The sequence below is a fragment of the Pedobacter sp. UYP1 genome, assembly GCF_040547305.1.
Taxonomy (GTDB): Bacteria; Bacteroidota; Bacteroidia; order Sphingobacteriales; family Sphingobacteriaceae; genus Pedobacter.
Genome location: NZ_JBEPPL010000011.1, coordinates 115343 through 217645 on the forward strand (window position 1 = coordinate 115343; position 102303 = coordinate 217645).

The 102303-nt window shown below is 38.5% G+C and carries 80 protein-coding genes (1 of these 80 running past the window's edge); 16 read left to right on the forward strand and 64 right to left on the reverse strand.

Annotated elements, in window-relative coordinates:
* From ABIB30_RS19420 to ABIB30_RS19480, 13 genes are all read right to left on the reverse strand, one after another.
* Positions 1-1580, reverse strand: partial view of an NADP-dependent malic enzyme gene (locus tag ABIB30_RS19420; RefSeq protein ID WP_354304699.1) — the 5' portion only. 736 nt of this gene lie to the left of the window's left edge; the window shows 1580 of its 2316 coding nt (coding positions 1-1580); the start codon lies at positions 1578-1580; its stop codon lies beyond the left edge, outside the window.
* Between the two features lie 246 nt (positions 1581-1826).
* Entirely contained in the window at positions 1827-3155 is a 1329-nt protein-coding gene (locus tag ABIB30_RS19425; protein WP_354304700.1) for a lytic transglycosylase domain-containing protein, read from the reverse strand.
* A 44-nt stretch (positions 3156-3199) separates the two neighbouring features.
* Entirely contained in the window at positions 3200-4630 is a 1431-nt protein-coding gene (gatA, locus tag ABIB30_RS19430) for an Asp-tRNA(Asn)/Glu-tRNA(Gln) amidotransferase subunit GatA (RefSeq protein ID WP_354304701.1), read from the reverse strand.
* A 39-nt stretch (positions 4631-4669) separates the two neighbouring features.
* Entirely contained in the window at positions 4670-4870 is a 201-nt protein-coding gene (tatA, locus tag ABIB30_RS19435) for a twin-arginine translocase TatA/TatE family subunit (RefSeq protein WP_354304702.1), read from the reverse strand.
* Positions 4871-4880: 10 nt separating this feature from the next.
* The gene (locus ABIB30_RS19440; RefSeq protein WP_354304703.1) at positions 4881-5348 is read right to left on the reverse strand and encodes a Sec-independent protein translocase subunit TatA/TatB; all 468 of its coding nucleotides are present in this window, start codon (positions 5346-5348) and stop codon (positions 4881-4883) included.
* A gap of 134 nt (positions 5349-5482) precedes the next feature.
* Complete coding sequence (locus ABIB30_RS19445) at positions 5483-6739, reverse strand: murein hydrolase activator EnvC family protein (protein WP_354304704.1); 1257 nt, start codon at positions 6737-6739, stop codon at positions 5483-5485.
* Between the two features lie 22 nt (positions 6740-6761).
* Positions 6762-7553: a lipoprotein insertase outer membrane protein LolB1 gene (gene lolB1, locus ABIB30_RS19450; RefSeq protein ID WP_354304705.1), complete on the reverse strand. Its 792-nt coding sequence runs from the start codon at positions 7551-7553 to the stop codon at positions 6762-6764.
* Positions 7528-8976, reverse strand: a complete 1449-nt coding sequence (locus ABIB30_RS19455; protein ID WP_354304706.1) for a tetratricopeptide repeat protein — start codon at positions 8974-8976, stop codon at positions 7528-7530. Before ABIB30_RS19455 ends, lolB1 begins: the two co-directional genes overlap by 26 nt.
* 11 nt (positions 8977-8987) lie before the next feature.
* Positions 8988-9419, reverse strand: coding sequence for a dUTP diphosphatase (gene dut / locus ABIB30_RS19460; protein ID WP_184627281.1), 432 nt, complete (start codon positions 9417-9419; stop codon positions 8988-8990).
* A gap of 94 nt (positions 9420-9513) precedes the next feature.
* Positions 9514-11022: a lipopolysaccharide biosynthesis protein gene (locus ABIB30_RS19465; protein WP_354304707.1), complete on the reverse strand. Its 1509-nt coding sequence runs from the start codon at positions 11020-11022 to the stop codon at positions 9514-9516.
* 30 nt (positions 11023-11052) lie between these two features.
* Complete coding sequence (locus tag ABIB30_RS19470; RefSeq protein ID WP_041878102.1) at positions 11053-11325, reverse strand: acylphosphatase; 273 nt, start codon at positions 11323-11325, stop codon at positions 11053-11055.
* Between the two features lie 47 nt (positions 11326-11372).
* Complete coding sequence (locus tag ABIB30_RS19475) at positions 11373-12356, reverse strand: NAD(P)H-dependent flavin oxidoreductase (RefSeq protein ID WP_354304708.1); 984 nt, start codon at positions 12354-12356, stop codon at positions 11373-11375.
* Between the two features lie 8 nt (positions 12357-12364).
* Positions 12365-13540 (reverse strand): amidohydrolase family protein, encoded by a 1176-nt coding sequence (locus ABIB30_RS19480; protein ID WP_354304709.1) that lies wholly within the window; start codon positions 13538-13540, stop codon positions 12365-12367.
* 605 nt (positions 13541-14145) lie between these two features.
* On the opposite strand from ABIB30_RS19480, the gene rluF reads away from it, so the two are divergent.
* The 3 genes from rluF to ABIB30_RS19495 all read left to right on the forward strand — a co-directional run bounded on the left by rluF (position 14146) and on the right by ABIB30_RS19495 (position 17152).
* Entirely contained in the window at positions 14146-15213 is a 1068-nt protein-coding gene (gene rluF / locus ABIB30_RS19485; protein WP_354304710.1) for a 23S rRNA pseudouridine(2604) synthase RluF, read from the forward strand.
* Positions 15214-15360: 147 nt separating this feature from the next.
* The gene (rlmN, locus tag ABIB30_RS19490) at positions 15361-16431 is read left to right on the forward strand and encodes a dual-specificity RNA methyltransferase RlmN (RefSeq protein ID WP_354304711.1); all 1071 of its coding nucleotides are present in this window, start codon (positions 15361-15363) and stop codon (positions 16429-16431) included.
* Between the two features lie 28 nt (positions 16432-16459).
* Complete coding sequence (locus ABIB30_RS19495; protein ID WP_354304712.1) at positions 16460-17152, forward strand: ComF family protein; 693 nt, start codon at positions 16460-16462, stop codon at positions 17150-17152.
* A gap of 277 nt (positions 17153-17429) precedes the next feature.
* On the opposite strand, the gene ABIB30_RS19500 is transcribed toward ABIB30_RS19495, so the two are convergent.
* On the reverse strand, positions 17430-20204 hold the full coding sequence (locus tag ABIB30_RS19500; RefSeq protein WP_354304713.1) for a PAS domain S-box protein: 2775 nt from the start codon (positions 20202-20204) through the stop codon (positions 17430-17432).
* A 20-nt stretch (positions 20205-20224) separates the two neighbouring features.
* On the reverse strand, positions 20225-21496 hold the full coding sequence (glyA, locus tag ABIB30_RS19505) for a serine hydroxymethyltransferase (protein WP_354304714.1): 1272 nt from the start codon (positions 21494-21496) through the stop codon (positions 20225-20227).
* A 495-nt stretch (positions 21497-21991) separates the two neighbouring features.
* Here glyA and dxs point away from each other — a divergent pair, with 495 nt between their 5' ends.
* Positions 21992-23920 (forward strand): 1-deoxy-D-xylulose-5-phosphate synthase, encoded by a 1929-nt coding sequence (gene dxs, locus ABIB30_RS19510; protein ID WP_354304715.1) that lies wholly within the window; start codon positions 21992-21994, stop codon positions 23918-23920.
* A 74-nt stretch (positions 23921-23994) separates the two neighbouring features.
* Here the strand turns inward: dxs and glmS are convergent, their stop codons facing one another.
* The gene (glmS, locus tag ABIB30_RS19515) at positions 23995-25833 is read right to left on the reverse strand and encodes a glutamine--fructose-6-phosphate transaminase (isomerizing) (RefSeq protein WP_354304716.1); all 1839 of its coding nucleotides are present in this window, start codon (positions 25831-25833) and stop codon (positions 23995-23997) included.
* 353 nt (positions 25834-26186) lie between these two features.
* Between glmS and ABIB30_RS19520 the strand changes: the two genes are divergently transcribed.
* The 7 genes from ABIB30_RS19520 to ABIB30_RS19550 all read left to right on the forward strand — a co-directional run bounded on the left by ABIB30_RS19520 (position 26187) and on the right by ABIB30_RS19550 (position 31934).
* On the forward strand, positions 26187-26498 hold the full coding sequence (locus tag ABIB30_RS19520; RefSeq protein ID WP_354304717.1) for a hypothetical protein: 312 nt from the start codon (positions 26187-26189) through the stop codon (positions 26496-26498).
* Between the two features lie 358 nt (positions 26499-26856).
* Positions 26857-27552: a PRC-barrel domain-containing protein gene (locus ABIB30_RS19525; RefSeq protein ID WP_354304718.1), complete on the forward strand. Its 696-nt coding sequence runs from the start codon at positions 26857-26859 to the stop codon at positions 27550-27552.
* A 234-nt stretch (positions 27553-27786) separates the two neighbouring features.
* A complete protein-coding gene (locus tag ABIB30_RS19530) occupies positions 27787-28584 on the forward strand; it encodes a sensor histidine kinase (protein ID WP_354304719.1) in 798 nt (265 codons plus the stop codon).
* A 91-nt stretch (positions 28585-28675) separates the two neighbouring features.
* On the forward strand, positions 28676-29206 hold the full coding sequence (locus ABIB30_RS19535) for a hypothetical protein (RefSeq protein WP_354304720.1): 531 nt from the start codon (positions 28676-28678) through the stop codon (positions 29204-29206).
* Positions 29207-29216: 10 nt separating this feature from the next.
* Complete coding sequence (locus tag ABIB30_RS19540; RefSeq protein ID WP_354304721.1) at positions 29217-29747, forward strand: hypothetical protein; 531 nt, start codon at positions 29217-29219, stop codon at positions 29745-29747.
* Positions 29748-29755: 8 nt separating this feature from the next.
* The gene (locus ABIB30_RS19545; RefSeq protein ID WP_354304722.1) at positions 29756-30568 is read left to right on the forward strand and encodes a fimbrial biogenesis chaperone; all 813 of its coding nucleotides are present in this window, start codon (positions 29756-29758) and stop codon (positions 30566-30568) included.
* Positions 30537-31934, forward strand: a complete 1398-nt coding sequence (locus ABIB30_RS19550; RefSeq protein WP_354304723.1) for a hypothetical protein — start codon at positions 30537-30539, stop codon at positions 31932-31934. Before ABIB30_RS19545 ends, ABIB30_RS19550 begins: the two co-directional genes overlap by 32 nt.
* Here the strand turns inward: ABIB30_RS19550 and ABIB30_RS19555 are convergent, their stop codons facing one another.
* From ABIB30_RS19555 to ABIB30_RS19580, 6 genes are all read right to left on the reverse strand, one after another.
* Positions 31935-34778 carry an SdrD B-like domain-containing protein gene (locus ABIB30_RS19555; protein WP_354304724.1) on the reverse strand — a complete coding sequence of 948 codons (2844 nt, stop codon included), beginning with the start codon at positions 34776-34778 and terminating at the stop codon, positions 31935-31937. It abuts the gene before it with no gap.
* A 55-nt stretch (positions 34779-34833) separates the two neighbouring features.
* Positions 34834-35439, reverse strand: a complete 606-nt coding sequence (locus tag ABIB30_RS19560) for a LuxR C-terminal-related transcriptional regulator (RefSeq protein ID WP_354304725.1) — start codon at positions 35437-35439, stop codon at positions 34834-34836.
* 128 nt (positions 35440-35567) lie between these two features.
* On the reverse strand, positions 35568-36671 hold the full coding sequence (locus ABIB30_RS19565) for an FAD-dependent monooxygenase (protein ID WP_354304726.1): 1104 nt from the start codon (positions 36669-36671) through the stop codon (positions 35568-35570).
* Positions 36668-37837, reverse strand: coding sequence for a pyridoxal phosphate-dependent aminotransferase (locus ABIB30_RS19570; protein ID WP_354304727.1), 1170 nt, complete (start codon positions 37835-37837; stop codon positions 36668-36670). Before ABIB30_RS19570 ends, ABIB30_RS19565 begins: the two co-directional genes overlap by 4 nt.
* Before the next feature lie 9 nt (positions 37838-37846).
* Positions 37847-38236: a response regulator gene (locus ABIB30_RS19575; RefSeq protein ID WP_111633059.1), complete on the reverse strand. Its 390-nt coding sequence runs from the start codon at positions 38234-38236 to the stop codon at positions 37847-37849.
* Complete coding sequence (locus tag ABIB30_RS19580) at positions 38236-39744, reverse strand: sensor histidine kinase (RefSeq protein ID WP_354304728.1); 1509 nt, start codon at positions 39742-39744, stop codon at positions 38236-38238. The genes ABIB30_RS19575 and ABIB30_RS19580 overlap by 1 nt, the downstream gene beginning before the upstream one ends.
* 260 nt (positions 39745-40004) lie before the next feature.
* On the opposite strand from ABIB30_RS19580, the gene ABIB30_RS19585 reads away from it, so the two are divergent.
* The gene (locus ABIB30_RS19585) at positions 40005-41177 is read left to right on the forward strand and encodes a sensor histidine kinase (RefSeq protein WP_354304729.1); all 1173 of its coding nucleotides are present in this window, start codon (positions 40005-40007) and stop codon (positions 41175-41177) included.
* Here ABIB30_RS19585 and ABIB30_RS19590 read toward each other — a convergent pair.
* Complete coding sequence (locus tag ABIB30_RS19590; protein ID WP_354304730.1) at positions 41137-42363, reverse strand: PAS domain S-box protein; 1227 nt, start codon at positions 42361-42363, stop codon at positions 41137-41139. The genes ABIB30_RS19585 and ABIB30_RS19590 overlap by 41 nt on opposite strands.
* 5 nt (positions 42364-42368) lie before the next feature.
* Positions 42369-43277, reverse strand: a complete 909-nt coding sequence (locus ABIB30_RS19595) for a nucleotidyltransferase family protein (protein WP_354304731.1) — start codon at positions 43275-43277, stop codon at positions 42369-42371.
* Between the two features lie 76 nt (positions 43278-43353).
* On the opposite strand from ABIB30_RS19595, the gene ABIB30_RS19600 reads away from it, so the two are divergent.
* Entirely contained in the window at positions 43354-43968 is a 615-nt protein-coding gene (locus ABIB30_RS19600) for a class I SAM-dependent methyltransferase (RefSeq protein ID WP_354304773.1), read from the forward strand.
* 24 nt (positions 43969-43992) lie between these two features.
* Here ABIB30_RS19600 and ABIB30_RS19605 read toward each other — a convergent pair whose 3' ends face one another.
* The 29 genes from ABIB30_RS19605 to ABIB30_RS19745 all read right to left on the reverse strand — a co-directional run bounded on the left by ABIB30_RS19605 (position 43993) and on the right by ABIB30_RS19745 (position 76572).
* Positions 43993-45927: a polysaccharide biosynthesis protein gene (locus tag ABIB30_RS19605; RefSeq protein ID WP_354304732.1), complete on the reverse strand. Its 1935-nt coding sequence runs from the start codon at positions 45925-45927 to the stop codon at positions 43993-43995.
* A gap of 356 nt (positions 45928-46283) precedes the next feature.
* Positions 46284-47291 (reverse strand): 3-oxoacyl-ACP synthase III family protein, encoded by a 1008-nt coding sequence (locus tag ABIB30_RS19610; protein WP_354304733.1) that lies wholly within the window; start codon positions 47289-47291, stop codon positions 46284-46286.
* Positions 47292-47296: 5 nt separating this feature from the next.
* Positions 47297-48034, reverse strand: a complete 738-nt coding sequence (locus ABIB30_RS19615) for an SDR family NAD(P)-dependent oxidoreductase (protein WP_354304734.1) — start codon at positions 48032-48034, stop codon at positions 47297-47299.
* 3 nt (positions 48035-48037) lie between these two features.
* Entirely contained in the window at positions 48038-48268 is a 231-nt protein-coding gene (locus ABIB30_RS19620) for an acyl carrier protein (protein ID WP_068405461.1), read from the reverse strand.
* 45 nt (positions 48269-48313) lie between these two features.
* Complete coding sequence (locus ABIB30_RS19625) at positions 48314-49006, reverse strand: acetyltransferase (RefSeq protein ID WP_354304735.1); 693 nt, start codon at positions 49004-49006, stop codon at positions 48314-48316.
* A gap of 130 nt (positions 49007-49136) precedes the next feature.
* Positions 49137-50729 (reverse strand): hypothetical protein, encoded by a 1593-nt coding sequence (locus tag ABIB30_RS19630; protein ID WP_354304736.1) that lies wholly within the window; start codon positions 50727-50729, stop codon positions 49137-49139.
* A gap of 55 nt (positions 50730-50784) precedes the next feature.
* Positions 50785-51750, reverse strand: a complete 966-nt coding sequence (locus ABIB30_RS19635) for an MraY family glycosyltransferase (protein ID WP_354304737.1) — start codon at positions 51748-51750, stop codon at positions 50785-50787.
* 114 nt (positions 51751-51864) lie between these two features.
* Positions 51865-52896 carry a WaaS/CpsH family glycosyltransferase gene (locus ABIB30_RS19640; RefSeq protein WP_354304738.1) on the reverse strand — a complete coding sequence of 344 codons (1032 nt, stop codon included), beginning with the start codon at positions 52894-52896 and terminating at the stop codon, positions 51865-51867.
* Complete coding sequence (locus tag ABIB30_RS19645; RefSeq protein ID WP_354304739.1) at positions 52893-54029, reverse strand: NAD-dependent epimerase/dehydratase family protein; 1137 nt, start codon at positions 54027-54029, stop codon at positions 52893-52895. Before ABIB30_RS19645 ends, ABIB30_RS19640 begins: the two co-directional genes overlap by 4 nt.
* A 17-nt stretch (positions 54030-54046) precedes the next feature.
* Positions 54047-54661, reverse strand: a complete 615-nt coding sequence (locus ABIB30_RS19650; RefSeq protein WP_354304740.1) for a DapH/DapD/GlmU-related protein — start codon at positions 54659-54661, stop codon at positions 54047-54049.
* The gene (locus ABIB30_RS19655; RefSeq protein WP_354304741.1) at positions 54658-55440 is read right to left on the reverse strand and encodes a glycosyltransferase family 2 protein; all 783 of its coding nucleotides are present in this window, start codon (positions 55438-55440) and stop codon (positions 54658-54660) included. Before ABIB30_RS19655 ends, ABIB30_RS19650 begins: the two co-directional genes overlap by 4 nt.
* Complete coding sequence (wecB, locus tag ABIB30_RS19660) at positions 55440-56585, reverse strand: non-hydrolyzing UDP-N-acetylglucosamine 2-epimerase (RefSeq protein ID WP_354304742.1); 1146 nt, start codon at positions 56583-56585, stop codon at positions 55440-55442. Before wecB ends, ABIB30_RS19655 begins: the two co-directional genes overlap by 1 nt.
* Before the next feature lie 32 nt (positions 56586-56617).
* Positions 56618-57739, reverse strand: coding sequence for a polysaccharide biosynthesis C-terminal domain-containing protein (locus ABIB30_RS19665; RefSeq protein ID WP_354304743.1), 1122 nt, complete (start codon positions 57737-57739; stop codon positions 56618-56620).
* A 23-nt stretch (positions 57740-57762) separates the two neighbouring features.
* Positions 57763-58191, reverse strand: a complete 429-nt coding sequence (locus ABIB30_RS19670; RefSeq protein ID WP_354304744.1) for a WxcM-like domain-containing protein — start codon at positions 58189-58191, stop codon at positions 57763-57765.
* On the reverse strand, positions 58192-59232 hold the full coding sequence (locus tag ABIB30_RS19675; protein WP_354304745.1) for a polysaccharide biosynthesis protein: 1041 nt from the start codon (positions 59230-59232) through the stop codon (positions 58192-58194). It abuts the gene before it with no gap.
* Between the two features lie 145 nt (positions 59233-59377).
* Positions 59378-60694, reverse strand: a complete 1317-nt coding sequence (locus tag ABIB30_RS19680) for a glycosyltransferase family protein (protein WP_354304746.1) — start codon at positions 60692-60694, stop codon at positions 59378-59380.
* 14 nt (positions 60695-60708) lie between these two features.
* Entirely contained in the window at positions 60709-61980 is a 1272-nt protein-coding gene (locus ABIB30_RS19685) for a hypothetical protein (RefSeq protein ID WP_354304747.1), read from the reverse strand.
* A gap of 5 nt (positions 61981-61985) precedes the next feature.
* Positions 61986-62882, reverse strand: coding sequence for a glycosyltransferase family 2 protein (locus ABIB30_RS19690; RefSeq protein ID WP_354304748.1), 897 nt, complete (start codon positions 62880-62882; stop codon positions 61986-61988).
* 58 nt (positions 62883-62940) lie between these two features.
* The gene (locus ABIB30_RS19695) at positions 62941-64050 is read right to left on the reverse strand and encodes a DegT/DnrJ/EryC1/StrS family aminotransferase (protein ID WP_354304749.1); all 1110 of its coding nucleotides are present in this window, start codon (positions 64048-64050) and stop codon (positions 62941-62943) included.
* Positions 64047-65492: a lipopolysaccharide biosynthesis protein gene (locus tag ABIB30_RS19700; RefSeq protein WP_354304750.1), complete on the reverse strand. Its 1446-nt coding sequence runs from the start codon at positions 65490-65492 to the stop codon at positions 64047-64049. The genes ABIB30_RS19695 and ABIB30_RS19700 overlap by 4 nt, the downstream gene beginning before the upstream one ends.
* A 21-nt stretch (positions 65493-65513) precedes the next feature.
* The gene (locus ABIB30_RS19705) at positions 65514-66587 is read right to left on the reverse strand and encodes a Wzz/FepE/Etk N-terminal domain-containing protein (protein WP_354304751.1); all 1074 of its coding nucleotides are present in this window, start codon (positions 66585-66587) and stop codon (positions 65514-65516) included.
* A 66-nt stretch (positions 66588-66653) separates the two neighbouring features.
* Positions 66654-69206 carry an SLBB domain-containing protein gene (locus tag ABIB30_RS19710; protein ID WP_354304752.1) on the reverse strand — a complete coding sequence of 851 codons (2553 nt, stop codon included), beginning with the start codon at positions 69204-69206 and terminating at the stop codon, positions 66654-66656.
* A 28-nt stretch (positions 69207-69234) separates the two neighbouring features.
* Entirely contained in the window at positions 69235-70371 is a 1137-nt protein-coding gene (gene gmd / locus ABIB30_RS19715) for a GDP-mannose 4,6-dehydratase (protein WP_354304753.1), read from the reverse strand.
* An 81-nt stretch (positions 70372-70452) separates the two neighbouring features.
* On the reverse strand, positions 70453-71310 hold the full coding sequence (gene rfbD / locus ABIB30_RS19720; protein ID WP_354304754.1) for a dTDP-4-dehydrorhamnose reductase: 858 nt from the start codon (positions 71308-71310) through the stop codon (positions 70453-70455).
* Entirely contained in the window at positions 71310-72005 is a 696-nt protein-coding gene (locus tag ABIB30_RS19725; protein ID WP_354304755.1) for a hypothetical protein, read from the reverse strand. The genes rfbD and ABIB30_RS19725 overlap by 1 nt, the downstream gene beginning before the upstream one ends.
* A gap of 338 nt (positions 72006-72343) precedes the next feature.
* The gene (locus ABIB30_RS19730; RefSeq protein WP_354304756.1) at positions 72344-73507 is read right to left on the reverse strand and encodes an acyltransferase family protein; all 1164 of its coding nucleotides are present in this window, start codon (positions 73505-73507) and stop codon (positions 72344-72346) included.
* Positions 73508-73615: 108 nt separating this feature from the next.
* Positions 73616-74527: a hypothetical protein gene (locus ABIB30_RS19735; protein WP_354304757.1), complete on the reverse strand. Its 912-nt coding sequence runs from the start codon at positions 74525-74527 to the stop codon at positions 73616-73618.
* Between the two features lie 3 nt (positions 74528-74530).
* Positions 74531-75562: an MBOAT family O-acyltransferase gene (locus ABIB30_RS19740; RefSeq protein WP_354304758.1), complete on the reverse strand. Its 1032-nt coding sequence runs from the start codon at positions 75560-75562 to the stop codon at positions 74531-74533.
* Between the two features lie 611 nt (positions 75563-76173).
* Positions 76174-76572, reverse strand: coding sequence for a GreA/GreB family elongation factor (locus tag ABIB30_RS19745; protein WP_354304759.1), 399 nt, complete (start codon positions 76570-76572; stop codon positions 76174-76176).
* 783 nt (positions 76573-77355) lie between these two features.
* Between ABIB30_RS19745 and ABIB30_RS19750 the strand changes: the two genes are divergently transcribed.
* Entirely contained in the window at positions 77356-77694 is a 339-nt protein-coding gene (locus ABIB30_RS19750) for a helix-turn-helix domain-containing protein (protein WP_111633099.1), read from the forward strand.
* Positions 77695-78290: 596 nt separating this feature from the next.
* Here ABIB30_RS19750 and ABIB30_RS19755 read toward each other — a convergent pair.
* From ABIB30_RS19755 to ABIB30_RS19780, 6 genes are all read right to left on the reverse strand, one after another.
* Complete coding sequence (locus ABIB30_RS19755) at positions 78291-79181, reverse strand: glycerophosphodiester phosphodiesterase family protein (protein WP_354304760.1); 891 nt, start codon at positions 79179-79181, stop codon at positions 78291-78293.
* Between the two features lie 10 nt (positions 79182-79191).
* Positions 79192-82407: a TonB-dependent receptor gene (locus tag ABIB30_RS19760; protein WP_354304761.1), complete on the reverse strand. Its 3216-nt coding sequence runs from the start codon at positions 82405-82407 to the stop codon at positions 79192-79194.
* A gap of 192 nt (positions 82408-82599) precedes the next feature.
* Positions 82600-83520 (reverse strand): transporter, encoded by a 921-nt coding sequence (locus ABIB30_RS19765; protein ID WP_354304762.1) that lies wholly within the window; start codon positions 83518-83520, stop codon positions 82600-82602.
* 8 nt (positions 83521-83528) lie between these two features.
* Positions 83529-84578, reverse strand: a complete 1050-nt coding sequence (locus ABIB30_RS19770; RefSeq protein WP_354304763.1) for a cytochrome-c peroxidase — start codon at positions 84576-84578, stop codon at positions 83529-83531.
* A gap of 4 nt (positions 84579-84582) precedes the next feature.
* The gene (locus tag ABIB30_RS19775) at positions 84583-85398 is read right to left on the reverse strand and encodes an MbnP family protein (RefSeq protein ID WP_354304764.1); all 816 of its coding nucleotides are present in this window, start codon (positions 85396-85398) and stop codon (positions 84583-84585) included.
* Positions 85399-85653: 255 nt separating this feature from the next.
* Positions 85654-86025, reverse strand: coding sequence for a hypothetical protein (locus tag ABIB30_RS19780; protein WP_354304765.1), 372 nt, complete (start codon positions 86023-86025; stop codon positions 85654-85656).
* A gap of 86 nt (positions 86026-86111) precedes the next feature.
* On the opposite strand from ABIB30_RS19780, the gene ABIB30_RS19785 reads away from it, so the two are divergent.
* On the forward strand, positions 86112-87896 hold the full coding sequence (locus ABIB30_RS19785; RefSeq protein WP_354304766.1) for an ATP-binding protein: 1785 nt from the start codon (positions 86112-86114) through the stop codon (positions 87894-87896).
* Positions 87897-87934: 38 nt separating this feature from the next.
* On the forward strand, positions 87935-89368 hold the full coding sequence (locus ABIB30_RS19790; protein ID WP_354304767.1) for a sensor histidine kinase: 1434 nt from the start codon (positions 87935-87937) through the stop codon (positions 89366-89368).
* Here ABIB30_RS19790 and ABIB30_RS19795 read toward each other — a convergent pair whose 3' ends face one another.
* The 5 genes from ABIB30_RS19795 to ABIB30_RS19815 all read right to left on the reverse strand — a co-directional run.
* Positions 89369-90280, reverse strand: a complete 912-nt coding sequence (locus ABIB30_RS19795) for a PorP/SprF family type IX secretion system membrane protein (protein ID WP_354304768.1) — start codon at positions 90278-90280, stop codon at positions 89369-89371.
* Positions 90281-90297: 17 nt separating this feature from the next.
* Positions 90298-91056 (reverse strand): T9SS type B sorting domain-containing protein, encoded by a 759-nt coding sequence (locus ABIB30_RS19800; protein WP_354304769.1) that lies wholly within the window; start codon positions 91054-91056, stop codon positions 90298-90300.
* Between the two features lie 156 nt (positions 91057-91212).
* A complete protein-coding gene (locus tag ABIB30_RS19805; protein ID WP_354304770.1) occupies positions 91213-92652 on the reverse strand; it encodes a TlpA family protein disulfide reductase in 1440 nt (479 codons plus the stop codon).
* A gap of 29 nt (positions 92653-92681) precedes the next feature.
* Positions 92682-101192 (reverse strand): hypothetical protein, encoded by an 8511-nt coding sequence (locus ABIB30_RS19810; protein WP_354304771.1) that lies wholly within the window; start codon positions 101190-101192, stop codon positions 92682-92684.
* An 11-nt stretch (positions 101193-101203) separates the two neighbouring features.
* A partial coding sequence (locus ABIB30_RS19815; RefSeq protein ID WP_354304772.1) for a fibrobacter succinogenes major paralogous domain-containing protein occupies positions 101204-102303 on the reverse strand: 1100 nt, incomplete at its 5' end.

The window sequence follows — 102303 nt, forward strand, 5'->3', positions numbered from 1 at the left end:
TTAGTGGCTTCAAAAAGCGTAACTCCCTTACGCTGCCTTTTCTGATAAAGTGATTCTGAATATTTGGCCATGCGCTCAGGGTCCTCAAGAGGATCGATAATCAATACACCTTCCAAATCCAATGCTGTTTCTGCGATAATCTGCTGAATCACCTCTTTATTTCCCAGTAAAATAGGAATAGCGATGTTTTCATCTTTTACAATTTGCGCAGCCTTTAAGATTTTATAATTATCAGCTTCTGCAAAAACAACACGTTTAGGATCAGATTTAGCCTTATTGGTGATGGCACGCATAATTGCATCATCCCCGCCAATTCTTTGTTTTAATTCCTCTGCATAAGCATCCCAGTCCGTAATGATTTTACGGGCAATACCAGAATCAATCGCTGCTTTTGCAACTGCCATTGAAACATTGGTAATTAAACGGGAGTCCATTGGTTTTGGAATGATATAATCTTTACCGAATTTGATATTTCTTTCATTGTAAGCCATATTAACGGCTTCAGGAACAGATTTTTTAGCCAATTCAGCAATTGCGTGTACTGCTGCAATTTTCATTGGCTCGTTGATTCCTGTAGCCCTGACGTCTAGTGCACCTCTGAATATATAAGGGAAACCTAATACATTGTTCACCTGGTTAGGGTAATCAGAACGACCAGTAGCCATAATTAAGTCCTTGCGGGAGCCAATGGCCAGTTCGTAAGCGATTTCAGGATTAGGGTTAGCCATGGCGAAAACAATCGGATTGCGGGCCATTGACTTTAACATTTCTATAGTTACACAGTCAGCAGACGATAAACCGATAAATACATCTGCATCTTTCAGCGCTTCTGCCAATGTAGACAGGTTTCTTGCAGTTGCGAACTCAGCTTTTGTTGGGTCAAGGTTTTCGCGCGTATTGCGGATTACGCCCGACCGGTCACACATCACCAGGTTTTCTTTTTTAGCCCCTAATGAAATATACAGCCGGCTGCAGGATATAGCAGCTGCACCCGCACCGTTAACAACAATCTTAATCTTCTCTATTTTTTTCTTCTGCAGTTCGCAGGCGTTCAATAATGCAGCAGCAGAAATAATTGCTGTTCCATGCTGATCATCGTGCATCACAGGAATATTCATGACCTCTTTGAGGCGGCGTTCAATTTCAAAACATTCTGGTGCCTTAATATCTTCCAGGTTAACACCTCCGAAAGTAGGCTCCAGCGCTTTCACGATCTTCACAAAATCGTCCACATTAGTGGTGTCGAGTTCCAGATCAAAAACATCAATATCTGCAAATATTTTAAACAGCAAGCCTTTACCTTCCATCACTGGTTTAGAGGCTTCCGGACCGATATTACCCAATCCCAGAACAGCTGTTCCATTACTAATTACTGCGACCAGGTTACCCTTAGCAGTGTATTTATAGACATCTTCGGTATTTTCAGCAATTCTTAAACAAGGTTCGGCTACCCCAGGGGAATAAGCCAATGCTAAGTCTCTTTGTGAATTGGTCGGTTTGGTTGGAATGACTTCTATTTTGCCCGGCCGGCCTTGGGAATGGTAATCTAATGCATCTTGTTTCCTGTTAATTTTGCTCATACGTTTGATTTGGATAAAAGATTCAAAGTTACAATTCTTTTAATACGCACTAAAATAAAAACACATCGGTCTACATAAATTTAACGCAGGTTTAAAACCAGCTTATAAGCCATTTTAAACCAATAAAAAGCAAAATTAAATAGGGTTAACAGTGACTTTAAAAAAAAATGCACAAAACGAATATGGAGAAATCTTTTAGTAAAAAGATATTTCAAACAGGAATGAACAAAAAGAACAAGGCCGTTTTTACAGCCTGTCTGTTATTCTTGATCCGGATTTCCCCTTCGCTTTATAAGAGATGTATTTCTTGCCTGATTTGGCTTCAGTTTCACGGGCGTGACCTGATTTTTGAGAGACGATTAAACGTTGTCCGGGAACGATTGTACTTCCCTTCAAATTATTCCATACGCGTAAATCCTGAACTTCTACATTATACTGGTTAGCAATTGCAATTAAATTCTGGCCTGCACCTACCTTATGGTATCTAGGCCGGGCACTGCTCTGACTAGCTTCTTTATGTTTTTTATGAAGCCTCCGGTCATCATTTGAGGCCAGAATAACACGCGTACTGGTTTCTACCGTATGGTTGTTAAGCACTTCATAAATTTCAGCAAAGTTTGCCAGGCTTACTTTAGGTATAATAATTCTTTTAGGCTGATCTTCTGACCCGTTAACGATTTTCTTCTTATACGAAGGATTTAAAGTACACAGATCACCTTCTTCCATCGCCAATGCTTCTGCCAGCTCTGTCAGAGAAACAAAACGGCTCACCTGAATGGTATCAGTTTTAATCGCAAACAATGATTTCTGCGCTTTAATCTGATGTTTATCCGGACAGTTCATCACGTAAATCGCTGCAATAAAAGCGGGTACATAATTACGCGTTTCTTGTGGTAAAAAAGGTCTGATCGCCCAGAAATCTCTTGAATGTGCTTTTGCAATCGCTCTGTTTACATTGCCTGTTCCACAGTTATAAGCAGCAATAGCCAGCAACCAGTCTCCTAAGTTCTTGTAGGCGTCCTTAAAGTAAGCTGCCGCAGCGTAACTCGCCTGAATGGGATCCTTACGTTCATCGACGAAATTATCCATCCCCAGTCCATAGTCTTTAGCTGTAGAGAACATAAACTGCCATAAACCAGTTGCGCCAACTCTGGAAATCGCATGAGAATTCATCGAAGATTCTATAATTGGCAAAAACTTAAGTTCCATGGGAACATCATAAGCTTTTAGTGCATTTTCAAAAATCGGAAAGTAATATTCAGACAGGCCCAGCATCTTGCCCATCATATCTTTTCTGGAGCTGTAAATGTCGATATAACGTTGTACGGATTCATTATATGGCAGTGGAATCTGCTTTTGAATAGAATCCAGACGTTTTTTATACGTGAAATTATAATTGTAAAATAGCGGGTTTTCTAAGACTTCTGGTACTGCGGTAGTATCACCGGTATAAGTAGTAGAAAGAAAGCTGATTGGAGAAATTGAATCCAGCTTGTTGATTTTTTGTTGTGCGCTGCTGTTGAAAGCTGCAAGGATAAATACACAAAATGAGAGGATAAGTACATTTCTTTTCATAGGCGGTCCTTGCAATTATGCAATTATAATCTTTGGTTTATGATTTAGGTGGAGCTTAAGTAAGTAAAACTTTTGGACAGGGAAAGTAACGCCCCTTCTTCAAAGTGTTTACCCATTAACTGTAGACTTAACGGTAAACCCAGCTTATTATTGCCCAGAGGGATAGCTATTGCCGGAACCCCTGTCAACGAAGCCAGTACTGTAAAAATATCCGCCATATACATCACTAGCGGATCTTGTATATTTTCGCCTATTTTAAAGGCCGGTGTAGGTGCAACGGGCGTCAGTATCACATCAAAATCAACTAGCAAGGCTTCAATTTTTTCTCTGATCAAACGTCTTACCTGCTGTGCTTTCTGGTAGTAAGCATCGTAATATCCTGCGCTCAATACAAAGGTACCCAGCAAAATCCTGCGCTTTACTTCTTCTCCAAAACCTTCAGCTCTGGACTTCTTGTATAAACTGTTTAGATTTTCTGCCTGCAGATTGCGGTGTCCATAATGTACTCCATCATATCTGGAAAGGTTAGAAGAAGCTTCTGCAGCTGTCAAGACATAATAGGCAGGAACAAGGTAATCCAGTAAGTCAAAAGATACGTACTCAATGGTATGGCCTTCTGCTTTAAACTGGTCAATAGCTCGCAGGATGGCAGCTTTAATATCCGGATCAAGCGCTTCACTTTCCAGCGTTTCTTTCAGCACAGCAATCTTCTTTGGAGAAGCAGTATCAAGTGCAGCCAGATAATCGGGAACTGGTAAGCGGGATACAGTGCTGTCATTTTCATCAGCGCCGGCCAGTACTTCTAAAAGTAAGGCAGCATCGCTGACAGAGGAAGTAATCGGGCCTACCTGGTCAAAAGAAGAGGCATAAGCAATTACCCCATATCTGGAAATACGTCCATAAGTTGGTTTTAATCCATAGCAACCGCAAAATGCGGCAGGCTGACGAACTGAACCACCAGTATCAGTACCCAGAGCAGACAGGCACATATCGGCTTGTACAGCAACAGCAGAACCTCCTGAAGAGCCACCGGCCACTCTTTCTGTATCTGCGGCATTCCGTACTGTGCCGTAATAAGATGTTTCATTAGAACCTCCCATTGCAAATTCATCACAGTTGGTTCTGCCAATGATAATTGCATCTTCCTGAATCAATCGTGTAACGACTGTAGAAGAATAAGGAGAAATAAATCCTTCGAGCATTTTTGAAGAGGCAGTCGTGATATGGTCTTTGTACAGGATATTATCCTTGATACCAATCACCATACCCGCCAGCTTGCCGGCAGTACCATTTTCTATTTTTTGCTGAACGCTGACCGCTTGCTTTTTCGCAGAATCGACAAACACCTCATTGAAAACATTGAGGTGTTGCTGTGTTTCTATCTGCGTAAAATAGTAGCCGAGTAAATCAGGGAGATCAAGCTTTTTTTGCGCAATAAGGGCTTGAATCTCTGATAGAGAGTTATACTTCTTCAATTATACTAAGGTCTATAAGGATTAAAAATTCAACTAAACCTATTGTGGTTTGTGGGTGCTGTTAGTATCAACGTGATCATTATCTGCTCCGTCTTTACCGTCTTTGAATTCTTTAACGCCTTTACCAAGTCCACGCATCAGTTCTGGAATTTTCTTACCGCCAAAAAGCAGCAAAACAACTACCAAAATAATAATGATCTCTGGTGTACCCAGTGCTGCTAATATTGTTGTGTTTAACATGGTTATTGAGTTAAATTTTGTTTTTTTCTATTTCTGATGGTGCTGATGCAGCAGGTGTTGCTGTTGCATGTACTTCTGCTGCCGCATGTGTTTCTGCAGCTGGCGTTACATGTGCTTCTGCCGTTGGCGTTACGTGTGTTTCTGCCGCTGCCACTACGGGTGTTTCTGCAATTGTTTCTGTCGGTGCTGATGGGTCTACATGAACTGCGTTATTTGCATCATAAGCTGCTGTACCTGTCACCGGATAAGCAGCATCAGTTGCTTTGATTTCATCATCGATATCCATCGCATTGATATTGCGGTGAATTTCGCGTTTCACTCCTTCTGAGGCATCCTTAAAATCCCTTATTCCTTTTCCTAATCCTCTTGCCAGTTCTGGTAATTTTTTACCCCCGAACAACAACAGTACCACGGCCAGGATCAGCATGATTTCGCTGCCACCCATATTTAAAAATTCTAATACTACTCCAGTATACATATCAATTTAATTATTAGACTAACAAATATAAACATTTTTCAGGCGCACCTTTTGTATTTTCTTACAGTTCTAATGGCTTTCTAATGTCATTAAACTGATACACTAGGTATCCGCTATGCAAATGCCGCGTTAACTTATTTCGCAATCCATGCTTCAGGATTCAGTTTTGACTGTCCCCTCATAATTTCAAAATGCAGTACTGCTCCATCAGAAGTTGTGGCCACCGTACCGATACTCTGGCGGGTTTCTACTTTTTCTCCTTTAGATACACTTGGTGATTTCAGATTTTGATAAATCGTGAAATACTCCCCATGGCGTATCGCAACTACATAAATCCCCTGGATCACTGTTACAAATAACACTTCTCCACCAAATACAGCACGTACCGTTGCGCCTTCACTGGTCATGATATTTACCCCATCATTGGTATAACCAGCCTGACCTTCTGTATGTCTTCCAAAACCTTCAGTAATCGATCCCGAAGCCACTGGCCAAGGTAAACGGCCTCTGTTGGTTTCAAATCCTGCTGATAACCTGGCTGCCTCTGGCGTTGCCGTCAGATAATTACCACTTTTTGGTTTTGGTTTCTCTGCCGGAGCAGGTTTACTTTCAGCTTTTGCTTTCGCTGCAGCAATCCTTGCCTCTTCTTCCGCTCTTTTCCTGGCTAAAGCAATCTCTCTGTTAATCGCATTTCTGATCTCACGGTCAATTGCTGCCTGTTGTTTCTTTCTTTTGGCGATATCCCGGCCAAATTGTTTTTCCTGCTTGCTGAACTGGTTCAATACGGTAGCCTGTTCATTTTTATTTTTAGCGAGTTTACCCTGCTCAGTTTCCTGCTCTTTTAATAAACTGCTTTTTGCTTTTAAGCTTTTATCCAGCACTACAATTTTATAGTTCAGGTTCTTCTCAGTTCCCTGGATGTAGTCCGCTTGTTTTTTACGGTACTGCCCAAATTGCTGCAAATATTTTATTCTTTTATAAGCCTGGTTAAAGTCACGTGCAGCAAAAATAAACATCATCTTATCGTATGAATTTTTATTGCGCTGTGCAAACCTGATCATTCCGGCATATTCTTTTTTAAGCTGTGCCAGCTGACCCTGCAATGAATGTACGGTGTTTTTATTCTCATGGATCTCATTGTCCAGATTTTTTATTTCTGAATTGATAACCGTGATTTTACTCTGCATCAAGCTAATTTTCGTACTTAACGCACGTATCTCACTTAAAGTAAGCTTCTTACCCTGAGCTGCCTTATTCAGGTTTTTCTGTAAAAGTTCAATCTCACGCTGGATGGCTTCCTTCTTCCGCTTTAACTGAGAGCTGCTTTGGGCAAAAGCCGCCGGCGCAAACGCGATAAACAGAAGAAATAAAAGTAATTTATGTAGCTTCATTGCATCAAAAGTATAAAAAAAATTAGTTTATTATCTCAAACCTTTTAGGAAGAGTGAACGGATAATCCAGTTGAACATTGCGTTCTATTTTTGAAAAGTCAAATGCCAGATTGGTTTTCTTAGTCCCTGACACAGAATTAATTTTAATTACTGAAGGAAACAAAGCGTCTGTTATCTGCTGATAATCCGAATAAACAACCTTCAGTGCTTTCGCTGCTCTTACCTCATTCATATTCAGCTCACCCGTTTTCAAGAGCGTATTAAACAAAACCCTGAAGGCAAGTTCTCCTTGCGCTCCACTGGCTGTAAATACCCCGGCATTCGAATTCAGTTCAGCCTGATCATTTGTAAATTCAGCAATCGTATTTCCAGTAAGAATAGACTGCAGCATTTTGAAAGTAACCTGCTTATTGGTAAAGCTATTCAAATAGCTGAAAGGCTTTTTAACGGCCAGCGATTGTAAATTGTTACGTAAAAGAACGCTATCCGGTGTGATCAAAGCTCTTGCAACTTCAATCCCCGCGATGGCTGTTATACTGGCCCAGATTTTCTGATCTTTCTGAATTCTGATGGTGATGTTCACATTGTTTACATTTCCATTCATATCCAAACTGACTTTTCCTTTCATGGAAAGCGTATTGAAAGGAATATCTTTTCCTTTCAGCAGCACCAGATTCTCTGCTTTCTTGCGGTTAGCCTCAGGCACCACAGCAACATCCGGAGTTTTAACAATAGTTTTTTTGGTCTTGCAGGCCAGTACAGTGCTTAACAGCAAAAGAACCAGCAGACTATTTCGTAAGGTACTTCTTCTCATTTATTTTTCGTTTTAACAGCGGCGAGTCATTGCCTGCATCCCATGATTTTTTCCATTGCACCAATGCCTCTTCCGGCGATCCGGTGTGGAATAAAACATCACCATAGTGCTCCAGATAAACACTATTTTCAGCTTCGTTGTTCTGCAAAGCTTTCTCTATCCAGGATTTCGCCAGCGCATACTTTCCCTTTTTCAGTAAAATCAATGCGTAAGTATCAGCCACCGAAGCGTCCTTTGGAAGGGCTTTAGCGGCAACTGTAATTAACGTCTCTGCCTTATCCAGGTTTTCATTCCTTAACGCCAGGTAATACGCATAATTGTTCATAATCAGGAAATTCTGCGGATCCAGGCCAACTGCTTTCTCAAAAGCCTGGTCTGCTGCAGCCACTTTACCCTGATCAATCAGTATCTCTGCCTGTAAAGCGGAAATCAATGCCTGAAGTTCTTTATTTTCCCCATCCAGCATCATTGCAGATTTAATATGCCCTAACGCCTCTTTATTCTGATCTTCACGATGCAAAGCGAAAGCCATGTAATAATATAAAATAGCCTGATTTGGATAAACTGCTAAAGCAGCATCTCCAATTACAATCATCTGTTTATACTGCCCCATCAGGATAGAGATATTGAGTACTTTTTCCCAAACTCCATACAGCTGATCAGTTAGTTTCAATGCCTTTTTGTAGTGTTCCAGTGCAGCTGGCAAATTTCCTGTTTCATATAAAACGTCCCCATAAAGTGCAAGGAACAGTGGATCATCCTGGTGTGTACTGGCAATATTCTCCAAGACTTTAGAGGCTGCCATAAATTTCTTTTGGGAAAGGAACAACGTAGCTGCTGCCATTGCCTCTGTTGCATTTGCAGGCGCGACAACATCCTGTGGTCCTCCTGTAATTCGCTGACGCGCTCTGGTAAGCGCCTCGGAGGGACCAAATTTCTTTTCTACCAGGGTATAGGCGGCCAGAGCTTCTTCCTTTCTACCGGAGATTGCAATTGCATTGGCGCGGTCAAACTGGTAGCTTTGCTGATCTGGGGCCAGGCGGATCAACTGATCAAAAACTGGGATCAGGCGATCCATACTCCCTGTACTCTTGTAAAGTTCGGCCAGTAATTTCCAGTACCACGGATTATTCTTATCAATATTAACTGCTTTTGTGATGGCTATTTCAGCTTCAGGCATTTTATTCTGTCTGAAGTTTAACAAGGCTATTTCATACCAGGCCGCGGCATTGCCTGCATCAATAGCTGTTATTTTCGTAAAGTTCTCACTGCTCTTTACGTAATTCTCTTTGAGCTTATCACTCAACCCTGCAAAGAAAAGTTGTTTAATGCGTATACTATCCGTGGCCGAAACGGGCAGCCGCTGGGCGGCTGACTGTAAAGCCAGGAATAGTATACCGCATAAAACAACGATCTTGTTCATTTATTTAAGGTTTATTTACCTGTATGTCCGTAACCACCCTCGCCACGTGCAGTATCACTTAGTTCTTCTGCATTTTCCCAGGTAATAGTTTCATGTTTTGAAATCACCATTTGTGCAATCCTATCTCCATTGTTAACTACAAAATCAGTATCAGAAAGATTGATCAGCAATACTTTGATCTCTCCGCGGTAATCTGCATCAATAGTTCCCGGAGAGTTTACGATGCTGATTCCATGCTTATATGCCAAACCACTGCGTGGACGTATTTGCGCTTCGTAGCCTACCGGCAATTCAATATGCAAACCTGTAGGTACCAGTATGCGTTGCATAGGTTTGATTACGATCTCTTCTGTTACAAAAGCTCTCATGTCCATTCCTGCTGCATGAGCTGTTTCATATTGAGGCAATGCCAATCCTGATTTGTTGATAATATTAATCTTCATCTTATTGTGTTTATTTAGTAGTAAAGCCTTATTAAGCAGGCTTATGTTATTTTTAACAGGGGTATTCACCAAAGTTATATGAGTTCCCTTTTTCTTATTGTTTGCCTTTTGCTAAAAGAACTTTTAATTCGTCCTTTTCTACATAAAGGATCCCCGCGAAGAACAGCACTAACAATCCATTCCCAATATAAATATTCCTGTTAAATACCCAGAAAGACAAAATTACAATGACGATCGAGGTAATCAGGTAGGCCAAAATCCGTTTCAACTTATAAGGGATCGGATAATATTTCTGTCCCAGTATGTAAGACATAACCATCATCACAAAATAAGCCAGCATTGAAACCCAGGCAGAGCCCATGTAACTATACCTTGGGATCAGTATAAAGTTAAATACAATCGTAATAATAGCCCCTGCTACAGAAAGGTACAAACCAAAGCGTGTCTGATCAGACAATCTGTACCAGATAGAAAGATTCATATAAATACCCAGGCAGACATAACCAAACAGCAAATAAGGCACGGCTGGTAATCCAGACCAATATTGTGCGGTATGTGCAGCATCCCCTTTGATAAAGTATTTCAAAATCTCAATATTTGCGACTAAGGCGACGAACAACAAAGAAAGTGCAATCACAAAATAATGCAGAATCGTTGCATAAGTTTTCCTTGCATTTTCATGTTTCGCATGGCTAAAAAAGAACGGTTCGGCTCCCAGCCTGAAAGCTGTAATAAAAATACTTAAGAAAATTGCAATTTTACAAACCGCGCCATAAATCCCGACATCAATGTCAGCCACAGCTTTCGGCAATAATTTACTCAGTACAATCTTATCCAGATTTTCATTGATGATAAAGGACAAGTTGGCTACTAAAATAGGCCAGCTATAAGAGATCATTTTCAGGAACATCTCTTTATCAAATTTAAATCTGATCTGCAGAAACTCAGGCAACAGCAATAAAAAAGTAAGGATACTGGCGGCCAGGTTGGAGATAAAAACATAACCTACCCATTGATAATGATACCAGCTCTCAAACCAGGATGCCAATGGCCACTGATGCTTGATAATTAAAGGAATCACAAAAATAAAGAACAGGTTCAATCCAACAAAACTGCCGATATTCAGGAACTTAATTACACTGTATCTGAATGCTTTATTGTCAGCGCGGATTTTAGCAAAAGGGATCACACAGATCGCATCTACAAATAAGATCCCGACAAAATACTTAACATACCTTTGATAGTCAAGAACTTGAGACTGCTCTCCGTTATTAATCCAGGAAGCAATTGAATCAGCAAAAACAGAACCTGTGATCAGAAATATCCCGGCAATAAAGGCTATACAAATAAATGAATTGTTGTATACCGCATCCTTTTTATCCTCATGCTTATTGAGATACCTGAAATAAGTACTTTCCATTCCGAAAGCAAGCACCGCATTGATCAGCGATGCATAGCTGAAAAGTTTGGTCAAAATACCAAATGTGCCGGGCAGATAAGCCTTGACATAAATTGGGGTTAATATAAAATTGAGTAGTCTGGATAGTATGGTACTTACCCCATACACTGCAGTCTGACCTAAAAACTTTTTTAAAACTGACACCTGATGTGATTAACGGATAATAAAGCGGACTTATTTCTTAATGATCTCAAAATTACGATAGTTTTTCAGTTCGCCCGGTGTGATCTCCACCTTTTCTATCTTGGCCCGGTCTGGTCCTTCATTGCACCACTCCTCAAAAATATCCAGCAAAGTATCGTCCCCTTCGGCCTCGATATACAAACTTCCGTCCTTCTCATTCTTGATAATTCCGCGAACCCCCATTTGGTCTGCAACTACTTTTGTGGTGTATCTAAACCCCACCCCCTGCACTTTTCCTGTTATCCTGATTATGATTTGCTTCATCTATTTATTTATGCTATTGTCTTCTTTTCTATTTTTGTATTCTTATTCTATTGTCTTCTATCTCTGTTTTCACCGTATTCAACACCGGTATAAAACTGGCTCACCCTGTCCTTCCCCTCCAAAAAACCTTGCCATATCTCCTTTAAAATAACCGCAGCAGGCTTGATATCTTTCAGTAATGCCGAAACCTGGCCAATCTCCAATTCACCCTCTTCTAAATTACCTTCAAACATACCTAATTTTGCTCTTGCGCGCCCTAACAAGCCCTTTAATGTTTCCGCATCCGCGCCCTCAGCTTCTGCCGTTGCGACTGCCGACTCAAAAGAATTCTTCAGTAACCTGACCGGAACCAACTTCTGTAACCTCAATTTGGTATCCCCTTCTGCAGCTCCAATAATCCGCTCCTTAAAAGAAAGATGTGCCGAAGATTCCTCAGCAACTGCAAAAGCAGAGCCGATCTGCACTCCGTCAGCACCCAATGCCATAGCTGCCAGCATACTGCGCCCCGAGGAAATCCCTCCAGCTGCAATAACCGGTATCCTCACAGCATCAGCAATCATAGGAATCAAACACATCGTTGTTGTTTCTTCCCTTCCATTGTGTCCGCCCGCTTCAAACCCTTCCGCTACAATCGCATCCACCCCACTAGCCTCAGCCTTTAAAGCAAATTTCGTATTGGCAACCACATGCACCACCGTCATTTGTGCTTCCTTCAAAAAACCTGTCCACACCGCCGGATTACCCGCCGAAGTAAATACAATTTTCACTCCCTCCTCCACTAAAATCTGCATAATTTCTTTCACATTCGGATAAATCATCGGCACATTCACAGCAAAAGGAAAAACAGTTGCCTGCTTAATTTTCCGGATATGTTCCCTTAAGACTTCAGGATACATAGAACCAGCTCCAATAATACCCAAACCACCAGCATTTGAAACCGCTGCCGCAAGCTTCCAGCCACTACACCAGATCATGCCCGCCTGAATAATTGGATACTGAATCTTAAATAAAGACGTAATGCGATTAGACATAATTTATATTATATAATTCTTTCAATAGAGGTTTCGGCCGTAATCAGCCCCTCTTTCAAACCCTTCACCAAATTTACCCCCGGTCTTTTTCCCTTTTCCAAACTCCCAAACTGTGCCTCAATCCCCAGGAAAGCCGCCCCATTTAACGTTGCCCAAGACAACAATTCCTCAAAAGGAACCTGTTTAAGCTGCTGCAAAACCTTCATCTCCGCTAAAATACTCAAAGAATGATTGCTCGCTAAACTATCTGTTCCCAAAGTAATCGTCACTCCAGCATCCCTTAATAAGTCTACATCCGGTAATCTATTTTCAATATATAAATTCGCACCCGGGCACAAACACCAATAAAGCCGCTGATGCTGTCCTTGTGCAAACACCACATCCGCCCCACTCGTAAAAGTATTATGAACCAGCAATGTTTTCACATCCCCGGATAGAAATGGCAAATAACTCTGCAAAGAAGTCTTTCCCTTCGCCTCAAAAAAACCAATATCCAACCCAAGAAACTCGTATAACTTCAGAAAATGCCCTTGCTTCGATTCAAAAAATAAATTCTCATCCAAAGTTTCCTGATTATGAATAGAGACTGACTCATGGACAGCTCCCGAAACCTTCTTAATCTCTTCAAACAACTCTGCTGAAACTGAATAAGGCGCATGCGGGACGATCGTGGCCCTCAAAGGCAAAAACTCATCCCTCACCTCTACCGCTTTCTGAATAATTTCACCAGCCCGTCCGGGATTAAAACCCATCGCCTCCACAAAAGTATGATAGTAAAGCTTACTCTTAAGTTTTACTCCTTTAGAATAAATCTGGTTGGAAATATCGCCCGTAGCGACAATACCATTCACATACATCTGATGATCAGCAAGCTCCATCGCCTCCTCAATCTCCATCTCCGAAGCCTGTCTCTGCTGCATGACCTGCTGCACAAACCCCGGTAATCCCGTATGCTCAGGTATTTTGCCGGCAAGATGTGACAACTCCAAATGACAATGCGTATTCACCAATCCCGGTACCAGCACCCCATCATAATACTTTATTCCTTTAATATTTAATGCTTTACCCTGCTGCGCAGTCCATACATCCGTAATAGTTCCATCATTACTAACAGCAACTATTCCATTCTGCAAAGGCGCAGCGTTAACCGGATAAACCCATGATGCCGACAAATAAGAACTCATAATTACAAATTACGGTTATTCTGCCCAAACGCTAAAAAAAACCAGAGAATTTATCCCCCGGCAAAACCAAAACTCATTAACCAAATGGAAGACACCGACCAGTAATTCTGTCTTATACTGAAATTACTTGACAGGTCCTATAGAAACTAATTGTAATTAGGTTATACATACTAAATTGCTAATTGTAAATGGTCTATACAGTAGCTGCCTCACATATTTTTCGTTCTCTTTTTCCCAAAGTTTCTCCATCGAACAAATCTGCACCCAACAACTATCTTCCCTTCCATTATCTTCTTCCAGCATTTCTGCATCAAACAACAATATTTTATCCAATTATTTTTTCACCTGCGTCTCCCCCTTTTTCCCAAACCGACTGTAACTAGTCTGTTCTAATTTTCAAAGCAACCAATTTACCCTACCTGGCTATCCAAATAAAAGGTCTGGAGAAACCTGTGAAATTTCAAAAAAACCAGTTGTTAATTTCGCAGCCTGTTTCATTCGCAGAATGAAATCCAGCAAGAAATAACAACTGTTTTTTTGAAATCCCATTATTTTCATAGCATATATGGGTATAAATTGATTACTTTGTAAAAAGAAATACTATTATGTCCGATTCTACCACCCGATTAAATAAATACATTAGTGAAAGCGGCATGTGTTCGCGCAGAGCAGCAGACAGATACATAGAACAGGGAAATGTCTTTATTAATGGCAGAAAAGCCAAAGTTGGTGACCAGGTATACTTCGGTGACCTGATTACGGTAAACGGACAAACCATTGAACCTAAAGAAGTAGACAACTCTATTCTCCTTGCATTTAACAAACCCGTTGGCGTAACCAGTACAACAGAAGCTGGCGTAAAAAGCAATATCGTTGATTACGTAAACCACAGCGAAAGAGTGTTCCCTATAGGAAGACTGGACAAAGACTCACAAGGATTGATCTTCATGACCAATAACGGAGACTTAGTTAATAAAATCCTTCGTGCCGGTAACAACCATGAAAAAGAATACCTGGTAACCGTTAATAAACCATTAACCGACCAGTTTATTACCAACATGGCTAAAGGCGTACCCGTACTGGGGGTCATGACCAAAAAATGCAAAGTAACTAAAGAAAGTCCTTTCATCTTCAAAATTACACTGATCCAGGGTTTGAACAGACAAATCAGACGTATGTGTGAACACTTCGGATTTGAAGTTACCAAACTGGAACGTATTCGTATTATGAATATCAACCTGAAAGGTCTTCCAGTTGGAGAATGGAGAGAATTCACTCCGGAAGAACTGACAGAAATTCATAACATGATTGCAAAATCAAGCTCTGTTGAACACGCTGCTGCAAAAAGAGTCGTTAAAAAAGCAAAAGCAACTACAGCACCAGAAGAAGCCAATATAACTCCCGCAAAAGCATTCAGAGCAAGACCAGCAGGCCCATCTAAAGGAAAACCAAGACCCACTACTCCAAGAGGAGAGCGCGGAGAGAGAAGTGAAAGAGAAGAAAAGCCACCAAGAGGATCAAGAGCAAAACCAGCATCTGGATCATCGTCATTCAAAGCACCAGCTGCGACCAATGACTGGAATAAAAGCAATGGCCCAAGCAGAAGATCAGTGAGACCAACAAAAGGAAGATCAGGATCAGCTCCGGCAAAAACAAAAAGCCCAAAACGCTAAACATCAACAATTTAGCCTATTCATAAATCATTACAATTTTCATGACCTTTATCAATTAAAGTCATGAAAATTTCATAACTTACTAAAAACAAGTAAGTTCCAACGAAAAATTGGGTGGCTTATTATTTTTAGGTAACTTTGCATCAAATGCTAGTAACAACTAAAACTGATATCCGTTCTCTGAGTCTTATCCAGCTTCAGCAGCACTTTACTGAGATGAAAGAACCCGCATACCGGGCCAAACAGGTTTACCAATGGCTCTGGGAAAAATCTGCGCGTTCTTTTGAAGAAATGAGTAACCTGTCTAAAGACCTGAGAAAGAAACTGGACGAGAACTATACTATCAATGCAGTTGAGGTCAACAATACCCAGTTCAGTAACGACCAAACCATTAAAAACACTTTCCGTTTATTTGATGGAAACATCGTTGAAGGCGTATTGATTCCAATGGAAGAACGCATGACTGCCTGTGTAAGCTCCCAGGTTGGTTGTAGCTTATCCTGTAAATTCTGTGCAACAGGGTATATGGATAGAAAACGTAACCTGAATGCCGATGAAATTTATGATCAGGTTGTACTTATTGATCAGCAGGCCAAAAAGAATTACAATGCCCCGCTTACCAATATCGTTTATATGGGGATGGGAGAGCCGTTATTAAACTACGCAAATGTAATGAAATCAATAGAGCGTATTACTGCTCCTGATGGATTAAATATGTCTTATAAGAGAATTACAGTCTCTACAGCAGGTATCGCTAAAATGATCAGGAAACTGGCAGATGACGGTGCTAAATTTAACCTTGCACTATCACTGCATGCTGCTGACGACAAAAAGAGAAATGAAATTATGCCTATCAATGAGCAGAATACTTTAAAAGTACTCGCAGAGGCATTAAAATACTATTTCGCTAAAACAAAAAATCCCGTTACCTACGAATATATCGTCTTCAATAACTTTAATGACGAACTTCAGGATGCTATAGATCTGGCCAAATTCTGTAAACATGTACCCTGCAAAGTAAACCTGATTGAATACAACCCAATTCAGTTTGCAGATTTCATCAATGCAGAAGGAGATAAAATTGATGCTTTCTCTAATTATTTGAAAAGCCAGGGTGTAAATACGAATATCAGACGTAGCCGCGGTAAAGATATTGATGCTGCCTGTGGACAGCTTGCTGTGAAAAACCAGCCAGAGCCAGAAATATCAGTTAACTAATCCCGATAAATCAGGGGTACATTGTAAAATGTCCCTGATTAAACAAATCTTTACTGACCTTCTTCAGCTCCTCTTTTCCAGGAATTGCAATGCTTGTGGTACAGCATTATTTTATGGAGAGAAAACGATCTGCATCAAATGCCTGCATGATCTCCCCTTCACAGATTTCCATTTATATACAGCTCATCCCGCTGCCAAATTATTCTGGGGCAGAATACCTGTTCATCAGGTCACAGCCTTATTGTATTTTAAAAAAGGTAACAAGGTCCAACAGCTGATCCATCAGCTAAAATATAAAGGACAAACAGATATTGGCTTCCTCTTGGGTAAGCTGATTGGTGAAAATATAATGCTATCAGAGCAAAAACCAGATTTAATTATCCCTATTCCACTTCATCCGAAAAAAGAACACAGCAGAGGCTATAACCAAAGTCAATGTATTGCTGAAGGAATAGCCTGTATTTTACAAATACCCATCCACACCAAACTGCTTAAAAGAAAAATCAATACAACCACACAAACGAAAAAAAACCGGTTTAATCGTTTTGAAAACATAAAAGATGCATTTGAGCTGCATAAACCCCAGGATTTACAGCAAAAGCATATCCTGCTCGTTGATGATATACTCACTACCGGAGCTACATTTGAAGCCTGTGGCAAGCTCCTGCTGGATAACGGGTTAAATAAACTATCTATTGCAACGCTGGCTTATGCAGAATAAAAAAAAATAGGGTCTTCAGGATAACATTTATATTTTATGCTCGTTTATATATTCGAGAGCGTTAATTTAGATGGTAAGGGTCGATATTTTCTTCATAGAAATATCGGCCCTTTATCTTTTCGGAGCAGAATCAATTTATTTTTATAAAAAAAACAATTTAATAAAAACAATAGCCGAACTTAATCGTTTATATATACGAGAGCGTTAATTTAGGAGTCGGAATTTCAGAAATGGAGTTCCGGCTCTTTTTTTTGAGTCCGGTTAAGAAAAAAACTTTCTATTCCTTTTCGCGGGAAAGGAAACCGAAAAGCAGTTTTTTAATCTCTTCCGGATTAAACGGTTTTAGTACATGACCATTCATACCGCATTCATTAAATTTGTAATGGTCATTTTTAAGCGTAGAGGCAGTCAATGCAATGATAGGCACTTGCTTATAATAAGCGCCGCTGATATCCCTGATAATCCCTGTGGTTTCGAAACCATCTATCCCCGGCATTTTAATATCCATAAAGATCAGATCAAAACTTTCGGTCATAATCTTTTCTATCGCTTCATATCCATTGACCGCAGCCTCAATCTCTAATCCCCATTTACTAAGAATACGCTTTGCAATCAGAATATTAATTTCATTGTCATCTACCACCAATATCCTTTTACCAATAAAGACACTCATCTCGGTACTATTACCGGGTGAAGCAGATATTTCTGCCGTTTTACTGAAGGCAATTTCAAAAGAAAAGGTAGTTCCTTCCCCTTCAGTACTATCTACAATAATATCAGAATTGAACATTTGCAATAGCTTCTTTGTAATTGCCAGCCCCAATCCTGTACCTCCATATTTTCTGGAAATATCTGTTTTGGCCTGGGTAAAGGTTTCGAAAATATAACTTTGCTTGTCCTTAGGTATTCCTATACCATTATCTGTAATCTCAAACCTGATAACTGACTCTTTTTCATTCTGCCCGGCAAGGGTCAGAATAAGCTGCACCTGCCCGTTCTCTGTAAATTTAATTGCATTGCCCAGAAAATTCATCAGGATCTGGTAAAGCCTGTTTTTATCCCCCGAAATCAACGATGGAATTGAAGGGTCAAACACAAGATTTAACTGATTTCCTTTCTTCCTTACATTAACTTGCAGCGAATTGATGATATCATTTGCCAGTGTTTTAAGGTTGAATGGAAAAACTTCCAGTTCCATCTTACCAGTTTCCATTTTCGTAAAGTCCAGGATATCATTAATGATATGCAATAAGTTTTCACCGGAGAACTTCAGAATATTTAAATCATCAATCTGTGAGATTTTAGGGTCATTGTCTAATAATAAGTGGGTCATGCCAATCACGGCATTCAAAGGTGTGCGGATTTCATGACTCATCACAGAAAGAAACATTTCCTTTGCTTCACTAAGCTTTAAGGCCTGTTCTTTGGCCTCGATCATCTCTTTCTCAATCTGCTTGCGTTGGGTAATATCAGAGATCAGATCGATTTGTCTTTCTACTTTTCCTTTGCTGTTAATAATAGGCGTGTTAGAGACAGACAGCCAGACTGTAGATCCGTTTTTCTTCTCTGCCAGTACCTCTATCGTATAGGATTGATTGTTTTTGCTTTTATCTCTCGAGGTCGCTATTAATTCCTGATCATAAAAATTAGGAGAAAGGATATTCCCCAAATGATGGCCATAGAGTTCTTCTTTTTTGTAACCGGTTAATTTTTCAAGAGATTGATTGACCCAGGTTGTAATACCTTCATTATCCTGTATATTCACTCCTGTATTCGTTTTACTGGCTACCATAGAAAGTACCTGCAACTCTTCTTCTGCTCTTTTTTTATCAGTAATATCAATAATGATCTCCACCTCAATTTCTACATTTCCTCTGTCATCCAATACCACCGTATTGTAAACGGAAAGCCAGATTTCTTTCTTATCTTTTCGATAAGCCAGCATATCAATGGTAAAAGATTGCCTTTGTTTGGTCAGTCTTCTGACTTCATCGATAAGTTCCAGATCCGTATTCGGACCAATGATCAGATCTCCGAGCCGTTTTCCCTTAACATCTTCCAGGCTAAATCCAGTAATCTTCTCAAAAGCTGCATTTACCCACGTCACATGATTATCTGCATCATTAATGACCACGGCATTATTTACTTTGCTGGCCACGAATGATAACTTCATCAGATCACTTTCAACCTTTTTATTGTCTGTGATGTCTCTTCCATAGGTATACCAACGTCTGTTTTTCGAAACCAGCGACCAGCTTATCCACCGGATAATATGATCCCGGCCTACTACTCTAAAGTCAATATGAAGTTCTTTATAATTATTCCCCAGTCCATCTGCTATGCTTTTCATCACCCTGGGAATATCTTCCGGGTAGCAGACGTCCAAAAGGCCGAGTTCCATGGCTTCTGGTACCGTGTAGCCTAATAATCGGGTCACTGCTTCGTTAACGAACAAGACTTTGCCTCTATAGTCAAGAATACAGTGAATTTCGGGAGAAACCCCCGTTATATCCAAAAGTTCCTGGCAGCGGGTAATGCTGGAACGAATCTGTTCATCTTTTTTCTTCAGGATGAGATGTACGACTACTTCCTGCGCAATCCCTTTCAGGATTTCTTTTTGGCTGTCAGTAAATTGACGGGGAACCAGGTCAAATACGCAGAGCGTGCCCAATACAAAACCGTGATCATCAATCAAGGGAGCACCGGCATAATACCTGATATAGGGTTCGGAAACCACCACAGGGTAATCGGTAAAACGACTATCTTTTAGTGTATCACAGATTTCGAATACTGTATTTCCCTGGATAGTATATTCGCAAAAAGACTGCTTGCGGGGAAATTCCTTTAGCACTACGCCAACGGAAGATTTAACCCATTGCCTTTCTTTGTCTAACAGAGAAATCAAGGCAATGGGTATATTAAATATTTGCGTCGCAAGCTTCGCAAGGTTATCAAAGCTTTTCTCAACAGGGGTATCAAGGATATGATATGCATATAACGCACATAATCTCTCTTTTTCACTAGGTGACCATACTCCTGTATTTATTGGCATAATTGATTAACCCGTATTTTTTACTTGTATAATGGAAAACCAGCAACTAATGCAGTCACTTGTTTTCTCACTTCACTCAAATGGGCATCATCCTCTGGATTAGTCAAAACCTGATCTATTAAATCAACAATTTTTTCCATGTCTTGCTCTTTAAATCCTCTGGTTGTAATTGCAGCAGTTCCTACGCGGATCCCTGAAGTCACAAAAGGAGATTTATCGTCAAACGGCACCATATTCTTGTTCACGGTAATATCTGCTTTTTCAAGCGCATTTTCTGCAACTTTTCCAGTTATATTTTTGTTGCGTAAGTCAATCAGCATTAAGTGATTGTCTGTACCGCCTGAAATGATACCGTAACCTCTGCTCATAAAAGCTTTTGCCATTGCTTGCGCATTTGCTTGTACTTGTTTAATATAAACCAGGTATTCATCGCTTAATGCTTCGCCAAATGCAATTGCTTTTGCTGCAATAATGTGTTCTAACGGACCGCCTTGAGTACCCGGAAAAACTGCCATATCTAATACAGATGACATCATTCTGGTTTCGCCTTTAGGTGTTTTGATACCAAATGGGTTTTCAAAGTCTTTACCCATCATGATCAGTCCGCCACGTGGTCCACGCAATGTTTTGTGTGTAGTTGTAGTTACGATATGGCAATGAGGAAGCGGATTTGCTAATAGTCCTCTTGCAATCAGTCCTGCAGGGTGTGAAATATCGGCAAGTACCAACGCACCGATTTTATCAGCTACGCTACGGATAAAAGCGTAATCCCATTCTCTTGAATAAGCAGATGCGCCACAGATAATTAATTTTGGACGTTCAGCTAAAGCTACTTCTTCCAGTTTTGCATAATCAATCAGCCCGTCTTCTTTTTTAACACCGTAGAAGAAGGGTTTGTATAATTTACCTGAAAAATTTACCGGAGAACCATGAGTTAAGTGTCCTCCATGAGACAGATCAAATCCAAGGATTTTGTCTCCTGGCTGTATTACAGCCAGCATCACAGCTGCATTAGCCTGTGCGCCAGAATGTGGCTGAACATTTACCCATTCCGCACCGAATAGTTTTTTAGCACGTTCAATGGCAATATTCTCTACCTCATCAACTATCTGACATCCGCCATAATAACGTTTGCCCGGTAAGCCTTCAGCATATTTGTTAGTTAATACTGAACCCGCAGCTTCCATTACCTGTTTGCTTACAAAATTCTCTGAAGCAATCAGCTCAAGGCCGTTTTCCTGACGGTCTAATTCCCTGTCAATCAAATCAAAAATTAAAGTATCTCGTTCCATTTATCAAAGTATATTTCTGTAAAAATAATCATTTTCACCAGATTATAATTGTTTTTTAACGGTGATGAAGCTATCATGATCTGGTGTCCGCTTCGTTACTAAGCTTGTAAGATCATGATGGTTTCACCAGAAGCTGTTGAAATTTAGATACTCAAATTGTTTATAGTTTATTTTTAGGTGAAACAAGTCAGATTTATGTCTGGTAGCCTTCCTGGCTGACATGAATCTGGCGCAGTTGCAGCCAAAGAGATACATAAAACAAATGAGCAGATGGAATTTTAACTGCTTCAGAGATTACAATTGTTTTTTAATCTTGCTAAAGCATACGGATACAGGTTCATGCAAACGATTTTAAACACCTTCTCAGAACATATTTGTTTTGTTTACTGTTGTAAGCTTGAACACGTATTTGTTTTGTTTTTGAAATGACTATTATTTTGCGGTTATCTTAACTAAAATCCCGTACTTTGTATATTGTTGTCTATTAAACCCTGCATGGAAAACTTCAACACTCCATTATTACCTAACATAAACTATCCTGCTGATTTAAAGCAGTATACAGAAGATGACCTGGAACAAATCAGCCAGGAATTACGTCAGTATATTATTGATACTGTAAGTGTAAATGGCGGTCATTTTTCTTCTAGTCTTGGTGTTGTAGAGCTCACTGTAGCTTTACATTACGTCATGAATACCCCTTATGATAAATTAGTCTGGGATGTGGGCCACCAGGCCTATGGTCATAAAATTCTGACCGGAAGAAAATCTGTTTTTCATACAAACCGACTGCTGAATGGTATCAGTGGCTTCCCGAATATCAGCGAAAGTGAATATGATACGATGGGTGTAGGTCACTCTTCTACCTCAATTTCTGCGGCATTGGGTATGGCTGTAGCTTCACAGTTAAAAGGCGAGAAAGATCGTCAGCATGTTGCCGTAATTGGTGATGGCGCAATGACTGCCGGACTTGCTTTTGAGGGACTTAACCATGCTGGAATTGAAAATTCAAATCTGCTGGTTATCCTGAATGATAACTGTATGTCTATTGATCCGAATGTTGGTGCACTTAAAGAATATCTGACAAATATTACCACATCTAAATCTTATAACAGATTCAGAGATGATATTTCAAGTGTATTGATTAAGCTGTCTGAGCTTGGTCCTAATGCACATAAATTCGTCAAAAAGATAGAAAAAAGTATCAAAGGCACTTTATTAAATCAAAGCAACCTTTTTGAATCTTTAAATTTCAGATACTTTGGTCCGGTGGACGGTCATGACGTAAAAAAATTAGCTGCTGTACTCAGAGACCTTAAAGATATTCCTGGCCCTAAGCTATTACATTGTGTAACTGTTAAAGGAAAAGGCTTTGCATTAGCGGAGAAGGATCAAACCAAATGGCATGCTCCTGGTCTTTTTGATAAGATTACAGGCGAAATTAAAAAATCAGTAAATGATAAACCACAGCCACCAAAATATCAGGATGTTTTCGGACATACACTGGTTGAGCTCGCTGAGGCCAATAAAAATATTGTAGGGATTACCCCTGCCATGCCTTCAGGTTCATCGATGAACATCATGATGAAAGCAATGCCTGACCGTGCTTTTGATGTGGGTATTGCTGAACAGCATGCAGTCACTTTCTCTGCCGGACTGGCAACACAAGGTATGCTGCCTTTCTGTAATATTTATTCCAGTTTTATGCAGCGTGCTTATGATCAGGTGATCCATGATGTGGCTATACAGAACTTGAATGTTGTTTTTTGTCTGGATCGTGCAGGTTTTGCCGGTAGTGACGGCGCAACACACCACGGTGCTTATGACCTGGCTTATATGCGTTGTATCCCTAATATGACGGTTGCCGCTCCAATGAACGAGGAAGAGCTCAGGAACCTGATGTATACAGCTCAACTGGAAAATATGGGCCCTTTTTCTATTCGTTATCCGAGAGGAAATGGAGTCATGACAGACTGGAAACGTCCTTTTAAAGCTATTGAGGTTGGAAAAGGCAGAAAAATTTGTGACGGTGAAGAAGTAGCTATCCTGACTATTGGAAACGTTGGTAACTTTGCCGTTGAAGCTTGTAAAGAATTAAATACGGAAGGCATCCATCCTGCGCATTATGATATGCGCTTTGTTAAACCTCTGGATGAGGCTTTACTGCATGATGTCTTTACACGTTATAAAAAGATCGTTACTGTAGAAGATGGCTGTCTGCAAGGCGGAATGGGCTCTGCAGTGCTTGAATTTATGGCTGATCATCATTACCAGGCCAATGTAATCCGTTTAGGTATTCCTGACGAAGTTGTTGACCATGGAGAACAAAGCGAATTATGGTCGATTTGCGGTTATGATAAAGCTGGTATTATAGAAACTGTTAAAAAGATTGCAGTTAGCAGAACTACTGCAACTATAGCCTCTTAACTCAGTCAGATAATGATATAAAAAAAGCTACTCCGTTATATAACGAGTAGCTTTTTTTATGCTGATAATGTGATTTACTCGACAGTCACAGATTTAGCCAGATTTCTTGGCTGATCCACGTTGCAACCTCTTAATAAAGCAATATGATAAGAAAGTAATTGCAATGGTATAGTAGCCAGTAATGGAAGGAATGCTTCACTTGCATCAGGGATTTCTATACAGTAATCAGCCATTTTACGAACTTCTGTATCACCTTCGGTAACGATAGCCAGTACAATTCCTTTTCTTGCTTTTACTTCCTGAATATTACTGATTACCTTCTCATAAGAAGAGTTTTTAGTAGCGATAACTACTACTGGCATTTCTTCATCGATCAGTGCAATAGGACCATGCTTCATTTCTGCTGCCGGATAACCTTCTGCATGGATATAAGAGATTTCTTTCAATTTCAATGCACCTTCTAAAGCTACAGGGAAACCACTTCCTCTACCCAGAAACAGGCAGTTTCTGGAATCTTTAAATTTATGCGCAATCTCTTTAATCAGATCATTGGACTCTAAAGCCCTGGTGATCTTTTCAGGGATACAATCCAGTTCAGTTAACAATTCTACCAATTTGGCTTGTGTCAGGGTACCTTTTTGCTGTGCCATATAAAAGGCCATCAATGTCAATACCGTTACTTGTGCTGTAAATGCTTTGGTTGAAGCTACACCAATTTCAGGCCCTGCATGGGTATAAACTCCTGCATGCGTTAAACGTGGAATAGATGAGCCTACCACATTACAAACTCCGAAAATAGTTGCCCCTTTTTCTTTGGCCATCTCAATAGCGGCCATCGTATCTGCCGTTTCTCCGGATTGAGAGATCGCAATTACGACATCTTTTTCTGTGATAATTGGATTTCTATAACGGAATTCAGAGGCATATTCTACCTCTACAGGTATACGTGCATATTCTTCAATTAAATATTCACCAACCAGTCCGGCATGCCATGAAGTTCCACAAGCGACAATAATAATACGGTCAATGTTCTTTAGTTTGTCCGCATACTCTTTAATTCCGCCTAATTGTACTCTTCCTTCATTCGGATAAATACGGCCTCTCATACAATCTCTGATCGATCTTGCTTGTTCAAAGATTTCTTTAAGCATGAAATGCTCATAACCACCTTTTTCAAGCATTTCCAATTTAAGCTCCAGCTCCTGGATATATGGAGTTTGTACAACGTTGTCTAATCTTTTAATTAATAACTCATCGCGTTTTAAAAATGCAATCTCATTATCATTCAGATAAATTACGTTTTTAGTGTATTCAATAATTGGAGTCGCATCAGAAGCAATAAAGTATTCTCCTGCACCTACACCAATTACCATTGGACTACCTTTTCTGGCTGCAATTAACTGATCTGGGTGATCATTATCCATAATTACGATGGCATAAGCACCGCTAACCTGGTGTAAAGCCAAACGTACTGCTTCCAATAGGTCTGTGTTCTCTTTTTTGTAGATCTCCTCTACTAAATGGATCAGCACCTCTGTATCTGTATCACTGTTGAAAACGTGACCTCTTGATAACAACTCTTCTTTCAGGGTAGCATAATTTTCTATAATTCCATTGTGGATAATAGTTAATTTACCATCATTAGAAGTATGCGGATGTGAATTCCTGTCTGAAGGTTCACCGTGGGTTGCCCAACGCGTGTGCCCCATTCCAATCGTTCCCGATTTATCTTTTGCTTCAGTGAAATTTTCAAGTTCCTGAACCTTTCCTGCTTTTTTGTATATTTTTAATCCGCCTCGATTGATCAATGCGATACCCGCACTGTCATACCCACGGTATTCTAACCTTTTCAAGCCTTTCAGCACAATTGGCCAAGCTTCTCTATAACCTATATATCCTACTATTCCACACATATTATTCTAGTATAAAGGTGTAAATCTAGTCATTTAATGATTTATTTACAGTAAAATAAAATATGCTTCCTTTCTTTTGGGACAAAAGTACCCTTTGCAGGATGAATAAAGCTTATGGGTTCACCAGCGTATAATACAGCATTAAAATTATATTAATTCGTTTTAGCAATAAAGATAGACACCACTTGATTATCCTGGCATCAAAGTGTGGAATTTCTCTACACTAGACAAGTTGACGAAAAAACATAAACAACTCACTAACAGGTAATTAAACAACAAAAGCACAATTGGCATCATTATGTAACCTACCTGGATACAAATCATTGTATAAAAAAATATTTAAAATATAACATATGAAAAATTTAATCTTAGGTGCAGCCATCTTAGCATTTGCAAGTGTCTCAACCGTTAAAGCAAACGATATCAAAACACCGGTTACTATTGTAGCGCAACAAGACAGTACTACTAAAACTCCGGTTAAAATTGAAGAATTACCTGATGCTGTGAAAGCAACTTTGGCATCAGATAAATATAAAGACTGGGCTCCAATTGCAGCATTCAAAATCACTGATGCAAGTAAAGCTGAATACTACCAGGTTGATGCTAAAAAGGGTGAAGAAACCGCTTCCTTAAAAATTGGCAAAGACGGAGTTGTGGTTCAATAATTAACACACATTATGAAGAACAGAACCTGCCCTTGGAAAAGGGTGGTTTTTTTTACGCCCGAGTTATCCACATTCGGATGTTAACAACTCAGATAGACGTGGATATCTACCCAAAAACCTGATGCTTTTTCTTGGTATAAGCCAAAGATTAATCAACCAACATAATACTGTATTACAGATATATATGTAATACAGAAGGATTAAAAAGTATATCTTAACGCCAAACTAAGTTATTGACAGTTATAAACACAATTCTTCAATTTAAAGCCTTATTTTTTCAGCGTTTTATAATGGCTGTATTTTAGGAGAACAACAACAATTTAAGATTGTTATGTCAGTAATTTTAAATTACCTGGTTATGGAACGAGAAGAAAACGAGCATCAGCTTAAAAATTTAACAGAATTAAATCACAGTGCTTATTCAATCAGAGCGGGACAGCCCAACCTGACCACCCGGTCTGTCGTAAATTCTGCCAGACAATTCGTTGGAACAATCAGAGATCTCCTGATTGATGAGCAGCATCAGGCGCGTTATCTGATTTTGAACCTCGCCGGAAATGTATGGAACATTCAGGAACGTGAAGTTCTGATTCCTATTGGTGCTGCAGAGCTGCATAGTCATACAGAAGAGATTGTGCTCCCTAATATTACAGCACAGCAGATTTCAGTTTTACCCGATTATATCCAGGGACATGCAGTCATCTCAACCGATTCTGAATTATATGGCCATAAAGATTTTGATGAAGCCAGCAAAGCGGCAAAGGAAGCACATGGCAGTTATACCGAACATATTCCATTTCAAGTGATCACCAGAGTGTATCAGGAAGAGCGTGAGGCAGAAAATGCTTTTAGATTATTGGTTAAAAGGGGCTTTGCAGAAAGTGATATTAAAATCACTCCTTATAACCCACTGAATAGCGTTACAGATTTTCAGGGCAATACCAATACACAGTATTTGGGTGATGGTTCAAGGGATGAATTTATCTTAAGTCTGGCAGCTAATTCGGCGCTGGATGCAGTACTCGCACAGCAGCTTTTAAATAATACAATTTAGCATGGAATAGCACGCTGATTTTCAATCTAACCCCATTAAAAAACACATTACACACATATACATAATATTAATTATCAGCACGATACACAATAAAATGCTAAAAATCATCTTATCTCAAACAATCAGAATTAATTATTCCCGAAAAGAATAATAATGGGTATCCAAATAAGTTTTTTTCTCACAATATGGCAAGGTGTTTGCCTGATGTCAGTAATCTCCAATGAATTTATACTCATGTCAAATCAACTTAAAGATAATATGATTAAAAACTCTGACATTAGTGCGTTGGCGACTAATTTTCGCGAATTTATCACCCGAAATACGATCGAAGAGGAAAGAGATCAGCTCATAGAGGATTTAACTTCACGTAATCAGGATCTGAATCAATTCGCTTATATCACTTCTCATAATCTCCGCGCACCTTTATCGAATTTAATCGGTTTAATTGACATCCTGGATTATGACATACTGGATGAATACAATAAGACAATTGTAGATATGTTCAGAGACTCAGCTTTTAAACTGAATGAGACTATTTATGATCTGACGCAGATGCTGAGTATTAAAAGTGATAAAAAACTGAATATCGAGAATGTAAGTGTCAGCAGTATTTTCAAAAAAGTATGTAATTATTTTAATAAACAAATCCACAAACTGGGAATTTATATACACACTGATTTCCAATGTGAAATGGTTCCTTTCCCCAAAAGTTACCTGGAAAGTATATTGATGAATTTAATGTCAAATTCAATGAAGTACTATTCTGCCAGCAGACCACTCAGAATTGACATTACAACCCAACTCAATGAGGATGGAAATGTGATCATGATTTTCTCTGACAATGGTATAGGAATCGATCTTAACAAACACAAAGACAAGATTTTCGGTTTAAACCAACGCTTTCACAGCCACGTTAACGGAAGCGGTGTTGGTCTGTTTATTACCAAAACCCAGATTACTTCTATGGGAGGCAAAATAACCGTTGAAAGTGAGCTGGATAAAGGCTGTACATTCACTGTTACGTTCAAATAATGTGCAGTTATGTGACATCAATATGTGTCATTATTTTAGCGATTTAGTACGACTTTACTTCTAGTTTTGTAGTTAACGTATCCCACAGAACATGAAAAAGACCTTACTTATTGCCGCTATAGTACTAGCCGTCAGCAGCATTTTCAACTCAAAAGCCAATGCGCAGGCTGTAAGTGGTAACGTACCACTAAGCATTGTACTCTCAGATGCCTTCTCTATTACGCTTGGCCCAACTCCTAATGTTGTTTTCACTTATGCAACAGCTACAGATTATGCAGGTAGTAAAACAGTCTTGAAAACAAATCATTTTACTGTGGTAAGTAACAAGCCTTACAGTGTTGCAGTAAAAGCAGCAACAGAATTTAATGTCATCGCGGGTAATGCAACGCCGGTATCATTAAGTGTAGTACAAGTGAGCATAGATCCAAGTACGCCAACTACCGGAGCTACTTATGCTACACCAGCTTTAACAACGACCAACCAGGCACTGGTTACCGCAGCCTCTGCAACACTTGCAACTGCTTATAACGTAAATTATTCGATTCCTACTGCTGCTGGCTTACTTGGTAAGGTCGCAGGAACTTATGCAACTAATGTTGTTTACACGGTTACACAACCTTAAAACGTATACCATGAAAAAGATCTTACTCATTATCGCCGTATTGTTAGCACTTGGTACCATTTTCAACCTGAAGGCCAACGCTCAGGCTGTAAGTGGTAACGTACCGCTAAGCATCGTACTCTCGGATGCATTCTCTATTACGCTTGGCCCAACTCCCGATGTAGTTTTCACTTATGCAACAGCTACAGATTATGCAGGCAGTAAAACAGTCGCGAAAACAAACCACTTCACTGTAATTAGTAATAAGCCTTACAGCGTTGCTGTAAAAGCTGCTACAGAATTCAATATAATTGCAGGTAACGCAACTCCTGTATCCTTAAGCGTGGTACAAGTGAGTATAGATCCAAGTACACCAACTACCGGAGCTACTTATGCTACACCAGCTTTAACAACGACTAACCAGCCTTTGGTTACCACTGCTTCACCAACACTTGCGGCGGCTTATAATGTAAATTATACGATTCCTACTGCTGCTGGCCTTATTGGTAAGGTTGCAGGAACTTATGCTACTAATGTTGTTTACACGGTTACACAACCTTAATTGTTTTGATGAGGATACTTACTGGTTTATTCATCATATGCCTTGCCATGACGCTGCCAGACCCAGCGAAAGGGCAGGGCTTTTCAATTTCACCTGCCAGAATCTTCTTGACAGGAAATCCGGGAGAGACAGTTAGCCAGACAGTTACTTTTGGAAATACTTCGGCCGGCGTGTTATCTTTTGTCACCAGAATACAGGACTGGAACAGAGATTCACTGGGTACTAAAATCTATTACGACAGCAATACGTTGCCTTTATCTAATGCTAACTGGCTTACACTTTCCTCAAATAACGTTGCTGTACAGCCTGGAGAAAATAAACAGGTTAATGTATCTATGACTATTCCAGCAGATGCGAAAAAGTTAACAACGAGCATGCTTTTTTTTACGCAGGTGAAAGAACAGGAAGCACAGCAAAAAAATGTAGCCAAGGTTGGGATTAATGTTTTAATGGAGGTTGGAATACAAGTTTATTATGTACCACGGGGACTAAATCCAGGAGAACTTGAATTTCTCTCTTTTGATGACCGCGGGGTCTATGAAAATGGAAAAGCAAAAAGCAGGAGACTGGCTTTAAAAATACACAACAAGGGCAACCTGAATAAAGATGCATTTATCCGTTTCGAATTAACGAATAAAGAGACGGGTGAAGAAATAAAAATTAAACCCGAAGTGCTGGCCATGCTACCTGATGCCACACAATGGGTAATGGTGGATTTGCCAACAGATTTAAAAGGAAAATTCCTTGCTGTTGCTTTACTGGATGCCGGTTCTTCTTATGATTTGAAAGTTGCTGAAAAAGAGATTATATACCGCCCTTAGTGTTATTTTTTGCTGTTTTACAGTCGGGAATGTCAATGCGCAATTGATTATCAATCTGCCTGAAGCCAATATTTCTGGACAAACGAGCTATGTAGTCAACTTGAATAGTGGTGCATCTCCTTTTTTAAGTCTTTTGTCAGCAATAAATGTAAACGCAGCCGGTGCAACTTTATCACCAACACCTGCAACTTTACCTGCGCTTGCGCTCGCTCCGAGCCTGATCGGTATGAAAGTAACCTCTATCGGGGGAGTAAATCTTCTTTCTGGAGCAAATCCGATTATACTTTCCAGTACATCACAAAATATCTATTTTGTAGCAGTTGGTTTATTGAGTGGTACTATGCTTGTTGACTATACCATTTCGCCAATAGGTGTGGCCTGGGCCGCTGGAAGTTATGCGACGACATTAACCTTTACCGGAAGTATTATTCCACCAACACCAACACTCACCCTTAATGTTCCTGCATATATTACCTTAAATACACTTGTTCCTGCTACGACAGTATTGAACGTTAATTCGTTTGCTATTTTCAGAAGTGTGGCAGGAGTCAGCGCTGTATCTGGCAATGACTATTTTACGACTGTACCGACCCTGTTAAGCCTCAGAGCCAGCAGCAGCACCTTCACTTTTTCTACCACCCAGCCTTATAATCAGTTGCCGGCAGCAAACAGTGTAAACTTAATGGGAGCAGTTCTTTCAGGCACTTATGCAGGTTCTGCGATTAACCTTTCTGCAAGCGATCAGCTGTTGACTGCTGCCACCGGAATCCCCGTCATTATTACGAATAAAAGTATATTGTCTTCTACTTTAAGTATTAGCGGAGCCAATCTTAAAAGTAATTTTGTACAAGCAGGGACTTATACGGTGCCAGTAGTTTATACGGTCTCAAAAACAGCGTCTTCCTTCCCTGCAACTTTGCCTTCACAAACGATGAATAGTTCTGTACAGGTTAATGTAAGCAACCTCATGGAGTTGATTGTTCAGGATCCAAGTGTAACTTTAACTGTCAATACAACTGCGAACTATCAGCAAGGGGTAACCACAACAAAGCCAAATCATGTTAAAGTGAGCAGTACGGTTCCTTATAATGTAACTGTGAAGGCAAGCAGTAGTGTTTTAAGCTCTTCTGGCGGCGTACAGATACCTGTGGGGGTAATTACTATCGAGGGGATGACTGGACAGACTGGGGTTACGCCAGTTGTGCTTTCTGCGAGCCCACAGACTATAATCACTTCTGCTAATCCGATAGTAGACAGGCTGCTGAACCTGCAGTATCGCATCCCTTCAGCACAGACTTCTAATCTGTTGAATAAAACTGCAGGAAGTTATAATACCACGATTACGTATACGATTGTCGCACCTTAGTTAGAATCTGCTTACGGTAACTTTCCGGCGCTGGTCGTGGTAGAGGAAAGTCAGCATGCCAACAGGAGCTCCCTGAAGAGAAACTTCTTCTTTTTCATTCTCAATAGAAAATGGCATCCCGGCGGTCTCAATATAAACGGTATACTTATTTCTGGGCAGATAGAAACAGAAATTCCCCTGATCATCTGTTAAGGTCTGGTGTATACGGCCATTTGGATCTACAGCATTAATTCTTATGCCTGCGAGTACTGGAACCCCATCTCCATATTTTTCAGCTTTCAATTTCAGGCATCCATTCAGCGCTTGTGTTTTAACTAATGGAATTTCCAGTTTCTTACTTTTATCCAAAAAAATAACTGTCGGATCTTGCAGGCTCCAACCTCTGGTATTCGTCACAGAAACAGTATAGGCTTCTTTTTTCATATCCTTGAACTCTACGACTCCTTTACTGTTGGTTAGTGCGGCTTCTCCATTGATTTTAACTAATACACCGGCAACTGGTGCCTCTCCAGGATCGCGTTGCCCGTTACTGTTGTGGTCTTCATAATAGGTAAGCAGCAGTTTTTTCGTGCCTGGCCTGCCTTGTGCACCAAATTGCTTTTCTATACCAAATCTCAGTTGTCTGTTTTCGAAATATAGATTGTCCAGGCTATTCACTGTGTTTGGGATGGGGTTATAAAGTGATATTGGTTGCTTTTGCCTGGTGATAGTATACTGCAGGTCACTCGTGAGTGCCCAGTTTCCTTTCAGCAGATATCTGATGTTACTGTTCACGGAGTAGTTATTACTGTGCGTGAAACCATAATAGTTATACATCCCGCCCAGACGGAAAGTAAGGTTATTTTGCAACACTTCAAAGTGAACGTTAGGACCAAAAGAATATAATCTGTATTTGTTAGTGCCGGTCGAAGACAGAATATCTGAAATATAGAAAGGGTTTAATTGAATGTAGCTGCTGAATCCAAAAATCGGCAGATTATAACTGGTATTGATTTTAATGGAATGAAAGGGAGCGAGTGGTCTTTCTGAGGTATTCACATAGGTATACCCGTAATCGGCGGTCATGGAGAAGCTATGTATACGTCCGCTATAAGCTACATTGGCGCTAAAACGCATCGCTGAGGATCTCCAATCCGCGTTAGCACCAAATTCATCTGTAACGGTGGAAGTAATCAAATGCTGATTCATGAAATAAGGCCCGAAACCAATAAAAACATTGCCAGCCCTGGTGTTGAATCCCAATTCATAAATGTATATCGCATTTTTATTGATGCCGGTATTAAAGATATTATTAAACTCATATTGATATTTCGGGTTATTGACCTGCATATTAAAGTGAGCTGCCAGGCTATTGGAGTTTTCAAAGTTACGGGTCAGGCGAAGATCTGTCAGTAGCAGACCACGTCTCAATCCTGTAAAATATGGACTGCTGTAGTATCCGCTTCCAGCAAATTGATAAGCATTGGTGTTCAAGGCGTAATTCATCCCAGCTGAGACACCTTGCTGTTGTGAAGAATTTGTTTTCTGCTGTGCTTCTAACGAATAGCCCGCTTCAAAATCTAAAAGCTGTCCTTTGCCCACGTTCAATCCTGTCTTTATGCTCAATTGATTTGCATCAATTCCAGTAAAAGGGTCGCGGCTGTGCACATAGGTAAGCCTCCGGTCACCTTTAGTATCCGGAGTAGCCAGGTTATAATCAACCGCCAGAATTTTCGCCCCCGGGATTGTGGTATTGATCTGATCGTACAACAGAAAATTATTCTGAATGCCATAAACGGACAATACGCCATTGTCTTTCAATTTCAAGCTTGCTTTTATTCCCCTGCCACCTAAAGAAAAATCTACATTCTCATATATATTACCCACTTTAACTCCCCAGCCTTTTGCCTGATAATCTACATAGGTGTTATAAATATTAATCCCGTTCACATTTTGCTGATGGTACTGGTCAGCATTTAACCGGTATTCGAGCGATGCGTTATCTCCTGTTTTAACTTTTCCATTTGCTTGTAACTGATAAAAAGATGAATTGCTACTCAAGCTGGCATAGCGCAGGGCGATTGTATTAGACAGCGTACCTGTGTATTGATCTCCGCCCATGCTTAGTCTTCTAGCGTTGGTCACGTTAATGATCCTGATCATTTTAACAGCTAATGGATGATTGCCGGCATCTACCGCCTGAATAGTCACGGTGAAATCTGCTGGAACACGGTTGTTTATTTTATTCCTGGCTAAAAAAGGCAGTAATTGCTGGGTACCGGGCTGCAGGGTAAGATTCATAGTCTGTCCTGTAAATTCCAGCCCGTCGGGAATACCCGAAAGTAACAGTCTGAAGGTAATAGGAACAAAGCCATTATTTGCACAACGCACCACTACCTGCGCCTGATTACTCAGCTGGCCCAGGTAGACTTCATTTTCTTCTGTACCAATGGTCAGCCCGCCGACATCGGTTAACTGGGTCATGAATGCTGCAGATTTTTGCACCTCAACACTTCCCCTTAAAGCGGTCAGGTGAACGCTAAAGAGCTGGCTGTTATTGTTAATCGTTTGCCGGTCTGCGATATACTTTAATGGAAAAAGTTTGCTCTCCCCTGCTTTCAGCACCAGGCTATCTGGCAGGGAGATTAATCCCTTAGTCAGGAGTTTTTCTTTTTTGTCCTGTAGCAGGGTCACTGTCTCTTTTTCAAGATTTGTCACTTTCAGCAGATTAGAGAAGGTTTCACCGCCTTTAATTTCAAGCGTATCCCGAGTAAAAGCATATTTTACCTGAGCTGATGCATTAAACCCGGCCAGACAGCAAATAATCAAATAAAATACTTTCAAATAGCCGATTTTATGCATCATAGTTCATGATAAAAAGCATAGCTGCCCTGCAGGACAAGGAATAGCCAATTGATCTTTATTTGAATTGAGCAAGCAGCTCACCCTTACTATTAATATTCAGTTTCTTATAAGTTCTTTTGATATACTGACGGACAGTATCTAAGGAGATCCCATATTTATAACCTATCAATTTATAACTCAGGCCATGTTGAAGACCTTCTACGATCTGGCGTTCTCTATAACTTAATTTGGATTGATAATCTATGGTATACTGTACTTGCTGAATTACATTCCGCGAGATAGAAGGGCTAAAAACAGAACCTCCGCGATAAGTGGTTACAATAGTTGAGATCACATCATCTACACAGGTATCTTTGGTCAGATATCCCATAGCCCCAGCCTTTACACAGGCCAGAACACTATTATGATCTTGAATATTACTGTAAACAACTACGTTTGTGTTCGGAAATTTCCGGTAAATGTCAGGGATGACATCAATTCCGTTTACTTCGATGTCGAGCAGGGTAACATTGGGTTCCTGAGAGGGCTGTACTTTCTTGCATTCTCCCATAGATCCAATGTCGAGGGTAACCTTTAGATTATGCTGATGCTGATGATTTAGCATCACACGCATCATATTTCTGCTCTGTTGATTGGTATCAATAATTCCGACTTTTATCATATTTTCCCCTCCTTAACCTCATTCAGTAAATAACTTGAAATGATATGAAATAAAGTTAATAAATACTTTAAGCGCTTAAGTATTCATTCTGTTCATTCACTAAGGAGGGGGTTTGAATAAAATATATACTACTTTAATACGTTGCTAATGAGCGGAATAACACCTGATGAAGTAGCACTTAGGAAGGAGTCTCTTAAGCTTCTGCCGAGGTTTACATGTTCTTTGATACTTTCGGCTCTTAATTGATAATAAGCTGAGAATGATGTATTTAAATTGGGGTAATGAAGTAAACAATGTGATAGTGTTTTCGCATCGAGCATCGCATTTGTAGTTCCTGCGCTCGTAAATGGGAGTGCAACGTGTGCTGCATCGCCAATCAAGACTACATTTTGATGATGAAAGCTTGGCAACAGGTCAAAATCCCTGGTATTCCAAATGTAGCTGGTTCGAAAGTCGTTGCTTGCTAACACCTCTTGTACTTCGGCTGGGAAGTTTTTCAACAGCTTAAAACATAATTCACGCAGTAGTTCGGGGTATTGGCCTGAACGTGGATTAATGTCTTCAGGGATGTCAGCTAATAGTGGATCATATTGCATAAACCACACCATTTCTGTTGCTGACGTCGGAATAAGGCCAAAGGACAATCCAAGGTCTTTTTGCTGAAACTTGGTAAATCTGCCTTGTAGTGAGCCAGCAAGTTCAGCATGTTGTACAATGCCAACTACTTCTTTTACTTTACCCGGTTCAAATTTCACTTCACCAAATAACTGCTGCCGGACAATTGAGTTTGCTCCGTCTGCGCCAATAAAAACATCTCCGTACTCCACCTCTCCATTCGAAAATACTGCAGCTACAACTTGCCCGTCTTCATCTATAAAATGAGAAAATACACGGTTGTTTTTTAACCTGTGTGCAGGCAGGAATTGATTTAAACAAGCCAGCAGGTCTGTACGTTTGAAACATTGCCAGTCTTCGAGTGCTTTTTCATTCACAATCAGCCCTTCTGAATCCTTCAGCATAAAGGTGTGTACTGCTTTACCGGGAAGTAAAAAATTACTTTCAGTTGCAAGCTCATTCAACACAGTAATCCCGTCATGATGCATCAGAAAGGCATGCCCGCCTACCGCAGAGAAGATTTGTCTTTCGTTTACACACACTTCAATATTATGCTGATGCAGATAAATCCCCATGCATAGCCCGGCAATCCCACCGCCTAAAACAACTACTTTCATAAATTATTAACCGTAGTTTTTATGTTGTACAACGCTTCATTGAGAATATCTTCTGAAGTAGCAAAACTCATTCTGATAAACCCTTCTGCGCCTTCTCCAAACCATTCTTTAGCACCGGGAACTACAGCAACTTTTGCCTTGTCGAGTAAAAGCTGATGGACTTCTTTACTGCTTTTCCCAGTCCCTGTAATGTTGGTAAATGCGACATAACATCCTTCTGGAGAAATACAGTTGAAACCCTGCGTCGCATTGAGTTCTCTAACAGTCAGATCTCTCATTTTCTGAAGATGTACCAGGAAATCGTCCAGCCAGTATCCACAGTCGTTGAGTGCAGTGGTTGCTGCAACCTGTGAAAGGATATTAGCGCCGTGTATAGTAGATCCGTGAAGGGAAACTTCAAACAAACGATCATAGTGTGCCTGATTTGATGCCATAACTGCTCCGATCCGCAGGCCTGCAAGGCCATAAGATTTACTGAAACCTGTTACAGTAATAGTCTGATTTCTGATCTCTTCACTGATGGAAGCTATACTTGTATATAAATTTGGTGTATAAACGATATCACTCCATATTTCATCCGATAAAATAATCAGTCCATGTTTACAGGCGATTTCTCCCAGCTGAATTAATTCATCCTTCTTAAACACCTTTCCTGTTGGGTTCAATGGATTACAAAGACAGATCATACGTGTTTTAGGTGTAATCAGTCTTTCAAGGTGAGCAAAATCAACGGTATCAGTTCCTGGAGGAATAGCAAACGGGATAGCAACTCCGCCAACAGCTTCGGTTGAGTACCTGAAAAGGAAATCTACGGGATCAAAGATAATGGCTTCCTCACCCGGCGAAAGAAATGCTTTACAGGTTAAATAAATACCGAAGGCCGCACTATCTACTGGAAATATAAATCCAGGAATCGCCGGAATATTCCGCTTAACGGAATAATAATTAGCTAAACTTTCTTTAAATTCAGGTAATCCTGCAGCAGGGCCGTAAGAAAGATATCTATCCTGTGTAAACCTGATAATTGATTCTGCAATTTCGGGCGCGCTAGGAAAGTCTGGATCTGCAGCAGTAAGTGGAATAACTCCCTCGGGTACAGTAGCCCACCTTAAGTTAAACGCTCTCTTCTTTAGAATATCCAGGTTGACAGATTGGGATTGAAACATCCTCTAAAACTATAAATTTTCTAGAATTTCCAGAAACTTTTCTTTTACTAAAGGCTTGATAATAAATTCACAAACTTCTTCTATGTTTTTTGATCTTTCCATCTCATGCGGAGAGATGGAGGAAGACACAATATAGAGCTCGTTTCTTTTCACAAAAGAAGGATACAATTCCTGATATTCAGCTAAAAACTCCCAGCCGTCCATGACTGGCATATTCAGGTCCAGGAAGATAACATCAGGCAATAATTCTTTTTTATCCTGGATTTCTTTTAGATGAGTAATCGCCTGCAGTCCGTCTGAAAAAACTTCAACTTCAACATTTTCAGACACTTTCAGCATTGTTTTTTTTGTAAGAAATACAAAAATATCATCATCATCGATGAGGTACACTTTTTTCATTACCAATTCATATTTTGATTTACAAATTCTATTGAAAAAATAGAACCCTGGTCTGGAAAACTCTCCACCCAAATTTTACCGCCCATCGCTTCCACCTGGGTTTTAGTCATAAATAATCCAAGGCCTTTCGCATCAGGGTGACGGTGAAATACCTTTCCGATTTTAAATATATTGTCTTTGTGTTTAACAAGGTCTATACCCAACCCATTATCCTGAACAGTAAGAACAATATTTCCCTCTTTCATTTTAGAGGCCAGATTCAACGAGAGCTGTCTTTCTGGCGATTGATATTTAATCGCATTGCTGATCAGGTTATAAAAAATGCTTGCCAGATATTTATGCGGATATAATACTGCTGGTGCATCTTCAAAGTCAACCCGGATCTTGGCTTTTGCTTTCTGAATCTCCACGTAGAGTCCGTCAAGTGCTTCCTGAAGACAGGTACTAAAATTCAGTCTGTCCAGTTTAATATCTCTGTCTAATCTGATCTGTATAGATTCGACCAGCTCATTAAATGTACTTTTCAGATTTTCTATGACAGGTTCCAGTTTTGAAACCAGCATTTTTTGTTCCTCAGCGTCATCCGCTTCTTGTATAAACTCTGCCAGCATAGCCATATTGATTAGCGGCCCGCGTAAATTATGAGAAACTACATTACAGAAATCTATCAATTGTGTATTCTGAATGGCCAGCTGCTCCATAATCAGCGTTTGCTTCTCTTCCAGCAGTTTACGTTCGGTGATGTCTATTCCAAAACCAATGACCATAATGAAATTCCCTTTTTCATCATGCATAGGGAACATTCTTCTTAAAAAGGTAATGTTATTACCATTGGGATCTTTCTGACTTTCTTCCCAGCCTATTGCCTTTCCGGTATTCTTTACTTCCAGAAACTGCGCTCTTCGCGCTTTAGCTATCTCAGGATCACGGTTTCTGTAAGCAGCATATTCAAAGTCATCCTTTCCTATAATGAACTTCCTGTATTCTTCGTTTTTAATTGCCATTGGGTTGGCAAAAAGATATTTGTGGTCAGCGTCAAATACGACAATATCCTGCGGAATATTATTGAGAATACTCTCATAAAATTCTTTAATACTATTATTGATGACCGGAAGTTTGAGCTGTAATAAACTGGCTACCTGCTGAGCAAGTAACGCAAGGCCTTTGTGCTGTTCCTGGTTTAGTGTAATTTGTTTCGGGCCGGCCACACTTAAATGTCCAATAACCAGATTCTTATTCACGACTACAGGTATAGCGATCAAAAATGGGAATATATCGTTGATAGAATTGTCTCTGGGAGTTTCAGTCAGGTCAGTACCCAGTTTTGCTTTATACCATATCCGGTTTTTATCAACAAAAGTGATAGCCGAAACCGGTGCCTGTGTAATAATAGCAGCAAGTTTGACGATATTGTCAAACTCCTGTTCTTCACCAGTATCCAAAATTTCCAACACATAAAGCGCAGCAATTCTGTCAGCTTCATTCCTAAGTGATGGGATATTAATCATATGCAGGTTTCAGTCAACAATTTTGACGATACAAAGCTAGTTATTAGATTGATTCTTTTATTAAAAAGAAAAAGCCTTGTGATCATTTATCCAAGATAGAATTTTTTCTCCACATTCAATCCCGCTCTAAAGTAAACAGTCGTTCTTTTTATTCACCATTTCAATAACTATGTGAATAAAGCGCGCGCATTTTGTTCATTATCTTTAAAAAAATTGAGAAATTGTCAGGATGATTGAATATTTTAGTGTTTTAAATGGTTATGAGACAAAACTTTAGGTGGCAGGAAAGACACAATACTGAGCATATGATGGGATACGCTGAAAAGAATAAAAACTTTCTCACGATCATTGAAAAATGCAACGAACTAATATTCTTTATTAAAAAAAATGGTGACTTTATTCATGTTACCACCTCTACTGAACAACTATTCGGTTTTAGCAATGAGGAGTACCTTGGATTTAATATATTAGATACAGTACATCCGGAAGATCTGAATCACACCAAAGAAAGACTTCAGCTGGTCGTTTCTTCTTCTGGAGCAAACGTAAATTTAAAATTCAGAAGCCGGACCAAGCAAAGTGAATACCGCTGGATAGAGGGAGTCATGACGAACTTACTCGATGACAGTATGCAATCACTGATGTTCAGGTTTAATGATATTACGGACCGGATAAATAGCGAAAATGAACAAGCGCTGCTGATTCAGGAATTTACGAAAAGAAATCAGGATCTTAATCAGTTTGTCTATATTATTTCCCATAACCTGAGAACACCACTGGCTAATTTAATAGGCTTGATTAATATTTTAGAAACCGACCTGCTCGATGACTATAATAAAGGGATTGTAGAGCTGTTTAAATGTTCCACAGACAGACTAAGTGAAACGGTTTTTGACCTTACTCATATTTTAACGCTTAAAGATAACCAAGGCGTAAAGATCACGAAAGTTAATGTGCAGAAAGCATTTGAAAAAGTTTGCCACTCCTTTAATGAGCAAATTAAACAGCTTGGTGTGTTATTGACCAGTAGCTTTGACTGCAGTCACGTAAATTTCAATAAAAGTTATCTGGAAAGTATATTGATGAATCTGTTCTCAAATGCAATCAAATATCGCCTGCACAGCAGAAAGCTTGAAATAAAAGTGAAGCTGACCAGAGATAACCATAATAATTGTATACTGAGCTTTTCAGACAATGGAATGGGCATTGACATGAAGGCTAATAAAGACAAACTCTTTGGCCTTCATCAGCGGTTTCATAACCATATCACAGGAAATGGAGTGGGTCTGTTTATTACTAAATCACAGATTACCTCTCTTGGTGGCCATATTGAGGTCAAAAGCGCAGTGAACGAAGGCACTACTTTCACGGTTACCTTTAAAGGGGAAACTGTTAACTTGTTAAACCAGAACTACCAGCCTGTCCTACAATAGACTCTATAGCCATATTTAATTTTTTTGAAGAATCATTCAGGAAGTTCAGTGTCTGCTGGGTATCCTCCCCTGGATATTTGATCAGGAATTCTGTCAGGCTCATAATATTTGCCAGCGGAGCTCTGACCAGGTGACTCTGAATCCAGGCGATTTCTTTCAGGTCTTTGTTCTGGCGTTCAATTTTCTGAATATAATTAATCCGTTCAGATACATCTGTAGCCAACACCAGGCGCGCTTCGCGCTCTTCGAACCTGATCGTATTAGTCTCAATCTCTACCGGAAAAACTTCTTTATTTTTGTTGATATGAATTAATATACCGGAATAATCCCTGTTATTAATCATACTGGTCAGGTCCATCAATTTACTGCTTTCTGATTGCGGGCGGATATCCACAATATTCATCTGTAAAAATTCTTCTTTGGTATAGCCATATTTAGTACAGGCTGCATCATTTGCATGCAGGAATTTGCCATTCTCCATATCAAAGACATACATTGGAACGGGGTTGGCTTCGAATGTATTTCTGAAGTAGCGCTCCGAGGCATCCAATCTTGAAATCAGATTTGCCTCTTTTTTGATCGTCTGTTCCAGACCATTCAGCACTTTACTGATTAACATCACGCTGATCAGACTCACAAAAATGAGATTCCCGGAGTAAGATGCCCATAATGGCAAATCATAACTCTGCAATAGCGGGCTCTCAAAGAGTTTATATTGTATGACTGCACCAAAGCCCGCACAAATCAGGACATTTAATCCCACAAGCCAATAGGCCGCAGGACGCGGAAAAATCATAGCAGAAAAGATAGTAATGATAATCAAATAAAGAACTCCCGGGCCTTCTGAACCTAAAACTGCTATATAAATGATTGCTAGCACATATAAAAGAAATAGTGCTAATATTTTCCTGGTATGAATCATGATTTTCTTATTGAAAATAATAGATAATAAGGCGAATACAAAAACAACGTTGAACCATTGTACGATAGTATTGCCCGCAAAGAAACCAAAAGTAACTGAAGACACGAATGCAACTATGCTGATAATAAAACCATAGCTGATCACATTTCTAAAAAGTCGTTTCCGCCAAAAGACATGCTCCTCTTCAGAGGGGTCTGAATTCCTGAGCACCGCCTGTTCGATCAGCCGCTGCACTCTCCACCAATGTTCTTTTATTGAAAACATAAACTTTATCCCCAAAGATTAGCAGGATAAACACCTTCATCCGCAAGCTTCTGTAAGGCGGCTTTCACCACCGGCGCATCTTCTTTAAAAGTTACCCCAAACCATTTAGCTTGTGTAGGAATCATCTTTACGACACCCTCACCAGATTTAATCAGCAGGTCAGCAACCTCAGGAATAAGGAATTCTGCTTTCAGCTCAGTACTGTTTTTATCCAGAAATTTATAATATTCTTGCTCAGACCAGTTCACGAAATCTGGTGTGAAACAAAAGAAATTCATACTTACCTTGGTCTCCAGTGGAAGTTCCTGTACTGAATCACCAATTTTAGTAAATGCCTTGCCTTCTTCTTTATAGATTTCCTTACGTTCAGTAATGCTTACGATCTCCTGAGCTGCATTTACATTAATTTCTCCACGTGTAACCGATCCGTTATCACTTAAAGTATTTTTTAATTCATATCCAATACATGCATATTTATTTACCTCTATAGCAGTAGTCAGAAAGTTATAAGCTTGTTTAAAGGCATCAAAACCATAAAAATCATCTGCATTAATTACTGCAAACGGACCATCCAATACATCCTTACAGCATAATAATGCATGTGAAGTTCCAAAAGGTTTCGTTCTGTCCGCAGAAATTTTTCTGCCGCCACTAAAACTTTCCAATGATTGATAAACATAATCTGTAGCAATCTTTCCTCTTAATTTAGGCTCAATAACCTCTTTAAATGCTGCCGAGAATTCCTCTCTTATAATAAAAATGACCTTTCCAAATCCAGCTTTTATCGCATCATAAATTGAATATTCCATTATAGTTTCTCCCGAAGGACCAAAAGATTCAGTTTGCTTATTACCACCGTATCTGCTAGCCATACCAGCAGCCAGAATAACAAGAGAAGGTTTTGTTGTAGCCATATAATTTTTAATATTTTAATATAAAATAGCAAAAGTTACTCCATCTTTTTATTCAGGGCTTAATCACATTGATAAAATTACGGCGTACCTTTGTACAGAGCGGAAAATAACTATGATTGACAATTTTTCAAGCGATGCAGCATTCGATAGTTTGTACTCATTAAGAGCACAACAGCTGTCTTCTATCCACTGGACTCCTATTGACATTGCTGTAAGGGCCGCTAAACACCTTACTGGAGGAGAAGGAAAAAATATTTTAGATATAGGAAGCGGAGTAGGTAAATTTTGTATTGTAGCCGCTCAAATTTTTCCAGCACATACTTTTCATGGTGTGGAGCAAAGAAAAGCGTTAGTAGACGAGGCGATTATTGCCCAAAATGCAACAAGGACAACCAATGTAAATTTCATTCACGCCAATTTTAATGAACTGGATATGAATGATTATGATCATATTTATTTTTATAACTCTTTCAGCGAAAACTTATTCCATTATAAGCCTATTGATAACCTGATTGACTGTTCTCAGGATATCTACAATGAATATCTGACACAATTTTATAATTTACTGGAAGAAAAACCATCTGGTACAAGAGTAGCAACTTTTCACTGCAATAATGAATATGTTCCTTCATCCTATAAAAGGGTGCAGCACATTACTGGTGAAGCTTTAAAGCTCTGGATTAAAAAATAGAATTACCGTATAAAATGATGAAATTTAAGATTTTACATCCAGATCTTCAAAAATTGAGTTTTTGCTCTTATACTCTTTAACCAGCTCTTTCATCAATGTAACAACCTGAAGATCATCACATCTTTTAGCATGTTCTATCAAAGCATAAATCTGAAGCTGAATTTCATCAAATGCATATTCTCTTACTTTGCCAATCATGATCTTTTCATGGTGCGTAGGCATTGTATTCTCATTATCATTCAATAACTCTTCAAATAGTTTTTCTCCTGGTCTTAATCCTGAGTACTCAATCTGAATATCCTGATTGGGCACAAGCCCTGCTAATTGAATCATTTTTTTAGCCAGATCAACAATCTTTACAGATTTCCCCATGTCAAAGATGAAAATTTCCCCACCATCTCCCATACAACCAGCTTCAAGTACCAGGCGGCACGCTTCAGGAATAGTCATAAAGTAACGGGTAATTTCCGGATGGGTAACTGTAACAGGTCCTCCTTTTTCAATTTGCTGTTTAAATCTTGGAATTACAGATCCGTTCGAGCCTAAAACATTTCCAAAACGGGTAGTAATAAATTTAGTAATCGGCTTGATATCCAATTCATTGATATAACTTAATCCGTTACTAAAAATATGATCTTTATGATGCAGAGAATTGTTTAATGACTGCACATAAATTTCAGCGATCCTTTTGGAAGCCCCCATCACATTCGTTGGATTCACTGCTTTATCTGTAGAAATCATAACGAACTTCTGAACACCATACTTCACTGCCTTATCGGCAATCGTTTTTGTGCCCAGTACATTGGTTTTAATGGCCTCACAAGGGTTATCTTCCATCAAAGGCACATGTTTATACGCACCGGCATGATAGACGTAGTGAGGCTTAAAAGTGCTAAATAAATGTTCCATACGTTTTTCATCACGTACATCACCGATAAATGCATGGAAATTCTGATTTTTTGCTGTTTCAGTTAATTCCAGGTAGAGTTCATGAAGTGCCGTTTCAGACTGATCACATAAAATAATCAACCCCACTTCAAATTTCGTCAGCTGACGAACAATTTCACTTCCGATTGAGCCGGCAGCACCGGTAATCAATATCCTTTTATTTTTAAGCTGATGGCCGATTCCTTCAATATCGATATGAATAGATTTGCGATCCAACAGATCTTCAATATTAAGTTTTTTGATTTGAGTTGGCTGTAACTTCCCGTCAGTCCATACGTTAGGAGGCGGAATGTTCAATACTTTGATTCCATTTTCCAGACAAACGTCTACGATTTGATTTTTCCGTTCTTTAGGAATTGTATAAGATGCAAAGATAATTTCATCAAGCTGATGTTCAACAATCAAGTTAACCAGATCCTTAGCATCAAGAATTTTGATCCCGTCAATCGTTTTACCCATTTTCCGTTGATCATCGTCTACAAAAGCAATAATATTTTTATTCACATGAGGATCATGATCAAATGTTCTTTTAGTAGCAACACCAGCTTCACCAGCCCCATAGATCATCACCCTGATCTTATCAAGTTTTAGGTTTTTGATATAAATAAAGAAATATTTAATCAGAACACGGTAGGTGATTAACAGTAAAAAGCTTGATAACCCATTGATAATTAATATACTATTAGGAATTATAGCGTTGTTACCAGTAGCAACAAAAGCCATATTTACCAGAAAAAAGGTACTATTAATCACTATCACCGCGTATAAGATGCGGAAAGTATCCTGAGCACTCGTATACCTGATAATTCCTGAAAAGGTCTTGACCTTTAAAAAAACCAATGTGCTGATTACAGTGGTAACCAATACATTTCTGCTGAACTCCACGTAATCTAAAGTAGACAGATCAAAATTTCTTTTGATTAGGTACGCCAAAGTCAACGACACAAAGCATATCGTTAAATCAAGCGTAAATATTATCCATCTGGGTACTATGTTTATCTGACTGAACAAGATTTTATATTTTAATAATCCACGAATTTAATCAAAAAATCATACCAAGTTCAAATTACTCTTTTCATTTATTAAAATAACAGAATAGATTTATCACTATTACATCACTTAATAACAAAAGGAGTTAAAAATACAAATAAAAATAACTTAAAATTTTCCATTTTAATAAGAAAATATCAAAAATAGAACGTGAGATTTTATCACAGAATTATAGTTATGTATTCATATCTGACCTAAATAATGAACGTTCTGCCCAATTAGTGTATGAAAAACCTAAAAAGTTGAATTGCTCTTTATTGAACATTTAGCAGAAGATGCTAAATTCTGAATTAGTATCTTTTCTTATAATGATTAGTTTAATCTATCTTAAGGACACAGCCGCCCCATGAATAACCAACACCAAAACCAGCTAAAAGGATATTTCCATTTAGATCAGTATCTTTCACAGCTTCTTTCAACGCAATTGGTATTGTAGAAGATACGGTGTTGCCGCAATCTTTAAGAAAATAGAAAAACTTCTCTTCTTCTATATTTATCTTTTTCCTAAGGTGATTGAGCATATATTTATTCGCCTGGTGAAAGACATATAAATTAATATCCGATGCTTCTAACTTATTATTAGCTAATACATTCTGAATTAACTTTGGTACAGCACCAGAAGTAAATCCAAAGATTTCACCTCCATTCATATGCAACTTCCCTGGGTTGTTAACGTTACCAAATTCATCAGTTAAGTCTTCGCTCTCGTCACTTAATCCAGGAAATCTGACGCCACCTTTTTTAACAATCAAATTCTCAGCACCTTTACCATCAGTTCCAAAGTCAAATTCTCCTATCTCAGCGAATCCATCACCAGCAGTGATCAGGGTTGCTGATGCAGCATCACCAAATATAGTCAGGTTACTTTTATCTTTTGGATGAATGAATTTACTATAGGTTTCTGACGTCAATAATAAGATGTTTTTAGCTATTCCTGCAAACACCAATCCCTTTGCCAGTCCCAATCCATAAATATATCCTGAGCACCCAAGGTTAAAGTCAAGAGCTCCGGCAGAAGTTGGAATTCCTAATTTATCCTGAATGATACAGGCAGTAGTGGGCAAAATATAATCAGGACTTTGAGTACACAAAAGAATAAAATCGATATCCTTTCTATCTATATTATGTTCTGAGAATAGATTTTCAGCCGCTTTTATGGCCATGTCTGATGAGAATTCATCTGCTGCGGCAATATGACGATTATAAATCCCTGTCTTACTTGAAATCTTATCTACAGACCACTCAGGGAATAGTGTATTTATTTCTTCATTACCTAGTACTTTTTCAGGTAAGTAGTAGGTAATTGCTTTTATTTTTGCTTTCATAATTACTATTTCAGCGTTAAACCACCATCTAAAATTAAATCAGAACCAGTCATCCATCGGCTTGCGTCACTCAAAAGATAAATAGCCAGGCCCGCAACATCCAATGGTGTACCATATCCAAGCGGATAATCCTTTTCGGCATCTTTAACCGATGAATCCGTAACAACCTCAGCCGCCTTTTCAGTCATTGGGGTTACAATTATTCCAGGAGAAATACTATTAGCTCTAATTTTTTGATTAGCCAATTCTGAGGCAACTACTTTAGCATATGCCGTCAGCGCCGCTTTTGAAGAGGCGTATAAGGCTGTACCCGGTACGCCAAGTTTTGATGAAATTGAAGAAATAAACACCAGTGATCCCATTTTATTAATCAGCTTATTTTTGATAAGCTGCTGACTCAGGAACACTGAACCTTTAAAATTGACATCAAAGACTTTGAACATTTTCTCTTCATTAATGAACTTTACTGGTGTATAATCTATCACACCAGCATTGAAAACTACGCCATCTAATTTTTCAGACTTACTGACAAATTCAGCGATCTCTTTATAATCGGACAGATCAAATAAATGATAAGAATGTCCTTCCCCCTCCAGCAGAGTTAAAGTCTGCTGAATACGATTCATATCCCGGCCGGCAGCGATTACCCTGCCACCATGATTGGAAATAGAAATTGCGATTTGCTGACCGATTCCTGAAGAAGCACCAGTAACGAGAAAAGTTTTACCACTTAGTGAGAACATAATTTAGGCTTTCGAACTGATTATGTTGAAGATATCGCCTAATGTGTTTGAATTTTTCAGGTCTTCAGCAGTTAGATTAACTCCGTATTCCTCATCTACCATTGCCATGATTGACAATGCAGTTAAAGAGCTCCACTCTTCAAGATCCTTAAAATTAGTATCAATTTTGATCGACTGAGGATCTGTTTCATCAAATTGTAGTGCAAAGCTATTAACAAACTTTATTTCTTCCATATAATTTTAGTGACTTTAAAAAATTCTATTTTAGGCAATATGCCTCTAATCGTGAAATTTAACTGCCTTAGCAGGAATACCTACTGCAGTACAATTTGCCGGCAAAGATTTATGCACAACAGATCCAGCTCCGATTATTGTATTTTGTCCTATTTCCAGTTTATTAATGATTTTGGCACCGGTTCCAACATATACACATGTTCCAATATTAACATCTCCGGAAACATTGACAGATGGCATAAATGAGCAATAATCTTCAATCACAGTATCATGACCAACTGTACATCCTAAGTTGAATATTACATGTTCGCCAATTTTGATATTTACAGTGATAATACATCCTGCACAGATAATAGAACCCTGACCAATTGTAACGTCATCATTACCGATTATAACGTTAGGATGGATAAGTGTAGCATAAGAAATCAAAGAATTATCAATAACACTTAATAATTCCTTTTTTAAGGATGGTAATCCGATAGCAGCGACTACAGAAAGTTCTGTTGTTACCTTGTTCAGGTCTTTGATCGGACCTAATATCGGGTATCCATTGATTAGTGTACCCGGCTCTACTCCATCAGCATAATAACCTAATAAATTATATTCTTTTGATTGTGCATTGATTTGGTCGATGAGCATTTTAACTTCCCGCCCAAAACCGCCAGCACCTATAATTGCAATATTTTTCATTTGTATTTCCTTAATAAAAAGTCTATAAATAAGTTGACCTTGTTTCATGCAAATCCGGATGGACTCCTAAGACTAATAATCTCCAAATCTAGCAAAAAACTAACGTTTTTAACGAATTAACTATTCAAATTAAGCTTTTCAGTCTCCATTAAGACGATTTAACTCAATTTAAGAATGTCTAAAAATCAGCATATAAATTTCTGAACGATGAACGTAATCCTATAGTGAAAAATCGTTGTTTATCATTAAATTCACTGTTACTTTCTTTTCTGTAAGTAGCACCAAATTCCAGTCGGAGATTATTTTTCGGATTTAGAAGGTAACCAATTTTCGCGTCAGCAATAAGCAGATTAGTTTTTAAGCCATGACCAATATTAACACCGTAATTATCTACACGGGTAGTATACGATTTATAGATGTCCTTTCCGTAATTAAGACCATTGATATCCAGACCGTAAGTTGCAGCATTCATTTGCAGTCTTAAATCAAATCTTTTATATCTATAATTAACAATACCTACGTACTCTGCAAAATTAGCGCCGTAAGGATGCGCAAGAGACTGGTTATAATGCCCATAGTTTTTATAATGATCAGTCGCAGAATAAGAATAAGGTCTTACTCTGTTCGTTTCAATCTGAACAAATAAGTTTTTCACCTTAAAAGCATCAAATCCCTTAATACCTAGCTGGCCACCTTGTTTATTTGCCCAATAACCATTATTTGCAAATACCTCTTTAAAAGTAAATTCATTGATCATCAATTGGCCGTAAGCAACGTAACGGTCAGCTATTTTATAACTCGCATTTAACCCTATCAATGCTTTGTCAGGTGATCCGTTTGCATATTCAGTAGGTCTCATGAACATCACTGGATTTACATAACTGAAATCGAATCCTCTCGGGCGCCACATTATATTTTCAAACAGTCCTAAGCTTAATCTTTTAGTTACATTCCAGCTTAGGTAGTGAAATAGACCATATTTTTTCGGGTAAGGTGTTTCGTCATCAAATGGGGTATCATACATATCTATAAATTGAGCCCACATCGCCATATAGCGTACATTTCCAAGCGTAGCAGTTACCTTAAAAAAAGGATAATTAAAAGAATTATCTGATAGTAATAAAGATCTGTAACCATCTCCGATAAAGTTTTTATCATAACCTAATTGAAAGTTCACATATTTTGAAGGCGTATACGATAAGGTCCCTCCGGAATAAGCATAGTCAAATCCACCAACACCATAAGTCTTGGCATGGCCCTGTCCGGGAACAACTTTATTTGTCCTGATATAATCGGTCATATACTGGGCAAATTTCCCCTGGTTTTCATAGAAATGACTGGTGAATGCAAACTTACTTCCTATTTTTCCACCCAATTCAATTCCTCTTGTATTTAACCAGATGGTATTACCAGCCTGTTTTCCAATCTGCATATCAGGGATAAAATCCAGATAAAAAGAATAATCTTTATCGTTAACCTCTACCAGGTGTTCCTGGAAGATTTTTCTGAAAAGCCAGTTTTTACGCTGCCAGTCTTTTTCTAAAGGCATCACGCTTTTCAACAAGCTATCTTTCCCTAAAGTATCAATATCACTTGCTATATAAGGAAGCAAAGCCGTATGGCTTCGTTTTGAGTTGTTAAAATAGATATCCTTTCCTAAATTATTATTAAGATCATGGCCCAGAGGCAATAGCTCAGATTGTGCATTTGCCTTACCAATAACTAGTGTAAAGAGAATACAAAAGACGAGCTTAAATTTCGTACAGTTCATGTAACAAAGATATATTATTCAACATAATTCTTGGTAAAATACAGATTAAAAGAACCTAATGTGCAGTTAATCTCTCTGACCCTTCCTGAACATATCTTAATATGACGAATATGACAGTACTAAATACTAAAGACAGACAAATTACAAATATGGTGTGTGGAACTAAAAACAAGATTAACGCATTAATCATCAACTGGACTATAGCATAGATTGCAGAAACAACCAAATGAGACATTTTTCTTTCATTTGCCCAATATTGATAAAAATGGCTTCGATGTGCATCAAAGATATTTTCTTTACGGATCAGCCTGAAAAATATAGTAGTCACAGTATCCAGTCCATAAAGAAGAAGGAATAGCAGATAACTAAAATCTTCCGTTTTGATAATCAGCTTAAGCAAGAAAAAAAGGATAATAAAGGCAATACTTACACTGCCTACATCACCAGCAAAGCATTTCGCTTTTTTTCTGAAATTAAAAAAATTAAATACAATAACCGAGATGATAGCTATAATCAAAAGGTCTGAAGCTACGAATGGTGCAACATAAATATTCACATAAAGTAAGGTACAGAGCGTGATTAATGCGTATGAACCAGTAATTCCATTAATACCATCCATAAAATTAATTGCATTAATACTTCCAATAACAAGAATTAATGCAAGGATGATCCAGTAAAAAGAAAGATTGAAAAGGCCTAATTGATAAAACATGAGCGCCACACCAATCAAGTGAAACAATATTCTTATTTTATTGCTCACAGGCTTTATATCATCCATAAAACTGATAAATGCGATCGCTAACAGGCCCAAAAGAAAATAGCTGTATTCAAAACCAAAATAAAGTGGATAAAACAACATTCCTATAGCAAAAATAATACCCCCACCTCTTAAGGTAATGCCCGTATGAGAGCTTCTGTGGTTAGGCTGATCAATGATATTAAATTTGTCAGCTATCCTGAAATAGATCAATTCTGTTATAAATAATAAAATGAAGATGACAAGAAGTAGGATTATATTCATAAATGGGAGTAACTAATATATTGCCGTTAATAATCAGCAGTTTTTTTAAAAGATTCGGTAAAACCTAACTGGATCTTGTGGTTAACAGGAAAGATCAGAGATAGATAATATGTACTATAAACATTTATTCCAGAAGGATTCCTCTGCATCTATAAATATATTGTAGAGCCACCCTTCCATAGAAAGTTTATCATAAACATTATTTTCTATATCCTGATAATCAGTCTTAAAGAATGCTTTGTCTAGTAGAACATTATCTCTTTCTATGATGTAAATATTAGTAGGATTATAAAACGGAAATTTCGCAATTTCTTTATTGGTCGTAATTAATTTTCGTCTGGCTCCAATTGCCTCAAAAGTACGCATTGTTAATCCCTTTTGATTAGGATGATTAATATCCAGGATCACTTTAGACTTTCGGTAAAGATTAACGATATCATCTAATTTCAGTGACTTAAAACTTAGCTTTCTATAATCAAACTGCTTAAATGTCTTATCAAAAATTCTTTTATACAGATAAACTAACCTTCCCTGCATATAATAATAACAGAAAATCTTTAAGTTATTTTTAGCACACCACTGACCAATCTCGGAACTTATTTTATAACGATCCGAATGAGCAGTACCTAAAAATAAAGTATCATACTCAAAAACTTCATTTTTGACATCTTTATAGGCGTCCAGATAAAATAATGGTCTGAAATTAATTTTATATTTTACCGCATCCTCAGGATCAAAAGTAAGCTTACGATTGAAATACTTTAAAATTGTTGTGGCATATTTATTATTATTAAAAGAGTCCCACGTATAAAGTATAAACTCACAGTCTGGCTGAAGTATTTTAAATTCTTCTAAAAAGAATGCAGGTACAACCTCTCCTTTGTTGACAAATAAAAAATCAAAGATTACTGTTTTTGAAATGCTATTTAATATATTTCTATAATATTTATCAATGATATTCTGATAAAAGCTTCTTTTAAGCCTGATTATTCCTTTCGTAAAATTATTATTAGCAGGTCTTTCATCATAATAATGAACATTCGCACCAAACTCTTCAAGTTTATTTACAATCTCTTTCTCCAGATCAAAAGTTTGAACAGAGAAAAATAAAATGTTCTTGTTCTTTAAGGCCTCTCCGATTATCATTTAAATAACCCCTTTACTTTCATTTCTTCAATGGATTTTGAATAATTATCCTCTTCAACATCCTGCTTGTTTACCCATGCAGTAAATTTTTGAATTCCCTCAGCAAACATCACTTTTGGCTGAAATCCCAATTTAGTCCCAATCTTATTTAAATCAGCAAAATTATGCCTGATATCACCAAGTCTGTAATTACCTGTAATATTAATTGGCACAGTTACTTTATAACAATCTACTAAGGAATTTGCCACTGTCATTACATCAGTTGCGACACCAGTTCCAACATTAAAAACTTCATTGTTAGCTTCATCCTTTTCCAGCCCCAAGATCGTAGCATCTACTACGTCATCAATAAATACAAAATCACGGCTTTCTTTACCATCCTCAAAGATGTTTATAGTATTGCCATTTTTGATTTGCGTGGAGAAAATTGATAGTATTCCAGTATAAGGATTTTTTAGTGACTGACCCGGACCATATACATTTTGATATCTGAAGGCAACTGCCGAGATACCGATGGTAGGGCAAACTGTCATCACCATCTGTTCCTGGTTTTGCTTTGTTATTCCATAAACTGAAGAGGGATGTATTTTAGACTCTTCATCCGTTGCTAACAGCGCCAAATCAGAACTATCTTTATATTTCACATCATAATCGCCCTTCGACATCAAGTCATCCTTCCGATGTATTGGATAGACAATTCCATACTCAGGACTCTCATATTTCCCTTCTCCATAAATTGATCTTGAAGAGGCAACTATAACTTTTTTTACATTGTGATTTTTACTATTTGCTAAAATATCCAGCATTAATGCAGTACCGTTAATATTAACATCTACATATTTATGTATTTCATACATAGACTGGCCTGTACCTGTTTCAGCAGCATAATGTATAACTGCATCCTGACCTTCCAATGCCTCTTCCCAATCTGACTTATTGGTTACTGAACCTTTAATAAACTTAACTTTTCCTTCTATACTTTTATATAATGGAGATGTTTCGTATGGATTCTCACCATGAATCTGAGGAGAAAGGTTATCTAATACTGTAAGAGTGTATCCCTTTTCTATAAGTTTTAGTGCCAGGTTTGAGCCTATAAAGCCTGCTCCACCAGTTATTAATATATTCTTCATATCGTATCTTCTTCTCTTTAATTGGTAATAAATGAACCGTCAGGGTTAGTCTTTTCCCATTTTTTAGTTTCAACATTAAATCTTTTTATTGGAATAGCCGGAGTACCTACAGCAATTACATAAGGCGGTAAGCTCTTAGTGACAACAGAGTTTGCTCCAACAATTGTACCTCTGCCAATCTTAACACCTGGCAAAACACTCACAAATTCTCCCAACCAGACATTATCTTCAATAATTACCGGTTTTGCTATTAATTTCCTCTCTGCAGGAGGAACATCCGGACTGCTATCATCTTCATTTCCAGCATAACTGCCATGTGAACAATCCGAAATATAAATTTTACTTGCTAAAAGAACATTATTACCAATCCGAACCTCTTCCATGGCGGTAATATGGACGTAGTCATTCATTTGGACGTCTTTACCAATGTGCAAAGTGATTTTCCCGTCTACAGGAGCAGCCTCCAATCTACATCCTACGCCTGTGGTTAACCTTTCACCAAGATCAATATATCTTTTATTTCTAATATCAAAAGGCAGTCTTATTATTCTTGATTTCGAGTGGAATAATTTGGTATAAATAAAAGAGATAAGTAAACTGATGGTACCTTTTACTCCATATCTTGATATCATATTTTTCTCATTTTAACGATCAGAATCCTTCTTAAGTATTTAAGCAAAGAGTAACTTTTAGCCATAAAATAAACAAGACCACTAATATAACCATTAGTATAAGCAAATCTTAAATTCAATAACTCCCCCTTTTCCATTTCAAGTAAATTTGCGCTTAAACCACTTTCTCCAAATCCACTTTTCCCATCTCCGTATACAATTAATTTTTCATACAAAAGAATACATTTGAATTGATTTGCAATGCGCATAAAGTAATTCCCCTCCTCAGCAAATCTTTGGGATTCATTAAATTTCCCTACAACTGTATAAACTTTCTTCTTCATAATAACAGTTGAAGGTTGAAAATAATTCTTATATATTAAATCCTTAAGGGCTATTTCTCTCAATTTCCCACTATGCTCTTCGGGAGCTTCAAATATTATACCAGCTAAAAAATCAATTGAACTATCTTTTTTCAGTATTTCCATCTGCCTCTGTAATTTAGAGGGTAACCATTCATCATCTGAATCTAAAAAAGCGATAAAATCTCCTGATGATACTTTCATACCTTCGTTTCTTGCACTGGAGACTCCACCATTTTCTTTGTTGATCAGCGTAATATTAATAGCTTCATTCTTAATTCTATAATCATCAATAATCGCCTTGCCATTGTCAGTACTTCCATCATTAACAATGATAATTTCTACATTTCCTTTGTAGGTTTGATTAACGACAGAGCTTATACATCTTTGAATAGAAGATTCAGCATTGTACATTGGAATAATTACAGATATATCCATTAATAACTCTCTTTACTCCAAACTACACGTTTGATATAATCAACATAACTTATTATTATTCTCACTACTTTATCAGACACGTTTGGCATAGAGTAATCTGCAACCTTTCTGAAATTCCGCTCTTCTCCCCGTTTCTGATATTTTAATTGAATTAAAGCTTGCATGATCCTTTCAGGATTCATACCTACCATCATCACTGATGCTTCTTCCATAGCTTCAGGTCTCTCGTGTGCTTCTCTTAAATTTAATGCAGGAAAGTTTAAAGTAGAAGACTCTTCAGAGATCGTACCACTATCAGATAATACGGCATAAGAGTTCATTTGTAATGCATTGTAATCATTGAAACCCATTGGTTTAAGAAATTGAATTTCAGGCCTCATCTCAATCTTTTTAGCATCAATCATATTTCTTGTACGTGGATGAGTACTAACTATAATTGGCAACTTGTAAGTTTCTGCAATCAGGTTCAGGCTCTTCATTAAATTAGTGAAATTGCTCTCATTGCTAATGTTCTCTTCCCTATGAGAAGAAATCACGAAATACTTATGCTTTTCTAAATTTAAACGGGTAAGGATATCAGAGTTTTCTATCTGAGGCAAATAATGCCCTAGCACTTCAAACATTGGAGATCCAGTTTTGATAATTCGGTCAGCAGACATCCCTTCACGTAAAAGATATTCACGTGCAATATCACTATAAGTTAAATTTATATCAGAAATATGATCTACAATTTTACGGTTTGTTTCTTCAGGAACACGCTGATCAAAACAACGGTTACCAGCTTCCATATGGAAAATAGGAATTTGACGTTTCTTTGCAGGAATAGCACATAAACAAGAATTAGTATCTCCGAGAACTAAAAACGCATCAGGCTTTTCTGACTCAAGCAAAGGATCTATTTTGATCAAAATTTGTCCTATCGTTTCTGTAGCAGTTGCACCTGCTGCATTTAAAAAGAAATCAGGCTTACGAATTGATAGATCATCAAAAAAGATTTGATTCAATTCATAATCATAATTCTGTCCCGTGTGCACAATGACATGGTCAATAGCTTCAGAAGAATCCAAGGCAGCCATTACTCTGGCTAACCTGATAATCTCAGGTCTTGTACCAACTACGGTCATTACTTTAAGTCTCGATTTCATATAGATTTTACGCTTCTCTTTAAAGATTAATTTTAAACATTTTCAAAATAGGTGTCCGGGTCAAGCGGATCAAAAAATTCGTTGATCCAAAAATTTGTATAAAGTTCTTCATCACCTATATTCTTTATATTATGTGTATACCAAATTGGCATATCCACATAAGCAGGCTCTTCACCATCCAAATAGAAGTCATGTACTTCGTCCGTTCCTATTCTTCGTAATTGTATCAGCGCCTTTCCTTTAATTACTGCAAAACGCTCAATTTTACGTGTATGGTAATGATTTCCTCTGGTGATACCAGGTACAGTCCGGGAAAATGAAACCTGCCCCCCAACATTTAATCTGATAACTTCTACAAATACACCCCTTGGATCTGTATGCTGAACATATTTAACAGGGTAATGATTTTTAATATCAATATAACATCTAAAAGTATTAAATAGATTTAGCTCAAATGTGGAGCTTAGTTGCGGAACTATACCTTGTTCCAGATATTGTGTTTTATAGTCTTCTAAAAATGATAATATGGTAGTTACTTTGTGTTCATCGGTGTGTGGAATTACCATCAGTTCATTTCCATCACCCTTTCTGAACTCATTAATTATGTTTTTAACTAAATCACCAACATAGATAAGCTTCACTACACCGTCAGTTTCAATTTTTGGCTGTTCGTTATGTGCTAACTGATGGCTGAATGTGGCAATGAACGAATTATAATAGGGTACACCGAAAGGGCCAAAGACATTAGGAATAATAAATCCGGTAAATTTAGCACCTGCTTTTTTCGACCAGCTGATGAAAAGTTCCCGGCCTTCTTTTTTACTTTTACCATATAAGTTATCTTTCTCTTCTTGCGATGAAGAAGAAAAAAATACGTGAGCTTTACTTTTAGTAATCTCTAATGCGGTAATAAGCTTATTGACCAAACCTAAATTCGTATCATAAATAACTTGTGGATCATGATGACGGTTCATTGCAGCCAGATGCACGATGATATCGCACTGGCCAACGAATAAATTTAGTTCAGCCTCATTTTCAAAAAATCTCTTTTCAAAATTTACACATTCAAATTCTTCCGGAGAAAGGTTTATTGTATTGTATAAATGCTGGCCTACAAATCCTTCCTGACCGGTTATTCCTATTTTTAATTTCATAAACTTATTTTAACCCAACTTAATTATTCCCAGCGAAAGTAATCGGCAGGATATAGATGATCATCCAATTTAGCATCGGCTATAGCTCTATCAGCATAAACCATAACTTTGGAATCTGGAACAAGTGCTCTAAAACCAGTTGCATAACCCACTGGGATATGAATTACCTGCGGATTATCAGCAGATAAAATGACTGTTTCTATGGCCAAATTTTGATCAGGCTTATCCCAATCATCGATTTTAACCAGTTTCAATTCAAAACTTCCCTGAACTACGCAAAACCAGCGTTGTTCAAGTTTATGTCCTCTCCATCCTCTTCTTACAGTAGTATCTGAGTGGCTGATCATGTACATCCTTTTGACTTCAGACATATCAAAATCATTCACAAAGTAAAGAGTACCCCGGTGATCCGTATGTTGACCGCCACAGATCAGATTAACCTCAAAACTCATTTAAGCAGGATATTGAATAGCAGTCAGGTCACCAAACACTTCTTTCTTAATTAAAGGAAGGTTAGCCAATAATTTCTTCATTCCTTCTACGCCCAATTGTTCTGTATTGTGTGAATGATAATCTTCTATTACAGCAATATCTTTCTCTCCTTCAGAGAAATATTGCGCATAATTTAAATCTCTGTTATCTGCAGGAACGCGATAAAATTCCCCCATGTCTTCAGCTTTAAGCATTTCCTCTCTCGTACAAAGAGTTTCATATAATTTTTCTCCATGACGGGTACCAATAACCTTAATCTCATTATCTGCTTTACACATTTCTTTCAATGCTGCTGCTAAATCACCAATGGTGCCGGCAGGTGCTTTATTCACAAATAAGTCTCCCTGATTCCCATGCTCAAATGCAAATAAAACCAAGTCTACTGCATCTTCTAAAGACATCAGGAAACGTGTCATATTCGGATCTGTAATCGTAATAGCATTGCCTTCTTTAATTTGTTTTAAAAACAAAGGAATCACTGATCCTCTGGAAGCCATCACATTTCCATAACGAGTCAAACATACTGTGGTAAGATTGTCTTTAATATTACGGGAAGCAGCAATAGCTACTTTTTCCATCAATGCCTTAGAAATCCCCATTGCATTTATTGGATAAGCAGCCTTATCTGTACTTAGACAAATCACCTTAACAACTTGATTAGCTACAGCAGCATCAATAACATTTTGTGTTCCAAAAACATTAGTCTTGGTCGCTTCCAGTGGAAAGAACTCACAGGATGGAACCTGCTTTAATGCCGCTGCATGAAAAACATAGTCCACACCTTGCATTGCTCTTTCAATACTTTTATAATCACGTACATCCCCAATATAAAATTTTAATTTAGGATGATTTAAATGATTGCGCATGTCATCTTGTTTCTTTTCATCTCGCGAAAAGATCCTGATTTCTTTAAAATGATCTGTATTTAGGAAGCGATTAAGTACAGCAGAACCAAAAGAACCTGTTCCTCCTGTGATTAATAAAGTTTTATTTTTAAGCATATATATGTTTTTATAAAATCATTGAAGCTATTACAATAACAAGAGAACCCTCTGGTTATTGCCCGGTTTCTAATGAAAAAACTCATCAAAGATAAGTAGGATATATTAATAAGTATATTTATAATAATCTCATTCAATTATTATATCAATTAAAGTTTTTCTTTTTTTTCAGTAAATTAAAATAATTCTGTTCCACCTGTGGCAATAGATATTTCCATATAATTTTCATGATCACATCCTTATCAAGGGTAGTGCCATTTTTAAAGAAACTAAAGAGTTCGTTTAATTTTAGTTTATCATGAACTTCATCTTTATATATATTGAAGTGCAAAGGATATTTAGCAAGCACTTCCTTTGAAGAATCTTCTGTTATAGAACATACATTCAAAATCGGTTTTCCTAAATAAATATACTCTATAATTTTAGATGGCTCCTGGTAGGTATTGCTATTTCCAATATTTACCAGCACACTTGCATTCGATAAAATACCCGGAATATTCTCTCTGGAAGTCATCCCATGAATAAATAATGATTTATTCAATAAAAAATCATACTTGGCAAATACATCATTACATTGCGTTGTATTCCCGTAAAAATGCAATTCTAATTCACAACCATCCTCATTAAGATTGACCAGGTTATTAAATAATTCCAGTAAATATTCAGGTGATCTTACAACTGGTACTACTGTTCCAACAAATACAAGCTTAATCTTTCTAGATTTAGTATTGTTTTCAGGAACTTCAACTGGTACAAACAAATTATGATTAACTACAATTTTATCCGCAATAGCGGGATATAACACAGCATATTTTTCCTTTAATTTATCTGTCAATACTGTTATAGTATCGGCTTTCTTTAAGATCTTATTCTCAAGTCTATAACTTTTGGAATCATATAATGCCGTATTGTTAAGTGCTTTACTCAAATAAAAAGGATCTATTGTATCTGCAATCCATTGAATATTGTACTTCTGCTTTAGCTTATATCCAACAACGTGATCGGTGAAGGGCCAGGAAACAGTTATTAAATGAGTTATATTTTCACCCTTAATAAGCTTTTCAGCCATTTTCATCGCAGGAGATAGCCAAAGAAAAGCATGGTCCGGAAAATATAATTTCTTCCAGGTAAGGTTATAGACCTTTCTGATCAGACCTTCCTGAGCGATACCTGTATCAACTTTCGAGATAGCATTATTTTCTGTTATAGAATGTTTAAGAATTTTTGATTTAACTTTCTCAAATAAAGACCTCCCTGTTCTGTAAATCTTTACACCATCGACCAGCTCAAAATCCAACAGGTTACCTTTGCTGGCACAGACCACAAATATCTCAGCATCTTCTCTCTCAGCCCATGCACGCAGCACATTTTTCCATCTGTAAGTATTAGGTGAATCATCCGGGTAATAATCATAGGTCACTACCAGAATCTTCAACTTATCTTTCTTACTTTCCTTCAACATACTATAATTTGTATTTAAGATCTACCCGAAAATTTTATAAGATTAAACGACTTATCACCATCTTTATCAAATTTCCGATATTCAATAATGAGGTAACAATAAATGAGCATAATAAGTCTGAAACTAGGGATAACAGCAATAACTATTCCTTTTACGTTCGTCAAAACAATTGTAAATAAGAATAATAAAATCAACCAGAAGTATTCTTTGATCAGGAATTTTAATCTCCATATCATCACACCTATAAATGAGAAAAGAATAAAAAGGTAGGTCAGACCGCCGTAATTTAATTGAATAAGATAACCTATATCAGAATTGGCACTCTTTGAAATAAAGATATTTTCTCCGGTTCCTATGATCCAGCTGCCCAGGTCCCGCGGAAGTACAGCCATTTCTCCGAATAGTGTATTAAATGTATTTCCATCAGAGCTACTTTTATTACCCGTTAAAAAATCCGAAGATTGAGTAAAAAAGTCGAAAGCCCATTCTAAAGTTTTAGCATATTCAGAAAACAGGTCAGTTTGAAATACCAGGAAATACAATAGGAATCCTACACCAAGAAAAATCATTATAAATCTCACATTGAATTTGATAATAACAAAATATACCAAACTAAAAATAACCGGAACAAATCCAATTCTGGCATTAAACAAGATCGAGATTAAAATGAAAGGGAGAAACCAGAGATATCGGGGATTATATTTTGAATAATAAATGATCAGGGCAAAAATAAGGCCCTGAGCAGTTCCATACGCGAAAGTTAATCCTTCTGAAAGCCCAAATGATCTGAAAGTTATAAACTCAGAAAACTCATTCGTTCTTAATAAAGTATATCTTACAATATCATCCAGACCAGGGGAAACGATCAATATAATCGTAAAAAATGCCGCTATAACCCCTAATAAAACGGTCTCTTTGATTAGATTATAACGGCCTTTTAGATGAGAGTATAATGTAATAACATAATAAGGGACAACTATTGATTGCAAGAGCAAAAACACATTGGTTTTCAAGAAAACATTTTCAGGCTGCCCCAGTTCCCGAAAGAAACAGAAAAGAACGATGGCAAACAGCACAAATAATTCATTCTTAAAATTACTTAATAAGTCATTCCAGCGGCTATAAATTGTGATATAAATCACTGCTGGAATTGTCATTATTTCCAGCGGTAACAGTGGGGAAAACGCGAATGGAGGATCATAAATATACAAATAGAGAAGAATCAGGAAACCAATATATTTAGTCCTGTCCAAAAAAGAATTCTTATTCGTTATCGACTCTGGCATTCTTACTATTTTCTAATTTTATTTAAGATCTTTTCACAAAATAACCGGGGCATTAAAAATAAGGCCAGTAACGGGCTTTTCCTCCGCAATTTCAGGAATCTAATCTCATTGTGAAGCTTCCTTATTTTAGTGGTGACCAGGCCATCATAACGATGTTCTGTTTCCTCATTAAAATGCTGAAGCAACTGAATATGCTGATTAGCCACAAATTCAATTTTACCGCCCACTACTGCTGACATACTGGAGCCCCCAAGATCAATTCTATAAACCGATAGTGATTCTGCCAGAAATTTTATCTTGCCCTTAGCCATTAATAATAGGGCTAAGGTAAAGTCTATGCTATAGATATTTTTAACCCATTCTGGTAATGGCTTAATAAATTCAGCTCTGATAACCATGCTGGCAGTTGGAATAACCCAACTGTTAATAATCGTTGCCATATCAAAATCAACGTCATTATATATATTTGAAAAATCACGTGTATTTTGACTTTTATCTTCATATACAACTTTAGCATTATGGCAGCACATGGAATAATCCTCATTTGCCTCTAAAAAATCAATTTGTTTTTGAAGCTTATGTACATCAGTCCAATAATCATCTCCTTCACAGATGGCTATATATTTTCCAGAACACTCATTGAATGCAAAAAGGATATTGGGTAATCCTCCTAAATTAACTTTATGCTGAAAGTATTTAATTCTTTTACCATTGGGATGCTCATCAATACATTTTTGAATCTCAAGGCCGGTATTATCCGGTGAACAATCGTCTGAAATGACAAGTTCATATTCAAAATTAGTTTCTTGCATCAAAACACCTTCAATCGCCTGACGGATAAATTTCTTATGGTTATAAGAAATCATACATATTGAAACTAATGGCAGGGAACTATCACTCATGATTATTGTAATTATATTTTAAGCTGATCAAGGAAATCATTAAGTTATAATGCGGACATTACAGCTTAATAATTGATATTATTCTATCTAAATCTTCCGTTGACAATTCATGATGCAATGGTAAACAGATTACTTGAGAAGCCGCCTTATTCGCAACAGGAAGATTTTGAACTCCTGCGGATGGTAAGCCCTTATAGGTAGAGAAACTGCTTATCAAAGGATAAAAATAACGTCTGCCTAATACATTGTTATCTTTCATTTTCTGATATAAACTATCTCTGCTCATCCCAAATTTTTGCTCATCTATAAAAATTGGAAAATAAGAGTAATTAGAAACCACATTGTCAAAATCAGCCATAAAAGTTAGCCCATCTATATCTTTTAGTTTCGCTCTGTATTTGTCCGCTGCTACTTTTCTGCTTTCAATGGCACGCTCAACATATTTCAGTCCTAATAAACCATAAGCCGCCTGTACCTCATTCATTTTCGCATTTATTCCAGGAGCCACAACAGTTACTTCGTCAGCAAATCCGAAATTTTTAAGATAGTCTATCCGCTGCTTCATTTTTTCGTCGTGGCATATAATCGCTCCGCCCTCAATAGTAGAGTACGTTTTGGTAGCATGGAAACTTAAAATACTTAAATCACCATAGTTCAAAACAGATTCACCATCTTTTTTAACTGCAAATGCATGAGCTGCATCATAGATTATTTTCAAACCATAAGTATCTGCTATTTTTTGAATTGCATCCATGTCACAAGGTGTACCATAAACATGGACAGGCATAATTGCCGTAGTCATGGGAGTAATTGCTGCTTCTATTTTAGCTGGATCAAGATTAAGTGTTACAGGATCAACATCAACAAAAACAGGTTTTATATTATTCCACCACAAAGAATGGGTAGTCGCTACAAAGCTATATGGCGAGGTAATAACCTCACCAGTAATTCTTAATGCTTGTAGCGCAGTAACCAGCCCTAAGGTTCCATTTGAAAATAAAGAAATATACTTAACGCCAAGAAACTCGCACAATTCTTTCTCCAGTTGCTGATGATAATGGCCATTGTTAGTTAACCATTTTCTTTTCCAAATATCCTCCAGATAAGGTACAAATTCATCCAATGGTGGAAGTAAGGGCGTCGTTACTGTAATTAATTTTTCGTTCATAAATTCCTTTTTAATAGTTTTTCCAGAATAGATTTCATTTCCAGGTATTCAGAAAGTTTAACAATCTCGCACAGGCCAATTGTTAAAAGAATGCCTGCTGCAAATTGCATGGACAAAATAGCCCAGTTCGATATCGTAAGAAGCGTAAAAGTCCACATTATTGATGATACAATCAAAGCAATAATCAAACCCGGAATAATATCTTTAAGTTGTTCTTTGGTAGAATATTTCAAAAATGGTGCAGAGAAATAGCTATTTAAGAAATAGGACAAAATAGAAGCGATCACACTTCCCCAAAGCATATATTGTATTCCCATAAAGATTCCGGCCAAAATCACCGGGACCGCTATGAATTTTTTCATGACCTCAAGTTTCAATATAATCCCTGAATGCCCCTTCACATTCAGAATATTTAAATTAATTGCATGCAAAGGATATAACATTTCACTTAAACAAATAATTTGTAGAAATGGAACTGCCATCAGCCATTTTTCCCCTATTAAAATAATAATTAGCGGCTTTGCTATTGCTGCCAGTCCCAGCATCAAGGTAAATGTAACAAGCATAGTACTTTTGATAACTTTTCTATAAGCTTCTTTCAACCTTGGAATATCATCTTGAATAGAGCTGAGTACAGGATAACTTACACGCTGAATGATAACCGTTAAATTTGACGAGAAGATAATAGAAAATTGCTCCGCCCGGCTGTACTGACCAAGTTCATAAGCAGAGTAATATCTTCCAATAATCAGGTAATATATATTCTTATAAATAGTATCAATTAGTCCGGAAACTAATAATTTACTACCAAAATTGAACATTTCGTTAAAGCTCTTTTTAGAAAATTCAATCTTAGGCCACCAAATGTTTAATGCCCACATCAAAACAGTGTATAAAAGCTGTTTAGATAGAATCTGACCAACAAGACTCCAAACACCAAATCCATAATAAGCCATGCCTATTCCCACTATTCCGCTCAATAAAGAAGCAGCCAGGGAAATCTTGGTTTGCAGCTTAAAATTTATGTTTTTAGTTAATATAGTTCTATGGATAATAGATAAGGCATTGATAATAAGAATCGAAGCCATAACACGTGTTACATTAACGAGTCTTGGTTCTTTAAAAAATTCACCTATATATGGAGAAGAAAAAAATAAAACAAGAAAAAGGACAAATCCAATCGCCAGATTAAAAAAAAACACGGTATTATAATCTATACCTTTTACGTCAATTTTGCGAATTAATGCCTGGCTAAATCCACTATCGATAATCGAATTGGAGACTGCGATAAAAACAGTGATCATTCCCAATATCCCAAACTCTGCGGGTGACAACAGTCTCGCAAGCACAATGCCTACAATAAATGTAATTCCAGAATTGGCTATATTATCAACAAAACTCCATGCAACTCCTTTAATCGCCTTATCCTTCAGTACACTCATGCTTTTGCTTTTTTCTAACAGTTAGGTCAAACTACTTCTAATCTTCTTTCTAACTATTAAAAGAATAGCAATCAAAACCCCAAACAAGAAGGCTCCAAATACAGCACCTTTAATTTTTCCAATATGACTTTTCTCCAATGGCAGAACAGGTTCATCAATTAATTGAATCAGCGGAGTCTCTTGTCTTAGAGAAACCTTGGCTATTTCCAGATTTTTGATTAATTCAGTTAAGATTGCTTTGTTACTCTCAGAAGAAAACTGAGACTTCTGAACGGGTGCACTACGAAGCAATAACCTTGTAGGATTTAAGTTAGGAGTAGCATCAATTACTGAAGCCGCGCTATAAATGGCTCCATTCATAACTGACCTTACAGAATCTGTCTGGTGTTGTAAATTGGCAATATTATATATTGATCTTTTAGTTTTAGTCTCAATGTAAAATTTACTTACTGTAGATACGATTTCATCGCTAAATCCTTTTGCAAATGCTTCGTCTTTACATCGAACCTCAACTTTAATAATGCTTGATTTCTTATCTGGCTTTACTACATTCAGATAGTTAATTCTGATTGACTTTACAATTTCTCCAATTAAACTATCCTGTACCAGATTAGGTTTCATATTAACAGCAAACTGGACATTCTGGGTTCTCGGATCTTTTTTCCAGGACTCCTGCAAATTATTAAATCCAATATACCTGTTAATTAGTAATTCCTTTTTATTCTCATAAGTTGACTCACTTAATAAGGCTTTTTGTATCATCGAGCGGGATTTGTATAACTCTATGATATTATCTCCAGCAAACAGACCACCACCGCTTCCGCCGATATCAATACCGACCATAGATGCAATACCGGCATACTGCCCCAGACCACCGCCGCTTCCCCCCTCTTCCAATACAAACACTGTCGTTGCAGTATATAAAGGTTTATTATACTTGGCATATATAAAACCAAGAATTGCTCCCACAACAACTGTCACTGATACTATAACCCACTTAGATAATAAATATTGATATAGCTCCCTTATATTTAAGATAAATTCCTTTACTGAATCTTCCTCAGCCGGGTTATTACCGATTTTTTTTTCTTCCATATTGCGCTTTTCCAAGCTCATTACTTAATTAATTAACAAATTCCAGATAAAATATCTTTTATCCTATTATCGCAATATTAGTACTAATGCTGTAATCAAACCTGATAAAGCTGCAGAAACAGCAGCAATCCCTGCCACACCAAACTTTTCACGAGGAGCACGCTTAGGAACAAAAATCTCTGCTCCCGGCTTAACTACCGGATAATTATTAAAGAACAGGAACTTACTTCCTGCATCTACAGATCCATTAGCATACTGAATATAAGCACTTTTTTTATTCGCATTATAGGTAAAACCACCAGCACCGTTAATATATTGCTTCATACTCTTATTTGGACTGTAAACAATATTCGTTGGTCTGAGTACTTCGCCGGTTACCCTAACAGTTTGTAATTGCTTAGGTATCCTGATTACATCTCCATCCTCCATTAGTAAATCATACTTTGAAGCAGGGGACTTTAATATTTTAACAAGATCAATGCCGACCAGGTCACTTCCTAAGATTTTCACCTCCTGAATAAGTTGTGCCGTATCTTGTACACCAGCTCCCTGCAGCCTTTTTAAATTGGCCATTTTCTGCATTTCCTCTTCTTCCTTATCGATTGCATTCTTATTGGAGGCAGATTTTCCACCAACTAGCTTTCCATTTTTATCTCTTTTTAATTCTTCTTCTATGCTCTTTTCGGGGCCAGGTCGTTTTAACGATGCACCTTCAGCAAAAGAAAGTACAGTTAAACCTCCGGCGCGTTTAATGATATCAGAAATACGCTCGTCTTTTCTTGTGATGGTATAGATACCTGGATAAAGTACTTCTCCTTCAACTTTAACCTGTTGCTGCACACGGTATCCTTCAGAACTTCTGATAGACACAATATCAAATGGCTGCAATACAAAAGTTGTATCCTGTAACTTCAGATCTCCGGAAATTTTAACATTTAATATTTCAGCTGTTTTTGATGAAATTGAATTTGCATCTGCATTTTTTATTCTTCTGGCAATCTCAATACGATTCGGAGTTGCTCCTTCTTTAAATCCACCAGCCATCTGTATCAGGGATTCCAAAGTCATTCCATCTGCATAATCAAATAAACCTGGCTTTCTAACCTCACCTTTGATATCTACCTTATATTCTTCACGCAAATCAAAAATAGACGAGATAGTCACTTTATCTTCTCTTCTCAAAGTAATATCCGGCTCTGTTCCTTTCAGAACCTTATCTACATCAAAAGATAATAAAGCCAGACTATTGTCCGGATTAAGCCGTGAAATGTAACCTCTGTTTAAGAAAGCATCCTCCTTCAATCCATCTGCCTTTTGGATAAGTTGTTTTAAAGTCAGGCCATTTTCCAGCTCATAAGGGCCTGGACGAAATACAGCTCCTACAATTTCAACTCTATTTGCAAAACGATCCAAAATAGCTTCTACCAAATATTTATCGCCATTTAACGGATTATATTTCTTGAAATCATCTGCATTCACATCAGTAATCCGTCTCTCTTTATTGGTATTTTGTAATACTTTAATTTTAGCCGTATACGCTTTATTTGAGAATCCACCGGCAAAAGAGATTACATCCTCCAGTGATTCATTATTTAATACTTCATATAATGCAGGTCTTTTTACTTCACCAGACATTTCCACTCTGGTTTGATAAACAGGAATATTAATTACATCCTGATCTTGTAGGCGGATATTTCCTGTTTGCACTCCATTTAACAGAAAATTATAAACATCAATAGTAGAAACGATCTTATTGTTACGGATCACCTGTATCTTTCTGAATGAACCGTTATCATTAGGGCCACCAGATGCACTTAATGCATTAAAAACTGTTGACAAAGATGATAAAGTATAAGAACCCGGTTTAACAACCTCTCCTAAAAGCGTAATTTTAATACTTCTGATATTCCCCAGATTGACAGAGACATTCGTTCTTCCATTTTTTAAAGCAGGATAAGTCCTGGACATCACCGAACGGATTTTGGATGTTGCCTGTTCAATAGACAAGCCGCCTACCTGAACCAGTCCAACATATTGCATGCGGATATTTCCATCAGGGCTTACCTGAAGTTTATAATTTGCTTCATTGTCACCTGTCAGATCAACCAGCAGCTGATCATCAGGACCAATAATATAACTTTTCGGTGTAGCCATTCTCATATTAGGCTCAAACCTTATATCATCATTTTTAAAAAGCTCAGCTCCAAATATTTTAGGGATTAAATTCCCAAAAGCATCCCTTAAATCAGTTTTAGCCTTATTATTAAGGTTGCCTCTTCTTCTGCTGGTTGAATCAGTATCTTCATAAGTCCGCTCTGAAAAATCATCCGTAGCCTGGACATTCACCTTATTATCTGATGTATTTGTTTTTCTGATTTTAGCTACACGGGCACGTAATTTTACGATCTCTGCGGGTTTCATACCTTGTGCAGCTGCCATTTGTTCTAATTGCGCATCATTATATCCAACAGACTCCGCACGTTGCATCAGTTGAGCAATCTGAGCCTCAGTTAATTCATCAACTTTTACATCAGAATAATTTGTTTGCGCATAACCTTGCTGACAAACTATTAAACAAGATAGAAACAGGAATGCAACTATTATTTTTTTAAAATTCATAAGGTAACCAGTAATATATATTTTATAACTATTCGAAATGATTTAAGGTATTAAAGCCGCCATCTTTCAAATATTCGTCCTTTTTCATTAATTGTAAATCAGCATGTACCATTTCTTTAACCAACATAGGCAGATCATACTTCGGTATCCACCCTAACTGTGTTTTGGATTTTGTCGGATCCCCTAATAATAAATCAACTTCAGTTGGCCTGAAATATTTTGGGTCTACACTTACCACAGTTGTTCCCGGCTTCAAATAAAGATCATTTAAACCTAAAGATAAAATAAGATCCTGATCAATGTCTATAATAACACCTTTTTCGTTCTCATCTTTTCCGCTAAATTCTATTTCAATTCCCAATTCTGCAAAACTCATCTTCACGAAATCCCGCACAGTTGTTGTTACACCTGTGGCAATCACAAAATCTTCTGCTTTCTCTTGTTGAAGGATCAACCACATAGCCTCTATATAGTCTTTAGCATGGCCCCAGTCTCTTTGCGCTGAAAGATTCCCCAGATATAGACATTTTTGCAAACCTAAAGCGATCTTACTCGCCGCCCTTGTAATTTTACGTGTAACAAATGTCTCTCCCCTTAACGGGCTTTCATGGTTAAATAAAATTCCGTTGCAAGCAAACATACCATAGGCCTCCCTGTAATTTACAGTAATCCAATATCCATATATTTTAGCAACAGCATAAGGTGACCTGGGATAAAAAGGTGTACTCTCACTCTGGGGCACAGCCTGTACCAAACCATACAGCTCAGAAGTAGATGCCTGATAAATTTTCGTCTTTTTCTCTAACCCAAGAATCCGTACTGCCTCTAGCAGGCGCAAAGTACCCAGACCATCGGCATTAGCAGTATATTCAGGCATTTCAAAACTCACCTGTACATGACTCATTGCTGCAAGGTTGTAAATTTCATCAGGCTGAACTTCCTGAATAATACGAATTAGATTTGTAGAATCCGTAAGATCACCAAAATGTAGTTTAAAGTTGACCCCGTGTTCGTGTTGGTCCTGGTATAAATGATCAATTCGCTCTGTATTAAACAAAGATGATCTTCTTTTAAGTCCATGTACGAAATATCCTTTTTTCAAAAGAAATTCTGCAAGATAGGCTCCATCCTGTCCTGTAACACCGGTTATTAGGGCAACTTTCATTAAGTTAATATTTTTTTTATGTAGGGGTCAAAGATAAATGAATTATTTGATTACTGAGAAATATATGACAGATGAAAGCACTTATAAATTTTGTATACAGAAATTCAAACTATCTCTCCAATAAGGTATTTCAATTCCCATTACAGATTTGATCTTTGTTTTATCCATGACCGAATAATGGGGCCGTTTTGCTTTAGTCACAAAGACAGAAGAAGTAACAGGCAAGACCTTCATATCAATTTCAGCAAACTCAAAAACAGCTTTTGCAAAATCATACCACGAAGCGACACCTTCGTTACTATAATGATAGACACCATAAACATTTTTGTCATTTTTTATGATGTTCACAATAACCTTTGCTAAATCTACCGCATAAGTAGGAGTACCTACCTGGTCATAAATAACCTGGAGCTGATCCTTGCTCTGCGCAAGTTTTAACATCGTTTTTACGAAATTATTAGCTTTCTCTGAATATAACCAACTGGTCCTTATAATATAATACTTCGCCATGACCTGCTGAATTTGAAGTTCACCATTTAACTTGGATAAACCATAAGCATTAACAGGACTAGTGGGTCTGTCTTCTGTCAAAGGAATACCCGAATTTCCATCAAAGACAAAATCAGTAGAAATATGCAGAAGCGTTGTATCATAAGCCAGGCAATTTTCTGCAAGTCTTTTTACTGCAAACTCATTCACTTCAAAAGCACGATCCAGATCTTCTTCAGCCCGGTCTACTTCAGTATATGCAGCACAATTGATACAATATAAAGGCTTAAATTGTTCAAATAACCGCTTTACATCTTCACCACTTACAAAATCCAGATCAGATCTGGAAAGAAATATATAGTTAAAAATCTCTTCTCTCCCGGAAACAACTTCATTCAGGCACTGCCCAAGTTGTCCGCTTCCGCCAATTACAATAATATTTCTCTTCATTAATTTTTGTTCCCAATGTGAAATTGAATACCTACCGATACAGGATTTAATAAATATTCCGTTTTATGGAATTTATTCAGAGAACGTACATTTGTCACATCCTGAGGGACAGATTCCTGGCGTTCATAAGAATAAAAGAATTCCAGATTACTTTCAACGAAGATAGAAATTTCTTTAATAGGGCTGATTTTTATCCCAAGAACAGGTGTGATTGTAAAACCTTCTTTAGTAGCGATTACCTGATTTGCAGGAATCATATTATCCTGGGAACCTAATATTGGGTTTATATTTATAGAGGTTCCTTCGAACTTATTTGATCTGTATCCTAAATCAAGAGCGAAGTAAGGCTGGACCCTGGAATAAGTGAAGTTTTTCTCAAAACCAATTTTAAAAGAATAATCTTTCATCTTTCCACTAACAGATTCACAGCTCTCACAGTTGTTTAAGAAGTTAATATTCTTATTCATATAGCTGCCATTCAATCTGTAACTAAATAGTTTATCATTAAATTTCAAGAGTAAACTATTAAAAGAACTATTTAAATAGCTATTCCCAGTAGTCTGATTCATTATTTTTGGCATCTGCATGTAGCTATATCCTCTAACCCCAACACTGTAGAGGTAATCACCATTAGATTGCGAATAAGCCATTGTGGAAAGCGCTAGAAAAAAAATAATCAGGTAAGTCTTTATCATAAATATATAGGGACAAAGTTTAAAGTACTGAATAAAATACATTTCATCTTTAAACTATATTAAATCTTAATAATGCAATAATTCGACCAAATTCTCAAAATTAATTACTTTCATTTGAATTTAACTGTATAGGTATAAGACCTGAAGTTATAAACAATTTTTTTATCTGTTTTAGCTTATTATTCCCCTCCATTACACAACAGAAATACACAACTGGCATTTAAAATTGCAAAAATATGAAAAAAGTGACATTATAATAATGGGAATTCAAAGTTATGGACATTAAATAGAGATGAAAATAATTTCAAATCATATTATTTATTAAAATATAGAGTCGATTATACTTTTTGGGATTCAGATTTTAGCTCGGGCAGACCTGATTTAGCTTCCATTCTTTCCAGTACCCTCTTTCCTAAAGCGATTCCTTTTAACTCAAAAACCTTATAGGTGAAATTTGAAATTATAATTATTCCTCCAAGAATTACAAATACCAATAAGTTATCCCAAATTGCACTTCCCGTTGTAATTACTCTAACAGGAATATTGTTTTCAGTAACCATTGGTGTGAAATTCCTTCCAGACACTTTACTGGCAATCATAGCTGTACTTAAGATGACCAATAATACAGCGAGGTGAATAATATAAATAGAGTAAGATAACTTTCCCAGATAACTGATCGGATTCGACTTTAAAAGTCTGGAAACGATCCCTCTGTCAAAAGCAAAGATGATTACTGTTAAACAAAAAAGAAGGCTGATACAAATTCCCTTATTTTCAAAATTACTTATTATAACTATTATAATAGCTGCAATTGAGATTAATTCCAGCAAATCAAATATAATTTGTGAAATGATTATCTTAGAAATTCTCAAATACACCAGGTAACATAAACAACCGGCAAAGAAACAAGAAAGACCTCTTAATGCTTCCTGCTTAAGAACATCCGAATGAAAAAATAAGGCAATAAATGCGAGAATAGAAAGTGTTCCAAATAAGTATTCTTTCTTTTTCGGTATCCAAAACATTATAAAAGCAAATATTATATACATATAATACTCAACGCTAATACTCCAGGAAACGTAATTATAAGAAAGGGGATTGGCACCCGGCAACCAGGACTGAAGTAAAAACAAATTAGGAAGTATTTGAGATGGGGCATAATCTCCAGTAAAAGCAGCATTATTAAACATTATCCCTTTTTTCTGAGCAAACCACTTTGCAACCTCTAATAGAATAAAAACAAGGAGCATAACCAAATGCAATGGAAACAATCTAAAGGTCCTGCTAATAAAAAAACGCTTGAATCTTTTCAATTCAAACTCTTTCTGACCATAAGTATGGTATAAAACAAATCCGCTTAAGACAAAGAAGAATTCAACAAAAAGATAACTATTTCTAAAAAAATCATGCTTCGCAAAACTGTTCAATACATGGGTATGAAAAATCACAACAAATAAAGCACACAGACCACGAAAACCATCTAAAGCAAGGAATCTTTTCATCGGCGTCAAAACTAATGAAAATTACACTCAAAACCACATCGTTAAATGTAAGAAAACAATAACTTTACACCTCTTCGGATACTCTGACCACACAATCGATTAAATTTCCTATTTCAATAAGTTATCAATTTTAAGACTAAGTTTTTTCGCCCCGATTTCATTTAAATGGTCGGCATCAAAAAAATCCCCAGCTATAAATGACCGATCATTTAATAAATCAAAATATTTTGTGCCCGGATTTTCACGTAAAAACTCACTAATTGTATGAACTGTATTTTTCAATTGACTTTGATTTAACCGGCTTGTGTAAGACTTATATGCGGGGCAGGTAATAAAAACTACCGGTACACTTTTAGTTTTAGCAATTTCAATTATCCGATTAATAACTCCCTTATTTTTATAATATATCAAACTGTCCTTTACGGTTATCGTATGTCTGGCTGCAGAAACCTTTCCTGTTTCTTCTAAATCCTTTTTATATTTGGAGTTATAGGTAAATCCCCAGCCCAATTCACTACAAGTGATTTCAGATTTTTTTTCCAGATAATGGTTCTTCAACCTTGAAAAATTAACACTTAACTTCATATTAATGGGCTCAGAATCATTTAGCAAGTCATGGTCAGGATTAATATTATAGTATATACTGTAATTTTTGACCCTCCATTTTTCTGCACCAGTTCCCAGCGTAGTATATAAAGAAAAATAATCGATTGGAATTACTATAAATTTGAGCCTCGTCAAGCTTTTATTATATTTTTCAAGGATTTCCAGATCATAATCTAGAGGTTGAGAAATATGAGCAGCATTAAAGGATACTTCCTTAATATATACAGGATTAATGCCATAATAAACATGAGAGTTACCAAGAAATAATACTTTTATATCTTTCGCATGCTCGTCTAGATAAGTGCTCTTGTAAGAATAATCATTTGGAATTCTTTTCAACAAAATATCAGCTACAAAACCAAATAAAAGAACAGGAAAAACAAAGAATAAGAGCTGTTTAAAAAACTTTTTCATATCTTAAAATTGAAAATAAATAAATTGTTGTTCTGAGCCCGCACATAAGAATATGATCAATACAATTGCATAATAAAGGCTCCATCTTAGAATTGCAGGTAACTTGATACCAAATTTTGCAATTGCAAATTGCTGTTCACGACCAAGCCATTCTATTACTATAAATACGAAAAGCAATGCAAATAACATTTTGGGTGCGACTGTCGGTATCGTAAATAGAGAATCCGAAAATATTCCGGAGATATAATTTAATGCGTCACCCAAAGTTTCTGTCCTAAAGAAAATCCAGGCAAATACAGTTAAACCAAAAGTTAGCAACATAGAAAATAGTTCCTTAATTGTAGGGAAGTATTTTCCAGATGCGACGATGTCAAGGTTTGTTCTATTCGTTTTAAAGATAATAGAAGGCATAATATATAATGCATTCAGAAAACCCCAAATAATAAAGTTCCAGCTTGCCCCATGCCAAAAGCCACTCACAAGGAAAATAATGAATGTATTCCTGACTTTCATCCACATCCCTCCTTTGCTACCTCCTAAAGGAATATATAAATAATCACGGAACCATGTAGAAAGAGAAATATGCCAGCGTCTCCAGAATTCAGCGATATCCCGGGAAAAGTAAGGAAAAGCAAAATTTCTCAAAAGTTCTATACCAAAAAGTCTTGCAGTTCCTAAGGCAATATCAGAATAACCGGAGAAATCACCGTAAATTTGGAAAGCAAATAATACCGCCCCTAAAATTAGTGTACTCCCGGAGTAATGCGCTGAATTGTTGAAAATCATGTTTGCATATTCAGCACACTGATCGGCAATCACTACTTTTTTAAACAGTCCCCACAATATTTGTCTTAAACCATCTATCGTTTTTGTATAATCAAATTCTCTTTTTTTCTGGATTTGGGGTAACAAATGAGTCGCACGTTCTATAGGCCCTGCAACTAGCAATGGAAAAAAGCTGACAAAAACAGAATAATCAACAAAATTCTTTTCCGCTTTTATTCTGCCTTTATAAATATCTATTACATATGACAAACCATGAAAAGTGTAAAAAGAAATACCAACCGGTAAAATTATCTTTAGCGTCCACGGATTTAAATGCAATCCAAGATAAGAGATTGACTCTGCAAACGACCTGACAAAAAAATTGTAATATTTAAAAATCCCAAGAAATCCGAGATTAACCGATATACTTAGCCAAAACCAAAACTTTTTTATCTTTTGATTCTTAGCATCTGACATCTTGATACCAGTATAATAGTCTAATAATGTGGAGAAGATGAGTAAAAATAAAAATCTCCAATCCCAGCAAGCATAAAAAAAGTAGCTCGACCCCAACAATAAAAGATTTTGAATCTTTAGATTTCTATTTGTTACAAACCAGTATAAAATAAGAACAACAGGTAAAAATATCGCAAAGTTTATAGAGTTAAAAAGCATTATCTTAATTAAGATTATTTATTATTGACCGAAGTAGATTTTCTACTTAAACGCAAAATAAAGTCATTAATTATTAATGTTCAAAATTTAATTAACCCAATAACATATAATAATATTAAATAGCTATTAAAAATATTTTTAATAGCTATTTAAATAACCAGATCCCGTTTTCACCTAAAATCCGGGATCCGATATTTTAAAACCTATTAATTCCTTAACACCTCTTCTATCCGGAAAACCTTTACACCTTCCGGCATTTCCCATTGTAACTCTGCCCCTTGTGGATACCCCAGCATGGCCACACCAATAGGTGATAAAATCGATAAAGTATTATTTTTCCTTTTCGCAAGCTCAGGAGCGACCAGGTTATAAGTAAACTCATTTCCAGAAACCAATTCCTTCACCCTCACCCGGGTATTTACAGTAACTATATCTGCTGGCAGCTCCCTATATAAAACCTGCCTGGCATAACGAAGTTCCAGTTCCAGTTTATCTTCATTGTATTTACTCAGTTTTCTTCTTCTGAGGTGACTTTTTAACAGATCAAAAATGCCCCTGGACAAAACAATCGGCCTGGTATCTATTTTTATTGAACTAGTATTCATATGTGATAATAATGAGGTTATAAAAAAATAAAAAGACAATTAGCCTCAGCCTGCAATACTCAGCTGAGGCATGCTCCTCAAAGTCTTTACAACTCATTTTCAAGGAATGATTCATAATGTTCCAGATTACATTTTATTCCTATAACAGTAATGCAGAAAGCAATAGCCGTAACACTAAGACAAGCCGGGGCTGTAATGCAGTCCTGAAAGAATAAAAAATGATGAAAAGAATTTAAATCAGGTTTATTTCCTGTACCCCATACCTTTAAAAGGCTGGGGCCTGATGAATAAAGTCCTTGCTACTTTTAAGAAATGAATCACCCAAACGATATTGGATAGAAAGAAAACGGCAAAACATAGCCAGTGCGATACGCATTTGTAAGGCGAGCCGCTCGTGGGAAGTTTTATTTAACCATCTAAAAGGATTCATTAATCCAAAGATACCCTAAATGTCCGGATATAAAAAACCCAGTAATTTGCGCCCCAAACTCACTATATTATCTTAAGGATTAAAACAAAGTTAATCACACTAAAATCACTAACCCTTTTACTATTTTAGTCAGTTATTATTTTTTTCCGGGCACTTAGTCACAGAAACGATACAAATCGTCACTAATTCGTCCAATACAGCATCCAGCCACACATTTAACCAAATCCATATAATTCTTAACTACGTAGGTATGGCATGGAGTTTCCGTTGGCCTTTATTTTGCAACATTTCATGTAACAAAAATTATTTTTTGATAAATATCATTTTCTTATCCCCGTTAAAACCTATAACATATGATTCAAAATATTGGAAAAAAGCTTAGAGCAATACGCAATACGCATTGCATTAGCCAGAAAATCGTAGCCGATCAGTTGGGCATATCTGTTACGGCCTACTCTAAAATAGAGACCGGAATAACTGATGTTTCCTTCTATAAAGTTCAGCAAATAGCTGATATATACGGAGTTTCGATAATTGACATGCTTCGTATAGGAGAGAAAGATTCCCAGGACGAGCAGTACCCTGATGTAAAAAAACAATTAGATGAACTGAGTGAGCGTTACAACGATCAACAGAAAAAAATCATTCAATTGTATGAGATCATCAGGACTCAAAAGTCTGCGTCACTTTAAAGCAACACGATAAACTAGTTTCTAACCAACTCCCCATGCAGCGTGTAAGGGGAAAGAAATGCTCAATAAGGGAATTATTTTCCCCATACCCAAAATAAATCCCCACTTTGTGTCGCTTAAAGTAAAGCGGTAAATAAAAAAAGCTTCCCTTCTGATAAAAGAAGAGAAGCTTAGCTATTTGCCTTTTAGCTAATACCACAATCTACTGAAAATCACAGTCAATTTTTTCCTGCTGAGTTTATTTCAGCAGCGGTTCATGCTGCCTTATTTTTCAGAAACCCAACGCCAAAACAAACAACTATCCTCCTGCTGATTCAGATAAAACGGGCGAACAAACTTCTCTTTGTGGCCTGTATAGGTTCGTATTAACCAGGGTATGAGTCCACCTTTTCCTGTAAATACATAGGTTCACTGGAGGCACCCTGTAATAGATATGGATTCATACAGGAGTCATCTCAAAACTGACCAGTTCCAGACCAGTCTAAAAACTTCCCTACAAAAAAGCCTTGCTGTTTTCCACTTCTTAATACCTGGAACAGGAGATTAAGTAAGGAAACAGCAAGGCCGTTTTTTGAGAGACTATTGATTCAGTTAATCTATTTCTGGTAACTTCCGAACAATGCAACAGCTATATCCGGATAATCCGAGATTATACCATCCACTTTCAAATCTGCCATCTTTTTCAAAGACTGCTCATCATTTACGGTCCAGGGCAACACCTTTATACCTGACGCGTGAGCCTCTTTTACAAATTCAGCATCTACCATCAGATAATATGGACTTATAGTGTCAGGCGTGAAACCAAGCTTATCCAGATTAACTTTAAAGCTGTCTTTGTTCGCAATCAGATAAGATAGCTTTTGTTTTGGATATTGCTGATGCAAAACCACCAAAGGCCTAGTATCAAATGATTGTATAGTTACCTTTTTAGTTATGCCTTTAGTTTTAAGCACATCCATTACTAATTTGGCAAACATTTCGGGAGCAGGATGCTCCAGAACATCACCTTCAGCCGAACTCTTGATCTCTATATTATAAGCCACCGGCTTCAAATGATTAGCTTTGACATAAGCCTCCACACTATCAATTAATACTGCTAACAACGGTTTCATCGTTTTTAACTTTTGTTGCTTTGGAAACGAAGCATTGACTTTAGTTCCGCCATCATAGCTCTTAATGATCTCGTACGGCATTTTATATAACAAAAGTGATTTCTCTTCTGCTTTAGTAATTGCTGTACCATCAGGTTTCAGCATGAAATCGGCAGACATATATAAATCATGAGAAACAACTACCTGATTATCCTTAGAAATCACACAATCCAGCTCCAGCGTTCTTACGCCAAGATCAATTGCATGCAGCATGGCTGCAATAGAGTTTTCAGGCATGATTCCTCTTCCACCACGATGGCCTTGTACATCAATTTTTTGCTGGGCAATTGCAGTTGATAAACTAAAAAAACCTACGATTAAAAACAAATATTTCATATAACGAGAATTAAAAACTGTAACGAAGTCCAATCTGACATTGATAAGGATTACCTGAAGGCCTAACCACACCAGCACCATTCACTCTGTAAACAAAGTTATTAGTTGTTTTATCAAATCCATCAACAGCAGGTTTAGTTGCCGATTTAGGAATACCAAGCGAGTACAAAGCCTGGGTACCCAACGATTCATTCACGCCCCACTTCTTATTCAATAAGTTGGCAACGTTGAAAATATCTCCAGACAACTCTAAAGTGTGTGTTTTATACAGCTTAAATTTCTTGGTGATCCTTAAATCAAAGATTCCGTAAAAACTGTTGATCCCGCCATTTCTTTCCGCTATTTGTCCGGAGTATTTCAGAATATAGTCTTTCACACTCTGACTAGCATTCGGATTGTCTAAAACAGCCTGTAAACCAGCGCGTACATTTTGAGCAACTGCCGGATTGTTTCTGTCAAAGATGAAAGCCAGGTCATTACTTCCAACAAAATCACCATTCGTATTACCACCCGATAATAGCGTATAACGTGTACCACCAATACCCGAATAACGAAGACCAATCCCAATCCCATGAAAGGTTGGTAAAGTTCCATACACTACAATTTTGTGGCGGAACTGATTATCAGACGCCGTCATCTTGCTCAAATCACGCGGATCATCTTTTACCGGTAAAGATAAAGTTGCACTATTAGCTACGTTACCATTGTAAGAAGTATTATCCCTGGCATCATTCCAGGTATAACTGAATGAAATTGCACCATCTTTAAAGTATTGGTAACTACCATCAATTACCACAGCAAACTGATTTACTTTACCCTTGCTGTTTAGTTCCAATACACGGCCTAACTTATCACTGATACGCCCTTTCTGCCAATCCGGAGAACTATTCTGGATACTTTCAGCTGGCACATAAACTCCGCGGTTACCCTCGTTCGATAAACGGAAATAAGGATCAGCAACCATATTACGATCTACGTACATGTAATTGTGCCTTCCTAAAGTCATGTAACCTGTAATACCAACTTTCAAACGGTCAGTAATAAAACGGCTATAAGATACATTAGCTTTATAAACAACCGGAACCTGCGCATCATTCGCATTGGCGTTGATTGTTGTTAACTTATTCACACCAGGCAGACCAAACAAATCCTGTCCCGGAGCACTGCCAGGGTTTGCACGGTAACCAGGAAAATCAGGCCTTGGTACACTTACCCCTCTTACATCGATCGAAGCCAGGTGATTTCCGTCAAACACCATATTATTGATCGTTGCATAGTTGTTAATGTCTGAAGCAAAAATACCCGCACCAAAACGAACAAAATCCTGATGCTTATCATTGATATCCCAGTTAAACTGAACACGCGGCTGGATTTGAAGTGTAGAAAGGGAATTATCAGTTCTTAAACCAAGTTCATCAAATACCAGCTGATTAAATTTTCCTTTAGGATAGCTGCTATAATCCAAACGCAAACCTGCAACCATATCCAGCCCTAAAGCAAGTTTCGTCTGCATCTGACCATAAATTGCAGAATTATAAATCCCTTGTTTCACACTAGGATCAGCCACCAAAGGCACCTCCCTCGTATAACGGTAAGGAGTCCTCGATTCAAAATTATCCAGTGCGGAAGTTCCTGTGTTAGCATCTTCTCTAAAATAGAAACGACCGTTCAATTCACTTCCATAGGTTGAGTGTGCATTAGTATACATGAAGTCAACTCCAAAAGTATATTTGATTTTATCAGTGTTATAATAAAGGTTATCAACTAATTGGTATACATTATTTGTAAAACCTTCCTGGGCAAAACGATGACCACCCAACTGAATATCTGTTGACAGTGAACCTGTACCAATTGTAGAAGTAACGCCTTCCACAACCGCACGCGGAATATTTGCCGAAGGCAATTGATCACCAGGACTACTCAACTGGTAAGTATATAAATGTTGTGCTTTTAATTCATTGGTTAATCTCGGACTGATGGAAGTACGCAGGGAAGCCAGTAAACTATTATCAACGTTCTTATCATTACCATAAGACTCATATAAATTGATAGCCGTATTGTCTTCTAATCCTTGCGGGTTTCTGCTGTTCGTATAATTGTCACGAACCGTTAACAGGTTTTTCTCATTAATCTGCCAGTCTATACGTGCAAATGCAGCATCAGATCCTCTTTTCTTATTGAAAGAACCAAACTGAGGTGTATTTGCTACCCCATATAGTCTGCGTGAAATATCAACAAAACGATCTAGCGTAGGCTGATTAATTTTCAACCTGGTTTCATCCGCCGGAGACAGGATATTTGCAATTTGTAATGGGCGGGAATCCTTTTCATGATCCCAAACCATAAAGAAGTGTAACTTATCTTTAATAATCGGGCCGCTTAAAGAGAAACCATATTGATAAGTAGAAAAATCCGATTTACGTTTATTTCCATTGATATCATAAGGGCTGGATAACCAGTCTGCACGTCCGTAAGTAAATGCACTACCACTTAATGTATTTGTTCCTGATTTGGTTACCGCGCTGATTGCACCACCACCACTTCTTCCCTGAGTCACATCATACTGGTTGGTCACCACCTTGAATTCACGTACTGCTTCAATCGAAATCGAATATGGTGCGCCACTTCTGCTGGTTGTTGAACCTGCAGAGGTAGGGTTTTTAGCCGTCATCCCATCAATGGTAAAACCTGTAGATGAACCCAGCTGGCCTGAAATATTTGTGCCTTTACTTAATGGAGAAAGATCGGTCAGGGAAGCAAAATTACGTCCGTTTACCGGGAGTCTGGTAATGTCTCTGGCCGAAATGGTCGTCGCTGCCCCTAAGGTTTCTGTTTTGTTTTTCATTCCTGAGCCTACAATTTCAACTACAGCAAGGTTATTTACAGCATCCTGCATTAAAATATCTATTCTTAAGGCATCCCCCTGATTCAAAGAGTAACCTGTTTTCTTTTGTTCCCCAAACCCAATATAAGTAGCGGTAACCGTATAAGGTGTTCCAAGAGGAAGTTCTTTAAAAGTATATTCCCCTTTGGCATTGGTGGTTGTTCTGGTTGTAAAACCTGTGGACTCGTTCCTTACTTGCACGGATGCACCAGGAATAGTTTTTTTAAGGTCATCGGTTATAATTCCGGAGATAGATGCCTGAGTCGTTTGCGCTGCTAATTCGTTTTTAAAAAAACAACAAAATAACAGTAAGAGTACTGTGCAGAGTAAATTTTTCATCATGTGATTTGAACTTATTTTTTCGGCAAATTTAAAAGCCCTTATATTAGCATCAGAATATGTCTGTATTAAGAAATCACACCATTAGTTAATAAAAATCAACACCGAAACGCACAAAAACTAATCCTTTCTTAAACAGAACAGGCCCGAAAACCGGGCCTGTTCTGTAAAAATTCAATAAAACCTCAGGCTTTCTTAAAAAGCAACCGAAGTATGTATCATTAACCGGTTTCCCGCACTTACACTTCCTGATGCCAGATTTTGAGCAGCAATAGCCTGATAATTCACACCAAAGGAAATCCTTTTGAGATTAGCCTCCAAACCTGTTAAAATAGCCAGAGAATAACCACCAGATACATCAACAGCAAACGTTTTGCTTTCTTTATCCTTCGCAGAAGTTTCATAAAGCACGCCCGCATTTGGTGCTACGTTCAACGTTTTCGCAATCCTGATTTTATAATAAGCCAGCGCATTGGTGGTGAACTTATTTCCATAACGATAATCGTATTTGTTGGCGGTATTGATTTTATAATTGGTATTTACATTTACCCCAAAATCCATTAACCGGACATCATAAGTTGCATTCAATGTAAAATCCGTGCTGGCCGTCCCTAACTGGAAGTTATTTGGAGATTCTGTCAGCACATCCCTGTCACGTGGCTCATATTTACCACTTGGCACCTTCACCCCAGCACCAACCCATAACGATTGCACCAATAGCTGATCATTCACCGTGTTTCTGCTGCTGAAAAGATTGTAATAGCCCATCAGGGCGATATCTCCCAGTCCACTTTTCTGTCCTTTGGTTTCCACACTTTGCCGCTCATTGAAATTATAAGGAACAAAATAAAGGATACGGAATTTACTGCCCAGGTTCCAGCCACCCCAAAGCTCTGCCGACTGATAAGTTTCATTTGTAGTCAGGTAACTGGTTTTACCACCGGGTCCCAGGTGAGTTCTCAATGTTTTATGCTGATACCGCAAGCCAATAAAACGTTTATTGAATTCAGGCAAAAGCCCCAGATAATAGCTTCCTACACCGCAACCACAAATATCACAAGCAAAAGTGCTGAAGCCACAAAGGCTGATAAAAAGTAATAAAATATATTTTTTCATGAGGAATATTATTGTTCTGCCAGATCCTTCCGGGTTACGAAATCCTTATCATCCAGCGTTTTTAAAAAAGTAAGTAATTTAAGTTTATCGTCTGCAGTTAAAGAGATCCCCAGCTTACCGTTCTGTTGCAGCAAAGGATCAAGATTTGGGGTGGCCTGAACTTCTTCCGCGTAATGTGTAAGTACACCACTCAGCGTTAAAAACCTCCCATCATGCATGTAAGGAGCCGTATAACTCAGGTTCCTCAGACTTGGCACTTTAAACTTATAGTCATCTTCAGGGTTAAGTGTAGCCATAGCGCGTCCCTGGTCATGATTAGGCCCGATAGCTAAACCATTGTTCCGGAAAGCCCCATCAGTGAACAAAGGCTCACTATGGCAATTGCTGCATTTCTCCTTAAAAATGATGTACCCGGCCTGCTCATCGGTTGTAAAAGTTTGCCCATTCTCTTTGCGCATCACCTGGTCATATTTCGAATTTGCACTCACACACATCACCATAAACTGAGACAATGCTTTCATCATCCGGGCATTGGTAATTTCATCTGTCCCAAAAGCCCGGTTAAACAAGGTGACATATTTTGGCATCCGTTTTAATTTTAACAGCACGTTCTCAACCTTTTCATCCATCTCTACAGGATTGGTGATCGGGCTGATAGGTTGCAAATCCAGGTCGAAAATCCCACCATCCCACATGAAAGTTTTATTCCAGGCCAGGTTCATAATAGGTGGTGAATTCCGGCTACCTAAACGATCATCAATTCCATGACTTACATCATGCCCATGCTGGGTAAACCCTGAAGTCTGGATATGACAGGAACCGCAGGAGATGGTATTATCCCTTGATAAACGCGGTTCATAAAACAAAGCCCTGCCCAGTAAAAACCCAGCTTCAGTCAGCTTATTATTTTCCAGCTTATAAATTGGTTCAGGAAAATTGGAAGGCTTTTGAAAGCCCAGAAATGTACTAACTGCTTCCTGGATATTTGTTTCCTTTTTACAAGCATAAATAAAGAAACTAAAGGCCAGCAGTATAAAATATAATGTTTTCTTGCCCATCTTCTTAATTCTCCGTATGGTCATGGTAAAACATGCTGCTGAAATTACTAGCCACATTCACACTATAATTACTGAACATGACCTGCGGATTAGCCGCGATGCTGATATTGGTTTTACCATTGAACATCTTCATCACATCTACCAGAAAATGGACATTACTTTCCCTACCCGCTCTTACGCGTGCTATTCCAGCAGCAGAAAGATCTACCGTAACCGTTTTAATGTTATTGAAAGTAGGTGCCGAATAGCCGCCAAAACCACCAATATGGAACCTGAATTTACGGACACCAGTCGGATCAACCGGTGCCTGTTCAGAAGTCCCTTCCATTTTAAAGAAGATGTAACCACTGTTCCATCCCCAATACATCCCATCGTCCATTCCACCAGTTGGATCGAGTACACCAGTACGCTTAGTTATATCCATGGTGTTTCTTAAGCTATCTACCCCCAAAGTAAAGGTAAGCGTCTGATAATCGCCCTCAGGAACTTTGACCTTACAGAACTGTGAAGTCCCGTCACTTTCTTTCACCAGGAAATAACTTTCTTCCTGGGGAACGGTAAACTCCTGACCGTCCTTTGTTTTCACTTTAATATTGCTGATAAAATATTGAAGCAATTGTACAGAGAATTGTTCTCCGGAAGCATTTTTATAAGTACCCGTATTCAGCTGCAGGTTGCGGTCTCCTACAATATTGTCGAATTGCAGGCTTAGTGTTGCTTTATTGGTAGAAATTGGTTGCAAATCATCCTTTTTAGAACAGGCTGTAAGCACAGTCAGCAAGGAGAACATCACGATAACGTATTTATATATTAGTTTCATAAAAAATCAAATTAATTGTTGTAAATTTTTGTTTTAAATAAAAAAGCTGTCATTCAGACTCCTTAAAAAACTAAGAAAAGATAATATTTCATCGTATAGGAGTATTTAGGGCCCACCATTAAGCACAGCCCTTGCCTGACAACTACTATTGAGAATTGCCAGGGAGTAAATAAATAACAGTTAAGAAATAATGGACAGGGCATAGCCCAGCCTACCGTCTTGGACAAACAGCGACATTACATTATAAGATAAAAATTAAACGTTTCGCGGTGGATGGAAGATGTCAAATGAACGTTGCACCGTGTTTTGAGGAAGACATTCAGGATAAACAAGCTTAAAAACAGGGAATTTGAACGCTATTTTCAGCGTTTCACCAGGTAAAATTTCATGGTAACGGCTCTTCTGTTCCGCACGTTCTTGTTTTTTCTCCTTTTCCTCTGTCTGTTTTAATTTATTCATCAGGTAACAATGTCCATTGCAATGCATCCAGGGACGCGACTTATTTTCACAAAGATTTGCTGCAATAAACTGCTGGTTAGCTTCAAAACCGGCGTAAACAATAAACCTTGACAGGTTGGCACCTATCAGTGTGACTAATACAATAATTGCAATCAGACGGTTTAACATTTACCGCAAAGTTAAACATTATTAAAAACCTTTGTTCTTAAAAACCGAACTCTTTTTTTTGTAATATTGACTCTAAGATCAGGTGTATGAATATTATTATCAGGCTCAGAGAAAAGTATGCGGCCTTATTAAGAGATAAGCAAATTCCTTTAATGCAATCCAGAATCAGAATTTTAACTTTTGGATTAATCCTGATGATTGCGCTATTATCTATCATTACCATAAAGTCACTGATCAGAGGAGATTATAAGACCGCAGCAAGATTAATAATCTCAATCAGTGCGATGTCTTCCGGCCTTTACCTGATGTTTGAAAAGAATAACTGGCAACTGGCAGGCCATCTTTTTCTCTTATCGCTTTGCACCGTGATCTGGACCAATATACTGATGTACACCTTTGGCATTAATCTGGTCAGCTTACAAATCACTTTAATTATTATTTCTGCCAGCTTTTATATACTGGGAAAAAACTGGGGCATAGTTTATTCACTTGCCAGCGTAATTCCGATTATCCTGCATCTGCTGGTAACCAATGGTCAGAATGGAAAAATGACGGTTACTCCACTGCAACTGAATAACAGTTCATTCATGCTGGCGCTGATTGTCAATTTCGGCATTCTGATTACGATGCATTATGAATTTTTTAAATCCTTTTTTAAAAGCAATTCTAAAGAAAGAGAACTGAATACCCAATTGCAATCAGCGCTTAAAGAAGCACAGGAAGCCACTAAATTAAGAGCTGATTTTCTTTCTTCCATGTCTCATGAATTGCGTACTCCTTTACATGCGGTAATTGGACTGATTAACATTTTGAGCGTAGAAAATCCAAGAAAAGATCAGGAAGAAAATCTGGCTGTACTCCGCTTTTCAGCAGAAAACCTGCTCGCGCTGATTAATGATACGCTCGACTTCAGTAAAATGAATGAAGATCAGATTACACTAAATAAATCCTCTTTTAACCTGAGCATGCTGTTGCAGAATATACTGGCATCTTTCCGTCCAAAAGCAGAACAGAAAAATATTGACATCCGGTTGAATGCCGACTTTGAAAATGTTCCACTGCATATTATGGGTGATCAGACCAGACTAGCCCAGATATTAAACAATCTGATTTCCAACGCACTTAAATTTACAGATAACGGCGGACAGGTAGAAATTCTGGTCGCGACAAAAAACCAGACCGCAAAGCATATCCTCTTACATTTTGCCATTAAAGATACAGGCATCGGTATTCCTAAAAACAAACAAGAGATTATTTTTGAACCCTTTCTACAGGCGAATAATAACATTACCAAGCGTTATGGAGGGACTGGGCTGGGACTGGCTATTGTCAAAAGACTGATTGGCCTGCATCATAGTAAGCTGATCCTGGAAAGCGAAGAACATGCTGGTTCAGTCTTTTCATTTGAAATTAAGTATGAAATCGCCGTACCTGTAGTTCCCCTGGAAACCGAACAACCAATTACCGGAACCATTTCTACGATCAGTAACCTGAACATCCTGATTGCAGAAGATAACATTATCAATATTATGCTGCTCAAAAAGATCCTTGACCAGTGGAACTGCAATTACTCGCTTTCCAAAGATGGTAAGGAAGCGCTTGACATGGTAAAAACCGGAGGCTTTGATGTCGTACTCATGGACATCCATATGCCGGTTATGGATGGGTTTGAAGCTTCCAGGCATATCAGAGAATTACCAGATGTGAATATGTCCAAGATTAAGATTATTGCATTGACTGCTTCAAGTGATGTAGATATACAACAATCTTTTAGTTATACTTATCTCGATGATTACCTCACGAAACCCTTTTCGTCTCAATTGTTAAAAGAAAAACTGGAAGGAGTAGTACAGCAATTATCCGGCAAATAAACCGCTCTCCGTTGATCACCAATAAAGTCGAAATACCTATGAAGCTTAACACACGGCATCAACTCCAGCACATTTACAGCAGACGAACCGTACAACTCCTGATCCTGATTATTTTCGCAGCCATCATGATTAACGGCGTATTTTTCTTTCACCTGATCCGCCAGAATAAAGACAGATTGAGAAAAAGGGAGCAAAATGAGAAGGCTATGCTGCTCACGCGCCGTATACTGGGCAATATGAAAGATGCTGAGATCGGAGAACGGGGCTATATCCTGACTGGCAGAAAGAAATATATTATGCCCTATACCCGGGCGATCGAAGTTGTTTTTGACAATCAAAAAAGACTAACACACCATATTACCAAATACTTTAATGCAGAGAGCATCAATGATGTGGTCATGCTCAACAAAGCTATTACAGAAAAATGTACAGAGCTCGAAAGAACGATCCAGTTGAAAAATGAGCATAAAGATGCACAAATATTGGAAGAGATTAACGCTGATGTGGGTGAGGATCAAATGAATAAAATCAGGGAGATCTGTAACAACATGTTAAAGGATTTCTATGAGAATATTCAGAACGAAGATCAGAAAGTATCTGAAACACTGACCCGGACCAAGATCAGCTTATTATTTTTCAGTACAATCGTGATTGTGGTTATTGGTATTATGAGTTTCAAATTAAAGAAGCGCCAGAAAAAGATAACTGACTTATTTGATGCCCTGGAACAACAAAATTCAAGACTGCTGAATCATCAGCAGGAACTGCGTAACCTAAGTGAGACCTTCTCTTCGAGAAATTCTGAACTGGAACATTTCACGCATATCATTTCACATGATCTCAGAGGCCCACTAAATAATATCCAGGCATTGACCCGGATTCTGGAAGAACAAGACCATGATAAAACAAATGATCCCGCATTCAAAATGTTAAAGAATGTTTCAACAGGCTTATTTCACAAACTGGATGATCTTATTATTTTATTGAAACAGCAGAAAAATGGTTTACTGCTTAAAGAGACAATTGTATTCGCTGAACTGCTGGAAGAGGTTAAAAACAATCATAAAATGCAGATAGAACATTCGGGAACAGTAATTGAAACTGACTTCAGTGAATCCGGGGAAGTCGCCTTTGTTAAAATATACATGCAAAGTATTCTGCAAAACCTCATTACCAATGCAATCAAGTACCGTGATCCAAAGCGTAAAAATCAGATTTTCCTCAAAACCCATCAAAAGGAAAACACCATACACCTGACCATCACAGACAACGGAAAGGGAATCGATTTAAACAAATATGGAAGCGAGATCTTTGGCTTGTTCAAGACTTTTCATACCGAACAGGACAGCCACGGGATCGGCTTGTACCTGGTCAAAAAGCAAACCACAGAAATGGGAGGCAATATCACTGTAAAAAGTGAAGCTGGTGTGGGAACAACCTTTACCATTGTCATTCCCACAAAAGCCATATAACTATCTCCGCTGATCTTTAAGCAGGTTAATCTTTAGATTGATCTCAAAGTCTCCGCCCGTACGCTGACGCTCTCCTGCCAGCTGGCTAGTATAAAAACCCTGGATAAAAAAGTTTTCATAGTTCAGGCCTACCCCAAAGGTAGAGCTCTTGTCACTATGATACATGCCCAGAAAAGAAATCAGGTTATTCTGCAACTTTAGATTGGTACCGATATCCCAGATGTTATCAATATCCTTCGCCCCTCTGAAACTGATCTTAGGTTCTATAGACACCACATCCAGCGTAGTCCCTATTTTATAAGACATCGCAACCAGATAAGTTGATCCCAGCACAGTATTCGCTTCATCCTTTTTAAAGAATTTTTTAAGGTTAGGCAAAGCGCCTTGCAGGGTCAGCCTTTCGGTAGTATAGGCTATACCAAAATCTCCATCCACATAACTCTTGCGCTGATTGTATCTCGCAGCAGCAAGATCATCCGGCGTAGCAATAATACTGTTTTCATCCAGGCGTTCTTTCATCACCCCCAGAGAGATCCCAAAATGCAGTGCATTATTTTCCAGGTTTAGCGGCAAGTGATAAGCATAAGTCCCCATCACACGCGTCCGCCCGATCAGTCCGGCTTTATCATTGTATACATTGAAACCAACCCCCACTTTATCGACTACCCGGTAATCTCCGCTCACCGCCATTGTAACTGGTGAACCTGGTATAGACCTCCATTGATTCCGGTAGCTGATATTGATATTCATGCCCTCGTCCATCCCGGCAAAGGCTGGATTACTGATATATTGATTTTCGTAATACTGAGTTCCCAGAGGCCTTATTTGTGCCGATGCCTTTTGCAAACCAGTCAACAAGCCGATGGTCAACAAGGCTGCACAAACAATTTGTTGATGTAGAAATTTTATCATTCTTATTTATATTAATATTATTCTTTAACTAGTGTAATAAACCCGGTCTTTTGTGCTTTTCCTGAATCGATGTAAAGGATATAATAATAAGTATCCTCTGGTAATGGATTCCCATTGTATTGTCCATCCCAGGTATTGTCATATCCGATTTTAGAATAGACCACCCGCCCTTCCCGATCAAAGACCTTCAACTCATTGTTCGGGTACTGGAGGATATTTTTCACAATCCACACATCATTGACTCCATCTCCATTTGGTGTGATCATATTATTGGCTTCTATATCTTTATAAAGCACAGCACTGGTAGAGATCATACTAACTGCATTCAGATCTGAAATGACAATGGGTGCAGTGAACAGCTGGCCAACATAACGTTCCTTTTCAGAAGATACACTCTCTTTAACCAGCGTATAATCCTTATAGTTAGTACTGGTTACTTTAGAATGCGCCAGTACCAGGTCTCTGGCCTCGTTTCCATTTAACTCTATATCCAGAAAATTCAGTGCAACTTCCCCTTCAAAGGTGACAGGTTTACTAAACCTGTACATCCTTTGAATACTATTATATCTTGGCCAGATCACAACAGCGGGGCTTAGAATTACTTTCAAATTATTCAGCCCCCAGTTATTGGTTGGCACCAAGGTTAATCCATCCGTACTGAATACTGTTCCACTCTGAATAAACAGCCCATCAGCACCTACGCTTAACTGTGCCTTTAAGCTTTGACTGCCAAATAGCAGCAACCCCATGGCAATTGATACAATTATTTTTTTCATTAGTATATATTTGTTTTCAGCGGTTATGAAGCTATCATGATTTTATATTTTTCACGAGTATCGATTTGATTTTTGTGTTCAAGAGCTCGCAGGCCCGGTTCTTTTCGTTTTGTGATTTGAAAAATCATGATGGTTTTATCTTTTCAGTTTGATTCGTTATTTCATAGCGGCCTGCAACTGTTCTACAGTTTCAGGCTGGGCAACAATTTTATTGGTTTTTGCGTCTACCAAAACCAGTGTTGGCGTAGACAATACAAAATATGCGCTGGCTTCCAGACTTCTGATCCCTTGTTCCGCTCTTTTATGTTTAAAGGCTGGCAGGTTAACTTTTGCTTTTTCCCAGGCTGGAATCTCCGTTTCAGTTTCATCCAGACTAATGGCAAATACATCCATCATCTCTCTGTTTGCCGCTTGCTGATACCAGGGATACAGCTTATCAAGCAGATCTTTGCAATGCTGGCATTCTGCCGACCAGAACAATACTAATTTGTATTTAGCTTCCGTTTTATAAGCATGGAACTGCACCGATTTACCAGAACTCAGCGTCCAGTTAAAATCAGGGGCAACAGATCCATTAACCAAGGTTTCCATTCCTTTCAGTCTTTGTTCAATGGCTTTTCTTTTGGCTGTTAAACATAGAGGATCATTCAGGTAAGGCTCCAGCATTTTAATCCCGGCGGTCATATTGAAACTTTCAAAACCGGTATAGAAATAGTCAACCATCCAGCCATAAACCAGCGGGTCGCCAGTACGTACTTTTTCAATTGCTCTCTTTCCTGCCAGTGTAAATAAAGAATCACGCAATTGAACGGTTTTAGACATCGCCCCATAAATGTTCACGTATTTATCCATCCAGTCTTTAAGATCCGCAGTTTTCAATACCATCGGATTCTTGAAATCCATTCCGTCAAAGTAATGTTCAATAACGCTGTTCATCCGATCGGTTTCTGTTCCTTTCCATAAAATCGGAGAGACATACTGGAAGGCAAAACTGTTGCTGATGAAGGCAGCTTTATGTAAGTCTATCTGCGATTTTATCCACCCATTATAAGTAAGTCTTCTTTGTTCGTACTCTTGAGTACCCAACGTGAAAAACTTAGAATCAGGTTGATCATAATTCATCAGGAAATTTTGCAGCAAACCTAATTGCGCTCTTTTCTTTTCGTTGTCTTTTGAAAAAGCAGCAAATAAAGTATTCTCTATTTCTCCCTTTTGAAAATAAGTACTGTCCGGATGATTAACTGCTTTAGGACGCGCCCACAATTCCAGGTTCTGCTGATTAATAAAAATATGTCTTTCTGCCGGATAAGGATTACTGGTTTCTTTTTCCTGGTAATCAAAACGCAAAACAAATTCGGCAGGCAATTGTGCTTTGGGAATTTGTAATACCACTGCTTCACCGTTTTTAACAGCAGGGTTTTCGGCTATTGTTTTCAGAGAAGACCCTGAGATAGATTGTAATGTAATTTTACTTTTGGACACCCCTGATAAATGTATTTTCAGACTAACGTCCTGTCCGTTCACATGGACTCCAAGCAGGCATAAAAATGCAATGGATAAAGGCCGCACTGCATTTTTAAATTGGTTCTTGATCATTTCTATATTTATTATTTAATTAGTTATTCTTATTTAAGCGTAATGGTTTTATTTAAAGCCGAGGGTGATGGTGACACCACAACCTGGTCACGAATACAACGGATCGGCATTGCATAAGCCTTTGCCGAAGAATACATGTTAGCCGTTGAGCCGTTAATGTAAGGGTAGCGGGCATTATCTCCATCCTGTGCACTTGTCCAGTAATTAATCTGACCACCAAAAGCACTTTTAGCGGACGTATTATTGAGCAGATGCCCTGCTGCATGGAGTTTTAATTCGGTGGCATATCCGCTTTCCAGTGTAGCCAGTCCGTTAACTGGTGAAACCAAGTTGGTATATTCTGTTGCTGTTGGGATTCTCCATCCGCCGCCCAGCATCAATACACAAGGGTCATTAGCCGGTTTCCAGTCCGAGTTCTCCGAAATAGATCCGATCCATGCCGTATTCGGAGTCCGCACACCATTGATAGATTTAAAGCCCTGAGCTTTATTAAACTGCCAGTACCAGCCATTTGCATTGTCTGTAAGATCAGTAGCCGAAGCTGCTTCATTAGTTGCGCCAAGATCTTGTGTAATCCAGCATCTGGCAGCACCAGAAAGTGTAGAACTCACTGCATGATAAGTTACTGTTTTAGTCTCTGGTGCACCATTGGTTCCAGCAGTATGCGTCACAACAAAAGATGGTGGACAAATTTTAAAGTTCAATGTTTCTTTACTATAACCTGTACCTATGCTGTTAATCGCAAAAGCCCGGATATAATAAGACGGATTCTCCGCCAAACCGGTGAGCTGCGCATTCATTGCTCCTATTCCGGAACCAGTATGAATAACCTGATCCGCTAAAGTTGGATTTCCAGTTGTATTCCAGACAAAGCCTCTGTCTATAACTTCCTTCCCTCCACTATTCGCAATATTTGCCTGTGCAACTGCCGAGGTGGTCGTCATGGTGACAGCTGGTACCGCAACTTTACCAACCGAAGGCACGCTATAGACAAGTCCATCACGAACACAACGAAGCGGGAATCCATAAGTTTTCTCGATTGGTTGTGTAGTCGGCCCTCCTCCAGTTGTGAAATAATAGAAGTTCACACTACTTGCATTTTTAGAAGTACTTGAATAATAATTACCCTGACTCCCCCGGTTGACCAGGCCACCAGAAGCTAAATTAATTAATCCCGCGGCATGCACTTTCAGTACCGAATTATAAACTTCGGCCGGGCTCTTCCAGCCCTTATAGGCGTTATTCCATTCCGTTTCTGTAGGTATTCTCCAGCCGGTTGACAACAATTGAACACATGGATCATTGTCTGAGCTCCAATCAACCGTTTCACTGGTCGCTGCCGGCCAGGCACTTGCAGGTGTACGTGCACCCTGTGCATCCATTTTGTAACCTTGTAAACGGTTAAACTGCCAGTACCAGCCCGATGAAGATTCCGTTCCATCTGCTAATGCAGAAGGTTGTGTGTCCGCACCCAGGTTTTGAGTGATCCAGCACCTTGCTGCACCAGAAATTTCCGTACTTACCGAATGATAGGTTACCGTTTTGGTGACTGGTGCCCCGCTTAATCCTGCGGTATGGGTCACGATAAATTCTGCCGGGCAGATTTTAAAACTGATGACCTTCGGACTGTATCCTGTACCAGCACTGCTTGTCGCATAAGCGGTGATATAATAAGTTGGCCCTTCAGCCAGGTTTTTCAAGACTGCATTGAAGCTGCCAGTTCCAGCACCGATAGCAACGACAGTTCCAGATTCCAAAGCCGGATTGCCAGTTGTATTCCAGATCAGTCCGCGGGCAGTAACTTCAGCACCTCCGTCAAAAGTAATTTCTGCTGCTGCTTTGGCTGTGGTCTCTGTCATTTCTGAAAGGGTAACTACACTCACTACAGGAGGGATCTGAGGAGTATTAAAGCTTAACAGATTACCATAACCTGTACCAATACTATTGGTTGCATAGGCTCTGATATAATACTTAGTTCCTACTGCTAACGGTGTCAGGTTACTGACGAAGATTCCGGTTCCAGTACCGTTTGAAGTCTTGGTAGTTAAACTAATCAATGGATCTGTTTTAGTGTCCCAGACCATTCCTCTTGCTGTTACCGCAGCACCATTATCGGCTATGATCTCTCCTCCGCTTACTGCCGAAGTTGTCAGGATAGCTGTTGCGGGGGTGGTTTTCAACGTTGGCACATCAAGGGTGGTGAAGTTCTCCTGGTTACCGTAACTGGTACCCACGCTATTAGTCGCATAAGCTCTCACATAGTATTTCGTTCCTTTGGTTAAACCGGTCATGCTGCTGGTGAAAGCCGCAGCACCCGCACCATTTACTGTTTTTAACAAACCATCGGCGGTTGGATTTTCAGTAGTACTCCAGCAAATGCCTTTTGCAGTTACCGGCACTCCACCATCACTGCTGATGGTACCTCCCGAATTCGCAATATTTTGAGTAATTGCGCTTGGTTTGGTCGTGATCAGGGTAGCCAGATCAGGCGTGGTGAAAGCAACTGATTTTGCACTGTATCCTGTTCCTATGCTATTTTTACCATAAGCCCACACAAAATATCTGGTAGCAGGCAGTAAGTTTGTTAATGTTCCGGCGATGGAAGTTCCCGTAGCACCGACAGAGAAACTATTAGTGAAATCTGCAGGAATTATATCTGCTGTATTCCAGATCAGTCCAAGGTCAGTAATTGCAGCCCCACCATCAGAAACCAGGTTAGCGCTACCGTCTGCACTGCTCATTTGAGTATTCGTCAAAATAACAGTACTTAATGCCGGGACAACTGCCGAAGTTGTAAAAGTTAATTCGTTACCGTAAGCGGTTCCAACACTATTGGTTGCAAAAGCACGGATATAATAAGTTGTGCCTGGGATTAAACCGGCAAATACGTTGTCAAATGTCCCTGTACCTGCGGTACCATTGATAATCTTGGTCGGTAAGGCAATGGTTGGTGAACTGACCAGGCTCCATACAATACCTCTGGTCACTACTGGCATTCCTCCGTCGTCTGTTACATTTCCGCCACCTGCCGCCGAGAATCCTTCGATGGCTGTCACAGGTGCAGTTGTCAAGGTTGGCAGCGCGACCGCATTTGTAGTGATCACGATTGGACTTGCGTAAGTAATCCCAACACTATTGGTTGCATACGCTCTTACATAATAGGTTGTCTTTGGTTTTAAACCCGTCACATTTGCAGTGAAACTTCCAATTCCATGAGTAACCAGATCAATGGTTTTAGTTGGCAAATCTACTGTTGGATTGTCATAGGTGCTCCAGACAATTCCGCGACTGGTTATAGGAGTTCTCCCGTCATCTGTAATTTTACCTCCACTCACCGCTGTAGTGGCGAGGATATTTGTAGCCGGAGTAGTAGCAGTTAAGGTTGGCACGGTAAGGGTCGTAAATGATTTTTCCAAACCATAAGCAACACCTATCCCATTTACTGCATAAGCACGTACATAGTAGGTTGTATTTTGTTGTAAACCGGTCAGGTAACTGGCAAAATTGCCATCTCCATCATCAACATCACTTGTTTTAGTAGTTAAAGAGATTGTAGGGTTTTGAGTAGTGCCCCAGACTATGCCTCTTCTGGTAACCAGCGCTCCGCCATCCTTGACAATTTCACCGCCACCTGTTGCTGTTGAACCTGTAATTGCCGTTACAATATTGGTATTCAGGATTGGTGAGGTAGGAAAAATAGAAACTGTAAGTTGATTCCCATAGGCAGTTCCCGCACTGTTAGTTGCATAAGCACGAATGTAATAGGTCGCACTTCTTTCCATGCGTTCAATATCACTGATAAAATTCCCGATACCCGCTCCATTTAGTGTCTTATTGTTGACCACAGTATCTGGTTTGAAATTAGTCCTTCTGCTCCAAAGCAGACCACGTATGGTAACCGGATTTCCTCCATCATTTGTGATCGTTCCACCGCTGCTGATGGAATTTTCTGAAGTGATCACAGGATCGCTTGTGGTAATGCTGGCTAAAAGAGGCCCGGTAGTGAAGCTGATCTCATTCCCATAAGCTATACCAATCTGGTTAGTTGCATATGCTCTCACATAGTATTTGGTCACTGGTTTAAGCGTATTCAGAAAACTCGTAAAAATGCCCGCACCCCCATCATTTGTTTTAGTGGCCAGACCAGTAGTTGGCCCTGTGCTGGTACTCCAGCATACGCCTTGTGTGGTGATCGGCGTGCCACCAGTTTCCGTGATCGTACCGCCACTTAGTGCGGTTTTCCCGGTAATTGACGAAGCTTCGATCGTAGTTATGGTGGCTATTTTCGGGGTGGTAAAACTAATTTCATTCCCATATTCAGTACCTACGCTGTTGGAGGCATAAGCACGGACATAATAAGTACTGCCCGGAGATAGACCAGTTACCTGACTCGTAAACTGACCGATACCAGAACCTGTCTGAACTGTTTTATTTACCGTTATTGTGGCAAGATTAGAACCAGGCTGGGAACTCCACACTATACCACGGGTATTCGTTGTCGCGCCACCTTCATCTGTAATATTCCCCCCGCTTAAAGCCGTGTTGCCTGTAATTTGCGAAGGGATAAGCGTCGTTAATAAACTCAGTCCCGGAGGGTAAGTTGTGAAACTCACTTGTTGTCCATAAGTAACACCAGCGATGGTTATCGCATAGGCTCTCACATAATATTTTGTGTCTGGTCTCAGGTCTTTCAATTTGCTGTCGAAACTACCCAGCCCTGCTCCATTACTGGTCACATTTCCCGAAGTTGCATCAGGCACGAAGTTAGAGATCGTACTCCAGACGATACCTCTTGAAGTAACCGGAGAGCCACCGGTACTAGTCACAGTTCCACCTATAGTTGCCGAGGTATTGGCAACCAGGGTTGGGGAGTTCGTAGTTAAAACTGCATAATCCGGAGTGGTAAAACTGACTACATTTCCATAAGAAGTTCCTGCGATACTGACTGCATAAGCACGTACATAGTAGGTGGCGCCAGGAGCCAGATTTTTTAGCGTACTGCTAAAAATTCCTTTTTCGTATCCTGTTTCAGCAGTTCTGTTTATCAATTCGGCAGCAGGATCGAAATCGGGACGTGTACTCCAGATAATTCCCCTGGTACTTACCAGCGCGCCACCATTACTTGTAATTTCCCCTCCAGAAGCCGCAGTAGTTGCCATAATGTCCGTTCCTTTAGTCGTAATGATAGTAATTGGAACTGGTGGCCTGGTAGTCAGACTATCCAGGTTCCCATAGCCCGTACCCGCAAAATTAGTGGCAAAAGCACGCACATAATAAGTGGTAGACCCCATCAGATCCTTCAGTGCTGCGGTAAAATTTCCAGAGCCAGAGCCTGCAATTACATTTTCATCGGCCAGCGTTGGATTTTTAGATGTACTCCAGCAAATACCGTTACTGGTGATATAGTTACCACCGTTCGTCAGAATACTGCCACCACTGGTTGCAGCAGTGCTGGTAATCGTTGCTGGAACTGGCGTCATTGTAGTTAAAGTTGGTACACTCGGTGTTCTGAATACAATTTGGTTCCCAAAAACTAACCCTATCGGATTAACGGCATAAGCATTTACATAATAAGTAGTACCCGGCGATAAACCTTTAAGTTCACTGGTAAAGTCGGCTGTACTCTTTTGAATCGTTTTTTGCTGTATAGCAGTGTCTGGCTGAAATCCTGGGATCGTACTCCAGATAATTCCATTAACGGTCAATAATGCGCCCCCGTTACTGATCAGTTTTGCTCCGCTGAATGCGCCGGTTCCGGTAATCTCTGTGGCTTCTAAAGTTTTGATCACGGGGACTACGGGTGCACTGGTAGTAAAACTGATTTCGTTTCCGTAGGCCGTACCGGCATTGTTAATGGCGTAAGCGCGTATATAATAGGTCGTATTTCCCATTAGAAGAGTAGCACTGTGGATGAAAGATCCAACCCCTGTTCCGCTCTGCGTTTTGGTCGGTAAGTCTGTAGTCGGGTTCGGCGCTGTACTCCAGATGATCCCGCTTTTAGTTACCTGATCACCTCCATCGCTAAAGATATCTCCACCGCTCACTGCTGCTGTACTCGTCACACTTGTTGCTGCGGTAGTAATCAGTGAAGGAATAGTGAAAGTTTTAAAAATCTCCTGTTCTCCAAATACTATGCCTACGCTATTAACCGCATAAGCTCTTACATAATATGTTTTGTTAGGAGCCAGCCCGGTAATGGTACTATTGAATTTTCCTGCTGCTCCGGTTTCTATGGTCTTGGTGGATAGGGAAAGCGTGGGCGTAAAATTAGCAGTGATGCTCCAGATCACTCCCTTTGACGTAATTTCAGCCCCTCCGGTTTCTGTAACATCGCCTCCGCCAATAGCAGTAGCTCCTAAAGTTGCCAGAACTGGCGAAGTCACAACGGTTGGTTTTTCTGGTGGCCCGGTTACAAAAGAGCTCAGGTTTCCATAACTTATACCTACGTTATTCAGCGCATAAGCCCTGATATAATATTTGGTATTCCCCATTAATCCTTTAAGCTCACTAACAAAGGTGCCGCTTCCACCTCCATTACTCGTATGCAGATCGTCTATAGCAGGATTATTTGTGGTACTCCAGCAAACTCCCCGGGCATTTACAGGTATTCTACCATCATCGGTAACTTCTCCACCGCTTGTTGCTGAGGTATTTTTAATCAGTGCCGCAACAGTTGTTTTTACTTGTGGAAGTTCAGGGGTTTTAAAGATATATTCTTCACCATAAGCAGTACCCATCGCATTGATGGCATAAGCTTTTACATAATAGGTAGTTCCAGGGATCAGTGAAGTCAGGTAATTACGGAAGGTCCCCTTTGCATTACTGGTTATATTCTGTTCCGCTTTGGTAATTAAAGCCGTAGTAGGATTAGGGTTTGTACTCCAGCAAATACCACGTTTGGTGATCGGTGCAACACCATTACTGGTAATGTCTCCCCCACTGGTTGCTACTCTACCGTTAATTCCTTCAAAGCCACCATCTATATAACTCGCTGCATCATAGTTAAAAGGAACGAGCGTAGTTAAGGTAGGCAAAGAAGTGGTGATAAAACTAGATTCACTACTGAAACTTGTGCCAACACTGTTCCTTGCATAAGCACGGACATAATATAAGGTACCAGGTTTCAGATCGGTGATATTACAAACAAATGTCCCGACATCCGTAGGATTAACAGTGGTTGATGGGCCGTAAATAATGTTCACGCGATCGGTGCTCCAGCTCATTCCGCGTTCGGTTACGACTTCACCTCCATTGTTAATGATGGTTACTTCACTCACTGCCGATACATCTGTAATGTCTTCGATTTTGATATTCGGAGAGCTTAATACTGGCGCGGTAGCTGCGGGAGTAGTAAATTGAAGCAGGTTACCATAAGCTTTGCCAATAATATTTACTGCATAAGCCCGTACATAATAGGTAGTGTTTTTGAGCAGGTTTACCAGGCGGCTTGGAAATGTCCCAACACCAGAACCATCCAGTGTGAACGCCGCACTTTCATCATCTTTTGGATCACCGGTTGTATTCCAGGTGATGCCGCGTGCGGTAACTGGCGCACCACCATCACTGCTGATTATTCCGCCACTATTGGCCATTACCGGAAAGATGTTGTCAATGTCCAGCGTAATAATGGATGGCAAAGAAGCCATTGCCGAAGTAAAGGTTAAGTCATCGCCATAAACTACCCCCGAACTGTTAACGGCATAGGCACGTACATGGTAAACTGTATTGGCCTGTAACCCGGAAATGATCCCCGGAAAAAGGCCAGTATCAGCACCGAAAACAAAGTTCCTGGTTTTAGTAGCCGACGTAGTATCGGGATAAATACTGGTTCCCCAGCAAATTCCCTGCAAGGTGATTGCTGACCCACCGTTGCTGCTAATTTGTGCACCACTAAGTGCTGAGATATTCGTGATTTTTGTAGGTTGTATTGTAGAGATGACTGGTAAACAGCTGATGTCTTTCCATTTGGTACCATCGTAAAAACGAATAGCTTTTGATACAGTGTTGATATAGATAGCTCCTGCCGCTAAGCCTAAAGGCAAGGGATTACCAATAAGTACTGGTAATTTGGAAATCTTTAATTCACTATTGGTGGAAAAACCATTGTGTGTTTTAAAACTACTTTTTGACAAAAGCTTAGCGACCGAATACCAGGAATCCCCATCATTGACCATCATAGTCTTTGTTGTTTTAGAGAAATAAACTCCGCCGGAAGATGCAGTTCCTGAAGGCTCTTCGTTTAGAGAAGACAAGTATGGAATTCCTGTTTTTACTTCGAGGTAATCTTTAACTGTAGTAGTAGTATTGATATTACTGCTGCATAAAGTTCCCCAGGTTGCCCCGTTATAGATCATCGGCTGTTTATCTGCCTTACTGTAAATCAACATTCCGGGTAAGGGTGAGCTGATAGTTACAGGATCGATTGCAGGAAGATGAGGTATACCACCGATGACCCTAAAAAATGCCTGTGCAGAAACTGAAACAGTTCCGGCAAGCAATAGGATACAGATAAGTTTTATCGTGTGGTAAAGTGTCTTCAATTTTTTTCTTATTAGTCTTTTAAGCAGCGCAATGGTAAGCCTACTGCTTTATCATTATAACTTGTTCTTGAATTGTTGAGGTAATACGCCTGGCTATTGTTTGTATAGATTGAGCTGGTCCAATAATTACTATTGACACCTCTGATATTTAAATTTCCCGCATTAGTTAAGTCTCCGGCTGCATGAAGTTTCAATACAGAAGCGTACATGTCGGCTGCATTTTTCCAGTTTTGAGGAGTAGCAGCAGCACTGATCCATTCCACATTGGTTGGGATACGCCAGCCAATACCCAGCATTTGTGTACATGGGTCATTGTTTGCAAGCCAGCCTGAGCCTTCACTAATCGATGAAATCCATACGCTTGCAGGTTTACGGGTTGTGCCATCATGCTGATAACCTTGTAAGCGGTTGAACTGCCAGTACCAACCTGAAGAAGCTTCAGTCACATCTTTTAAATCAGTGGCTTGCTGGTCTGCCCCCAGATTCTGGGTAATCCAGCATTTATCGGTACCCGATATTTTAGTACTCACCGAACCATAAGTCACTGTTTTATCTACAGCAGCTCCTTTTACCCCCGCTTTGTGAATCACAGTGAAAGGCATACATACCTTAAAACTGGTTGCAATTTCACTATAGCCAGTACCTACACTATTGGTTGCAAATGCTTTCACATAATAAGCAGGACCGTTCTCTAATCCTGAAATCAATCCGCTGATCGTACCAGTTCCAGAACCCATCGGCACCACCTGGTCTGAAAGTGTCGGGTTACCTGTAGTGTTCCAGACAAATCCACGGGCAGTTACGGTTTCACGTCCATCAGGATTAATAATCGCAGATCCTTTAGCCGTGGTAGCTGTTACTTCTGCCAGAGGAAGAATCACATTACTTACCGAAGGAAGGGTAGAAACAACTTCGTTCCGAAGACAACGAACTGGCAGTGCAGCAGCTTTGTCTGCCTCCAGCATTCTCCAGCCGAAAAACGCAGTCGCAGTGGTATTTGAATTTGCCGTACCGCTCCAGTAACGACTATCAGTACCTTTGGCAGTTAATCCTGCAGTATTATTCATCAGATAACCGGCTGTATGCAGCTTCAGTAAAGAAGCATAGCTTT

Excerpts from the sequence above, each read along its gene's own strand:
- ABIB30_RS19425 (WP_354304700.1), bottom strand. The coding sequence starts at position 3,155 with ATGAAAAGAAATGTACTTATCCTCTCATTTTGTGTATTTATCCTTGCA.
- tatA (WP_354304702.1), bottom strand. The coding sequence starts at position 4,870 with ATGTTAAACACAACAATATTAGCAGCACTGGGTACACCAGAGATCATT.
- ABIB30_RS19440 (WP_354304703.1), bottom strand. The coding sequence starts at position 5,348 with ATGTATACTGGAGTAGTATTAGAATTTTTAAATATGGGTGGCAGCGAA.
- ABIB30_RS19445 (WP_354304704.1), bottom strand. The coding sequence starts at position 6,739 with ATGAAGCTACATAAATTACTTTTATTTCTTCTGTTTATCGCGTTTGCG.
- lolB1 (WP_354304705.1), bottom strand. The coding sequence starts at position 7,553 with ATGAGAAGAAGTACCTTACGAAATAGTCTGCTGGTTCTTTTGCTGTTA.
- ABIB30_RS19455 (WP_354304706.1), bottom strand. The coding sequence starts at position 8,976 with ATGAACAAGATCGTTGTTTTATGCGGTATACTATTCCTGGCTTTACAG.
- dut (WP_184627281.1), bottom strand. The coding sequence starts at position 9,419 with ATGAAGATTAATATTATCAACAAATCAGGATTGGCATTGCCTCAATAT.
- ABIB30_RS19470 (WP_041878102.1), bottom strand. The coding sequence starts at position 11,325 with ATGAAGCAAATCATAATCAGGATAACAGGAAAAGTGCAGGGGGTGGGG.
- ABIB30_RS19475 (WP_354304708.1), bottom strand. The coding sequence starts at position 12,356 with ATGTCTAATCGCATTACGTCTTTATTTAAGATTCAGTATCCAATTATT.
- ABIB30_RS19480 (WP_354304709.1), bottom strand. The coding sequence starts at position 13,540 with ATGAGTTCTTATTTGTCGGCATCATGGGTTTATCCGGTTAACGCTGCG.
- rluF (WP_354304710.1), top strand. The coding sequence starts at position 14,146 with ATGTCCGATTCTACCACCCGATTAAATAAATACATTAGTGAAAGCGGC.
- rlmN (WP_354304711.1), top strand. The coding sequence starts at position 15,361 with ATGCTAGTAACAACTAAAACTGATATCCGTTCTCTGAGTCTTATCCAG.
- ABIB30_RS19495 (WP_354304712.1), top strand. The coding sequence starts at position 16,460 with ATGTCCCTGATTAAACAAATCTTTACTGACCTTCTTCAGCTCCTCTTT.
- ABIB30_RS19500 (WP_354304713.1), bottom strand. The coding sequence starts at position 20,204 with ATGCCAATAAATACAGGAGTATGGTCACCTAGTGAAAAAGAGAGATTA.
- glyA (WP_354304714.1), bottom strand. The coding sequence starts at position 21,496 with ATGGAACGAGATACTTTAATTTTTGATTTGATTGACAGGGAATTAGAC.
- dxs (WP_354304715.1), top strand. The coding sequence starts at position 21,992 with ATGGAAAACTTCAACACTCCATTATTACCTAACATAAACTATCCTGCT.
- glmS (WP_354304716.1), bottom strand. The coding sequence starts at position 25,833 with ATGTGTGGAATAGTAGGATATATAGGTTATAGAGAAGCTTGGCCAATT.
- ABIB30_RS19520 (WP_354304717.1), top strand. The coding sequence starts at position 26,187 with ATGAAAAATTTAATCTTAGGTGCAGCCATCTTAGCATTTGCAAGTGTC.
- ABIB30_RS19525 (WP_354304718.1), top strand. The coding sequence starts at position 26,857 with ATGGAACGAGAAGAAAACGAGCATCAGCTTAAAAATTTAACAGAATTA.
- ABIB30_RS19530 (WP_354304719.1), top strand. The coding sequence starts at position 27,787 with ATGTCAAATCAACTTAAAGATAATATGATTAAAAACTCTGACATTAGT.
- ABIB30_RS19535 (WP_354304720.1), top strand. The coding sequence starts at position 28,676 with ATGAAAAAGACCTTACTTATTGCCGCTATAGTACTAGCCGTCAGCAGC.
- ABIB30_RS19540 (WP_354304721.1), top strand. The coding sequence starts at position 29,217 with ATGAAAAAGATCTTACTCATTATCGCCGTATTGTTAGCACTTGGTACC.
- ABIB30_RS19545 (WP_354304722.1), top strand. The coding sequence starts at position 29,756 with ATGAGGATACTTACTGGTTTATTCATCATATGCCTTGCCATGACGCTG.
- ABIB30_RS19555 (WP_354304724.1), bottom strand. The coding sequence starts at position 34,778 with ATGATGCATAAAATCGGCTATTTGAAAGTATTTTATTTGATTATTTGC.
- ABIB30_RS19560 (WP_354304725.1), bottom strand. The coding sequence starts at position 35,439 with ATGATAAAAGTCGGAATTATTGATACCAATCAACAGAGCAGAAATATG.
- ABIB30_RS19565 (WP_354304726.1), bottom strand. The coding sequence starts at position 36,671 with ATGAAAGTAGTTGTTTTAGGCGGTGGGATTGCCGGGCTATGCATGGGG.
- ABIB30_RS19570 (WP_354304727.1), bottom strand. The coding sequence starts at position 37,837 with ATGTTTCAATCCCAATCTGTCAACCTGGATATTCTAAAGAAGAGAGCG.
- ABIB30_RS19575 (WP_111633059.1), bottom strand. The coding sequence starts at position 38,236 with ATGAAAAAAGTGTACCTCATCGATGATGATGATATTTTTGTATTTCTT.
- ABIB30_RS19580 (WP_354304728.1), bottom strand. The coding sequence starts at position 39,744 with ATGATTAATATCCCATCACTTAGGAATGAAGCTGACAGAATTGCTGCG.
- ABIB30_RS19585 (WP_354304729.1), top strand. The coding sequence starts at position 40,005 with ATGAGACAAAACTTTAGGTGGCAGGAAAGACACAATACTGAGCATATG.
- ABIB30_RS19590 (WP_354304730.1), bottom strand. The coding sequence starts at position 42,363 with ATGTTTTCAATAAAAGAACATTGGTGGAGAGTGCAGCGGCTGATCGAA.
- ABIB30_RS19595 (WP_354304731.1), bottom strand. The coding sequence starts at position 43,277 with ATGGCTACAACAAAACCTTCTCTTGTTATTCTGGCTGCTGGTATGGCT.
- ABIB30_RS19610 (WP_354304733.1), bottom strand. The coding sequence starts at position 47,291 with ATGAAAGCAAAAATAAAAGCAATTACCTACTACTTACCTGAAAAAGTA.
- ABIB30_RS19615 (WP_354304734.1), bottom strand. The coding sequence starts at position 48,034 with ATGTTCTCACTAAGTGGTAAAACTTTTCTCGTTACTGGTGCTTCTTCA.
- ABIB30_RS19620 (WP_068405461.1), bottom strand. The coding sequence starts at position 48,268 with ATGGAAGAAATAAAGTTTGTTAATAGCTTTGCACTACAATTTGATGAA.
- ABIB30_RS19625 (WP_354304735.1), bottom strand. The coding sequence starts at position 49,006 with ATGAAACAAGGTCAACTTATTTATAGACTTTTTATTAAGGAAATACAA.
- ABIB30_RS19630 (WP_354304736.1), bottom strand. The coding sequence starts at position 50,729 with ATGAACTGTACGAAATTTAAGCTCGTCTTTTGTATTCTCTTTACACTA.
- ABIB30_RS19635 (WP_354304737.1), bottom strand. The coding sequence starts at position 51,750 with ATGAATATAATCCTACTTCTTGTCATCTTCATTTTATTATTTATAACA.
- ABIB30_RS19640 (WP_354304738.1), bottom strand. The coding sequence starts at position 52,896 with ATGATAATCGGAGAGGCCTTAAAGAACAAGAACATTTTATTTTTCTCT.
- ABIB30_RS19645 (WP_354304739.1), bottom strand. The coding sequence starts at position 54,029 with ATGAAGAATATATTAATAACTGGTGGAGCAGGCTTTATAGGCTCAAAC.
- ABIB30_RS19650 (WP_354304740.1), bottom strand. The coding sequence starts at position 54,661 with ATGATATCAAGATATGGAGTAAAAGGTACCATCAGTTTACTTATCTCT.
- ABIB30_RS19655 (WP_354304741.1), bottom strand. The coding sequence starts at position 55,440 with ATGGATATATCTGTAATTATTCCAATGTACAATGCTGAATCTTCTATT.
- wecB (WP_354304742.1), bottom strand. The coding sequence starts at position 56,585 with ATGAAATCGAGACTTAAAGTAATGACCGTAGTTGGTACAAGACCTGAG.
- ABIB30_RS19665 (WP_354304743.1), bottom strand. The coding sequence starts at position 57,739 with ATGAAATTAAAAATAGGAATAACCGGTCAGGAAGGATTTGTAGGCCAG.
- ABIB30_RS19670 (WP_354304744.1), bottom strand. The coding sequence starts at position 58,191 with ATGAGTTTTGAGGTTAATCTGATCTGTGGCGGTCAACATACGGATCAC.
- ABIB30_RS19675 (WP_354304745.1), bottom strand. The coding sequence starts at position 59,232 with ATGCTTAAAAATAAAACTTTATTAATCACAGGAGGAACAGGTTCTTTT.
- ABIB30_RS19680 (WP_354304746.1), bottom strand. The coding sequence starts at position 60,694 with ATGTTGAAGGAAAGTAAGAAAGATAAGTTGAAGATTCTGGTAGTGACC.
- ABIB30_RS19685 (WP_354304747.1), bottom strand. The coding sequence starts at position 61,980 with ATGCCAGAGTCGATAACGAATAAGAATTCTTTTTTGGACAGGACTAAA.
- ABIB30_RS19690 (WP_354304748.1), bottom strand. The coding sequence starts at position 62,882 with ATGAGTGATAGTTCCCTGCCATTAGTTTCAATATGTATGATTTCTTAT.
- ABIB30_RS19695 (WP_354304749.1), bottom strand. The coding sequence starts at position 64,050 with ATGAACGAAAAATTAATTACAGTAACGACGCCCTTACTTCCACCATTG.
- ABIB30_RS19700 (WP_354304750.1), bottom strand. The coding sequence starts at position 65,492 with ATGAGTGTACTGAAGGATAAGGCGATTAAAGGAGTTGCATGGAGTTTT.
- ABIB30_RS19705 (WP_354304751.1), bottom strand. The coding sequence starts at position 66,587 with ATGGAAGAAAAAAAAATCGGTAATAACCCGGCTGAGGAAGATTCAGTA.
- ABIB30_RS19710 (WP_354304752.1), bottom strand. The coding sequence starts at position 69,206 with ATGAATTTTAAAAAAATAATAGTTGCATTCCTGTTTCTATCTTGTTTA.
- gmd (WP_354304753.1), bottom strand. The coding sequence starts at position 70,371 with ATGAAAGTTGCCCTAATAACCGGTGTTACAGGACAGGATGGAGCCTAT.
- rfbD (WP_354304754.1), bottom strand. The coding sequence starts at position 71,310 with ATGAAGAGAAATATTATTGTAATTGGCGGAAGCGGACAACTTGGGCAG.
- ABIB30_RS19725 (WP_354304755.1), bottom strand. The coding sequence starts at position 72,005 with ATGATAAAGACTTACCTGATTATTTTTTTTCTAGCGCTTTCCACAATG.
- ABIB30_RS19730 (WP_354304756.1), bottom strand. The coding sequence starts at position 73,507 with ATGAAAAGATTCCTTGCTTTAGATGGTTTTCGTGGTCTGTGTGCTTTA.
- ABIB30_RS19735 (WP_354304757.1), bottom strand. The coding sequence starts at position 74,527 with ATGAAAAAGTTTTTTAAACAGCTCTTATTCTTTGTTTTTCCTGTTCTT.
- ABIB30_RS19745 (WP_354304759.1), bottom strand. The coding sequence starts at position 76,572 with ATGAATACTAGTTCAATAAAAATAGATACCAGGCCGATTGTTTTGTCC.
- ABIB30_RS19750 (WP_111633099.1), top strand. The coding sequence starts at position 77,356 with ATGATTCAAAATATTGGAAAAAAGCTTAGAGCAATACGCAATACGCAT.
- ABIB30_RS19755 (WP_354304760.1), bottom strand. The coding sequence starts at position 79,181 with ATGAAATATTTGTTTTTAATCGTAGGTTTTTTTAGTTTATCAACTGCA.
- ABIB30_RS19760 (WP_354304761.1), bottom strand. The coding sequence starts at position 82,407 with ATGATGAAAAATTTACTCTGCACAGTACTCTTACTGTTATTTTGTTGT.
- ABIB30_RS19765 (WP_354304762.1), bottom strand. The coding sequence starts at position 83,520 with ATGAAAAAATATATTTTATTACTTTTTATCAGCCTTTGTGGCTTCAGC.
- ABIB30_RS19770 (WP_354304763.1), bottom strand. The coding sequence starts at position 84,578 with ATGGGCAAGAAAACATTATATTTTATACTGCTGGCCTTTAGTTTCTTT.
- ABIB30_RS19775 (WP_354304764.1), bottom strand. The coding sequence starts at position 85,398 with ATGAAACTAATATATAAATACGTTATCGTGATGTTCTCCTTGCTGACT.
- ABIB30_RS19780 (WP_354304765.1), bottom strand. The coding sequence starts at position 86,025 with ATGTTAAACCGTCTGATTGCAATTATTGTATTAGTCACACTGATAGGT.
- ABIB30_RS19785 (WP_354304766.1), top strand. The coding sequence starts at position 86,112 with ATGAATATTATTATCAGGCTCAGAGAAAAGTATGCGGCCTTATTAAGA.
- ABIB30_RS19790 (WP_354304767.1), top strand. The coding sequence starts at position 87,935 with ATGAAGCTTAACACACGGCATCAACTCCAGCACATTTACAGCAGACGA.
- ABIB30_RS19795 (WP_354304768.1), bottom strand. The coding sequence starts at position 90,280 with ATGATAAAATTTCTACATCAACAAATTGTTTGTGCAGCCTTGTTGACC.
- ABIB30_RS19800 (WP_354304769.1), bottom strand. The coding sequence starts at position 91,056 with ATGAAAAAAATAATTGTATCAATTGCCATGGGGTTGCTGCTATTTGGC.
- ABIB30_RS19805 (WP_354304770.1), bottom strand. The coding sequence starts at position 92,652 with ATGATCAAGAACCAATTTAAAAATGCAGTGCGGCCTTTATCCATTGCA.